Origin of the sequence: Escherichia sp. KTE96 (assembly GCF_000408525.1) — a bacterium.
GTDB classification, from domain to species: Bacteria; Pseudomonadota; Gammaproteobacteria; order Enterobacterales; family Enterobacteriaceae; genus Escherichia; species Escherichia marmotae.
The window spans coordinates 168,951-284,293 of record NZ_KE137149.1 but is presented as its reverse complement, the minus strand read 5'-3'; the positions used below and the strand labels follow the sequence as shown (position 1 = coordinate 284,293).

Below are 115,343 nucleotides of genomic sequence, written 5' to 3'. Positions count from 1 at the left end.
CCGGAAGCCGAAGTGCCGCCACACGGTCGCACACCCTTCCGTGGCTCTAAAGGTTCGACCTGGGAAGGCGGCGTCCGCGTACCGACTTTCGTGTACTGGAAAGGCATGATCCAGCCGCGTAAATCTGACGGTATTGTCGATCTGGCGGATCTCTTCCCAACCGCGCTGGATCTGGCGGGGCATCCTGGGGCTAAAGTGGCGAATTTAGTGCCGAAAACTACCTTTATCGATGGTGTTGACCAGACCTCTTTCTTCCTCGGAACAAATGGTCAGTCTAACCGTAAGGCCGAGCACTACTTCCTCAACGGCAAACTTTCTGCTGTGCGTATGGATGAGTTCAAGTATCACGTACTGATTCAGCAACCTTACGCTTATACCCAGAGCGGATATCAGGGTGGATTCACCGGTACGATAATGCAAACGGCCGGATCGTCGGTGTTTAACTTGTACACCGATCCGCAGGAAAGCGACTCTATCGGCGTGCGGCATATTCCGATGGGTGTACCTCTACAGACCGAAATGCACGCGTATATGGATATCCTGAAAAAATATCCGCCACGCGCGCAGATTAAATCTGATTAATTCAGCGCTATCGCTACATCGGGTTGCGCTGCCCATGCCGGATGAGGCGCGAACGCCTTATCCGGCCTACAAAATCTTGAAAATTCAATATATTGCATCATTCTGTAAGCCGGATAAGATGCGTCAGCATCGCATCCGGCAATCAACCGCAGGCGGCCACAAAATGGCCGCCGATTTTTACTTATTCACCACCATCAAATGCGCCTGCATAATGTCGCTGGCCGGGCGGCCGTGCGCCAGCAAATCAGCCATTGCTTTAAGATATGGCGGTAGATGGCGGAAATAACACTGATAACCAACGCACAAATAATTCAGTCCCGGTTTGCCGCTGGCATCGAGCATAAAGCGGTGTTTCGGGCAACCTCCCCAGCACGCTTTTAACACGTTGCAACTGCGACACTGCGCCGGTAACTGCTTAAATTTATCTTCACCAAACGCCTGCTGTTGCGGGGAATCTACCATTTCTGCAATCGTCTGCTGAAGCATATTCCCCAGTCGATATTGCGGATAGACAAAGTGATCACAGGTGTAAACATCGCCGTTGTGCTCAACAATCACCGAACGCCCGCAGGTTGGCTGATGATGGCAAACCGCGCCAGGCGCGCCGACAAAATTGGCAAATGCCCATTCGATATTCATCACGAAAATCTTACCGACGTCGCGTTTGATCCAGTGATCGAAAATCGTCACCAGAAATTCACCGAACTCTTGCGGGCGCACCGACCATTCCGTCAGTTCCCCCTGAATATCGCCAGGCGCTCGTAATTTCAGTCCGTCGTGGGCTGCTGTTTCATCTGCCAGACGTTCCACCACCGGAATAAACTGGATGAACTCAACGCCCGCATCACGCAAAAATTCATAGACCTGCAACGGTTGCAGCACGCTGGTGCGATTGACGCACGCCAGAACGTTATAATCAACGTGATATTTTTGCAGTAGTTTAAGCGCGCGCATTACCAGTTTATGCGTTGGTCTGCCGCCTTTGGTAACGCGGTATTGATTATGGATCTCTGCCGGGCCGTCCAGCGATAAGCCAACCAGAAAATGATTTTCTGCCAGAAACGCACACCATTCGTCATCCAGCAGCACGCCGTTAGTCTGGAAGCTGTTACTTACCCGCCTGCCTGCACCATATTTTGCCTGTAGTGCCACAGCGCGGCGGTAAAATTCCAACCCCGGCAGCGTTGGCTCTCCGCCTTGCCAGGTAAAAGCAACTTCGTTTTGTGGTTCACTGGCAGCGATATAGTGGCGGACATACGCTTCCAGCGTGTCATCGTCCATATGTGTGACAGGATGTTCGCGGTAGAGAGAGTGTTTTTCGAGATAAAAACAGTAGTCACAGTTCAGATTACAATCGGAACCGCTCGGTTTCGCCATCACATGAAAAGCACGCGTTGGAACCTGTTGCAGCATAGTCGCTCCTTGCCTGAAATCGTCCTTCAATAAGTTAAGGGCGAAATCATACCGTGTGGCAATGAGTTACTACGGGCGTTTATTGCGAAGGGAGAGTGATGGAATACACAGAAAACAAAAAACCCCGCCGAAGCGGGGTTCAAAATTGGTCGGCGAGAGAGGATTCGAACCTCCGACCCACTGGTCCCAAACCAGTTGCGCTACCAAGCTGCGCTACTCGCCGAAATACTGCTTTTTGAATTTTTAGTTCAATTCTTTAAAGTCGTGGTGCGAGGGGGGGGACTTGAACCCCCACGTCCGTAAGGACACTAACACCTGAAGCTAGCGCGTCTACCAATTCCGCCACCTTCGCCCAGTGCGAGCAATATCAACGTGGTTTTTGGTGCGAGGGGGGGGACTTGAACCCCCACGTCCGTAAGGACACTAACACCTGAAGCTAGCGCGTCTACCAATTCCGCCACCTTCGCATTTTCACAACTTCTAATAATGGGGTGGCTAATGGGATTCGAACCCACGACAACTGGAATCACAATCCAGGGCTCTACCAACTGAGCTATAGCCACCACTACAAATCTTGTTACGCGGTATTACTACCACCGCAGCTCAAGCGCCGGGACTAAATGGCGCGCCCGACAGGATTCGAACCTGAGACCTCTGCCTCCGGAGGGCAGCGCTCTATCCAGCTGAGCTACGGGCGCTTAGCGCCGTTGCGGGGGTGGATAATACGGACTTCCCACCCCTCTGTCTAGTCCCTTTTTAAATAAAATGCGCGTTTGGTTACGCTTTGCGCATTTTGCTGCTTATTCCTCCAGTTTATGCGCTTTACCGTGGCGATTAAGCCCAAAAACTTTGTAAATCGCCGTCACCGCCAGCATGAAGATGATGCCGACAAACAGCGACATACGAGTATCTTCATTAAAGTACATGCCGATCAAAACGCAAATAAGGAACGCCATTGTCACATAATTTGCCCACGGGAACAGAATGGAGCGGAACGGATGGCTGGCAATCGCCGCTTTGTGCGCACGACGAAAACGCAGTTGGCTTATCAGGATCACAAACCACGGCACCATCCCCGGCAGCACGCTGGCGCTGTAGACGTAAACAAACACACGCTGCGGATTGGGAATGATGTAGTTCAGGCACGAGCCAATTAACAGGATGGCAATGGATACCGCTACTCCCGCAACCGGCACGCCGTGACGAGAAACTTTTGCCATCGCCGCCGGTAACTGACGGTTTTTCGCCAGTGCATAAAGCATACGTCCGCAACTGTACATACCGCTGTTACAGCCAGAAAGCGCCGCCGTCAGTACCACAAAGTTGATAATACCCGCGGCTGCGGTAATGCCAATTTTGGCGAAAGTCAGTACAAACGGGCTGCCATTGCTGCCAATTTCATTCCACGGGAAGATGGTGACGATAACGAAGATCGCGCCTACGTAGAAAATAAGGATTCGCCACAGCACTTTGCCTACCGCACTGCGCAACGTCACCTGCGGATTTTTCGCTTCACCGGCAGTAATACCAATCAGCTCCACACCCTGGTAGGACGCCACCACGATACACAGCGCCGTCAGGAACCCTTTCCAGCCACCCGCAAAGAAACCGCCATGCTCAGTGAGATTGCCAAAACCAATCGACTGCCCGCCATTGCCAAAGCCAAAGAAAATCACGCCCAGGCCAATGACTATCATAACGATGATCGTGGTGACTTTGATCATCGCGAACCAAAACTCGATTTCACCATACAGTCTGACCGCCGCCAGATTCGCCAGCGCCACCAGCGCCACCGCGATCAATGCAGGTATCCACTGTGCCATCTCCGGGAACCAGAACTGGACGTAGACGCCAATGGCAGTGATTTCCGAGATCCCCACCGCCATCCACATGAACCAGTAAGACCAGGCAGTGAGATAGCCAAAAAACGGGCTCATATAACGATGTGCGTAAACGGCGAACGAACCGGTAACCGGCTCAAGGAATAACATTTCGCCCATTGAGCGCATGATGAAAAAGACGAACAGCCCGGCGATGATATAGGCCAACAATACAGATGGCCCAGCCCATTTTAGGGTGCTGGCGGCCCCCATAAACAGACCAACGCCAATGGTACCCCCCAGGGCGATGAGTTCGATATGTCGAGCTTCCAGCCCACGCTGTAGCTCTGGTTTATTATCTGCCATAAATCCTCGTGTTGTGTTTGCATGTTTTTCCGGTGTTACCGGTTATCGTTATGGGTACATCGAGTGTTGCGAATGTTTTCGTAATTCAGGAGAAATGGCAAATGAAGCATTAAAAATTTGAATGCTTTGTGTAATAAAACAGCAGGAAGGTGAAGAACAGGCGACATTGTGAACACTTATGCCGCCAGCAAGAGAGGGAAAATCAGAGGTTGCCGGTGTAATGCCAGCGTAAATAGCGCAGTAAACGGAGCTGACGCTTAATGCGACTCGGCTGCGAAAGCAGGCGATAGAGCCACTCCAACCCCAGTTTTTGCCAGATTTTCGGCGCGCGTTTCACATGGCCAGTAAAAACATCGTACGTTCCGCCAATGCCCATATAAAGCGCATCAGGATGCACCTGACGGCAGTCGCGCATGAAGATTTCCTGTTTTGGCGATCCCATTGCGACAGTGACGATTTGCGCGCCACTGGCATGGATACGCTCAAACAGCGCCTGACTCTGCTCGGGTTTGAAATAACCATCCTGGCTGCCAACGATATTCACATTCCACTGGCCGCGCAGTTTAGTTTCGGTCTGCGCCAGTACTTCAGGTTTGCCGCCAACAAGAAAAACGGGCGTCCCTTCTTTTCCTGCGCGAGCCATCAGCTCTTCCCAGAGATCGGCTCCAGCTACGCGGGAAACCTGTGACTGAGGATATTTTTTACGTACCGAACGCACGACGCTAATGCCATCGGCATATTTAAATTCGGCAGCGTTAATTAACGCCCTGACCTCGGCGTTATCTTCAATGGTCAGCATTTTTTCGGCATTAATGGCAACCAGCGTTCCCTGCTTAAGCTGCCCATCAGCGAACAGATAATCGAGGGCATGCTGCATATCACGCCAACCGATCAACTGTAAGCCACGCAGCGTATAGGTCGGTGCTGTGGTGTTGTTATTCATTGTTATCCTTCAATCTGCGTCCGGAGCGATGATTTTATTCGTTTATGAATGAGTCCGGCGCTATCAAAAAGCCAGTACAGTAGTTTTGCAATCATCAGGCTTGCACCGAAGACCACGATAAAAAAGACCACCCGCGAGACAAATGAATCCAGTCCTTCGCGCGCCAGCACGATCATATTAAAGATCGCCCCAAAGCAGAAACTGTGCAAAATCGCTGCCTTATAGCGATTGGTTTCGCGGTTGCCCAGCTCATACAGCCAGTCGAACCATTTTATAATCAGGCCAACCACAATCGCCCCAAGCGGAATAAACAACACACCGCCCATCACCACCAGTGAGCCGATAAGCGTAGGTGAGATAGCCAGCCCGGAGTGATTATTCAGCACTTCCCAGGTGAAATAGTTGGCGGAGTTCAGCACCATACTGGGCCGACCCGGCCACAGCCAGGAAGGAATAAAGACATAGAAATCACGGACAATCGGTGCCAGCCCCTGGAAGTCGATGTTGTCGTAGTTCTGCAATAGCAACGCCAGATTCTCCCACGGCGAGAAAGTGTCGCGGGTGAGATAGAGAAACGTGTAGAAAGCTTCATCACCGCTCACGTTCATTCCGTAGCGTTTTAGCGCCAGCCAGAACATACCGACAATCCCCAGCACGCCTGCCGCTGCCAGCATCCACAGTGAAATCCAACCGCGAATAATGCCGATAAACAGGAAGATAGCGAACGCGATAATGATATTGGCGCGAGTGCCACCGACAATCATGTAGGTCAGCAATCCAAAGGCAACGGTACTGACGAGGAAAAACAGCCACGCTTTGCTGTCCTGGCGCAGAAAATAGACCACCAGCATCGCCGGGATAAAAAAGTAAAAGAAGCGCTTTAACGCCACGCCGGAGACTTCACTGGAAAAGATCTGACTGTAGGAGTTAAGTCGGAACAACAAAAAGCCGTTGTGCATGAAGAAGATGCCGACACTGACCAACGCGATGCCCATCAGGAGAAACCAGGTAAGATTGGTTTCCACGCGATTCATGGTAAACACTGGACGGCGCGGTGCATCGGCAACACTTTTGCGTAAGCGGGTTTTGTAGGTGACGTAATAAACCGCGTAAAAGCAGCCCGCAGAAAGCAACGCCTGCAACAAGATTTCTGGCGGCGCGACACCAACATCAAAGCGGAATACCAGTACGCTGGTCAGCGGAAATCCGAAGAAAAACGTCAGCAAAAAAAGCAATGAAAAGAAGATATTGAAGTTAAACCGCACGCGGCGAAACTCAAACCAGGTCAGCGTGGCGATAAACAGCGTACAGAGCAGCCAGACAACAAACAGGCCGCTGAATTGCAGCAGGCTCATGCGACCTCCCCAGCGGCAATTGCCAGCGCCCGATGCCAGCCTTGCAGATAGTTTGGACTAAAGAAGGCAATGTGGTTTTTATCTACCGACGCCAACTGGCGCTGCGCTTCACGCACAATATCCTCGTTGAGATCGTCAGTGGTAAATAGCACCGGCAAATGTTGCTCCGTCATATCCTGCCAGAACGGGTTTTCCCGATTAAGTACGCAGGGGATGCCAGCCTGAATCAACAAGCACAGCGTACCGATACCTTGCTGACGGGCAAAAATAAAGTAGCCGAGATCGCACTGGCGAAGTAGTGCCAGATAAGCGTCAAAATCCATTTTTTCGCTCAGAATTTGCAGATTTTCTTCGCTGAATAATTCCAGCCCCGCCTGACGAACTTCGTTGATATACGCATCGTTGTTGGCCGGATATCCCATCGGCACCACCACTTTCACCGTATCGCCAAACTGCCGATGCACAGCGCGTAAGGCAGCGATGTGTTCATTACTGCGATCGCCGGAGTTCCCCACCAGAATAGTCATTTTCCCTTCACGTTGCCGATCGTTAGCCATCGTATTGAGAGAAGGATCCATCCGGGTTGGGAAGTAAATCAGTTCGCCTCGCACCTTTGGATGCGTTCTGGCAAAAAAGCTCAAGTCTCCCCGAGTGGCAAATACACAGCCCACCCGCTTTTGTGCCAGGCGGCGCAGCGGATAAAAGAGCTTATATCTCAAGCCACTGGAAAGTTCATACAAATCAGCGCCCCATATATGCCAGTAAAACTGGCTGGGCTTGATTCCGCCGCTAAGCAGCGCCAGCCATAGTTTTGGATTGAACTGGCCATGGAAGAAAAACCGCTGTTGACGGTTAGCTTTCGCTTTCGCGATAACCGCTTCAGCCAGTGATTTTTTGTCTGCAAAAAAGCGGATAGTGAGCGCCGGACAGCTATCACTTAAGCCGTCGTCCTTGCCTGCAACCATAAACTCGCGCGCGTGCTCGCTTGTCGCAGCCAGCGCGTCGTTGAAAAACCGCAAAACGGTTTGGTTATGGTGAGGGATATCCGATCCCAAAACGTGAATCAGTACAGTCATGCCCGCCTACGCCAGAGTAAAAACACGCCACAACAAAGAGAAAAATAGACGATATAGGTTGCCATATATGCCTGCGCCGCGCCCAGCGCGCCATGCGCGGGGATCAACCAGTGGGCAAATACCATCAACAACGTGAACTGACTGACTTCCGCCAGAATATAAAACCGGAGCGACGCTTTGGCGATCACCAGATAACCAAAGACATAAGCGCCCACTTTTAACACATCGCCAACCAACTGCCAGGCAAAGAGATCGCGCATGGCGGTAAATTTGTTCGATAAAAGTAGCCAGATGGCAAAGTCACGCAGCAACCAAACTGTAAAACTCGCCGCTGCCACCGCCGGTAGAACGAATTTCAGCGACTTCACCACTTCGCGGGTGATATCGCGCTTTTCCGTTAGCCGCGACAGAGTGGGCAGTAAATACACGCTAAAAGAGGCGGTAATGAATTGCAGGTAGGCGTCGGAAATACTACTTACGCCTTGCCAGATCCCCACCTCATCCCAGCTATACTGCGCCGCCAGCAACTTACGCATCATGATGTAAGCAACGGGCAAGGTCACCGAAGTAATCAGCGCCATTAACGTGAACTTACTCAACTGCCCCGCCAGACCGCTATCCCAACTGGGTTTCAGATAGCTTAACGGGATAGCGCCACGTTTGATCAACATGATGGCAGCCGGAATTACCACCAACGCAGGAATCAGCGCCAGCCCAAGCAACGCGCCTTCATAGCCACCAAAACGGTAACTGACGTAGTAAGCGATAACACCAATCAGGCTGCCAACAATCAGCGATAACGCATTACCCGCGGCATCGCGAAAGCCTTTCATCAGCGCCAGCAACAGGTTGCCCCAGGCGATACCCATTTGCACCAGCGCCACTAAACGTACCAGCCCCTGGTAGTCAGTATTCCCGAACAATCCCTGGCTGATCGGAGCGGCTGCCAGCACAAAAATCAGCGCCATCAGCGTGGAGAAACCAAGCACCATCGCTGATGATGTACCCACCACACGACGTAGCTGCTGCGGATTATCATGATACTGGGCAACGTATTTGGTTACGCCGTTAAAAATGCCCGCCCCGGCAAGCACGCCGAGTACGGTAATCAACTGACGGTAGTTAGCCGCCAGCCCCAGCCCTGCCGGACCAAATGATACCGCCAGCAGCTTACCGACCAGTAACCCGGCACCAATCTTGACCAGCGTACTGGCCGCCGTCCATAAGGACGCTTTCGCCAGCGACATATCAGGAGAAGTAGTTCAGCAAGGTCGCAATTACCGTGCGTTGATTGACGGGCGACAGATTGTAGAACAGCGGCAGACGCAGCAAGCGCTCGCTCTCTTTGGTAGTGTAGCGATCTTCACCGTGGAACTCACCAAACCGTTCACCCGCCGGGCTTGCGTGCAGCGGAATGTAATGGAACACCGCCATGATTTCTGCTTCTTTCAGGAAGTTAATCAACGCGTTCCGGTCATCAATATCACGCAGCTTAATGTAGAACATATGCGCGTTCTGCACGCAGCTATCCGGAATCGACGGTAGTTCGATACGCCCGGTTTTCGCCAGTGGTGCCAGTGCATCGTAATAGTTTTGCCACAGCGCCAGACGCTGCTGGTTGATACGATCCGCTGCTTCCAGTTGCGCCCACAGATATGCGGCTTGCAGATCGGACATCAAATAGCTGGAGCCGATATCGCGCCAGGTGTATTTATCCACCTGACCACGGAAGAACTGGCTACGATTAGTGCCTTTTTCACGGATGATCTCGGCGCGCTCAATCAATTTTTTATCATTAATCAACGTAGCGCCGCCTTCACCACCCGCGGTGTAGTTTTTGGTTTCATGGAAGCTAAAGCAGCCAATATGACCAATGGTTCCCAGCGCACGCCCTTTGTAAGTGGACATCACACCCTGAGCGGCATCTTCCACCACAAACAGGTTATATTTTTTCGCCAACGCCATAATGGTGTCCATTTCACAGGCCACGCCCGCGTAATGCACCGGCACGATAACGCGCGTTTTGTCGGTGATCGCCGCTTCAATCAGCGTTTCGTCGATGTTCATAGTGTCCGGGCGAACATCCACAAAAACGATTTTCGCTCCACGCAGCACGAAGGCGTTGGCGGTGGAGACAAAGGTATAACTCGGCATGATCACTTCATCGCCAGGCTGGATATCCAACAACAGCGCCGCCATCTCCAGAGAAGCGGTGCAGGACGGCGTCAACAGCGCTTTGGCGCTGCTAAAACGTTGCTCCAGCCACTGCTGGCAGCGACGGGTAAAACCACCATCGCCACACAGTTTGCCGCTACCCATTGCCGACTGCATATAATCGAGTTCGGTTCCCACCACCGGCGGTGCGTTAAATGGAATCATGTGATCACCTGTATAACCAGTACGCGGTGCTTTCTACATTTGCACCACTTTTTATGTATCGTTTAAGCGCGGCGGTGTTGCCCATCTGGGTCGCCACCCGCAATGTTGTTTTACCGCGAGCATACGCCCAGTTTAGCGCCGTTTGCATCAGCTCTGCACCTGCACCGCGTCCTGCCAACAGGCCAATACGCACGTCTGTCGCATTGAGCTCACGTAAAGAGACATAGCCACGAATATCGCCGGATGGCGTGCGTAAGATCAGACATTGATGATCAAAGGTGCCGTGAACGGCGTTTTCAATCCACTGCGCATAAAAGCGCCCACTGGCTTCAGGCGCATACCACGGTGCACGAAAACGGCTTTGCGCAAATGCCTCACTCGCTAACTGGCGTAGTACTGGAATATCTGTCTCTTGTGCCACTTCTGCGCCGCTATCACTGGCTCTGGTCACGGGTAGCGCCAAATCAACTTCACCTTCTACCAGTGAGAATCCCAACTGTTGCAGGGCATCCAGTTCACCGATATTTGATGCGACTATTTTGGCCTGCACCCGTGACCACGGCGCTAAAGCGTCTGGTGTCAGGAGTGGCGCGTCAGGGTTAATACGCACGATGGCGCTATTAACACCAAAGAAGGCATTTTCCCAGGTGAGTGGCTCAATACTGGCGCGGACGGGCACGGAGTAACTCCAGCAGATATTGACCGTAGCCAGTTTTCGTTAATGAACTGGCTGCACGCTTCACACCTTCGTCATCGAGCCAGCCGTTGCGCCAGGCAATCTCTTCCAGGCAGGCAATCTTAAAACCCTGGCGTTTTTCCACCGTCTGCACAAAAGTGCTGGCTTCAATCAGGCTATCGTGAGTACCAGTGTCCAACCAGGCAAACCCGCGCCCGAGAAGTTCAACGGTCAGGTTACCTGCCTCCAGATACATCTGGTTGATGGAGGTAATCTCCAGCTCGCCACGCTCCGAAGGTTTAACTTGTTTGGCGTACTCCACCACTTTGCTGTCGTAGAAATAAAGTCCGGTCACTGCCCAGTTTGATTTCGGCTGTTTTGGCTTTTCTTCCAGCGAGATAGCACGGAAATTGTCGTCAAACTCCACCACACCAAAGCGTTCCGGGTCCATCACCTGATAGCCAAAAATCGTGGCCCCTTCAGTGCGCGCCGCAACATGGCGCAGCTTCGGACTGAAGCCCTGGCCGAAGAAAATATTATCTCCCAGCACCAGACAAGAAGGCTCGCCGTTGAGGAAAGTTTCACCGATGATAAATGCCTGCGCCAGACCGTCCGGGCTGGGCTGTTCGGCATATTCCAGATGGATACCGAATTCGCTACCATCGCCCAGCAGGCGTTGGAAATAACCTTTATCTTCCGGCGTGGTGATGATAAGAATTTCGCGGATACCGGCCAGCATCAGCACCGACAGCGGGTAGTAAATCATTGGCTTATCGTAGATCGGCAACAGTTGCTTCGACACGCCGCGCGTAATCGGATGCAATCGTGTACCGGAACCGCCCGCCAGGATAATACCTTTCATGTTTTCCTCCGCTGAAAATTAGCCTTTCAGACCTAAACGCTCACCCTGATAACTGCCGTCCTGCACCCGCTTCCACCAGCTTTCATTAGCCAAATACCACCGCACCGTTTTGCGCATCCCGCTTTCAAAGGTTTCCTGCGGCAGCCAGCCAAGTTCACGAGCAATTTTCGTGGCATCAATGGCATAACGTAAATCATGCCCCGGGCGGTCAGCGACAAAGGTGATCAGGTCACGATAGTGCGCCACGCCGTGCGGTTTATCCGGAGCCAGTTCTTCCAACAGTTCACAAATGGTTTCCACGACATCGAGATTCTTGCGCTCGTTATGGCCACCAATATTATACGTTTCACCGACTTTACCGGTGGTCACCACGCAGTACAGCGCGCGGGCATGATCTTCAACATACAACCAGTCACGGATTTGCTGCCCGTTGCCATATACCGGCAGCGGTTTACCTGCCAGCGCGTTGAGTATCATCAACGGGATCAGTTTTTCCGGAAAATGGTAAGGGCCGTAGTTATTCGAGCAGTTGGTGATAAGTGTCGGCAGACCGTAGGTACGCAGCCAAGCGCGCACCAGATGGTCGCTGCTGGCTTTCGACGCGGAATAAGGGCTGCTCGGCGCATACGGCGTAGTTTCGGTGAAGAAATCATCCGTAGAGTGCAGGTCGCCGTACACTTCGTCGGTGGAGATATGATGGAAACGAAAGGCCAATTTTTTATCTTCCACCAGCGTATTCCAGTAAGCCCGCGCCGCTTCAAGCAGTGTGTAAGTCCCCACAATGTTGGTTTCGATAAACGCCGCCGGACCATCGATAGAACGGTCAACATGGCTTTCTGCCGCCAGATGCATCACACAGTCGGGCTGATGTTCGATAAAAACGCGTTCCAACGCTGCCCGATCGCAGATATCAACTTTCTCAAAGGCAAAGCGATCGCTCTGCGTGACCGATGCCAGCGACATCAGGTTTCCGGCGTAGGTCAATTTATCGACCACCACCACCGCATCACTTGTTTCGTTGATGATATAACGCACCAGCGCCGAGCCAATAAATCCGGCACCGCCTGTCACCAGAATCTTTCTCATCAGCGCCAGACCCCTTTGGTATCGACTACATACTGCTGCTTAACATGATCGCCGCTGATGGCTTTGAACTGACTGTGATCGACCAACATCACCAGCACGTCTGCCGTCGCCAGCGCTTCGTCAAGCTGCGCCAGCGTGCAAAGCCCGGCCAGTTTTTTCGGCAACTGGTGAATGTTCGGTTCAACGACCAGCGTCTCGCCGCTATGCCACTGGGCGATCAGTTCAGCGATTTCCATCGCCGGGCTTTCGCGCAGGTCATCAATATTCGGTTTAAATGCCAGCCCAAAGCAGGCAATTTTCACTTCGCTGGCGCGTTTATCGGTAGCGGCCAGGCAATCGGCAACCGCCGCTTTCACCTGATCAATTACCCAAAAAGGTTTGTGATCGTTCACTTCCCTGGCAGTACGGATAAGCCGCGCCTGCTGCGGGTTCTGCGCTACGATAAACCACGGGTCAACGGCAATACAGTGGCCGCCCACGCCCGGCCCTGGCTGAAGAATATTGACGCGAGGGTGGCGATTCGCCAGACGAATCAGCTCCCAGACGTTAATTCCCTGCCCGGCGCAAATCAGCGACAGTTCGTTAGCAAACGCGATATTCACATCGCGGAAGCTATTTTCGGTGAGCTTACACATTTCCGCCGTCCGGGAGTTAGTGACAACACACTCACCTTCGAGGAAAATTTTGTACAGTTCACTGGCGCGCGCCGAGCAAACCGGTGTCATGCCACCTATTACACGGTCATTTTTAATCAGCTCGACCATCACCTGCCCCGGTAACACGCGTTCCGGGCAATAGGCAATATTCACGTCGGCCTGTTCGCCCACCTGCTGCGGGAAAGTCAGGTCCGGACGCATTTCTGCTAACCATTCTGCCATTTTCTCGGTTGAACCCACCGGAGAGGTGGACTCAAGGATCACCAGCGCACCTTTTTTCAGCACTGGCGCAATGGAGCGGGCAGCCGATTCGACGTAAGCCATATCCGGCTCATGATCGCCTTTAAACGGCGTTGGTACCGCAATCAGCCAGGCATCAGCCTCAACGGGCGTTGTGCTCGCTCGCAAAAAGCCACCTTCTACGGCAGTTTTTACTACACTCGCCAAATCAGGCTCGACGATATGGATTTCGCCACGATTGATAGTATCAACCGTTTGTTGGTTGATATCGACACCAATCACCTGTTTTTGCCGTGAGGCAAACGCAGCGGCTGTCGGCAGCCCAATGTAACCCAGTCCGATGACAGAAATGGTCGCAAAACTCATAGTGATATCCGATTATTTTTTAACGCTTCCAGAATGCGAGAGCATGCCTGACCATCACCATAGGGGTTATGGGCGCGGCTCATCATTTGATATTCGTTGTCGTCGTTGAGAAGACGTGTCACTTCCTCAACGATCCGTTGTTTATCCGTCCCCACCAGACGCACCGTTCCAGCGGTAACAGCTTCCGGGCGCTCGGTGGTGTCACGCATCACCAGCACCGGTTTACCCAGCGAAGGTGCTTCCTCCTGAATACCGCCAGAGTCGGTCAAAATCAACCATGCGTGATTCATCAGCCAGACAAACGGTAAATACTCCTGGGGATCGATCAGAATGACGTTTTTTACGTGCCCCAGAATGCGACTAACCGGTTCTCTGACATTCGGGTTGAGATGTACCGGATAAACAATCTGGATGTCCTGATGAGTGGTGGCTATTTCTGCCAGCGCATGGCAAATCTCCTCAAAGCCACGACCGAAGCTTTCACGCCTGTGACCGGTCACCAGAATCATCTTCTTATCAGGGTCGATAAACGGGTAATTTGCCGCCAGTTCTGAACGCAGCATCTCGCTGCTCATCACTTGATCGCGCACCCACAACAAAGCGTCGATAACTGTATTGCCGGTAATGAAGATTCGGCTATCAGCGACGTTTTCACGTAGCAGGTTTTGCCGTGAGGTCTCAGTTGGGGAGAAATGGTACATTGCCAGATGACCGGTCAGCGTGCGGTTAGCTTCTTCCGGCCACGGCGAGTAAAGATCGCCCGTGCGTAGCCCGGCCTCAACGTGACCAACAGGAATGCGCTGATAAAACGCCGCCAGACTGGTGGCCAGCGTCGTGGTGGTATCGCCGTGTACCAGTACAACGTCTGGTTTGAACTCGGCAAGAATAGGTTTTAATCCCTCAAGAATTCGACAGGTTATCTCTGTCAGTCCCTGTCCTGGCTGCATTATGTTGAGATCGTAGTCAGGTACAATGGAAAAGAGTTTCAGCACCTGATCGAGCATCTCCCGATGCTGCGCAGTGACGCAAACTTTAGCCTCAAAAAAAGGATCTTTTGCCAACGCATGCACCAACGGCGCCATCTTGATGGCTTCCGGGCGCGTACCAAATACAGTCAGTACTTTCACATCGATTCTCTTTGAATAAGCGGCGAGCGCCTTTGTGCTCACCGCAACTGTGTTGCTATTTCGAGCAACGGCGGGTTAATGCGACACCAGCCCCGATCAGCCCCCCGACAATGCCCCACATAATCATCAGGAAGGCACGGCGTGGGCTATCGCGTTTTACCGGTTCTTCCGGTGTACGCAAATAGCGATAGGTCTGAAAACGCGGATCCAGGGTTGGACCAACATTAAGGGTGTTTAACATGGCCCGATTCTGATCATAGTCGAGATCAAAGGCCGGGCCGACGGCCTGTAAATTTTCTAATCGCGCCTGCAGCATCGGGCGACCCAACAAAAACATTTCTGAATCAGGCAATTCATCCGCCGGGACATCTGTCGCGCTGCGAGAGATATTATGTTGCTCAGCGATTTTGAGTGCCTGCTCAATGCTGTTTACCCGGCGGTCGTAGATCGCTTTCGCGACTTCTTCCTGACGCTTCACCTGGGCTTTCATTTGGATAGTGCGCGCTGCCCATGCACCTTTCAGCTCATCATTCAGATGGCTGGCCGCGCGCTGACTGGCGAATGCGACATATTGACGCAGCAGATTATTGGCATCGGGGGCAGTTTCAGCAATCAATTTAACGTTATCGTTGATCGCTCGGGTGAAATCACCGGGAATAAACTGGATGTTGTTGATCATTTCATCCAGCAGAGCCGCATCTGCTTTGCTGTTGCCAACCATCCGCTGTTTGTAATAGTCGGTCTGCAACCAGAAATCGCGGCGGGTGTCCCACGACGCCAGTTGCATAACAAACTCTTTATAGGCTTCGTCCATGACCGATGGTTGATCGGCAGAAGCCATGTTCGAACGAGCATCCAGGTTACGTAGAAACTGCTGTTGCGAGTAGTATCCGCCCAGCATATTGACCGTTGGACGATCGGTAATCGCCGTCGCGCTCCACTCCTGACGGGCGAAAAATGTATACGCCAGCGCAATTAACGCAAACGCCAGCCCCATGCCAACAATCCACAGCTTCCCAGCCCACAAGGTACGAAACAACCCACGAATATCCAGTTCATTTTCAGCATTTTCGGCTGGTTTCCCAGGCATTGGTTGCGTCATTACATCCTCGTTTATTTGGTTAAGTTGGGGCTGCCACCACGATTTCTGCGCAGTCGGCGTTTCACACGCTTAATAAAGCGAGCAACCTTCCAGGCGCGCTTAATGCAATAGCCATAGAGGAAGAATGCTAGCAAAAAGAGCACCAGCATGACCCATTCAGGGACAAAATGAGAATATTCTGCCAGTACGCCAATGGAAGCAAGCAGTGCAGCAGCAAGGGTAATCAGCACAAATGCCTGACGAGAAGTAAAGCCGGCACGCATGATCAAATGATGAATATGCTGGCGATCAGGCGAGAATGGACTCATGCCTTTACGCAGGCGACGATACATAATCGCCACCATATCCATCAGCGGAATAGCGATAATCCATAATGCAGTCACCGGGCTAATCGGATGTGTTTTGCCCTGAGTAGTTTCAAGCAGGATCCAGATTACGGTAAAACCAATCAATGTACTGCCCGCATCGCCCATAAACACTTTGTAGCGACGCCCCAGAATACCGAGGTTGAGCATGATGTATGGCAGGATGGCGGCGATCATCGCAAAGCACCAGATAGCGAGGCTGGTTTGCCCGTCGAACCACAAAATCATGCCAATTGCCGCAAACGAGACGCAGGACACCCCACCCAGCAGACCATCAATGCCATCAACCATGTTGAAAGCATTAATTGCCGCCCAGACGGCAAACAGCGTCAGGAAATAACCAAACGGCCCAAGCACCATCTCCCAGGAGCCAAAAATATAGCCCAGGCTACTGAGATAAAGTTTGCCAAACACCATCATAACGATGCCAACAGCAGCCTGTATGGTGGCACGGATTTTTACACTAATATCGAAACGGTCATCCAGTGCGCCGATGAACACCAGGACGCCCGCACAGGCGAGGTAGAGAGCTGCATGCGGAATGTAGTAATCAACAATTCCGAACGTAAAGCAAATCCCTGCGAAAACTGAAATACCCCCAACGAGCGGTATCAATCCCTGGTGACGTTTGCGGAAGTTAGGTTTATCCACTAAACCGACTTTTTTTGCCACCTTACGGGCAAAAAACAGAAACAGTGTCGTGAATAAAAAAATACTGATGAGATCAGTACTCACTGTCAGTAAATTCACAATGCATGCTCTCAGAGAAAATTATTAGCAGAAGTATACCCACGAAGACCTTTATTCAGAAGGGAAACTCCTTTCTGAGCCTATCAGCCCTGTGCAAAAATTAATCATTCACCACAAAAATTGTATAAAATACCCGCAATAACCAGGAATTTTCCCACTATCACAGGCATGCCGCTAAGATTACAGATATAAAAGCAAAACGCCACGTAAACACGTGGCGTTTTTGGCATAAGACAAATTTATGAACGTTTCATCATATCGAAGAAATCGTCATTGGTCTTGGTCATTGCCAGTTTATTAATGAGGAATTCCATTGCATCGATTTCGCCCATCGGGTGAATGATTTTGCGCAGGATCCACATTTTCTGTAGCTCTTCCTGAGTGGTGAGCAACTCTTCTTTACGCGTACCGGAACGGTTGTAGTCGATAGCCGGGAAGACGCGTTTTTCTGCGATCTTACGAGAAAGGTGCAGTTCCATGTTACCTGTACCTTTAAACTCTTCGTAGATAACTTCGTCCATTTTGGAACCGGTGTCGATCAATGCCGTCGCGATGATGGTCAGGCTGCCGCCCTCTTCTACGTTACGCGCCGCACCGAAGAAGCGTTTCGGACGGTGCAGTGCGTTAGCATCCACACCACCGGTCAGCACTTTACCAGACGCAGGAACAACAGTGTTGTAGGCGCGCGCCAGACGGGTGATGGAGTCGAGCAGAATGATAACGTCTTTCTTGTGCTCAACCAGGCGTTTTGCCTTCTCGATCACCATTTCCGCAACCTGAACGTGGCGAGATGCCGGTTCGTCGAAGGTAGAAGCGACAACTTCACCTTTAACCAGACGCTGCATCTCGGTTACTTCTTCCGGACGTTCGTCGATCAGCAGAACCATCAGCACACAGTCTGGGTGGTTGTAAGCAATGCTCTGGGCGATGTTCTGCAGCAGCATGGTTTTACCCGCTTTCGGCGGTGCCACAATCAGACCACGTTGGCCACGCCCGATTGGTGAAGCCAGATCCAGCACGCGTGCGGTCAAATCTTCAGTAGAACCGTTACCACGTTCCATACGCAGACGAGAGTTTGCGTGCAGCGGGGTTAAGTTCTCAAAGAGGATTTTGTTGCGAGCGTTTTCAGGTTTGTCGAAGTTAACTTCATTAACTTTCAGCAGCGCAAAATAGCGTTCACCTTCTTTCGGCGGGCGAATCTTACCAGAGATGGTATCACCAGTGCGGAGGTTGAAACGGCGGATTTGGCTGGGAGAAACGTAGATGTCATCAGGACCGGCGAGGTAGGAGCTGTCTGCGGAACGGAGGAAACCAAATCCATCCTGCAATATCTCCAGTACGCCATCACCAAAGATATCTTCGCCACTCTTTGCGTGCTGCTTCAGGATGGCAAAAATAATGTCCTGCTTACGCATACGGGCCAGATTTTCCAGCCCCATATTTTCGCCGAGAGTGATCAGCTCAGAAACCGGCGTATTCTTTAATTCGGTAAGATTCATAGTGGTGTGAGTTCTTAAACTTGGGGTAAATCTCGAACTTAATGTTGTGAATGGTATGGCAGGATCATCCATGCCTGTTTACGGTCATCGACTCATGTCTTTTCGCTGTCTGGTCACAGGAGAGTACGCAGAACTGAAACGACAAGACGGATTGAGTGACAAACCAGAAATCTGTTCACTTCGCATTAGATAAAAACGGGAAGCGTTGGATATTACAAGATTCAAACTTAATAAGGTAAGTTTAATACGAAGTCAACATTAAGTTAGCATGGCTCACGCCGGGCGTCCAGTTTTTAGCGACGGGGCACCCGAACATGACGTTCCCTTATGCCAGGTTGGCGTCGAGGAACTCTTTCAACTGACCTTTGGACAGTGCACCCACTTTGGTTGCCGCGACTTCACCGTTTTTGAACAGCAACAGAGTCGGGATACCACGGATGCCATATTTCGGCGCAGTGCCAGGGTTTTGATCGATGTTCAGTTTTGCAACGGTCAGTTTACCCTGATATTCGTCAGCGATTTCATCCAGAATCGGGGCGATCATTTTGCACGGACCGCACCACTCTGCCCAGAAATCGACGAGGATCGCCCCGTCCGCTTTGAGTACATCCGTATCAAAACTGTCGTCAGTCAGGTGAATAATTTTATCGCTCATATATAACTCCACAGGAATAAGCCTGGCGTGTTGGTTTCGTTGTTGGTGTAACATTAACCAACTAAAGGTTGACTTTATTTCACCGGATACGCTTTCGTAAAGCAATAGTAAGCTGATATTCTATCACACTATGAGCAAAACACATTTAACAGAACAGAAGTTTTCCGACTTCGCCCTGCATCCGAAAGTTGTAGAAGCCCTTGAAAAAAAAGGGTTTCATAACTGTACGCCCATTCAGGCACTGGCCCTTCCGCTAACGCTGGAAGGTCGTGACGTAGCCGGGCAGGCGCAAACCGGTACTGGGAAAACGATGGCGTTCCTGACGTCAACGTTTCATTACCTTCTCTCTCATCCCACCATTGCCGATCGCAAGGTGAACCAGCCACGTGCCTTAATTATGGCACCGACGCGTGAACTTGCCGTGCAGATCCACGCCGACGCGGAGCCGCTGGCGCAAGCTACCGGTCTGAAGCTGGGCCTGGCTTATGGCGGCGACGGCTACGACAAACAGCTAAAAGTGCTGGAAAGCGGCGTTGACATCCTGATTGGCACCACGGGTCGTTTAATCGACTACGCCAAACAGAATCACATTAACCTTGGCGCTATTCAGGTCGTGGTGCTGGACGAAGCCGATCGTATGTACGATCTGGGCTTTATTAAAGATATTCGCTGGCTGTTTCGCCGTATGCCGCCAGCAAATCAGCGCCTCAACATGCTGTTCTCCGCCACGCTTTCGTACCGGGTACGTGAACTGGCGTTCGAGCAGATGAATAACGCCGAATACATCGAAGTGGAACCGGAACAGAAAACGGGCCACCGCATTAAAGAAGAGCTTTTCTACCCTTCTAACGAAGAAAAAATGCGTTTGCTGCAAACGCTGATCGAAGAAGAGTGGCCAGACAGAGCGATTATTTTCGCCAACACCAAACATCGTTGCGAAGAGATCTGGGGTCACCTGGCGGCAGATGGTCATCGTGTCGGGCTGTTGACGGGCGATGTGGCGCAGAAAAAACGTCTGCGTATTCTTGATGAATTTACCCGTGGCGATCTGGATATTCTGGTTGCTACCGACGTAGCCGCACGTGGTTTGCATATTCCGGCCGTAACCCACGTCTTTAACTACGATTTACCCGATGACTGTGAAGATTACGTTCACCGTATCGGCCGTACTGGCCGCGCTGGTGCAAGTGGTCATTCCATCAGCCTGGCGTGTGAAGAGTATGCATTGAATTTGCCTGCCATTGAGACCTATATTGGTCATTCTATTCCGGTAAGCAAATACAATCCGGACGCATTGATGACCGATCTGCCAAAACCGCTACGCTTGACGCGCCCGCGCACAGGCAACGGTCCGCGTCGTACAGGCGCTCCACGTAATCGTCGTCGTTCAGGTTAAATAAATAATGTCATACTCAAAATCATTCAAACTGCATCAAGATGGCAAGAGAATGAATCCCGATGAGCTTACTGTAGTAAGTGATTCGGGTGAAAGAACACAGCCAACGCAGAGACAGATTGAAGGATGAAGAGTATGAGTTCCACCTCGTCGCTTTATGCTGCCATTGATCTCGGTTCGAATAGTTTTCATATGCTGGTTGTGCGCGAGGTGGCTGGTAGTATCCAGACGCTGACGCGAATTAAACGCAAAGTACGTCTGGCTGCTGGTCTGAACAGCGAAAATGCCCTGTCTAATGAAGCAATGGAGCGCGGCTGGCAATGCCTGCGCCTGTTTGCTGAACGTCTGCAAGATATCCCTCCTTCGCAAATTCGCGTTGTTGCTACGGCGACGTTACGTCTTGCTGTCAACGCTGGTGATTTTATTGCCAAAGCGCAGGAAATACTTGGTTGTCCGGTGCAGGTGATCAGCGGTGAAGAGGAAGCTCGTCTGATTTATCAGGGCGTTGCTCACACTACCGGTGGAGCCGATCAGCGCCTGGTGGTGGATATCGGGGGAGCCAGTACTGAACTGGTAACCGGCACGGGTGCACAAACCACCTCTCTGTTCAGTCTGTCGATGGGCTGCGTCACCTGGCTGGAACGCTATTTTGCCGATCGTAATCTGGGGCAGGAAAATTTTGATGCCGCAGAAAAAGCGGCACGCGAAGTGTTACGTCCGGTTGCCGATGAATTGCGTTATCACGGCTGGAAAGTGTGCGTTGGCGCTTCCGGAACCGTGCAGGCCTTGCAAGAAATCATGATGGCGCAGGGAATGGATGAACGCATTACCCTGGAAAAGTTGCAACAACTGAAACAGCGCGCCATTCATTGCGGTCGGCTGGAGGAGCTGGAGATCGACGGGCTGACGCTGGAACGCGCGTTAGTATTCCCGAGTGGTCTGGCGATCCTGATAGCCATTTTTACCGAACTGAATATTCAGTGTATGACGCTGGCTGGCGGCGCACTGCGTGAAGGCCTGGTTTACGGCATGTTACATCTGGCCGTCGAGCAGGATATTCGCAGCCGTACGCTGCGTAATATTCAGCGCCGCTTTATGATCGATATCGATCAGGCACAGCGCGTAGCCAGCGTTGCGGCTAACTTCTTCGATCAGGTGGAAAATGCATGGCATCTTGAAGCAATTAGCCGCGATTTGCTAATCAGTGCCTGTCAACTTCATGAAATTGGCCTGAGCGTTGATTTCAAACAAGCGCCGCAACATGCTGCTTATCTGGTGCGAAACCTGGATCTTCCCGGTTTTACTCCCGCGCAGAAAAAACTGCTGGCGACGCTGTTGCTCAACCAAACTAATCCGGTCGATCTCTCATCGCTGCATCAACAAAATGCCGTCCCTCCGCGCGTTGCGGAACAACTCTGTCGTTTACTGCGCCTGGCCATCATTTTTGCCAGCCGTCGCCGTGACGATTTAGTGCCGAAGATTCAATTACAGGCCAGCCATGAACAGTTGACCTTGACGCTGCCGCAAGGGTGGTTAGCCCAACATCCGCTGGGTAAAGAGATTATCGAGCAAGAAAGCCAATGGCAGAGTTATGTTCATTGGCCGCTGGAAGTATATTAACGAGTAATGTGCCGGATGCGATGCTAACGCATCCTGTCCGGCGATAATTCCGTGCCCCTTAACTATTTCCCTCGTTTTGCTGCCATCATCGCTTTCAGATTTGCCAGATGGCTTTGCCCTTTCTGCATCCGTTCTTCCGCGCTGACCACTTTGCGCTCCTGCTCCCAAATCAGATCATCCTGCGGTAACTCTAACAGGAAGCGACTCGGCTCCGGGCGCACCAGTTCACCGTACTGACGACGCTCTTTACACAGCGTAAAGGTCAATTCCTTCTGGGCGCGGGTGATCCCTACATAGGCCAGCCGCCGCTCCTCATCAATATTGTCTTCATCGATGCTGCTCTGGTGCGGTAAAAATCCTTCTTCCATACCGACCATGAAAACATAGGGAAACTCCAGCCCTTTCGATGCGTGGAGAGTCATCAGTTGCACCTGATCCAGTTCTTCCTCGCTTTCACCTCGCTCCATCATGTCGCGCAGAGTAAAGCGCGTCACCACCTGGGTTAACGTCATCGGCTCATCCAGTTCGCTGCCTTCCAGCATCTCCGTCATCCAGCTAAACAGTTGGTTGACGTTCTTCATGCGCATTTCGGCGGCTTTCGGGCTGGGCGATGTTTCGTACAGCCAGGATTCATAATCCATGCCGTGGATCAGATCGCGCACCGCAGCAATCGGCTCCCGCTCCGCCAGACGCTGGATTTCCGCCAGCCAATGAGTAAAGCGAGTCAACGCTTCATAACCACGCCCACTCAGTGTTTGACTCAATCCCATATCAAAACTGGCGGTAAACATACTTTTATTGCGGGTCATCGCCCACTCGCCCAGCTTTTTCAGCGTTGCCGGGCCAATCTCTCGTTTCGGCGTGTTGACGATACGCAGGAACGCACTGTCATCGTCCGGGTTAGTCAGCACACGCAGATAAGCCAGCAAATCCTTGATTTCCGGGCGGGAGAAGAATGAAGTACCGCCGGAAATTTTGTACGGGATGCGGTTTTGCATCAGGAATTTTTCAAACACTCGCGACTGATGATTACCGCGATAGAGAATGGCGTAATCTTTGTACTGTGTTTTATTGACGAAGTGATGCGCAATCAGCTCGCCAGTAACGCGCTCGGCTTCATGTTCTTCATTATTCGCGCTTAATACTTTTAGCTCCGCGCCGTAGCCCAGTTCGGAGAACAGGCGCTTTTCAAAGACGTGCGGGTTATTGGCGATAAGGATGTTGGCCGCTTTCAGAATACGTCCGGAAGAGCGGTAGTTCTGCTCCAGCTTAATCACCTTCAACGCCGGGAAATCCTGGCTCAACAGCACCAGATTTTGCGGACGGGCACCACGCCATGAGTAGATTGACTGATCGTCATCGCCCACCACGGTAAAGCGCGCGCGGCTACCCACCAGCAGTTTCACCAGTTCATACTGGCTGGTGTTGGTGTCCTGATACTCATCCACCAGCAGGTAGCGAATTTTGTTCTGCCAGCGTTCGCGTACTTCTTCATTGCGTTGCAACAACAACGTTGGCAGCAAAATCAGGTCATCGAAGTCGAGAACGTTGCACGCTTTCAGGTGCGCATCATACAGTCCATAACAATGGGCAAAAATACGATCCCGCTCGCCCTTTGCCTCTGCCGCCGCCTGCGCCGGAGTTTTCAGATCGTTCTTCCAGTTAGAGATGGTCGAAATCAACTGTTGCAGGAGAACTTTGTCATCTTCAATCAGACCCTCGGTCAGCTCTTTGAGCAACGCCATCTGATCGGTATCGTCAAACAGCGAAAAGTTCGCTTTCATTCCCAGCGCCGCATATTCGCGCTTGATGATATCCAGCCCTAATGTATGGAAGGTGGAGATCATCAACCCACGCGCCTCTTTGCGCCCCAGCGTCTGCCCAACACGCTCTTTCATCTCGCGTGCCGCCTTATTGGTAAAGGTCACCGCTGCAATATGTCGCGCCTGGTAACCGCAACCGCGGATCAGATGGGCGATTTTATTGGTGATAACACGAGTTTTACCGGAACCCGCGCCCGCCAGCACCAGGCAGGGGCCGGTAACGAATTCGACAGCTTGTTGTTGGCCGGGGTTTAGACGCATAGAAAAATCGCTCAATGAAAGTCGGGAGGGGAAAATAACAGCGTGGTAGTATAGCCAGCCTCATCCATACCACTCAAGGCACGATCATGGCAAAAACGGCAGCAGCACTGCATATCCTTGTAAAAGAAGAGAAACTGGCTCTGGAACTTCTGGAACAGATTAAGAACGGCGCTGATTTCGGCAAGCTGGCGAAGAAGCACTCCATTTGCCCGTCAGGCAAACGCGGCGGTGATTTAGGTGAGTTCCGCCAGGGGCAGATGGTTCCGGCATTCGATAAAGTGGTTTTCTCTTGTCCGGTACTGGAGCCAACCGGCCCGCTGCACACCCAGTTCGGCTATCACATCATTAAGGTGCTGTACCGTAACTAACAAAAAAACCCGGTGCATTTGAACACCGGGTTTTTGCCTGATGGCGCTGCGCTTATCAGGCCTACAGAACGTGCACTTTTTGTAGGCCGGATAAGGCGTTTACGCCGCCATCCGGCACCGTATGTAGCCGCTTAGCCTGCAACCGCAATACGTTTCATATCCGTCATATAGCCACGCAGTTTCTTACCTACCTGCTCGATAGCATGGCTGCGAATGGCTTCATTCACATCACGCAGTTGCGCGTTATCAACGGCACCTTCCGGAATAGCTTTACCCAGATCGCCCGGTTGCAGCTCTGCCATAAACGGTTTCAGCAGCGGCACGCAGGCGTAAGAGAACAAGTAGTTACCATACTCGGCGGTATCAGAGATAACGACGTTCATTTCGTACAGACGCTTACGGGCGATGGTGTTGGCAATCAGCGGCAGTTCGTGCAGTGATTCGTAGTAAGCCGACTCTTCAATGATGCCGGAATCAACCATGGTTTCGAACGCCAGTTCAACGCCTGCTTTTACCATCGCGATCATCAGTACGCCTTTATCGAAGTACTCCTGCTCACCGATTTTGCCTTCAAACTGCGGCGCGGTTTCGAACGCGGTTTTGCCGGTCTCTTCACGCCAGGTCAGCAGTTTCTTATCATCATTGGCCCAGTCAGCCATCATGCCGGAGGAGAATTCGCCGGAGATGATGTCGTCCATATGTTTCTGGAACAGCGGTGCCATGATCTCTTTCAGTTGTTCAGAGAGCGCATAAGCACGCAGTTTTGCCGGGTTAGAGAGCCTGTCCATCATCAGGGTGATGCCACCCTGCTTCAGAGCTTCGGTGATGGTTTCCCAACCGAACTGAATCAGTTTTTCTGCATATGCCGGGTCGGTGCCTTCTTCCACCAGCTTGTCGAAGCACAGCAGAGAACCAGCCTGCAACATACCGCACAGTATGGTTTGTTCGCCCATCAGGTCAGATTTCACTTCCGCAACGAAGGAGGATTCCAGCACGCCCGCACGGTGACCACCGGTAGCCGCAGCCCAGGCTTTGGCAATCGCCATACCTTCGCCTTTCGGATCGTTTTCCGGGTGAACGGCAATCAGCGTCGGTACGCCAAACCCACGTTTGTACTCTTCACGCACTTCAGTGCCCGGGCATTTCGGTGCAACCATCACCACAGTGATGTCTTTACGGATCTGCTCACCCACTTCTACGATGTTGAAGCCGTGGGAGTAACCCAGCGCCGCACCGTCTTTCATCAGCGGCTGAACAGAACGCACTACGTCGGAGTGCTGCTTATCCGGCGTCAGGTTAACCACCAGATCCGCCTGCGGGATCAGCTCTTCGTAAGTGCCGACTTTAAAACCGTTTTCGGTCGCTTTACGCCAGGAAGCGCGTTTCTCAGCGATCGCCTCTTTACGCAGGGCATAAGAGATGTCCAGACCAGAATCACGCATGTTCAGGCCCTGGTTCAGGCCCTGTGCACCACAACCGACGATGACCACTTTTTTACCCTGAAGGTAGCTCGCGCCGTCAGCGAATTCTTCGCGGCCCATAAAGCGACATTTACCCAACTGCGCCAGTTGCTGGCGCAGATTCAGTGTATTGAAGTAGTTAGCCATGGTGATTCCTCATGATGTTGTGCTTCTTATTGTTCGGTTCGCGTTTGCGAGATTAAATTCACTATATGTCAGGAAACTTATTGCGGAAATTGATATATTCACAACGTCACATTGCAATTTCTGCAACGTCAAAATCGAGGGCTGTGCCTGTGGATTTACGCGATCTGAAAATGTTTCTACATCTGGCGGAAAGCCGTCATTTTGGGCGCAGCGCGCGGGCGATGCACGTCAGCCCATCGACACTTTCACGGCAGATTCAGCGCCTGGAAGAAGATCTCGGCCAACCGCTATTTATACGCGATAACCGGACGGTAACGCTGACCGAAGCGGGCGAAGAGCTGCGTGTTTTCGCCCAGCAAACGCTGTTGCAATATCAGCAACTGCGCCACACCATCGACCAGCAAGGGCCGTCGCTCTCTGGCGAGTTACATATTTTCTGCTCGGTGACCGCTGCTTACAGCCATCTTCCGCCGATTCTTGATCGCTTCCGCGCGGAACACCCGTCGGTGGAGATCAAGCTCACCACCGGTGATGCGGCGGATGCGATGGAAAAAGTTGTCACCGGCGAAGCGGATTTGGCGATTGCCGGTAAGCCAGAGACGTTACCCGGTGCAGTGGCATTTTCGATGCTGGAGAATCTGGCGGTAGTGCTGATCGCACCTGCGCTGCCCTGCCCGGTTCGTAATCAGGTATCTGTAGAGAAGCCGGACTGGTCGACGGTGCCGTTTATCATGGCCGATCAGGGACCAGTGCGCCGCCGCATTGAACTGTGGTTCCGACGCAATAAAATCAGCAACCCGATGATTTACGCCACGGTCGGCGGGCATGAAGCGATGGTATCGATGGTGGCGCTAGGCTGTGGCGTGGCATTGTTACCGGAAGTTGTGTTGGATAATAGTCCTGAACCTGTACGCAACCGTGTGATGATTCTTGATCGCAGCGATGAGAAAACACCGTTTGAACTGGGCGTTTGCGCACAAAAAAAGCGGCTACATGAGCCGCTGATTGAGGCGTTCTGGAAGATTTTACCCAACCACAAATAACGTTGACGCGTGGGTAGGCCTGATAAGCGAAGCGCCATCAGGCATTTTTCCCTAACCCGCCAAAAAGAACCTGAACGCCGGGTTATTGGTTTCGTCGTGACAATCGTAGCCCAGCTCATTCAGCCGGGTTTCGAAATCCGGTTCATGGTCGCCAAGTTCGAACGCCGCCAGTACGCGCCCGTAGTCGGTGCCATGACTGCGATAGTGGAACAAAGAGATATTCCAGTGCGTACCCAGCGTGTTAAGAAAGCGCAGCAGCGCGCCCGGTGATTCCGGGAATTCGAAGCTGTAGAGGCGTTCCTGCAACGGATGCGATGGACGCCCGCCGACCATATAGCGCACATGTAGCTTCGCCATTTCGTCATCGGAGAGATCAACCACGCTGTAGCCGCCTTCGTTGAGCATCTGCAAAATTTCTTTGCGCTCCTCAAGGCCGCGGCTTAAGCGCACGCCGACAAAAATGCAGGCATTTTTGGCATCTGCAAAGCGATAGTTGAACTCTGTGACCGAGCGCCCACCGAGTAGCTGGCAAAATTTAAGGAAACTGCCTTTTTCTTCCGGAATGGTCACCGCCAGCAATGCTTCGCGCTGTTCACCCAGTTCGCAACGTTCCGAGACGTAGCGCAGGCCGTGGAAATTGACGTTAGCTCCCGAGAGCACATGCGCCAGGCGCTCACCACGAATGTTGTGCTGGGCGATATATTTTTTCATTCCCGCCAGCGCCAACGCGCCAGACGGCTCCGCCACCGCGCGCACATCTTCGAACAGGTCTTTCATCGCCGCACAGATGGCATCGCTATCAACGGTGATGATGTCGTCGAGATACTCCTGACACAGACGGAACGTTTCGTCACCAATGCGCTTGACCGCGACCCCCTCAGCAAACAAACCTACGCGCGGCAGGTCAACAGGATGACCTGCATCCAGCGCCGCTTTCAGGCAGGCTGAATCTTCCGCTTCCACGGCTATCACTTTGATTTGCGGCATCAGTTGTTTGATCAGCACCGCCACACCCGCCGCCAGACCGCCGCCGCCGACCGGCACAAATACGCGATCAAGATGGGCGTCCTGCTGGAGCAATTCCAGCGCCAGCGTGCCCTGTCCGGCAATCACCATCGGATGATCAAATGGCGGAACCCAGGTGAAGCCCTGCTGCTGCGACAGTTCAATCGCTTTGGCTTTTGCTTCATCGAAGTTCGCACCGTGAAGCAACACTTCGCCGCCGAAGCCGCGTACCGCATCAACTTTGATATCAGCGGTGGCGGTTGGCATGACGATTAGCGCCTTCACGCCTAATCGTGCGGAGGAGAACGCAACGCCCTGCGCGTGGTTACCCGCAGAAGCAGTGATCAAGCCGTGCGCTTTCTGTTCTTCCGTCAGGCCCGCCATCATGGCGTATGCGCCGCGCAGCTTAAAGCTGTGCACTGGCTGGCGGTCTTCGCGTTTTACCAGAATGACGTTATCAAGACGCGACGAGAGTTTTTCCATTTTCTGCAGCGGCGTGACCTGCGCCGCTTCATAGACCGGCGCGCGTAGCACCGCCCGTAAATACTCAGCGCCTTCCGGTGCGCCAGACAGGGGTAGTGAGTCTGCCATTATTAACCCCCCAGTTTCGATTTATCGCGTACCGCACCTTTGTCGGCACTGGTCGCCAGGCTGGCGTAAGCGCGCAGAGCAAAGGAGACCTGACGTTCACGGTTTTTCGGCGTCCAGGCTTTATCACCACGGGCTTCCTGCGCTTCACGACGTGCCGCCAGTTCTGCATCACTTACTTGTAACTGAATGCTGCGGTTCGGAATGTCGATGGCGATCAGGTCACCGTCTTCAATCAGGCCAATGCTGCCGCCACTTGCCGCTTCCGGTGAGACGTGACCGATGGAAAGGCCAGAGGTGCCGCCAGAGAAGCGACCGTCGGTGATCAGTGCACAGGCTTTACCGAGGCCCATCGATTTCAGGAAGCTGGTTGGGTAGAGCATTTCTTGCATCCCCGGACCGCCTTTCGGCCCTTCGTAGCGGATCACGACTACGTCGCCTGCCACAACTTTGCCACCGAGGATCGCTTCTACCGCGTCGTCCTGACTTTCATACACTTTCGCCGGACCGGTAAATTTCAGGATGCTGTCATCGACGCCCGCGGTTTTAACAATACAGCCGTTTTCCGCGAAGTTACCGTAAAGTACAGCCAGACCACCGTCCTGGCTGTAGGCGTGTTCCAGTGAGCGGATACAACCGTTAGCACGGTCGTCATCGAGGGAGTCCCAACGGCAATCCTGCGAGAACGCCTGGGTGGTACGGATACCCGCCGGGCCTGCACGAAACATATTTTTTACCGCATCATCCTGGGTCAACATGACGTCGTAGTGTTCCAGCGTTTGCGGCAACGTCAGACCGAGCACGTTTTTCACATTGCGATTCAGTAATCCCGCGCGATCCAATTCCCCGAGGATACCGATAACGCCACCAGCACGGTGAACATCTTCCATATGGTATTTCTGAGTGCTCGGCGCAACTTTGCACAACTGCGGGACTTTGCGTGAAAGTTTATCGATATCACTCATCGTGAAATCGATTTCTGCTTCCTGCGCCGCTGCCAGCAGATGGAGAACGGTGTTAGTGGAACCGCCCATCGCGATATCCAGCGTCATGGCGTTTTCAAATGCCGCTTTGCTGGCAATATTACGCGGCAGGGCGCTTTCATCGTTTTGCTCGTAGTAACGTTTGGTCAGCTCGACAATGCGTTTACCGGCGTTAAGGAACAATTGCTTACGGTCAGCGTGGGTTGCCAGCAGTGAGCCGTTACCCGGCTGCGACAAGCCCAGCGCTTCGGTCAGGCAGTTCATCGAGTTGGCGGTGAACATCCCGGAGCAGGAGCCGCAAGTTGGGCAGGCTGAACGCTCAACCTGATCGCTCTGGGAGTCAGAGACTTTCGGATCTGCCCCCTGGATCATCGCATCAACCAGATCAAGTTTGATGATCTGATCGGACAGTTTGGTTTTTCCGGCCTCCATCGGACCACCGGAAACAAAGATCACCGGAATATTCAGGCGTAGGGAGGCCATCAGCATCCCTGGGGTGATTTTGTCGCAGTTGGAGATACAGACCATCGCGTCGGCGCAGTGGGCGTTCACCATATACTCAACGGAATCAGCGATCAGTTCGCGAGATGGCAGTGAATAAAGCATGCCCCCGTGGCCCATGGCGATCCCATCATCCACCGCAATGGTGTTGAACTCTTTGGCAACACCGCCAGCCGCTTCAATTTGTTCAGCGACCAGTTTACCGAGATCGCGCAGATGGACGTGGCCCGGTACAAATTGGGTGAACGAGTTCACAACCGCGATAATCGGTTTGCCAAAATCGGCGTCGGTCATTCCGGTGGCGCGCCACAGCGCACGAGCCCCCGCCATATTACGGCCATGAGTGGTGGTGGCGGAACGGTACTTAGGCATACTTTATTTACTCCCAGTGTCTGTCTCGTAAATGGGACGGTGCGTGCCATCCCATTTTTGTATTTATTGATTAACTTGATCCAACCAGCCCCATTTATCTTCGGTTTCGCCGGTGAAGAGGCCAAAGAAGGCTTGCTGAATACGTTTGGTAACCGGGCCACAACGACCTTCGCCTACCTGAATACCGTCTACACTGCGCACTGGCGTGATTTCAGCCGCAGTACCGGACATAAAGACTTCATCTGCCAGATAGAGTGATTCGCGCGACAGAACTTGCTCACGCACTTCAATTCCCAGCTCTTTCGCCAGTTTGATGATGGCGTCACGGGTAATGCCCGGTAATGCGGATGAGGTAAACGGCGGGGTGAACAGCACGCCCTCTTTCACTTCAAACAGGTTTTCGCCTGCACCTTCAGAGATGTAACCATTCACATCCAGCGCGATACCTTCCTGATAGCCATGGCGGCGCGCTTCGCTACCCACCAGCAGGGAAGAGAGGTAATTACCACCCGCTTTCGCCGCAGTTGGGATGGTGTTTGGTGCTGCGCGGTTCCAGGAGGAAACCATCGCATCGATCCCCTGCTCCAGCGCTTCTGCGCCCAGATACGCTCCCCACGGGAAAGCGGCGATAATCACGTCGGTGGAGTATCCCGCTGGCGGATTTACGCCCATGCCAACGTCACCGACAAAAATCAGCGGACGGATATAGGCACTGGTGAGATTATTTTTGCGGATTACGTCGCGGCAGGCTTCCATCAGCTCATCAATACTCTGTGAAACAGGGAAGCGATAGATTTTTGCGGAGTCATGCAGACGCTGCATATGCTCACGATGACGGAATACAACCGGTCCTTTATGTGAGTCGTAGCAACGGATACCTTCAAAAACCGAGGTGCCATAGTGCAGCGCGTGCGACATTACATGCACCTTCGCGTCTTCCCAGCGAACCATCTCCCCATTGAACCAAATGTAATCAGCTTTCTTCGTGGTCATTTTTATATTCCTTTTGCGCTCAGGCGCGGATTTGTTGTGATGTTGTTGTGCTCTGGCAGATGGCAACGTGTGCGACGTCCACCAGTTTATTTAACTGACTAAACAGTAAGTCGACCGACCGTGGGCTGGCAACGGTCAATTCGATATTTATATTTTGTGCATCACTGGCGGCAGCCATATTCATTGAGCAAACATGGAAACCACGATGGCGCACCACGCGTAAAACACGTTCTAAGGTTTCCGGATTGAAGCGAGCCGATACATTAACCTGATGTTGCATCATGATAATTTCTCCAACATTTCTGAATTACTGGCACCAGGCGGCACCAGTGGCCAGACGTTCTCAAGTTCGTCGATTGAGACATGAAGCAGGTATGGCCCATCACTGTTCAGCATGGTGTCGAGTGCCGCTTCAACCTGGTCTTTACGGGTGATGTGTTGGCCAGGGATACCGAAGGCTCTGGCTAACATGAGGAAATCGGGGTTATCGGTAAGGGTGGTTTCACTGTATCTTTCCTGGAAAAACAGTTGCTGCCATTGTCGAACCATCCCTAACCGTTGGTTATCGAGTAAGACGATTTTCAACGGTAATTGCTTGCGTTTTACGGTGCCCAACTCTTGCACATTCATCATGAAAGAGCCGTCACCGGAGATACAAACAACGGTATCGTTCGGTCGCGCGACTTGCGCGCCAACCGCCGCTGGTAAACCGAACCCCATGGTGCCTAACCCACTGGATGTGATGAAATTTTCCGGACGAGTATGGGCAATGTGCTGCGCGGCCCACATCTGATGCTGTCCCACATCCGTGGTCACAACACAATCCGCAGCCTTACGATCCGACAGTTGTTTTAACAACAACGGCGCGTAGATAGCCTCTCCGGGGTGATCGTAGCGCCAGGCATGTTCATCACGCAGTTGTGCGCAATATTGCTGCCAGCCATTGATATTTAACGACTGCTGTAATGCCGGTAACAAAGCATTCAAATCGCCCTGTAATGCCACATGCGCCTGACGCAGTTTGTTCATTTCTGCTGGGTCGATATCCATATGGATCACGCAGGCATGTGGTGCGAAGGTATTCAGTTTGCCGGTAACCCGGTCATCAAAACGTGCACCCACGGCGATCAGCAGATCACACTCCTGTACCGCGAAGTTCGCCGCTTTGGTGCCGTGCATCCCCAACATTCCCAGATAGTACGGATAATCCGTCTCGACTGCGCCCAGCCCTTTCAACGTACAGGTGACAGGCATTTTTGTGGTCGTGAGAAACTCACGCAGTGCAGGAACAGCCTGCGCCATACCGACACCGCCGCCGACATACAACATCGGCTTTTGCGCTTTAGTCAGCATCTGTCGCGCTTGCTCAACTTCTGCATGTGGAAAAGTCACTTCGTTTTCAACGGTGGTGAACCACGGTTCCAGATCGCCACTGGCTAACTGAATATCTTTTGGGATATCAACCAGAACCGGGCCGGGACGACCTGAGCTGGCGACATCAAACGCTTCCGCCATGATGCGTGGTAATTCTTCCAGCGACTGCACCAGGAAGCTGTGTTTGGTACAGGCTAACGACAATCCCAGTACATCCACTTCCTGAAATGCGTCGGTGCCGATAAACGGTGCGGACACCTGACCGGTGATGGCAACAACCGGAACAGAATCTAACAGCGCATCCGCCAGTCCGGTGATCAGATTGGTTGCACCAGGGCCAGACGTGGCAATGCATACACCGGTTTTGCCGGTAGCACGAGCATAGCCGATAGCTGCCATTGCCGCCCCTTGCTCATGTCGGCACAACAAGTGCTCCACGCCGCCGTCATACAATGCATCATAAACCGGCATAATTGCGCCACCCGGATAACCAAAAACGGTATTCACCCCCTGTGCCCGCAACGCATGTACCACCCACTGTGCGCCATTCATAGTTAGTTCCCCGTCCTGAATCTTGAGAAACAGAATTTTGTGCTGTTATTCATTGTCTGCTTCTCGGTTATGTTTTTAAGGTCAAAAAAAACCCCCGGACCTTTCGGTGCGGGGGTCTTAGTTCGTTAAGGCTTGATCTCTAAGCCTTTCCTCGTCCAAGTGCAGCCCCGCACGGTGGGATAATAATCACCACCACGCTAATCACGACCAGGCTAATCACTCGTAGAAGGGCTGTCATTTTGTCTTTTCTTGCATCTTGTTCGAAGGAATACCTAAAGAGTTACCATAGATTTTGCGAATGGCACAAGATATTTTTTGGTCGCTTTTTATGACAAATATAATAATTTCTATAAAAACCATTGTTTTTTATATAAAAAATAGTGAATGAAAAAAATTCAATTTCCGTATAATTCTTGCCCTTTCTTAAAGACTAATTCTTGCACGCCTCATTTTTGCGAGCGTTAATCCATCGCTAATACAACTCAAATCACTTTGCATAAATAAATAGGAATCTACCGCCAAATAACACAATTTAGCAGGCTACAGCAGCGATCTCTTATGTTCATAATGGTGACTTAAGGAGGACTTATGTCACTGTCAATTGTTCATACCCGTGCCGCGCTGGGAGTAAACGCTCCGCCGATCACTGTTGAGGTACATATCAGTAAAGGTCTACCCGGATTAACGATGGTGGGCTTACCAGAAACAACGGTAAAAGAAGCACGCGATCGCGTGCGTAGCGCCATTATCAATAGCGGATATGAATATCCGTCGAAAAAAATCACCATAAATCTTGCGCCTGCCGATCTACCGAAAGAAGGTGGAAGATATGATTTACCTATCGCCATTGCGTTGCTGGCTGCCTCTGAACAGCTTACAGCCAATAAGTTGGATGAATATGAATTAGTTGGGGAACTGGCGCTTACAGGCGCTTTGCGTGGCGTTCCCGGCGCAATCTCCAGTGCAACTGAAGCTATTAAGTCGGGCAGAAAGATTATCGTCGCGAAAGACAATGAAGCGGAAGTAGGGCTAATTAACGGTGAAGGATGCCTGATAGCCGATCATCTACAAGCGGTCTGTGCATTTCTGGAAGGTAAACATGCTCTCGAACGCCCAAAACCAACAGATGCGGAATCCTGGGTATTACAACATGATCTCAGTGATGTTGTCGGTCAGGAGCAAGGAAAGCGAGGGCTGGAAATTACCGCCGCTGGCGGGCACAACCTTTTACTGATTGGGCCGCCGGGAACGGGTAAAACAATGCTCGCCAGCCGTATTAATGGTCTGTTGCCAGATTTAAGTAATGAAGAGGCACTGGAGAGTGCTGCGATATTAAGTCTGGTAAATGCCGAATCGGTACAAAAACAGTGGCGGCAACGCCCGTTCCGTTCACCACATCACAGTGCGTCGTTAACTGCGATGGTTGGCGGTGGTGCAATTCCCGGGCCTGGTGAAATCTCGCTGGCGCATAACGGCGTGCTTTTTCTTGATGAGCTACCTGAATTTGAACGGCGTACATTGGATGCCTTGCGGGAGCCCATAGAGTCAGGCCAGATCCATCTTTCACGCACGCGAGCGAAAATAACCTATCCGGCACGTTTCCAGCTTGTCGCGGCGATGAATCCCAGCCCTACCGGACATTATCAGGGGAACCATAACCGCTGTACGCCAGAACAAACATTACGTTATCTCAACCGACTCTCAGGTCCCTTTCTCGACCGCTTTGATCTCTCACTGGAGATCCCTCTCCCACCGCCCGGTATTCTGAGTAAAGCAGTAGTTCTGGGGGAAAACAGCGCCACCGTTAAACAACGCGTAATAGCTGCCAGAGAGCGCCAATTTAAGCGGCAGAATAAACTGAATGCCTGGCTGGATAGCCCAGAAATACGACAATTCTGCAAGCTTGAGAGTGAAGACGCACAGTGGCTGGAAGAAACGCTGATCCATCTGGGATTATCTATTCGTGCCTGGCAGCGGTTACTGAAAGTATCAAGAACCATTGCGGATATTGATCAGTCTGAGACCATCACACGCCCGCATCTGCAGGAGGCGGTTAGCTATCGAGCTATCGACCGCTTGTTAATCCATTTGCAAAAACTACTGGCATAAAAAAAGGGCATTTCGCCCTTTTTTATTAATCGTCGGAATCGGTGTAGTCTTCAGCACCTTCGACCTGCGGTTTACCGCCGGAAAGAGTGTGAAAACGTTTTGGACGCTTGATACGCGTCATATATTTAGACCACACGCGTTCTGCTTCTGTCACTGGCTCACGTTCGCCACGGCATACTGCTACGAAGAGTTTCTCTTCTTCGGTCACCGGCTCGCGTTTACCGAGATCCAGCTCATTGAAGGCATAACCATGACGTTCAAGCAGTTGTGCCTCTTTGATGGTGAAATCACCATGACGAGAGAACCCACGTGGATAATGTTTATTGTCGAAATATCGATTAGTCGTCGTAAAGCTTTCCGCCATCCTGCACGCTCCTAATTCTTTGACCGAGCTAGTTATGGCGCGGAGTATTAGTTACGCTTGACAGAGTGTAAAACAAAACATTTAAATCATAACGACAAATAATTTTGCGGAGAGCACTGTGGATACGGAATTGTTAAAAACTTTCCTGGAAGTTAGCCGAACACGTCACTTTGGTCGAGCGGCTGAATCGCTCTATCTGACCCAATCAGCTGTGAGTTTTCGGATCAGGCAACTGGAAAATCAACTGGGTGTGAACCTTTTCACCCGCCACAGGAATAATATCCGTTTGACCGCTGCAGGAGAAAAGCTCCTGCCTTATGCAGAAACGCTCATGAGTACCTGGCAGGCCGCCCGTAAGGAAGTGGCACATACCTCACGACATAATGAGTTCTCCATCGGTGCCAGCGCCTCGTTGTGGGAATGTATGCTTAATCAGTGGCTGGGACGTTTGTATCAAAATCAGGATGCCCACACAGGGTTGCAGTTCGAAGCGCGGATCGCCCAACGGCAGTCACTGGTAAAACAACTGCATGAACGTCAGCTTGATCTTCTTATTACCACTGAAGCGCCCAAAATGGACGAGTTTAGTAGCCAGTTGCTGGGGCATTTTACTTTGGCACTTTATGCCAGCACCCCTTCTAAATTAAAAGGAGATCTTAACTATCTGCGACTGGAATGGGGGCCAGATTTTCAACAACATGAGGCCGGTTTAATCGGTGCTGATGAAGTTCCAATCCTGACAACCAGTTCTGCCGAACTGGCACAGCAACAGATTGCAATGCTTAATTGTTGTACCTGGCTACCAGTAAGTTGGGCTCGCAAAAAAGGCGGATTGCATACTGTTGTCGACAGCACAACGCTTTCACGTCCTCTCTATGCTATATGGCTGCAAAATAGTGATAAACACGCGTTGATTCGCGATCTATTGAAAATTAACGTTCTGGATGATGTGTATTAATTAAAATAGCTGGCAAGGATGCCGGAAGAAGGTTTTACTTTGGATGAATTTATTACAGATAAAAAAAATCCTTAGCTTTCGCTAAGGATGATTTCTGGCAGGGGCGGAGAGACTCGAACTCCCAACACCCGGTTTTGGAGACCGGTGCTCTACCAATTGAACTACGCCCCTAATTAGGGTGGCGGAACGGACGGGACTCGAACCCGCGACCCCCTGCGTGACAGGCAGGTATTCTAACCGACTGAACTACCGCTCCACCGAATTCTTTTACAACCACCAGTTTTATGACCGGCTTACTGCTAAATTTGATGCCTGGCAGTTCCCTACTCTCGCATGGGGAGACCCCACACTACCATCGGCGCTACGGCGTTTCACTTCTGAGTTCGGCATGGGGTCAGGTGGGACCACCGCGCTATCTCCGCCAGGCAAATTCTGTTTATTAACCCGCTTATCGCCGGTTAATCTAATCTGTATCAGGCTGAAAATCTTCTCTCATCCGCCAAAACATCTTCGGCGTTGTAAGGTTAAGCCTCACGGTTCATTAGTACCGGTTAGCTCAACGCATCGCTGCGCTTACACACCCGGCCTATCAACGTCGTCGTCTTCAACGTTCCTTCAGGAGACTTAAAGTCTCAGGGAGAACTCATCTCGGGGCAAGTTTCGTGCTTAGATGCTTTCAGCACTTATCTCTTCCGCATTTAGCTACCGGGCAGTGCCATTGGCATGACAACCCGAACACCAGTGATGCGTCCACTCCGGTCCTCTCGTACTAGGAGCAGCCCCCCTCAGTTCTCCAGCGCCCACGGCAGATAGGGACCGAACTGTCTCACGACGTTCTAAACCCAGCTCGCGTACCACTTTAAATGGCGAACAGCCATACCCTTGGGACCTACTTCAGCCCCAGGATGTGATGAGCCGACATCGAGGTGCCAAACACCGCCGTCGATATGAACTCTTGGGCGGTATCAGCCTGTTATCCCCGGAGTACCTTTTATCCGTTGAGCGATGGCCCTTCCATTCAGAACCACCGGATCACTATGACCTGCTTTCGCACCTGCTCGCGCCGTCACGCTCGCAGTCAAGCTGGCTTATGCCATTGCACTAACCTCCTGATGTCCGACCAGGATTAGCCAACCTTCGTGCTCCTCCGTTACTCTTTAGGAGGAGACCGCCCCAGTCAAACTACCCACCAGACACTGTCCGCAACCCGGATCACGGGTCCACGTTAGAACATCAAACATTAAAGGGTGGTATTTCAAGGTCGGCTCCATGCAGACTGGCGTCCACACTTCAAAGCCTCCCACCTATCCTACACATCAAGGCTCAATGTTCAGTGTCAAGCTATAGTAAAGGTTCACGGGGTCTTTCCGTCTTGCCGCGGGTACACTGCATCTTCACAGCGAGTTCAATTTCACTGAGTCTCGGGTGGAGACAGCCTGGCCATCATTACGCCATTCGTGCAGGTCGGAACTTACCCGACAAGGAATTTCGCTACCTTAGGACCGTTATAGTTACGGCCGCCGTTTACCGGGGCTTCGATCAAGAGCTTCGCCTTGCGGCTGACCCCATCAATTAACCTTCCGGCACCGGGCAGGCGTCACACCGTATACGTCCACTTTCGTGTTTGCACAGTGCTGTGTTTTTAATAAACAGTTGCAGCCAGCTGGTATCTTCGACTGATTTCAGCTCCACGAGCAAGTCGCTTCACCTACATATCAGCGTGCCTTCTCCCGAAGTTACGGCACCATTTTGCCTAGTTCCTTCACCCGAGTTCTCTCAAGCGCCTTGGTATTCTCTACCTGACCACCTGTGTCGGTTTGGGGTACGATTTGATGTTACCTGATGCTTAGAGGCTTTTCCTGGAAGCAGGGCATTTGTTGCTTCAGCACCGTAGTGCCTCGTCATCACGCCTCAGCCTTGATTCTCCGGATTTGCCTGGAAAATCAGCCTACACGCTTAAACCGGGACAACCGTCGCCCGGCCAACATAGCCTTCTCCGTCCCCCCTTCGCAGTAACACCAAGTACAGGAATATTAACCTGTTTCCCATCGACTACGCCTTTCGGCCTCGCCTTAGGGGTCGACTCACCCTGCCCCGATTAACGTTGGACAGGAACCCTTGGTCTTCCGGCGAGCGGGCTTTTCACCCGCTTTATCGTTACTTATGTCAGCATTCGCACTTCTGATACCTCCAGCATGCCTCACAGCACACCTTCAACGGCTTACAGAACGCTCCCCTACCCAACAACACATAGTGTCGCTGCCGCAGCTTCGGTGCATGGTTTAGCCCCGTTACATCTTCCGCGCAGGCCGACTCGACCAGTGAGCTATTACGCTTTCTTTAAATGATGGCTGCTTCTAAGCCAACATCCTGGCTGTCTGGGCCTTCCCACATCGTTTCCCACTTAACCATGACTTTGGGACCTTAGCTGGCGGTCTGGGTTGTTTCCCTCTTCACGACGGACGTTAGCACCCGCCGTGTGTCTCCCGTGATAACATTCTCCGGTATTCGCAGTTTGCATCGGGTTGGTAAGTCGGGATGACCCCCTTGCCGAAACAGTGCTCTACCCCCGGAGATGAATTCACGAGGCGCTACCTAAATAGCTTTCGGGGAGAACCAGCTATCTCCCGGTTTGATTGGCCTTTCACCCCCAGCCACAAGTCATCCGCTAATTTTTCAACATTAGTCGGTTCGGTCCTCCAGTTAGTGTTACCCAACCTTCAACCTGCCCATGGCTAGATCACCGGGTTTCGGGTCTATACCCTGCAACTTAACGCCCAGTTAAGACTCGGTTTCCCTTCGGCTCCCCTATTCGGTTAACCTTGCTACAGAATATAAGTCGCTGACCCATTATACAAAAGGTACGCAGTCACCCCATTAAAGAGGCTCCCACTGCTTGTACGTACACGGTTTCAGGTTCTTTTTCACTCCCCTCGCCGGGGTTCTTTTCGCCTTTCCCTCACGGTACTGGTTCACTATCGGTCAGTCAGGAGTATTTAGCCTTGGAGGATGGTCCCCCCATATTCAGACAGGATACCACGTGTCCCGCCCTACTCATCGAGCTCACAGCATGTGCATTTTTGTGTACGGGGCTGTCACCCTGTATCGCACGCCTTTCCAGACGCTTCCACTAACACACATACTGATTCAGGCTCTGGGCTCCTCCCCGTTCGCTCGCCGCTACTGGGGGAATCTCGGTTGATTTCTTTTCCTCGGGGTACTTAGATGTTTCAGTTCCCCCGGTTCGCCTCATTAACCTATGGATTCAGTTAATGATAGTGTGACGGATCACACTGGGTTTCCCCATTCGGAAATCGCCGGTTATAACGGTTCATATCACCTTACCGACGCTTATCGCAGATTAGCACGTCCTTCATCGCCTCTGACTGCCAGGGCATCCACCGTGTACGCTTAGTCGCTTAACCTCACAACCCGAAGATGTTTCTTACGAACCATCATCGTGTTGCGAAAATTTGAGAGACTCACGAACAACTTTCGTTGTTCAGTGTTTCAATTTTCAGCTTGATCCAGATTTTTAAAGAGCAAATATCTCAAACATCACTCGTAAGTGAGTTTTGAGATACAGTGGCCGGCGACTTTCACTCACAAACCAGCAAGTGGCGTCCCCTAGGGGATTCGAACCCCTGTTACCGCCGTGAAAGGGCGGTGTCCTGGGCCTCTAGACGAAGGGGACGTATCAGTCTGCTTCGCAAGACGCCTTGCTTTTCACTTTCTATCAGACAATCTGTGTGAGCACTGCAAAGAACAGTTCTTTAAGGTAAGGAGGTGATCCAACCGCAGGTTCCCCTACGGTTACCTTGTTACGACTTCACCCCAGTCATGAATCACAAAGTGGTAAGCGCCCTCCCGAAGGTTAAGCTACCTACTTCTTTTGCAACCCACTCCCATGGTGTGACGGGCGGTGTGTACAAGGCCCGGGAACGTATTCACCGTGGCATTCTGATCCACGATTACTAGCGATTCCGACTTCATGGAGTCGAGTTGCAGACTCCAATCCGGACTACGACGCACTTTATGAGGTCCGCTTGCTCTCGCGAGGTCGCTTCTCTTTGTATGCGCCATTGTAGCACGTGTGTAGCCCTGGTCGTAAGGGCCATGATGACTTGACGTCATCCCCACCTTCCTCCAGTTTATCACTGGCAGTCTCCTTTGAGTTCCCGGCCGGACCGCTGGCAACAAAGGATAAGGGTTGCGCTCGTTGCGGGACTTAACCCAACATTTCACAACACGAGCTGACGACAGCCATGCAGCACCTGTCTCACAGTTCCCGAAGGCACCATCCCATCTCTGGAATGTTCTGTGGATGTCAAGACCAGGTAAGGTTCTTCGCGTTGCATCGAATTAAACCACATGCTCCACCGCTTGTGCGGGCCCCCGTCAATTCATTTGAGTTTTAACCTTGCGGCCGTACTCCCCAGGCGGTCGACTTAACGCGTTAGCTCCGGAAGCCACGCCTCAAGGGCACAACCTCCAAGTCGACATCGTTTACGGCGTGGACTACCAGGGTATCTAATCCTGTTTGCTCCCCACGCTTTCGCACCTGAGCGTCAGTCTTCGTCCAGGGGGCCGCCTTCGCCACCGGTATTCCTCCAGATCTCTACGCATTTCACCGCTACACCTGGAATTCTACCCCCCTCTACGAGACTCAAGCTTGCCAGTATCAGATGCAGTTCCCAGGTTGAGCCCGGGGATTTCACATCTGACTTAACAAACCGCCTGCGTGCGCTTTACGCCCAGTAATTCCGATTAACGCTTGCACCCTCCGTATTACCGCGGCTGCTGGCACGGAGTTAGCCGGTGCTTCTTCTGCGGGTAACGTCAATGAGCAAAGGTATTAACTTTACTCCCTTCCTCCCCGCTGAAAGTACTTTACAACCCGAAGGCCTTCTTCATACACGCGGCATGGCTGCATCAGGCTTGCGCCCATTGTGCAATATTCCCCACTGCTGCCTCCCGTAGGAGTCTGGACCGTGTCTCAGTTCCAGTGTGGCTGGTCATCCTCTCAGACCAGCTAGAGATCGTCGCCTAGGTGGGCCGTTACCCCGCCTACTAGCTAATCCCATCTGGGCACATCCGATGGCAAGAGGCCCGAAGGTCCCCCTCTTTGGTCTTGCGACGTTATGCGGTATTAGCTACCGTTTCCAGTAGTTATCCCCCTCCATCGGGCAGTTTCCCAGACATTACTCACCCGTCCGCCACTCGTCAGCAAAGAAGCAAGCTTCTTTCTGTTACCGTTCGACTTGCATGTGTTAGGCCTGCCGCCAGCGTTCAATCTGAGCCATGATCAAACTCTTCAATTTAAAAGTTTGATGCTCAAAGAATTAAACTTCGTAATGAATTACGTGTTCACTCTTGAGACTTGGTATTCATTTAGCGTCTTGCGACGTTAAGAATCCGTATCTTCGAGTGCCCACACAGATTGTCTGATAAATTGTTAAAGAGCAGTGCCGCTTCGCTTTTTCTCAGCGGCGCGGGGTGTGCATAATACGCTTTCCCGCTACAGAGTCAAGCATTTTTTCGCTTTTCTCTGTCGAAGTTCTCAGGAGAACCCCGCTGACCCGGCGGCTTATTTGCCGTTGTTCCGTGTCAGTGGTGGCGCATTATAGGGAGTTATTCCGGCCTGACAAGAGGAAATTTAAAATAATTTTCCGAATGCGTGTTTTTTCATCAAAACACCTGTTAATGCGCCATAAAACAAGCAATTTGCCGTTTTTGCAACCGCAATCACACTTCCTGGTGGCATACTAAGGATGAAAAAAAGAATAAGGAAGATGAGTATGCCATTAAGCGCACAACAGTTAGCTGCACAGAAAAACCTTTCGTATGTTCTGGCTGAGAAGCTGGCGCAACGGATCTTAAAAGGTGAATACGCACCCGGCACCATTCTGCCTGGTGAAATTGAGCTGGGTGAGCAATTTGGAGTGAGCCGTACTGCGGTACGCGAAGCGGTCAAGACGTTAACGGCAAAAGGAATGGTTTTGCCACGTCCACGAATTGGTACGCGTGTCATGCCGCAATCCAACTGGAACTTTCTTGATCAAGAGTTGCTTACCTGGTGGATGACGGAAGATAACTTTCATCAAGTTATTGATCATTTTCTGGTTATGCGTATCTGTCTGGAACCGCAAGCCTGCTTACTGGCAGCAACGATGGGCACCGCAGAACAGAAGGCACATCTTAATACGCTGATGGCCGAAATGGTGGCATTAAAAGAAAATTTCCGCCGGGAACGTTGGGTTGAGGTTGATATGGCCTGGCATGAACACATTTATAAAATGAGTGCTAACCCGTTTTTGACCTCTTTCGCCTCGTTATTTCATTCGGTTTATCACACCTACTTTACATCGATAACCAGCAACACTGTAATAAAACTGGATCAGCACCAGGCGATCGTTGATGCGATAATCCATAGTGATGGCAACGCAGCTTTCAAAGCTTGTCAGGCACTGCTACTTCCCCTCGAGAAGTGAGACAGCCTAACGAAACACTGAATGAGCGATAAAAAGCGTGGTATGGCGAGTTTATTGTGGATTGCGGCAATGACCTTCTTTATGCAGACTCTCGATGCCGCCATTCTGAATACTTCCTTCCCCGCTATCGCTCATAGCCTCAATCGCTCACCCCTTGCTATGCAATCGGCCATTATCAGTTATACGTTAACGGCGGCAATATTTTGCTTAAAATCTAAGCAGAGCCGCGCTCCATCAGAATCGGGGTGAGTTGTAATCGTTGTTGCTGTAAGGTTGGTTGAGCCATCCGGTGGATAAGTACATCAATTGCCAGCTCTCCCAGTTCATCTTTCGGTTGATGAATTGTGGTGAGCGGTGGCGTCATATAACGTGCCAGTTCAATATCGTCATAACCAATCACCGCGATGTCCTGCGGAACATGTAACCCAGCCTGGTATAACGCCTGGTACACACCGACCGCCATCGCGTCATTTCCAGTAAACACAGCCTGGGGACGTAACGGATGCGATAATAACTGCTGCATCGCGTCAAACCCGCCGTTAAATTCAAAATCGCCTGTCACTTCATAGCCATCAGGAACTTCCAGTCCTGCACGATCCATTGCCGCCCGGTAACCTTCCAGCCGCAAACGTGCAGGCGTTTTATCCAGCGGGCCGGTAATACAGGCAATACGGGTATAGCCTTTGTCGATCAGATATTGCGTCGCTAAATCCCCCCCCAGAAACGAGTTATCCTGAATGAGATCGCTGTCGCCATCGAACGGCGCCCAGTCCATCATCACGGTAGGAATTGTTGGATAGCGTTGCATGATCTCACGCGAAGGCTGGTGTGTTTCAGTACAGAGTAATAGCAAACCATCGACACGTTTTTGCATCAACGTTTCCAGATTGCGATTCATTCGCTGCTCATCGCCTTCGGTATTGCAGAGAACAAGGCTATAACCGCGTTCAAAGCAACTGCGTTCAACGCCACGCACCAGTTCAGAATAGAAAGGATTGGTACTGGCAGTGATCAACATGCCAATAGTATGTGTTTGATTGAGCTTGAGACTACGTGCCAGAGCTGATGGCGCGTAATTGAGTTCTTTAATCGCCGCTTCAACTTTGGCGGTAATCGCTTCGCTGACGAAGCGATCTTTATTGATGACGTGAGAAACTGTCGATGTAGAAACGCCCGCCAGACGGGCAACATCTTTCATTGTAGCCAAGCGTCACCTCTGCCTGTCTAAGAAGGTATCGATCTCTTCACGCCAGGGAACGGAAGGTTGTGCACCTTTACGTGTCACAGCAATCGCAGCGGCAGCATGGGCAAAACGAATCGCCTCAGGCAATGTTTTTTCTTCCAGCAACGCCGTGATTAATGCGCCATTAAAAGTATCTCCGGCAGCAATAGTATCAACAGCCTGAACCCGGAATCCAGGTACGCGCTGACCTTCGCCATTCACACTGGCCCACACGCCACGGCTCCCTAAGGTAATCAGTACAGTACGGATACCTTTCTCATGTAGTATCTGCGCAGCTTTCGCCGCATCTTCATCATTTTCAACACGAATACCGGTGAGCTTTTCTGCTTCCGTTTCGTTTGGCGTGATGATGTCCACCAGCGCCAGCAATTCGTCAGGAAGTTCACGAGCCGGAGCCGGGTTGAGTGCAACGATAGTTTTATTTTGATGGGCGATTTTCGCCGCTGCCATCACACTTTCGAGTGGTGATTCCAACTGCATTAATAATGCCGACGCGTTGGCAATACGCTCACGTTGCGCTTCCACCAGCGTTGGGGAAAGGGCTGCGTTAGCCCCGGCATGAATGCCGATAACGTTCTCGCCTTCGGCATTAACAAAAATCAGCGCTACGCCTGTCGATTCGCCCTTGATCACACTGACCGGAGAAATATCAATATTATCAGTGGCGAGTTGCTGACGAACACTCTCACCAATGCTGTCATCCCCTGTGCAGGCAATGAACGCAATATTCGCGCCACTACGCCCTGCGGCCACAGCCTGATTCGCGCCTTTACCGCCGAATGCGACCTGATAGTGGTTACCGGTTACGGTTTCGCCTGGAGTAGGAAAAGATTGAAGATTAAGGATATGGTCAGCATTAATGCTGCCAAGAACAACGAGGCTGCCTGCATTTTGCATATTCGGGATGTCCATAAAATGCGCCACCGGGTTAGGGTGGCGCGTGCCCTGCTTTTCTTTATATTACACGTTCATCTGTCGATGCCGTATTTATGCCACCATCAGGTTATAAAACCTGATTAAAGACTACTGCTTAACAACCAGTTTCAGATCAACCGGATACTTAGCCTGAACTTTCTCGCCTTTCAGCACTTTATCGGCGGTTTCGACGCCTTTCGCGCCAATCTGATCGGGTAACTGAGCGATAGTCGCTGCTAGTTTGCCATCATTAACCGCTTTTTCGCCATCCGGCGTACCGTCAAATCCGACAACCATCACATCCGATTTACCGGCAGTTTGCAGAGCGCGCAGTGCGCCCAGCGCCATTTCATCGTTCTGCGCGAATACAGCCTGCACATCCGGGTGCGCCGTCAGCAAGTTCTGCATCACGTTCAGACCTTTGGTACGGTCGAAGTCTGCTGGCTGGCTGGCGAGAACGTTAAATTTGTGAGCTGCAACGGCCTGCTGGAAGCCTTCGCCACGTTCGCGAGCAGCGGATGTACCGGCGATGCCCTGCAATTCGATAACTTTCGCCCCTTCACCTGCTTTCTTCGCGATGTAATCACCGGCAATTTTGCCGCCCAGTACGTTATCGGAAGCAATGTGGCTAACAACGTCGCCTTTCGTTGCCTGGCGGTCAAGAGTGATTACCGGGATGTTCGCCTGGTTGGCCATCTTCACGGCGTTACCTACCGCGTCGGAGTCGGTCGGGTTAATCAGCAGAATTTTGGTGCCGCGAACAGTTAAGTCCTGCACATTCGCCAGTTCTTTTGCCGGGTTGTTCTGGGAGTCCAGCACCACCAGGTTATAGCCGAGTTTATCCGCCTCTTTCTGCGCGCCATCTTTCAGCGATACAAAGAACGGGTTATTGAGCGTGGAAACCACCAGCGCAATGGTATCTTTTGCCATTGCATTCGCACTGACGGTGGCGCTTAACGCAACAGCAGAAACCAGGGTAGCCAGTTTTTTCATGTTCATATTCAAGATGTCCTGTAGTCGTTATTACTGCTTTTTGTTGTCTACCAGCACCGCCAGCAAAATCACCACCGCTTTGACGATCATCTGGTAATAGGAGGAAACACCTAACAAATTCAAACCATTATTAAGGAAGCCAAGAATTAATGCGCCGATCAATGTCCCAACAATGCGACCTTTTCCGCCTGCCAGACTCGTACCACCCAGAACCACCGCGGCAATGGCATCCAGCTCGTAGCCAGTCCCCGCCGTCGGTTGCGCAGAGGAAAGACGCGCTACTTCAATGATCCCAGCCAGCGATGCCAGCAGTCCACAAAGAGAGTAGACGATGATTTTGATTCTATTGACATTGATACCAGAAAGACGCGTTGCCGCTTCGTTGCCACCCAGCGCGTAGATGTAACGCCCCAGACGCGTGTGATGCAGCATGTACCAGGCCGCGAGGAAGACAATACCCATGATCCACACAGGCGTCGGTACGCCCAGCGGACGACCAATACCAAACCAGCCAAACAAGTCGGCGTTCTCGGTAAAGCCGGTATTCACCGGGCTACCGTTGGTGTAAACCATCGTCACGCCACGCAGTAAAAGCATCATCACCAGGGTAGCGATAAACGCCTGGACGCGGCCTTTCGCTACAATCACCCCGGTTACCGCGCCAATTGCAGCTCCTAATGCCAGTGCGGCAGCAACAGCCACCAACGCGTTAACTTCAATGCCAACGATGGAGGCAGCAACTGCGCCAGTTAGCGCCAGCAGAGAACCGACGGACAGGTCGATACCCGACGTCAGGATCACCAGCGTCATGCCGACCGCCATAATGGCGTTAACCGAGGTTTGCTGGAGAATATTGAATAAGTTATTAACGGTGAAAAAGTTCGGACTTAACGTCGAGACAATCGCGATCAGCACCAGCAGAGCGATAAGCGATTTCTGCTCCATCAGCCACGCTTTCGTGAAATAACGGCGACCAGAGACAGTCTGGGTTGTCATTTTTTTACTCCTGATTCACGCGATTAAGCTTGCCCACAGCGGCAGCCATTAACACTTCCTGGGTGGCCTGCTCACGAGTAAATTCCCCGCTGAGATGCCCTTCATGCATAACGATGATGCGATCGCTCATGCCTAATACTTCTGGCATTTCCGATGACACCAGAATGATGCTCAAACCATCGGCTTTGAACTGGTTGATCAGTTGATAAATCTCTTTTTTCGCGCCGACATCCACGCCACGGGTGGGTTCATCAAGGATAAGCACTTTCGGGCGCGTCATCAGACCGCGGGCAATCGCCACTTTTTGCTGATTGCCACCGGAAAGCAGACCAATTGCCTGTTCCATCGACGGCGTTTTCACATTGAACAGACGAATAAAATCACTCACCGCCTGTTGCTCATCGGCATGCTTCAGACTGCCATCAGCACGGCTGAAGTAACGCAGGGCAGTTAGCGACATGTTCTCTTTTACTGACATGCCCAGCACTAAACCGTCGCGTTTGCGGTCTTCGGAGATATACACAATGCCATTTGCCAGGCCATCCTGCGGTGAACGGGTAACAACTTCATGCCCATCCAGAGTGACGTAACCGCTGGTGCGCGGCAGTGCGCCGTAGAGCACTTTCATCAGTTCGGTGCGGCCGGCGCCCATCAAACCAGAGACGCCGAGAATTTCACCTTTACGTAGGGTAAAAGAGACATCGTTAACGCCAGGTCCGCAGAGATTATCAACTTTCAGACGGATATCTCCCGGCGCTTTTTCCTGGTGTGGATATTGTTCTTCCAGTTTGCGGCCCACCATCATCTCAATCAGCGAATCTTCGGTTAGTGATGCCACTTCACGCTCGGCAATAAATTGCCCGTCACGAAAAACCGTAACGTCATCACAAATCTCGAAGATTTCTTTCATACGGTGGGAAATATAGACAACGCCACGCCCTTGCAATTTCAGCTCGCGAATGACGCGGAACAGGGATTCGGTTTCGGTATCGGTCAGTGCATCGGTCGGTTCATCCATAATGATAACTTTCGACTCAAAGCTTAATACCTTCGCGATTTCAACCATCTGCTGGTCACCGATGGAAAGATCGCCCACCAGCTTGTCGCTTTTAAACCGCAGATTAAGTTTAGCCAGCAATTTATCCGCTTCGGCATACATGGTTTTCCAGTCAATTTTGCCAAAACGATTCACAAACTCTCGGCCGAGGAAAATATTTTCCGCAATGGTCAGTTGCGGGATCAGATTCAGTTCCTGGTGGATAATGCCAATTCCAGCTTCCTGAGAAGATTTCGGCCCGGTAAACGTCGTTTCTTTGCCCAGCCATAAAAGCGTACCGGCATCACGGGTATAGATACCGGTAAGCACTTTCATCATGGTGGATTTACCCGCGCCATTTTCACCTACCAGCGCCATCACGCGACCCGGATAGACATTTAGCGCGGCTCCCGAAAGCGCTTTTACGCCCGGGAAGGCTTTATCGATACCTTTAAGCTGTAGTAATGCTTCCATGGCGGCCTCAGAACGTCACGCCAGCACAGAGAATGATATTCGCATACGGGGAACACTCCCCGCTGCGAATTACCGCCTGACTGTTTGCGGTTTGTTGTTTGAATTGTTCATGCGTGATGTAACGAATTTCAATGAAATTTCCCTGGTGTTTTTGCAGCGTCTCAAGATGTGAGAGCAACGTTTCGTGGAGTTGCGGATTATGTTGTTTGATCTCTTCCGCGATAATGGCAGCCTCGACCTGCATTTCACTTGTGACGACGCCCAGCACCTGCATAAAAGAAGGTACGCCCTGGGTTAATGCCATATCGATACGCGTTGTACTTTTGGGGATAGGTAAACCAGCATCACACACCACCAGCGTATCGGTATGCCCCAGGCGGGAGATCACCGACGAAATACCTGAATTAAGAACGGCGCCTTTTTTCATTTTTTTCTCCATCAGCGAAACGTTTCGCTGACCCGCAGTTTAATCCCGTCTAATTAAGGAAAACCATCGCGACGTTGCAGAAATGTGATCAACATCGAAACGTTTTATATCGAGAACAAACAATGAAAATAAAAACGCCCCCTTATGGAGAAAGGAGGCGTCTGGGGTTAGATCTCGACCTGTGTACCCAACTCGATAACCCGGTTTGGTGGGATTTCAAACTGATCCGGAGCGCGCAACGCATTACGTTGCAACAGCAAATACAGCTTGCCGCGCAAACGTAAGTACCACGGACGTTTGCCGAGGATCAGTGATTCATGTGACATAAAGAAGGACGTTTCCATCATTCGACAACTTAACCCTTCCAGACCACAGCGGTGGAAAACTTCTTCTACGTTTGGCGTTTCCCGCCAGCCGTAACTTGCCACCACGCGCCAGAAAGTAGGCGACAGTTGTTCAATCTGTACCCGACGGACGTTATGGACATATGGCGCGTCTTCAGTACGCAGAGTTAACAGAATAACCCGCTCGTGCAATACCTTGTTATGTTTGAGGTTATGCATTAGAGCAAAGGGAATGACATTGATTGCGCGCGACATATACACCGCAGTTCCGGGCACACGAACAGGCGGTGATTTCTCCAGCGAAGCAATCATCGCCTCCAGAGAGTTACCATGTTCATGCATCCGCCGCAGCAGGCGGAAACGCTCACTCTTCCAGGTGGTCATCACGATAAACATCACCGTACCGAGGCTCAATGGCAACCAGCCACCGGAGAGCAGTTTATCGAGGTTAGCGGTAAACAGCGGGATATCAACACACAAGAAGGCAATCAGAATCAGCGCAACAAAATACTTATTCCAGTGCCAGTTCTGGCGCGCCACGGTAGTTGAAAGAATAGACGTCAGTACCATAGTTCCGGTAACTGCAATCCCATATGCCGCCGCCAGGTTACTGGAGTGCTCAAAGCTGACTATCACAATCACGACTGCGACATAAAGCATCCAGTTCACAAATGGAATGTAGATTTGCCCCGATTCCATTTCAGAAGTGTGAATAATGCGCATCGGAGACAAATAGCCCAGACGTACCGCCTGACGCGTCAATGAGAAGACACCAGAGATAACCGCCTGCGAGGCAATTACCGTTGCCAGTGCGGCGATGATCAGCAGCGGGATCAGCGCCCAGTCCGGTGCCAACAGAAAAAACGGGTTTTTAATCGCTTCCGGGTTCTTTAACAGCAGCGCCCCCTGACCGAAGTAGTTAAGGGTTAAAGAAGGCAGTACGACGGTAAACCATGCCAGGCGAATCGGGAACTTACCAAAGTGCCCCATATCAGCGTACAGCGCCTCAACACCGGTAATCGACAGAACCACCGCGCCTAACGCAATAAAGGAAACGGTTTTATATTCAAGGAAGAAATGCACCGCCCACATTGGGTTTAAGGCATGCAACACTTCTGGATTGGCAATAATGCTACGTAACCCAAGAGCTGCCAGAATCAAAAACCAGGTCAGCATAATCGGCGCAAAAAGCTTACCGACCATAGCAGTGCCATGTTTTTGAATCATAAACAGTAACGTGAGAACGATGATTGAGAGGGGAACAATCCAGGTGTCCAGTTGTGGGGCGACGATTTCCAGACCTTCGATGGCAGACATTACCGAAATGGCGGGTGTTATGACAACTTCACCATAGAAAAAGCTGCCGCCTATTAGCCCCATAATCACCAGAATTGAGGTCGTTCGCGCCGACGTATTGCGCCCGGCAAGCGACATCAGCGTCAGAATTCCCCCTTCACCGGCGTTATCTGCACGCATCACGAAGGTGAGATATTTTATGGAAACCACAAAGATTAGCAGCCAGAAGATCAGCGATAAAAAGCCAAACACGGCATCGCGTTCAACGCCAAAACCAAACTGGCCGGACAAACATTCACGAAGCGTATATAACGGGCTGGTACCAATATCGCCGTAGACAACTCCAATCGCCGCGAGGGTAATCGCGGGCAACGATTGCTTATTATCAGTGCTCATAGACTAGTCTTTCGTTGAAATATGAAATGTGTGCGTAGTCCCTTGGCCCACAAAAAAGCGTTCAGTATGCACGATTAACGGCAAAATCGTACTCCTAAATGCGGTCACATTAACCTGGCTCAAAGAAAAATAGCCCTCCTTTGAGACTATTTTTGCCACCATCAAGAAACGTCTATACTCGCAGTTTACGCAGAACTTTTGACGAAAGGACGCCACTTCATTATGGCTCACCCTCATTTATTAGCGGAAAGAATTTCCCGCCTGAGCAGTTCGCTGGAAAAGGGGCTTTATGAACGTAGCCACGCCATCCGCCTGTGTTTGTTAGCGGCATTAAGCGGCGAAAGCGTATTCCTGCTCGGCCCGCCAGGTATTGCCAAAAGTCTGATTGCCCGGCGTTTAAAATTCGCCTTTCAAAATGCTCGCGCGTTTGAATATCTGATGACCCGCTTCTCCACCCCGGAAGAAGTTTTTGGCCCGCTTTCCATTCAGGCGCTAAAAGATGAAGGCCGCTATGAGCGTTTAACCACCGGTTACCTGCCGGAAGCAGAAATCGTCTTTCTTGATGAGATCTGGAAAGCCGGGCCAGCGATTCTTAATACCCTACTGACCGCTATTAATGAACGCCACTTCCGCAACGGTGCACATGTCGAAAAAATTCCTATGCGCTTGCTGGTGGCGGCCTCCAACGAACTGCCGGAAGCAGACAGTAGCCTGGAAGCGTTATATGACCGTATGCTGATTCGTCTGTGGTTAGATAAAGTGCAGGATAAAGCGAATTTCCGCTCCATGTTGACCAGCCAACAGGATGAAAATGACAATCCCGTTCCTCCCTCTCTACAGGTTACAGATGAGGAATATGAACGCTGGCAGAAAGAGATTAGTGAAATTACGCTGCCCGATCATGTATTTGAGCTGATTTTTATGCTGCGCCAACAACTGGATAAATTGCCGGATGCCCCCTATATTTCCGATCGCCGCTGGAAAAAAGCGATCCATTTACTGCAGGCCAGCGCCTTTTTTAGCGGTCGCAATGCGGTTGCCCCGATTGATCTGATCTTGCTGAAAGATTGCCTGTGGTATGACGCGCAAAGCCTGAATTTGATTCAACAACAAATTGATGTATTGATGACCGGTCACGCATGGCAACAGCAAGGGATGTTGACTCGCCTGGGCGCGATTGTGCAGCGTCGCCTGCAACTTCAGCAACAACAAAGCGATAAAACGGCTTTTACCGTGATTCGTCAGGGCGGTATGTTCAGCCGCCGCCCACAATATCAACTTCCAGCCGACGTTACCGCTTCCACGTTGACCCTGCTGCTGCAAAAACCATTAAAACTGCATGATATGGAAGTGGTTCATATCGCTTTTGAGCGTAGCGCACTGGAACAGTGGCTGAACAAAGGCGGTGAAATTCGCGGCAAATTAAATGGTATTGGTTTTGCCCAGAAGCTGAATATGGAAGTTGATAGCGCCCAACATCTTGTTGTCCGTGATGTCAGTTTGCAGGGTACGACACTGGCTCTCCCCGGCACATCTGCAGAAGGCCTGCCTGGCGAAATAAAACAACAACTGGAAGAGCTTGAAAGTGACTGGCGTAAACAACAAGTTTTATTCAGCGAACAGCAAAAATGTCTGTTTATCCATAGCGACTGGTTAGGTCGCATTGAAGCCAGCCTACAGGATGTCGGTGCCCAGATTCGCCAGGCGCAACAATGCTAACACTGGATACGCTTAATGTAATGCTGGCCGTCAGCGAAGAGGGATTGATCGAAGAGATGATCATCACGCTGTTGGCCTCGCCACAACTGGCTGTTTTCTTTGAAAAATTCCCACGCCTGAAGGCGGCAATCACTGATGATATTCCCCGCTGGCGTGAGGCGCTGCGCAGTCGGCTGAAAGATGCACGCGTCCCACAGGAACTCACTGAAGAGGTCATGTGCTATCAGCAAAGCCAACTTCTCTCCACACCGCAATTTATTGTGCAGTTACCGCAGATCCTGGACTTACTGCATCGACTAAATTCCCCGTGGGCCGAACAAGCCCGGCAGTTGGTTGATGCCAACAGCACGATCACCCCAGCATTACACACGCTTTTTCTCCAACGTTGGCGCTTAAGTCTGATCGTGCAAGCGACGACGTTAAATCAACAATTATTAGAAGAAGAACGTGAACAACTGTTGAGCGAGGTTCAGGAACGCATGACGTTAAGCGGTCAACTTGAACCGGTTCTGGCGGAAAACAACACCGCAGCCGGTCGCCTGTGGGATATGAGCGCCGGTCAGCTCAAACGCGGCGACTATCAGTTAATTGTGAAATATGGTGAATTTCTTAACGAGCAGCCGGAGCTGAAACGTCTGGCAGAACAGTTAGGGCGTTCACGGGAAGCAAAATCGATCCCCCGCAACGATGCGCAGATGGAAACCTTCCGCACAATGGTACGCGAACCAGCGACCGTTCCTGAGCAGGTTGATGGCTTGCAGCAAAGCGATGATATTTTACGCCTTCTGCCGCCGGAACTGGCGACTCTGGGCATTACTGAACTGGAGTATGAATTTTACCGTCGGCTGGTGGAAAAACAGTTGCTCACTTATCGCCTGCACGGTGAATCATGGCGTGAAAAAGTTATCGAACGTCCGGTCGTCCATAAAGATTATGACGAACAGCCGCGCGGGCCGTTTATTGTCTGCGTAGATACATCTGGCTCAATGGGCGGCTTTAATGAACAGTGCGCGAAAGCGTTCTGTCTGGCCTTGATGCGCATTGCCCTCGCTGAAAATAGGCGCTGCTTTATTATGTTATTTTCCACCGAGATCGTCCGTTATGAGCTTTCAGGCCCACAAGGCATCGAACAAGCGATCCGTTTTTTAAGCCAGCAGTTTCGTGGCGGCACCGATCTTGCCAGTTGTTTTCGCGCCATTATGGAGCGCTTGCAAAGCCGGGAATGGTTTGACGCCGATGCGGTGGTGATTTCTGATTTTATCGCCCAACGGTTGCCTGACGACGTGACGAGTAAAGTAAAAGAGTTGCAGCGGGTACATCAGCATCGCTTTCATGCCGTGGCGATGTCGGCGCACGGCAAACCCGGCATCATGCGCATTTTCGATCATATCTGGCGCTTTGATACCGGGATGCGTAGCCGCCTGCTCAGACGCTGGCGGCGATAAGTCATTACAACAGAGAAGAGACGCTCTCGCGAACGGCCGCAGGCCATACGCCGCACTGAACCTGCCCAATATGTGGCAGTTGCAGCAACAACATGGTTAAACGAGACTGACCGATACCGCCGCCGATAGTCTGTGGCATTTCGCCGCGCAGCAGCGCCTGATGCCACTCCAGTTGCAGACGATCTTCATCACCGGTCAGCGCCAGTTGATGTTTCAACGTCTCGGCATCCACACGGATACCCATTGAAGAAAGCTCAAACGCATCTTCCAGTACGGGGTTCCACACCAGAATATCGCCGTTCAACCCCGCATATCCAAGCTCTGAAGGAGTACTCCAGTCATCATAATCCGGTGCGCGCACGTCGTGGCGGTGGCCATCGCTTAACTTGCCGCCAATTCCGACGAGGAATACCGCGCCAAGATCTTTCGCAATCGCCCGCTCACGCCCTTTGGCATCAAGATCCGGATAACGGGACAGTAATTCCTGACTATGTACAAAGTGGATCTGATCCGGCAGGAACGGTGCCAGGCCAAACTCTTTGCTAACTGCGGCTTCGGTCGCTTTAATTCCCGCCCAGATCGCCTCTACCGTGCTTTTCAGAGTGGAGAATTGGCGCTCACCGTCGCCCATTACGCGTTCCCAATCCCACTGATCAACATAGACCGAGTGCAACGGGGAAAGACGGTCTTCATCGGGGCGAAGGGCTTTCATGTGCGTGTAAAGCCCTTCGCCCACGCTGAAGTCGTGTTGCCCTAATGTCTGACGTTTCCACTTCGCCAGTGAATGAACCACTTCGAACTGGGCGTCAGGCAGCGCTTTCACTTTTACCTGCACCGCTTTTTCACAGCCCGACAAGTTATCCTGCGTGCCATCCCCCACACGGCTAAGGATTGGCGCCTGGACTTCAATCAGCCCTAAGCGTTCTTCCAGTTGACGAGAAAAGTGAGATTTCACGAAGCTAATTTGACGTTGTTTGGCAATGTAAGCGGTTTTCATTTTTTATACTCCTGCGTCCTGTTGCTTATGATTAAGCAACAAAAACCGGCACACATGCAATAATCATTCAATAAAAAGCCTTGCTTACTTTTGATTCATTAAAAGTTAAGGCTAAAATAGACTGAATCATTAATATTCATAAGAAAAATCTATGGAAAATTATCAAATCGACAATCTGGACCGCGGCATTCTGGAAGCATTAATGGGCAATGCGCGTACCGCTTACGCCGAACTGGCGAAACAATTTGGCGTCAGTCCGGGAACGATCCACGTTCGCGTAGAGAAAATGAAGCAGGCAGGGATTATTACTGGTGCTCGGATTGATGTTAGCCCGAAACAACTCGGTTATGACGTAGGCTGCTTTATCGGCATTATATTGAAGAGCGCCAAAGACTATCCTTCCGCGCTGGCAAAACTGGAAAGCCTTGATGAAGTAACTGAAGCCTATTACACCACCGGCCACTACAGCATCTTTATTAAGGTAATGTGCCGCTCGATCGACGCTCTCCAGCATGTACTTATCAACAAGATCCAAACAATTGATGAAATTCAGTCCACTGAAACTCTGATCGTACTGCAGAACCCGATCATGCGTACTATCAAGCCATGATCGACTTTTTTAATCCCATACTTTTCCACAGGTAGATCCCAAAGCGTTCACAGCGTACAATACGCCACTCTTAAAAAAGGTGGCGGTTTATGGCAGATATTACTCTTATCAGCGGCAGCACCCTCGGTGGTGCCGAATATGTGGCAGAACACCTGGCTGAAAAGCTGGAAGAGGCAGGTTTTACCACCGAAACGCTGCACGGCCCGTTGTTAGAAGAGTTATCTACCTCTGGGATCTGGCTGGTTATCAGTTCTACCCACGGTGCCGGAGACATTCCGGACAACCTCTCTCCTTTCTATGAAGCATTGCTGGAACAAAAAACCGATCTTTCTGCGGTACGCTTTGGCGCAATCGGCATTGGTAGTCGTGAATACGACACTTTTTGTGGTGCTATCGATAAACTCGATGCTGAACTCAAAAATTCCGGTGCGAAACAGATTGGCGAAACACTGAAGATCAACATCCTTGATCATGACATTCCGGAAGATCCGGCAGAAGAATGGCTGGGATCGTGGGTTAATTTACTCAAATAACTATACAGATCGTGCGATCTACTGTGGATAACTCTGGTAGGAAGCTTGGATCAACCGGTAGTTATCCAAATAACAACTGTTGTTCAGTTTTTGAGTTGTGTATAACTCCGCATTCTGATCCCAGCTTATACTGACCAGGATCACCGATCATTCACAGTTAATGATCCTCAGCAGGTCATTGATCTTAAAAGCCAGATCCTTGTTATCCACAGACCAGGTCGATCCTAATAAGAGATCACAATAGAACAGATCTCTAAATAAAAAGATCTTCTTTTTAATACTCAGGATCCCAGGTCTTTCTCAAGCCGTCAAAGTTGAGTAGAATCCACGGCCCGGGCTTCAATCCATTTTCATACCGCGTTATGCGAGGCAATCACCATGTTTTATCCGGATCCTTTTGACGTCATCATCATTGGCGGGGGTCATGCAGGCACCGAGGCAGCGATGGCCGCGGCGCGTATGGGTCAACAGACTCTGCTTTTGACACACAATATCGACACTCTGGGGCAGATGAGCTGCAACCCGGCGATCGGCGGTATTGGGAAGGGACATCTGGTAAAAGAAGTGGATGCACTCGGCGGTCTGATGGCAAAAGCGATCGACCATGCAGGTATTCAGTTTAGGATACTAAACGCCAGCAAGGGGCCAGCGGTTCGGGCTACCCGGGCACAGGCGGATCGCGTGCTCTATCGTCAAGCGGTACGTACTGCTTTGGAGAATCAACCGAACCTGATGATCTTCCAGCAGGCGGTTGAAGATCTTATTGTCGAAAACGATCGCGTGGTCGGCGCTGTTACCCAAATGGGCCTGAAATTCCGTGCCAAAGCTGTCGTTCTTACTGTCGGGACTTTCCTTGACGGTAAGATTCATATCGGTCTGGATAATTACAGCGGTGGTCGTGCTGGCGATCCTCCATCCATTCCGCTCTCGCGCCGTTTACGTGAACTTCCGCTGCGTGTTGGTCGTCTGAAAACCGGGACACCGCCGCGTATTGATGCGCGTACCATCGACTTTAGCGTCCTTGCACAACAGCATGGCGATAACCCGATGCCGGTGTTCTCGTTTATGGGCAATGCGGCCCAGCATCCACAGCAGGTGCCGTGCTACATCACCCATACCAACGAAAAAACGCATGACGTGATCCGCAGTAACCTCGATCGCAGTCCGATGTATGCCGGAGTGATCGAAGGTGTCGGCCCACGCTACTGTCCGTCGATCGAAGACAAAGTCATGCGCTTTGCTGACAGAAACCAGCATCAGATCTTCCTTGAGCCAGAAGGGTTAACGTCTAACGAAATTTATCCGAACGGTATCTCCACCAGCCTGCCGTTCGATGTGCAGATGCAAATCGTCCGCTCCATGCAGGGGATGGAAAACGCGAAGATCGTGCGTCCGGGTTATGCCATTGAATATGACTTCTTCGATCCGCGTGACCTGAAACCTACGCTGGAGAGCAAGTTTATCCAGGGGCTGTTCTTTGCCGGTCAAATTAATGGCACTACAGGTTACGAAGAAGCGGCGGCGCAAGGTTTGCTGGCCGGTCTTAACGCCGCTCGCCTGTCTGCAGACAAAGAAGGCTGGGCACCGGCGCGCTCCCAGGCGTACCTCGGCGTACTGGTAGATGACCTCTGCACACTGGGTACTAAAGAACCGTATCGTATGTTTACCTCTCGTGCGGAATATCGTCTGATGCTGCGCGAAGATAACGCCGACCTGCGTCTGACTGAAATCGGACGTGAGCTGGGGCTGGTTGACGATGAACGTTGGGCGCGCTTTAACGAGAAACTCGAAAATATCGAGCGTGAGCGTCAGCGTCTGAAATCCACTTGGGTAACCCCGTCGGCGGAAGCTGCTGCCGAAGTGAATGCTCACCTGACTGCGCCGCTTTCCCGTGAAGCCAGTGGTGAAGATCTGTTGCGTCGTCCGGAAATGACCTATGAAAAATTAACCTCGCTGACGCCGTTTGCCCCTGCGTTGACAGACGAGCAGGCGGCGGAACAGGTTGAGATTCAGGTTAAATATGAGGGTTATATTGCGCGCCAACAGGATGAGATCGAAAAACAGCAGCGTAACGAGAACACACTGCTGCCTGCGACACTGGATTACCGCCAGGTATCCGGTCTGTCTAACGAAGTGATCGCTAAACTCAACGATCACAAACCGGCCTCTATTGGTCAGGCTTCGCGTATTTCTGGCGTCACGCCTGCGGCCATCTCCATTCTGCTGGTGTGGCTGAAAAAACAAGGTATGCTGCGTCGTAGCGCATAACGCATTAAAAATGCCTGGTAAGCACCCGCTTACCGGGCAACGCATCAAGAACAGGTAATCACCGTGCTCAACAAACTCTCTTCACTGCTGAAAGACGCAGGAATTTCGCTTACCGATCACCAGAAAAATCAGCTTATTGCCTACGTAAATATGCTGCATAAATGGAATAAGGCGTACAACCTGACTTCGGTCCGCGATCCTAATGAGATGCTGGTACGCCATATTCTCGACAGCATTGTCGTGGCACCGTATCTGCAAGGTGAACGTTTTATCGATGTCGGTACAGGACCGGGTCTGCCAGGTATTCCACTCTCTATTGTGCGTCCTGAGGCCCACTTCACGTTGCTGGATAGCCTCGGTAAACGCGTGCGCTTCCTTCGTCAGGTGCAACATGAGTTAAAACTGGAGAACATTGAGCCAGTACAGAGTAGGGTAGAAGAGTTTCCGTCAGAGCCACCGTTTGATGGTGTGATTAGCCGTGCTTTTGCCTCTCTGAACGATATGGTGAGCTGGTGCCATCATCTTCCTGGTGAACAAGGTCGTTTTTATGCGCTGAAAGGCCAAATGCCAGAAGATGAAATGGCCTTGCTACCAGCAGAATATCAGGTTGAATCAGTGGTTAAACTTCAGGTTCCGGCTCTGGATGGCGAACGTCATCTGGTGGTGATTAAAGCAAATAAAATTTAATTTTTATCAAAAAAATCATAAAAAATTAATCGGTTTGACTGTTAACAACAACCGGGTTTTTTACTGATATAACTGGTTACATTTAACGCCACGTTCACGATTTTGATTCAATACTGTAACGTGGCTTTTTTTGATAAGCAGAAAATAAGTCATTAGTGAAAATATCAGCCGGCTAAAAATCGGCGCTAAGAAGCATAACTTGCTGTTAAAATATTATTAAGAATGTCAATGGCTGGTTTTTGTTATGTAAATGTCATTTATGAAAACAGTATCTGTTTTTAGACTGAAATATCAGAAGCTTGCAATGGCATCATTTGCCAAGTAAATAAATATGCTGTGCGCGAACATGCGCGATATGTGATCTGAAGCACGCTTTATCACCAGTGTTTACGCGTTATTTACAGTTTTTCATGATCCGACATGGTTAGCAGAAAAGTCGCAATTGTATGCACTGGAAAAATATTTAAACATTTATTCACCTTTTGGCTACTTATTGTTTGAAATCACGGGGGCGCACCGTATAATTTGACCGCTTTTTGATGCTTGACTCTAAGCCTTAAAGAAAGTTTTATACGACACGCGGCATACCTCGAAGGGAGCAGGAGTGAAAAACGTGATGTCTGTGTCGCTCTTGAGTCGAAACGTTGCTCGGAAGCTTCTGCTCGTTCAGTTACTGGTGGTGATAGCAAGTGGATTGCTGTTCAGCCTCAAAGACCCCTTCTGGGGCGTCTCTGCGTTAAGCGGGGGCCTGGCAGTCTTTCTGCCTAACGTTTTGTTTATGATATTTGCCTGGCGTCACCAGGCGCATACACCAGCGAAAGGCCGGGTAGCCTGGACATTCGCTTTAGGCGAAGCTTTCAAAGTTCTGGCAATGTTGGTGTTACTGGTGGTGGCGTTGGCGGTTTTAAAGGCGGTATTCTTGCCGCTGATCGTTACGTGGGTTTTGGTGCTGGTGGTTCAGATACTGGCGCCGGCTGTAATTAACAACAAAGGGTAAAAGGCATCATGGCTTCAGAAAATATGACGCCGCAGGATTACATAGGACACCACCTGAATAACCTTCAGCTGGACCTGCGTACATTCTCGCTGGTGGATCCGCATAACCCCCCAGCCACCTTCTGGACAATTAATATTGACTCCATGTTCTTCTCGGTGGTGCTGGGTCTGTTGTTCCTGGTTTTATTCCGTAGCGTAGCCAAAAAGGCAACCAGCGGCGTACCAGGTAAGTTTCAGACCGCGATTGAGCTGGTAATCGGCTTTGTTAATGGTAGCGTGAAAGACATGTACCATGGCAAAAGTAAGCTGATTGCTCCGCTGGCCCTGACGATTTTTGTCTGGGTGTTCCTGATGAACCTGATGGACTTACTGCCTATCGATCTGCTGCCGTACATTGCTGAACATGTACTGGGGCTGCCTGCTCTGCGTGTGGTTCCGTCTGCTGACGTGAACGTAACGCTGTCTATGGCACTGGGCGTATTTATCCTGATTCTGTTCTACAGCATCAAAATGAAAGGCATCGGCGGCTTCACGAAAGAGTTGACGCTGCAGCCGTTCAATCACTGGGCGTTCATTCCTGTCAACTTAATCCTTGAAGGGGTAAGCCTGCTGTCCAAACCTGTTTCACTCGGTTTGCGACTGTTCGGTAACATGTACGCGGGTGAGCTGATTTTCATTCTGATTGCTGGTCTGTTGCCGTGGTGGTCACAGTGGATCCTGAATGTGCCGTGGGCCATTTTCCACATCCTGATTATTACGCTGCAAGCCTTCATCTTCATGGTTCTGACGATCGTCTATCTGTCGATGGCGTCTGAAGAACATTAATTTACCAACACTACTACGTTTTAACTGAAACAAACTGGAGACTGTCATGGAAAACCTGAATATGGATCTGCTGTACATGGCTGCCGCTGTGATGATGGGTCTGGCGGCAATCGGTGCTGCGATCGGTATCGGCATCCTCGGGGGTAAATTCCTGGAAGGCGCAGCGCGTCAACCGGATCTGATTCCACTGCTGCGTACTCAGTTCTTTATCGTTATGGGTCTGGTGGATGCTATCCCGATGATCGCTGTAGGTCTGGGTCTGTACGTGATGTTCGCTGTCGCGTAGTAAGCGTTGCTTTTATTTAAAGAGCAATATCAGAACGTTAACTAAATAGAGGCATTGTGCTGTGAATCTTAACGCAACAATCCTCGGCCAGGCCATCGCGTTTGTCCTGTTCGTTCTGTTCTGCATGAAGTACGTATGGCCGCCATTAATGGCTGCCATCGAAAAACGTCAAAAAGAAATTGCTGACGGTCTTGCTTCCGCAGAACGAGCACACAAGGACCTTGACCTTGCAAAGGCCAGCGCGACCGACCAGCTGAAAAAAGCGAAAGCGGAAGCCCAGGTAATCATCGAGCAGGCGAACAAACGTCGCTCTCAGATTCTGGACGAAGCTAAAGCTGAGGCAGAACAGGAACGTACTAAAATCGTGGCTCAGGCGCAGGCGGAAATTGAAGCCGAGCGTAAACGTGCCCGTGAAGAGCTGCGTAAGCAAGTTGCTATCCTGGCTGTTGCTGGCGCCGAGAAGATCATCGAACGTTCCGTGGATGAAGCTGCTAACAGCGACATCGTGGATAAACTTGTCGCTGAACTGTAAGGAGGGAGGGGCTGATGTCTGAATTTATTACGGTAGCTCGCCCCTACGCCAAAGCAGCTTTTGACTTTGCCGTCGAACACCAAAGTGTAGAACGCTGGCAGGACATGCTGGCGTTTGCCGCCGAGGTAACCAAAAACGAACAGATGGCAGAGCTTCTGTCTGGTGCACTGGCACCAGAAACGCTCGCCGGGTCGTTTATCGCAGTTTGTGGTGAGCAACTGGACGAAAACGGTCAGAACCTGATTCGGGTTATGGCTGAAAATGGTCGTCTTAACGCGCTCCCGGATGTTCTGGAGCAGTTTATTCACCTGCGTGCTGTGAGTGAGGCTACCGCTGAGGTAGACGTCATTTCCGCTGCCGCGCTGAGTGAACAACAGCTCGCGAAAATTTCTGCTGCGATGGAAAAACGTCTGTCACGCAAAGTTAAGCTGAATTGCAAAATCGATAAGTCTGTAATGGCAGGCGTTATCATCCGAGCGGGTGATATGGTCATTGATGGCAGCGTACGCGGTCGTCTTGAGCGCCTTGCAGACGTCTTGCAGTCTTAAGGGGACTGGAGCATGCAACTGAATTCCACCGAAATCAGCGAACTGATCAAGCAGCGCATTGCTCAGTTCAATGTTGTGAGTGAAGCTCACAACGAAGGTACTATTGTTTCTGTAAGTGACGGTGTTATCCGCATCCACGGCCTGGCCGATTGTATGCAGGGTGAAATGATCTCCCTGCCGGGTAACCGTTACGCTATCGCACTGAACCTCGAGCGCGACTCTGTAGGTGCGGTTGTTATGGGGCCGTACGCTGACCTTGCCGAAGGCATGAAAGTTAAGTGTACTGGCCGTATCCTGGAAGTTCCGGTTGGCCGTGGCCTGCTGGGCCGTGTGGTTAACACTCTGGGTGCGCCAATCGACGGTAAAGGTCCGCTGGATCACGACGGCTTCTCTGCTGTAGAAGCTATCGCTCCGGGCGTTATCGAACGTCAGTCCGTAGATCAGCCGGTACAGACTGGTTATAAAGCTGTTGACTCCATGATCCCAATCGGTCGTGGTCAGCGTGAATTGATCATCGGTGACCGTCAGACCGGTAAAACCGCACTGGCTATCGATGCCATCATCAACCAGCGCGATTCCGGTATCAAATGTATCTATGTTGCTATCGGTCAGAAAGCGTCCACCATTTCTAACGTGGTACGTAAACTGGAAGAGCACGGCGCACTGGCTAACACCATCGTTGTGGTAGCAACCGCGTCTGAATCCGCTGCACTGCAATACCTGGCACCGTATGCGGGTTGCGCAATGGGCGAATACTTCCGTGACCGTGGTGAAGATGCGCTGATCATTTACGATGACCTGTCTAAACAGGCTGTTGCTTACCGTCAGATCTCCCTGCTGCTCCGTCGTCCGCCAGGACGTGAAGCATTCCCGGGTGACGTATTCTACCTCCACTCTCGTCTGCTGGAGCGTGCTGCGCGTGTTAACGCCGAATACGTTGAAGCTTTCACCAAAGGTGAAGTGAAAGGGAAAACCGGTTCTCTGACCGCGCTGCCGATTATCGAAACTCAGGCTGGTGACGTTTCTGCGTTCGTTCCGACCAACGTAATCTCTATTACCGATGGTCAGATCTTCCTGGAAACCAACCTGTTCAACGCCGGTATTCGTCCTGCGGTTAACCCGGGTATCTCCGTATCCCGTGTTGGTGGTGCAGCACAGACCAAGATCATGAAAAAACTGTCCGGTGGTATCCGTACCGCTCTGGCGCAGTATCGTGAACTGGCAGCGTTCTCTCAGTTTGCATCCGACCTTGACGATGCAACGCGTAAGCAGCTTGACCACGGTCAGAAAGTGACCGAACTGCTGAAACAGAAACAGTATGCGCCGATGTCCGTTGCGCAGCAGTCTCTGGTTCTGTTCGCAGCAGAACGTGGTTACCTGGCGGATGTTGAACTGTCGAAAATCGGCAGCTTCGAAGCCGCTCTGCTGGCTTACGTCGACCGTGATCACGCTCCGTTGATGCAAGAGATCAACCAGACCGGTGGCTACAACGACGAAATCGAAGGCAAGCTGAAAGGCATCCTCGATTCCTTCAAAGCAACCCAATCCTGGTAACGTCTGGCGGCTTGCCTTAGGGCAGGCCGCAAGGCATTGAGGAGAAGCTCATGGCCGGCGCAAAAGAGATACGTAGTAAGATCGCAAGCGTCCAGAACACGCAAAAGATCACTAAAGCGATGGAGATGGTCGCCGCTTCCAAAATGCGTAAATCGCAGGATCGCATGGCGGCCAGCCGTCCTTATGCAGAAACCATGCGCAAAGTGATTGGTCACCTTGCACACGGTAATCTGGAATATAAGCACCCATACCTGGAAGATCGCGACGTTAAACGCGTGGGCTACCTGGTGGTGTCGACCGACCGTGGTTTGTGCGGTGGTTTGAACATTAACCTGTTCAAAAAACTGCTGGCGGAAATGAAGACCTGGACCGACAAAGGCGTTCAATGCGACCTCGCAATGATCGGCTCGAAAGGTGTGTCGTTCTTCAACTCCGTGGGCGGCAATGTTGTTGCCCAGGTTACAGGTATGGGGGATAACCCTTCCCTGTCCGAACTGATCGGTCCGGTAAAAGTGATGTTGCAGGCCTACGACGAAGGCCGTCTGGACAAGCTTTACATTGTCAGCAACAAATTTATTAACACCATGTCTCAGGTTCCGACTATCAGCCAACTGCTGCCGTTACCGGCGTCAGATGATGATGATCTGAAACATAAATCCTGGGATTACCTGTACGAACCCGATCCGAAGGCGTTGCTGGATACCCTGCTGCGTCGTTATGTCGAATCTCAGGTTTATCAGGGCGTGGTTGAAAACCTGGCCAGCGAGCAGGCCGCCCGTATGGTGGCGATGAAAGCCGCGACCGACAATGGCGGCAGCCTGATTAAAGAGCTGCAGTTGGTATACAACAAAGCTCGTCAGGCCAGCATTACTCAGGAACTCACCGAGATCGTCTCGGGGGCCGCCGCGGTTTAAACAGGTTATTTCGTAGAGGATTTAAGATGGCTACTGGAAAGATTGTCCAGGTAATCGGCGCCGTAGTTGACGTCGAATTCCCTCAGGATGCCGTACCGCGCGTGTACGATGCTCTTGAGGTGCAAAATGGTAATGAGCGTCTGGTGCTGGAAGTTCAGCAGCAGCTCGGCGGTGGTATCGTGCGTACCATCGCAATGGGTTCCTCCGACGGTCTGCGTCGCGGTCTGGATGTAAAAGACCTCGAACACCCGATCGAAGTCCCTGTAGGTAAAGCGACTCTGGGCCGTATCATGAACGTACTGGGCGAACCGGTCGACATGAAAGGCGAGATCGGTGAAGAAGAGCGTTGGGCGATTCACCGCGCAGCACCTTCCTACGAAGAGCTGTCAAACTCTCAGGAACTGCTGGAAACCGGTATCAAAGTTATCGACCTGATGTGTCCGTTCGCGAAGGGCGGTAAAGTTGGTCTGTTCGGTGGTGCGGGTGTTGGTAAAACCGTAAACATGATGGAGCTTATTCGTAACATCGCGATCGAGCACTCCGGTTACTCTGTGTTTGCGGGCGTAGGTGAACGTACTCGTGAGGGTAACGACTTCTACCACGAAATGACCGACTCCAACGTTATCGATAAAGTATCCCTGGTGTATGGCCAGATGAACGAGCCGCCGGGAAACCGTCTGCGCGTTGCACTGACCGGCCTGACCATGGCGGAGAAATTCCGTGACGAAGGTCGTGACGTTCTGCTGTTCGTTGACAACATCTATCGTTACACCCTGGCCGGTACGGAAGTATCCGCACTGCTTGGCCGTATGCCTTCAGCGGTAGGTTATCAGCCGACCCTGGCGGAAGAGATGGGTGTTCTGCAGGAACGTATCACCTCCACCAAAACAGGTTCTATCACCTCCGTTCAGGCGGTATACGTACCTGCGGATGACTTGACTGACCCATCACCGGCCACCACCTTTGCGCACCTTGACGCAACCGTGGTACTGAGCCGTCAGATCGCGTCTCTGGGTATCTACCCGGCCGTTGACCCGCTGGACTCCACCAGCCGTCAGTTGGACCCGCTGGTAGTTGGTCAGGAACACTACGACACCGCGCGTGGCGTACAGTCCATCCTGCAACGTTATCAGGAACTGAAAGACATCATCGCCATCCTGGGTATGGATGAACTGTCTGAAGAAGATAAACTGGTGGTAGCGCGCGCTCGTAAGATCCAGCGCTTCCTGTCCCAGCCGTTCTTCGTGGCAGAAGTATTCACCGGTTCTCCGGGTAAATACGTCTCCCTGAAAGACACCATCCGTGGCTTTAAAGGCATCATGGAAGGCGAATACGATCACCTGCCGGAGCAGGCGTTCTACATGGTCGGTTCCATCGAAGAAGCTGTGGAAAAAGCCAAAAAACTTTAACGCCTTAATCGGAGGGTGATATGGCAATGACTTACCACCTGGACGTCGTCAGCGCAGAGCAACAAATGTTCTCTGGTCTGGTCGAGAAAATCCAGGTAACGGGTAGCGAAGGTGAACTGGGAATTTACCCGGGCCACGCACCGCTGCTCACCGCCATTAAGCCTGGTATGATTCGCATCGTGAAACAGCACGGTCACGAAGAGTTTATCTATCTGTCTGGCGGCATTCTTGAAGTGCAGCCTGGCAACGTGACCGTTCTGGCCGACACCGCAATTCGCGGCCAGGATCTCGACGAAGCGCGAGCCATGGAAGCGAAACGTAAGGCTGAAGAGCACATTAGCAGCTCTCACGGCGACGTAGATTACGCTCAGGCGTCTGCGGAACTGGCCAAAGCGATCGCGCAGTTGCGCGTTATCGAGTTGACTAAAAAAGCGATGTAACACCGGCTTGAAAAGCACAAAAGCCAGTCTGGAAACAGGCTGGCTTTTTTTTCGCGCGTCGCCGCGAGATTTGTTCTGCTATGTTTTTATATCCCGCAATTAAACCGTCTTTATAACTCAGCGAAATCCTTCGTTGGTTTTCTTGTTTATTCATTGATCGAAATAAGAGCAAAAACATCAGGCTGACGCTTAAATGAAGGTGATGCCTTACTTTTATGCAGACAAAAGGCGTGACGATGGTCGAAAATGGTGCTTTCGCCAGCGAGGATAATCCGTTATTGAACAATTTATCCTCTGTCCATTTCACGATGAAAAAAATGTAGTTTTTTCAAGGTGAAGCGGTTTAAATTCGTTCTCAAATTACAGTCAGGGCGCGTATGTTGAATAATGCTATGAGCGTAGTGATCCTTGCCGCGGGCAAAGGCACTCGCATGTATTCCGATCTTCCGAAAGTGCTGCATACCCTTGCCGGGAAAGCGATGGTTCAGCATGTCATTGATGCTGCGAATGAATTAGGCGCAGCACACGTTCATCTGGTGTATGGTCACGGTGGCGATCTGCTTAAACAGGCGCTGAAAGATGACAACCTGAACTGGGTACTTCAGGCAGAGCAACTGGGTACTGGTCATGCGATGCAGCAGGCTGCGCCTTTCTTTGCCGATGATGAAGACATTTTAATGCTTTATGGCGACGTACCGCTGATCTCTGTCGAAACACTCCAGCGTCTGCGTGATGCTAAACCGCAGGGCGGCATTGGTCTGTTGACGGTGAAACTGGATGACCCGACCGGTTATGGTCGTATCACCCGTGAAAACGGCAAAGTTACTGGCATTGTTGAACATAAAGATGCCACCGATGAGCAGCGTCAGATTCAGGAAATCAACACCGGCATTCTGATCGCCAACGGCGCAGATATGAAACGCTGGCTGGCGAAGCTGACTAACAATAACGCTCAGGGCGAATACTACATCACCGATATTATTGCGCTGGCGTATCAGGAAGGGCGTGAAATCGTCGCTGTACATCCGCAACGCTTAAGCGAAGTTGAAGGCGTGAATAACCGCCTGCAACTCTCCCGTCTGGAGCGCGTTTATCAGTCCGAACAGGCTGAAAAACTGCTGTTGGCAGGGGTTATGCTACGCGATCCGGCCCGTTTTGATCTGCGCGGAACGCTTACTCACGGGCGTGATGTTGAAATTGATACTAACGTTATCATCGAGGGTAATGTTACTCTCGGCAATCGCGTGAAAATTGGCACTGGTTGCGTGATTAAAAACAGCGTGATTGGTGAAGATTGCGAAATCAGCCCATATACAGTGGTGGAAGACGCGAATCTGGCAGCGGCCTGTACCATTGGCCCGTTTGCCCGTCTGCGCCCGGGGGCAGAGCTGCTTGAAGGCGCACACGTCGGTAACTTTGTTGAGATGAAAAAAGCGCGTCTGGGTAAAGGTTCAAAAGCCGGTCATCTGACTTATCTGGGCGATGCGGAAATCGGTGATAACGTTAACATCGGTGCAGGAACCATTACCTGCAACTATGATGGTGCGAATAAATTTAAAACCATTATTGGCGACGATGTGTTTGTCGGCTCTGACTCCCAACTTGTTGCACCGGTAACGGTTGGTAAAGGCGCGACTATTGCTGCGGGTACTACCGTAACGCGCAATGTTGGCGAAAACGCTCTGGCAATTAGCCGCGTGCCGCAGTCGCAAAAAGAAGGTTGGCGTCGTCCAGTAAAGAAAAAGTAATTCTGGCCGGGTAATCCGGCCTCCTGGGATGAAGAGATAACATAATCTCCCGCCCGCAAGCAGTAACTATAAAAATAACCCCACTCTCTACAAGGCTCGGGGCGCCCGGAAAAACGGGCATACAGGTTGACCGACAACGATATCAATCGGAATTAAAAACTATGTGTGGAATTGTTGGCGCGATCGCGCAACGTGATGTAGCTGAAATCCTTCTTGAAGGTTTACGTCGTCTGGAATACCGCGGTTATGACTCTGCTGGCCTGGCAGTAGTCGATGCGGACGGTAATATGACCCGTCTGCGTCGTCTCGGTAAAGTGCAAATGCTGGCCCAGGCAGCGGAAGAACATCCTCTGCATGGCGGAACGGGTATTGCTCATACCCGTTGGGCGACCCACGGTGAACCTTCAGAAGTGAATGCGCATCCGCATGTTTCTGAACACATTGTGGTGGTGCATAACGGCATCATCGAAAACCATGAACCACTGCGTGAAGAGTTAAAAGCGCGTGGCTATACCTTCGTTTCTGAAACCGACACCGAAGTGATTGCGCATTTGGTTAACTGGGAACTGAAACAGGGCGGCACCCTGCGTGAAGCTGTTCTGCGTGCTATCCCGCAACTGCGTGGCGCTTACGGTACGGTAATTATGGATACCCGTCACCCGGATACCCTGCTGGCGGCTCGTTCCGGTAGTCCGCTGGTTATCGGCCTTGGCATGGGCGAAAACTTTATCGCTTCTGACCAACTGGCACTGCTGCCGGTGACCCGTCGCTTTATCTTCCTTGAAGAGGGTGATATTGCGGAAATCACTCGCCGTTCAGTAAACATCTTCGATAAATCTGGCGCGGAAGTTAAACGCCAGGATATCGAATCCAATCTGCAATATGATGCGGGCGATAAAGGCATTTACCGTCATTACATGCAGAAAGAGATCTACGAACAGCCGAACGCGATCAAAAACACTCTTGCCGGGCGTATCAGCCACGGTCAGGTGGATCTAAGTGAACTGGGGCCGAACGCAGATGAACTGCTGTCGAAGGTTGAGCATATTCAGATCCTCGCCTGTGGTACTTCGTACAATTCAGGTATGGTTTCCCGTTACTGGTTTGAATCGCTGGCTGGTATTCCGTGCGACGTCGAAATCGCCTCTGAATTCCGCTATCGCAAATCTGCTGTTCGCCGTAACAGTCTGATGATCACCCTGTCGCAGTCGGGAGAAACCGCGGATACACTGGCTGGCCTGCGCCTGTCGAAAGAGCTGGGATATCTCGGCTCGCTGGCGATCTGTAACGTTGCAGGCTCTTCTCTGGTTCGTGAATCCGATTTGGCGCTGATGACCAACGCAGGTACTGAAATTGGCGTGGCGTCCACCAAAGCATTCACCACTCAGTTAACTGTGCTGTTGATGCTGGTGGCAAAACTGTCCCGCCTGAAAGGCCTGGATGCCTCCATTGAACATGACATCGTGCATGGTCTGCAGGCGCTGCCGAGCCGTATCGAGCAGATGCTGTCTCAGGACAAACGTATTGAAGCTCTGGCGGAAGATTTTTCTGATAAACACCACGCGTTGTTCCTGGGCCGTGGCGATCAGTACCCCATCGCGCTGGAAGGCGCATTGAAGCTGAAAGAGATCTCCTACATTCACGCCGAAGCCTATGCTGCGGGCGAACTGAAACACGGCCCGCTGGCGCTGATTGACGCTGATATGCCGGTTATCGTCGTTGCACCGAACAACGAACTGCTGGAAAAACTAAAATCCAACATCGAAGAAGTTCGTGCGCGTGGCGGTCAGTTGTACGTCTTTGCCGATCAGGATGCAGGATTTGTGAGCAGCGATAACATGCACATCATCGAGATGCCGCATGTGGAAGAAGTGATTGCTCCGATCTTCTATACCGTTCCGCTGCAACTATTGGCGTACCACGTCGCGCTGATCAAAGGCACCGACGTTGACCAGCCGCGTAACCTGGCAAAATCGGTTACGGTTGAGTAATACACAGATGCCCTGCTTTCGCAGGGCATTTTTTCCTGTTATGTTTTTAATCAAACATCCAGCCCACGTCATGTGACAAATCGTCATCTTCGGCTATTTTTTCACTGTCACAGAGTGAAAATTTTCTGTTATCTCTTCTTTATTAATATTTGTAACATACTGAATTTAAATGGTTATTTAAATAAGAGTGAAGGCTTTCTTTCTCTGTCATAAAACTGTCATAAACCTTACATATAACTGTCACCTGTTTGTCCTATTTTGCTTCTTGTAGCCAACAAACAATGCTTTATGAATCCTCCCAGGAGACATTATGAAAGTTATGCGTACCACCGTCGCAACTGTTGTCGCCGCGACCTTATCGATGAGTGCTTTCTCTGTGTTTGCAGAAGCAAGCCTGACAGGTGCAGGTGCAACCTTCCCTGCGCCGGTGTATGCCAAATGGGCTGACACTTACCAGAAAGAAACCGGTAATAAAGTTAACTACCAGGGGATTGGTTCTTCTGGTGGCGTAAAACAGATTATCGCTAACACCGTTGATTTCGGTGCTTCTGACGCACCGCTGTCTGACGAAAAACTGGCTCAGGAAGGACTGTTCCAATTTCCGACCGTGATTGGCGGCGTCGTGCTGGCAGTTAACCTGCCGGGTCTTAAATCTGGCGAACTGGTGCTGGATGGTAAAACCCTCGGTGACATCTACCTGGGCAAAATTAAAAAGTGGGATGACGAAGCGATCGTCAAACTGAATCCGGGTCTGAAACTGCCTTCACAGAACATCGCCGTGGTGCGCCGCGCAGATGGCTCCGGGACTTCTTTCGTTTTCACCAGCTACCTGGCGAAAGTAAATGAAGAGTGGAAAAACAGCGTTGGTACTGGCTCTACCGTAAAATGGCCGATCGGTCTTGGTGGTAAAGGTAACGACGGTATTGCCGCATTTGTTCAGCGTCTGCCGGGGGCAATTGGCTACGTTGAATATGCTTACGCGAAGCAAAACAACCTCGCCTACACCAAACTGATCTCCGCTGATGGTAAACCTGTTGCGCCGACCGAAGAGAACTTCGCAAATGCGGCAAAAGGCGCAGACTGGAGCAAAACATTCGCTCAGGATCTGACCAACCAGAAAGGCGAAGATGCGTGGCCGATCACCTCTACCACGTTCATTCTGGTTCACAAAGATCAGAAGAAACCAGAGCAAGGTGCAGAAGTGCTGAAGTTCTTCGACTGGGCATACAAAACCGGAGCTAAACAGGCCAACGACCTGGATTACGCCAGCCTGCCGGATAGCGTAGTTGAACAGGTTCGCGCTGCGTGGAAGACCAATATTAAAGACAGTAGCGGTAAGCCGCTGTACTAATAAAACTCCAGGCCGGATAAGGCGTTTTACACCGTATCCGGCATTACAAAATGACTTTGTAAACGCGTTTAACTGAAGAGTAACTTATGGCTGCAACCAAGCCTGCTTTTAACCCACCGGGTAAAAAGGGCGACATAATTTTCAGCGTGCTGGTAAAACTGGCGGCGCTGATTGTGCTATTGATGTTGGGTGGCATTATTGTCTCTCTGATCATCTCCTCCTGGCCGAGCATTCAGAAATTTGGTCTGGCTTTCCTGTGGACCAAAGAGTGGGATGCGCCGAACGATATTTACGGGGCGCTGGTGCCGATCTACGGTACGCTGGTGACTTCGTTTATCGCGCTGCTGATCGCCGTCCCGGTGAGTTTCGGGATTGCCCTGTTCCTGACAGAGCTTGCGCCAGGCTGGCTGAAGCGCCCGCTGGGTATCGCCATTGAACTGCTGGCAGCCATTCCAAGTATCGTTTACGGCATGTGGGGGCTGTTTATTTTTGCACCGCTGTTTGCCGTCTACTTCCAGGAACCAGTCGGCAATATCATGTCGAATATCCCGATTGTTGGCGCGCTGTTCTCCGGCCCGGCATTTGGTATCGGTATCCTCGCGGCGGGCGTGATCCTCGCCATTATGATCATTCCGTACATTGCGGCGGTAATGCGCGATGTCTTCGAACAAACCCCGGTGATGATGAAAGAGTCAGCCTACGGTATCGGCTGCACCACCTGGGAAGTTATCTGGCGTATCGTTCTTCCGTTCACCAAAAATGGTGTGATCGGCGGCATTATGCTGGGTCTGGGGCGCGCGCTCGGTGAAACGATGGCGGTGACCTTTATCATCGGTAACACCTACCAGCTCGACAGCGCCTCGCTGTATATGCCAGGTAACAGTATTACTTCCGCGTTGGCGAACGAATTTGCGGAAGCAGAATCCGGTCTGCACGTGGCTGCACTGATGGAACTCGGCCTGATCCTGTTTGTGATTACCTTCATCGTCCTGGCCGCATCGAAGTTTATGATTATGCGCCTGGCTAAGAATGAGGGGGCACGCTAATGGCTATGGTTGAAACACAAACTACCGCGGCGCTGGCAGAATCCCGCCGCAAAATGCAGGCGCGTCGCCGCCTCAAAAACCGTATTGCGCTGACGCTCTCAATGGCGACGATGGCTTTCGGTCTGTTCTGGCTGATCTGGATTTTAATGTCCACCATCACCCGCGGTATCGACGGTATGTCTCTGGCGCTGTTCACCGAAATGACGCCGCCGCCAAATACAGAAGGTGGTGGCCTTGCGAACGCCCTGGCGGGTAGCGGCCTGTTAATTTTGTGGGCCACGGTATTCGGTACGCCGCTGGGGATTATGGCGGGGATTTATCTGGCGGAATATGGACGTAAATCCTGGCTGGCTGAAGTTATTCGCTTCATTAACGACATTCTGCTCTCCGCGCCGTCGATTGTTGTTGGTCTGTTTGTTTATACCATCGTGGTGGCTCAGATGGAGCACTTCTCCGGTTGGGCTGGCGTGATTGCCCTGGCACTGTTGCAGGTGCCGATTGTTATCCGCACCACCGAGAACATGCTGAAACTGGTGCCGGACAGCCTGCGTGAAGCGGCTTATGCGCTGGGGACGCCGAAGTGGAAGATGATCTCCGCGATTACTCTGAAAGCGTCGGTCTCCGGGATTATGACCGGTATTCTGCTGGCGATTGCTCGTATTGCGGGTGAAACCGCGCCGCTGCTGTTTACCGCGCTCTCCAACCAGTTCTGGAGCACGGACATGATGCAGCCGATCGCTAACCTGCCGGTAACGATCTTTAAGTTCGCGATGAGCCCGTTTGCGGAATGGCAGCAACTGGCCTGGGCTGGTGTGTTGATCATTACCCTGTGCGTACTGCTGCTGAACATTCTGGCGCGCGTTGTTTTTGCCAAGAATAAACACGGTTAACACTTTGCCGGATGCGGCGTGAACGCCTTATCCGGCCTACGGTAAGCCTGATTAGCGAAGTGCATCAGGCACGATGAGGAAAAGATTGCAATGAGTATGGTTGAAACTGCCCCGAGTAAAATTCAGGTTCGTAATTTGAACTTCTACTACGGCAAATTCCATGCCCTGAAAAACATCAACCTGGATATCGCTAAAAACCAGGTTACGGCGTTTATCGGGCCGTCTGGCTGCGGTAAATCGACGCTGCTGCGTACCTTCAACAAAATGTTTGAACTGTATCCGGAGCAGCGTGCGGAAGGTGAAATTCTGCTTGATGGCGACAACATCCTGACCAACACTCAGGATATCGCCCTGCTGCGTGCGAAAGTGGGCATGGTGTTCCAGAAACCGACGCCGTTCCCGATGTCCATTTACGACAACATTGCCTTTGGTGTCCGTCTGTTTGAGAAACTCTCCCGTGCCGACATGGACGAGCGTGTACAGTGGGCATTGACCAAGGCCGCATTGTGGAACGAAACCAAAGATAAATTACACCAGAGTGGTTACTCTCTCTCTGGTGGTCAGCAACAACGTCTGTGCATTGCGCGTGGTATCGCTATTCGCCCGGAAGTGTTGTTGCTCGATGAACCGTGTTCGGCACTCGACCCTATCTCCACCGGGCGTATTGAAGAGCTGATCACCGAATTGAAGCAGGATTACACCGTAGTGATCGTAACTCACAACATGCAGCAGGCTGCGCGTTGTTCTGACCACACGGCGTTTATGTACCTGGGCGAATTGATTGAGTTCAGCAACACGGACGATCTGTTCACCAAGCCAGCGAAGAAACAAACAGAAGACTACATCACCGGTCGTTACGGTTGATTCAGGAGTGCGTTATGGACAGTCTCAATCTTAATAAACATATTTCCGGCCAGTTCAACGCCGAACTGGAAAGCATCCGCACGCAGGTGATGACCATGGGCGGGATGGTGGAGCAACAGCTTACCGATGCCATCACTGCGATGCACAACCAGGACAGCGATCTGGCGAAGCGCGTGATCGAAGGCGACAAAAACGTCAACATGATGGAAGTGGCGATCGATGAAGCCTGCGTGCGCATTATTGCCAAACGTCAGCCGACGGCGAGCGACCTGCGTCTGGTGATGGTGATCAGTAAAACTATCGCTGAGCTGGAGCGTATTGGTGATGTGGCGGACAAAATCTGCCGTACTGCGCTGGAGAAATTCTCCCAGCAGCATCAGCCATTGTTAGTCAGTCTGGAGTCGCTGGGGCGTCACACCATCCAAATGCTGCACGACGTGCTGGACGCGTTCGCGCGCATGGACATTGACGAAGCCGTGCGAATCTATCGTGAAGATAAAAAAGTTGATCAGGAGTACGAAGGTATTGTTCGTCAACTGATGACCTACATGATGGAAGATTCGCGCACCATTCCGAGCGTACTTACCGCGCTGTTCTGTGCACGCTCCATCGAACGTATTGGTGACCGCTGCCAGAATATCTGCGAATACATCTTCTACTACGTGAAGGGGCAAGATTTCCGCCACGTAGGCGGTGATGAGCTGGATAAACTGCTGGCAGAAAAAGAACCGAAAAAGTAACGCTAACTGTAGGACGGATAAGGCGTTTACGCCGCATCCGGCAAAATGTGAATATGTAATCTGCCCGGTGAACATATCACCGGGTTTCTTTATTTACCGTGTAATATCCCAGCCACGCGCCTTCCACAGTTCCGGCAACTGCGAAAGATGGGTAAAGGTAGTGACTTTCGGATGAACAATCGGCTTATTGTGCGGGTCAGCGCAGAAGTAAAACACTTCCATACCGGCATCGATTCCTGACTGTGCTCCTGCGCTGGAGTCATCGACCAGAATGCAGTTTTCAACGTTCACATTCATTGCTTTTGCGGCGTGGAACATTAATGCCGGATCGGGTTTCCAACGCTGAATGTCGTAACCGCTGAACAGTTTTTCCGGGAAATAGTGCAGCATGTTGAGCTTGCCGAGTGAATGCTGCATTTTGTTGACCGGACCGTTAGAGACGACGCACATCGGCACTTTCACGCTTTCCAGTAAGGCGTTTGCTCCCGCAATCACCTCCAGTTCGCTATCAAACAGACGCGCCACCTCTGCACGATAAACGTGTTCGGCATCGGCACGGACTATTTCTACGCCCTGTTCTTTGCTAATGATGTCGATGATTTCGTAGAGTTTTACGCCTTTAAAGCGGGTAAAAATCTCTTCAAGGTCAACGTTAATGCCAAACTCTTTGAACATCGTGACATAGGCACGAGAGCAAATAACCTCGCTGTCGACCAGCGTACCGTCGCAGTCGAAAAATATCGCTTCTATCTGGGACATGTCTTTCCTTTATCGTTAGTTTAACGTTTTCGTCATGCAGATTTGAGTGACGCAATCGTTGCCGTATAAGCAAGTACAATTAAAAAAAGTTATCTTCAGCCGTCCATATTGTCTCATTTTGGTATAGGATAGCGACGGATTTTCCCTCCTTGTTCGGAAATAGATAATGAGTCAACAACACACAACCCAGGCTTCTGGCCAGGGGATGCTGGAACGCGTGTTTAAACTGCGCGAACATGGCACGACGGCACGGACCGAAGTGATCGCCGGTTTTACCACTTTCCTGACGATGGTTTACATCGTTTTTGTTAACCCGCAAATTCTTGGCGTAGCTGGCATGGACACCAGCGCCGTCTTCGTCACCACCTGTCTGATTGCTGCGTTCGGCAGTATTCTGATGGGGCTGTTTGCTAACCTGCCAGTCGCGCTGGCTCCCGCTATGGGCCTGAACGCGTTCTTCGCTTTTGTAGTGGTGCAGGCGATGGGCTTGCCGTGGCAAGTCGGGATGGGCGCAATTTTCTGGGGCGCGATTGGTCTGCTGCTGCTGACTATTTTCCGCGTTCGCTACTGGATTATTGCCAACATTCCAGTAAGTCTGCGTGTGGGCATTACCAGCGGTATCGGTCTGTTCATTGGTATGATGGGGCTGAAAAACGCGGGGGTGATTGTTGCTAACCCGGAAACGCTGGTGAGTATCGGTAACCTGACATCTCACAGCGTACTGCTGGGTATCCTCGGCTTCTTCATCATTGCTATTCTGGCCTCGCGCAACATTCACGCGGCGGTGCTGGTTTCCATCGTGGTGACGACGCTTCTGGGCTGGATGCTGGGTGATGTGCACTACAACGGCATCGTCTCTGCGCCACCGAGCGTAATGACGGTGGTGGGGCACGTGGATTTGGCCGGGTCGTTTAACCTCGGCCTGGCAGGCGTAATTTTCTCTTTCATGCTGGTCAACCTGTTTGACTCCTCCGGCACCCTGATTGGCGTGACCGATAAGGCGGGTCTGGCTGATGAAAAGGGTAAATTCCCGCGCATGAAGCAGGCGCTGTATGTCGACAGTATCTCTTCTGTTACCGGTTCGTTTATCGGTACATCTTCTGTCACGGCGTATATTGAATCTTCTTCTGGTGTTTCCGTTGGCGGTCGTACCGGTCTGACGGCAGTGGTTGTTGGTTTGCTGTTCCTGCTGGTTATCTTCTTGTCGCCGCTGGCGGGAATGGTGCCTGGCTATGCTGCTGCTGGTGCGCTGATTTACGTTGGCGTACTGATGACTTCCAGTTTAGCACGCGTGAAATGGCAGGATCTGACTGAATCCGTTCCGGCGTTTATTACCGCTGTGATGATGCCGTTCAGTTTCTCGATTACCGAAGGTATCGCGCTGGGCTTTATCTCCTACTGCGTGATGAAGATCGGCACAGGACGTCTGCGTGATCTAAGCCCGTGCGTAGTCATCGTTGCACTGCTGTTTATCCTGAAAATTGTGTTTATTGACGCTCATTAAAATCGATAGCACGCTAAAAAACCCGCCATGCGTTATTGCTGGCGGGTTTTTTATTTAGATTTTCACCCGCTGAATAAACTCGCCAAACGCAGTTAACTGCCCGGCCAGGTGATCCAGCGTTCCCTGATCAATCACCTCTCTGGTTTGCGGATCGACTTTGTTCTGAATCACGCCGCCCATAAACTCAGGTTTGTTCATTACCATCGCATCGAGGAAGACCAGAATCTGGCGCAGGTGATACTGACAACGTGCGCCGCCAATCACACCCATTGAACTGGTCTGAATCAGCACCGGTTTACCGGCCAACGGTTGATCCGGCAGGCGAGATAGCCAGTCGATGGCATTTTTCAGCCCACCCGGCACCGAGTAGTTATATTCCGGCGTGACAATCACCACACCGTCAGCCTGACGGATCTGTTCCGCCAGAGCTTCAACTGTCGCGGGAAAGCCTTCTTCCTGCTGAACATCTGCGTCATACAGGGGAATATCGGCAATGGAAGGCAACGCGTTGACTTCCATACCCGCCGGGGCAATTTTCGGCAGCGTACGTGCAACCATGCCATTAAATGAACCTTTACGCAGGCTCCCCAATAACGTAACCACCTTCAATTTTTCAGACATGATGACTCCTGTGGTTGTTTATTAATTTGGCGAAAAAGACTTCACGGTAGAAAGCTGGGCAAAACGCATCATCCGGCTGGTGGGGTTGTTGGCACGGTTGTGAATATCAGGCAGGCTTTTCCAGCCTTGTTTGCCATCAAACTCCCAGACATTGAGCTTTTCAATTGCCGGAGTGACTGCCACGGACCACACCAGCACGTCCTCTGCGTCGCATAATACTTCTACATGATTGAGATGGGCACATTTCAGGCGTCCCGCAATGGGCATCAATTGCAGATCGCGCGGGTCGTCATTTAGTACATCGCCGGTAAGTTTTAGCACGCTTCGACGCAAAGTAATGAGTTGCGCTCGTGCTTCGTTAGGATCGTTCTGTTTGCTGATCCATAACGATTCATTGCTGGAAAAAATAGGGTTATCGGGTGCATGGGGGCTATGAAACCCGCGTGTCGCGCGCTGGAGTTCCATATCGAGGCCGCATTCGCCTTCGGTTGTTAACGCCACACCGACGATATTTCCGGCATAGGATATTGAAAATGATGGCAAACTTTTATCGCGGAAAACTGGCTTTCCTTTAGCCTGGGTAACGATTTCCGGCAATTCACTAATGCCATACAGCATGAACATCAGTTCTGCGAGTAAACCTCTGGACGCCAGGAAACGGCTTTGACGATGAGGGGGAATATTTTGGGTTTCTTGATGACACTGCGAGGGTAGGCGAACAGATATCAGATGTCCTTCCGTTAACGTTCCTCGGGCAAAGTGAGTCGCCATTTTTCGCTCCATGCTTAATGGTCCATTATGAATACAAGAGTAATCATTTACTGGAACTATGGACAGACTAAAGCGGCGAAAAGTTCGATTCGGATAAACTTATTACATATATTTTACATTTAAACGCGAGATATGGTCGTATTTCATACAACTTGATTATGCCATCGAGGCGTAAAGATTTTTAATGGTTTCTCGTAACCAGACAATCTTCGGGTTATGGCTATTCCGTTTGTGCCACAGCAGAGTAAACGGTACTTCCAGCTTTTTTTGCTGGATTTCATCAAACGGGAGAGGGAGAGCAACCAGCGGAAGCTGGTGGAGCTGGTTGTAGTACTGACAGTAGCGTGGCGCGGTCGCCAGTAGCAGATTGTCAGGCTGCGCCGCCATAAATAGCGCCTGCTCAAATTCCGGTAGACTCATAGCAATCGTGCGTTCGCGTCCTGATTCTTGCAATACATTGTCCAGCGCCCAGGTATCGCTCTGTTCCCAGCAAATGCTGATATGCGGATAACGCAGAAACGAGTCCAGGTTCCACGCTTCATTCAGCACCGGATGATCTTTACGCAGCCAGACGCAGGGTAAATCGCTAAATAGCACTTCATAATCAATGGATAACGGCAGTGAACTTAGCAGTTCCCGGGAGCGTGGATGACTTTCACGCCCGGAAAAACCGATATCCACTTCACCACGAGTAATGGCATCCAGCGAATCGTAATCCCAGTTACGTAATTTAATAGTCGCCTGGGGGTAACGCTGGTAGATCTGTTTCGATAGCGCATTAAACATGATCATCATCAGCGGCGACTCCGCCGCCAGCTCAAATTTCAGGCCGCGCGGCGTTTCATGATGCGGTTTGTCCAGCAGTTGATTGCTCATTTGCATCCACTCCGCCAGATTTTGCTCCATGCTGACCATCAGCGGTGTGGGCGTCAGACCCAACGGGGAGTTCACAAAGAGCGGATCATCAAACCATGTCCGAAGCTTTGCCAGCGATTTACTCACTGCCGAAGGTGTTACGTTCATCCGCTTCGCCGCTTTGGTCACGCTGCGCTCCTGCATCAGTAATTGCAGGCAGAGCAGTAAATTGAGATCAAGCGTGGTGATGGATTTCTTCATGAGCGGCAACAGGGCGTCCAGGTGCGACGAGCATAATCAGCAACAGGCTTACTATGCTACAGGCAATCAGAATCCCGATCAGCATATTCCAGGCGCTGATGCCAATCACTGCTGCCAGCCAAATCCACAGTGACGAGCCACAAACCTGTGCAATGCCTAACGTCGAGCTGGCCACGCCTGCGCGTAATGAAAACGGGCCTAATGCCTGGCTCATTGCCACGCCGAAGCCCACTGAGAAACCGGCGCAAATCAGTGTGATGCCAAACAGCGAAACCGCATGGGAAGGCGAAACTGCAAGGATGATACCCGCCGCCAGGAATAACATTTGCGAGGTGATCATCAGTGTGCGCGGCTTAAAAATTCCCAATGCAAACGGCGTGGAAAACGAAACGGTCATGCTGACGCCTGCGGTTAACGCCATAATGGTGGCGTATTCACCACGTTCGAAGCCCATAATTTCCATCATCAATACAGGCGACGTATTCACGAAGGTAAGAATCACGGAAACGCTGAGAGTGGTGATAAGCACACGGCTAAGGAAAAAACGATTAAGCAGCGACTCGGTATTCTCTCGTGGTCTGTCCGAAGCAGCAGGCGCAGCAGGGCGTGTTTCTTTTAAAATAAACAAAGACAACATGAGTACAGTGATGCCCATCATCGCCATTGTCCAGAACAGGCTCTGCCACGGAAATTTGAGCATAATCAGGTGCCCGAGTACCGGAGCTAACACCGGAATGATGCAGGTAATACCATTGAGCAATGACAGCACTTTTGCTCTGCGTCGATCATCCAGCGTGTCGCGTAAAATCGCGAATGCGACGACATAACAGCAGCCAGCGCCCAGCCCTTGCATAAAGCGTCCGACAAGAAATAGCGTGCTGGTTTCAGACAGTGAACAGAGCACAGAGGCGATAATAAATAGCGCCGCGCCGGGAATGGCGACAGGTTTTCTTCCTGAACGATCGGCCACTTTACCGGCAAACAGCATTGCTGCCGCCATCCCCGCCAGATAAACCGAGAAAGCTATATGCAACTGCGCTTCGCTGGCATTGAGATCGGCGGCAATGCGTGGCAAGCCGACCAGATACATATCAATACCTGCGGGATAAAGTAAAACCAGAGCAAAACTACAAATCAAAAAACGGGACATGGGCTAGCGTCCTGACGGTAAGGTGACGCAAAGCATACGTGGTGAAAGAGAATCAGGCGAGTTGCCATTTGGACATGAGTGATTTCCTGACAGGCAAAAAGCCAGCGAATGACCGCTGGCTTTTTGAAGTGCTTAACCAAATTTGGGTAACACATTAAAGACGTTACCAAACCAGCACAAAATCACGGTTATGCCAAAGAGAATAACAATCGCCGGAATAAGATTACCGCCCCAAACTGTGAATATCTGGTTGGGAAATTTCTTGCGGGCTTTGATAGCCAGTACCGCGGGGATAATCACCGCCCAGATGGTGGCGCACAACCCGGCACCGCCGATCCCGTAAATAAAGCCATTAGGGAAGACCAGATACAACAAAGCGGGTGGCAGGAAGGTTAACAGCACGGTTTTGCAACGTCCGGCGTGGGAGTTATCAATCTTAAACAGATCCGCCAGATAATCGAACAGCCCCAGCGTGACGCCAAAAAATGAACTGGCAACAGCTAAGTTTGAGAACACCAGCAGGCAAAACTCGATAATGCCATGCTGTTTGGTGCCGAGGAACGATTTTACCAGCGAATCAACATTGCCGCCCGAAGAGATAATCGCCTTAAAGCTTTCTCGCGGAATATTCCCCATTGTGCAATACAGCCAGAAGAGATAAATCACCAACGCCAGCAGCGAACCGAAGATCACGCTTTTGATTAGCTTATCTTTGCGTTTGCCATAGCAAATAATCAGGCTGGGAATATTGCCGTGGAAACCAAATGACGCCAGGCATACCGGCAAAGCCATAAAGATATACGGGAAGTAAGACGTCCCCGAAGTCGTGCTGGTGGCATCGCGCAGAATGGAATAATCGACCTGGAAGAAGAAAGAACCAAACACAATCACAAAGGAGATAATTTTCAGGCCGAGAAACAACGAGGTAATACGACTGGCGGCTAACGAACTTATCCACAGTACGCTGGCGACGAAAATGGCCGTGCAGATCCCAACAATGCGAGGATTAGCGTGATAGCCGAAATTCATCGATATCGTTTCGCTAATGATTGCGCCGTTAGCGGAGATATAGGCGTAGGTGAGAATATAGAGAACGAAAGCAACCGTAATACCACTAATAATGTTCCAGGTGTTACCGATTAAATCTTTGGTGATGGTATTAAAACTGGAGCCGACGGGATAATTTAAATTTGCTTCTAATAACAATAACCCAGAATGTAGCATTGAAAACCAGGCAATGATGAGGATAAATGCGCCCCAAAAAAACCAGGCACCAGCTAGATCAACAGGTAAAGCAAACATACCTCCACCAATTACTGTACCCGCTATAACCATGACACCCCAAAATGCAGAGTGTTTTTTTTCTGATTGTTCAGTCATGATGCCACCTTTAGAGGAAGGCTATTTTTGTTATTGAGGATGTAGAGAATAAGAGTGGCTAACATCCTTATAGCCACTCTGAGTATATTAATTAAACTTCTTTCAGTTTTGCGGTGAAGTGACGTAATACTTTGGGTTCGTATGTAAAGGTTAACCCTTTAATATTTGCCGCGTTCTCTTTCACATGTTTGAAGGCTTCAATAATGAAGTCCATATGTGTTTGCGTATAAGTTGCGCGTGGAATGGTTAAACGCAGCAGCTCAGCCGGACATGGTAATTGTTTACCGGTTTTCGGATCGCGACCTAACAGGAAAGACCCAATTTCTACCGCACGAATCCCCGCGACTTTATACAGCTCGCAGGCCAGCGCCTGTGCCGGAAACTGGTCTGCAGGGATATGCGGCAACAGTTTACCGGCATCCACGAATGCCGCGTGACCGCCCGCCTGCTGACACACTACGCCAATCTCTTCCAGGCCATCGACCAGATACTGCACCTGCGCAATACGATAGGCCAGCCAGTCCAGATTCATGCCGTCATACAGACCTACCGCCAGACGTTCCATTGCGCCGCCTTCCAGACCGCCATATGTCGGGAAGCCTTCCTGCACCACGCAAAGAGTTCTGCACTCGGTGTAGACATCGAAGAAGCTGTCATCTTTCACGCACAGCAGGCCACCCATTGGCACCATCGCATCTTTCTTGGCGGACATCGCCAGCATATCGGCATATTTGTAGGTTTCACGGGTGATCTGCTCGATAGTCCAGTCTTTATATTCCGCTTCGCGCTGTTTGATGAAATAGGCGTTTTCGGCAAAGCGTGCGGAGTCCATTACCACTGGAATGTCATATTTCTTCGCAATGCTGTACATCGCTTTCATGTTCGCCAGTGAAACCGGCTGGCCGCCTGCGGAGTTACTGGTGATGGTCGCGACGATATATGGCACATTATTCGGGCCAACTTCTTCAATACCGCGTTCTAATCCTTCAAGGTCAAAGTTACCTTTAAAGTCATAACGCACGCCAGTATCGAAGGCTTCTTTGATATAGACGTTGCGTACGGTACAGCCGTTAATCTGGCTATGGCCCTGAGTGGTGTCGAAGAAATAGTTAGAGAACGCCACCATTTTGCTGCGATCCAGGCCTTTTTCCTGCTCACGCTTTTTAATCAGTACCGGAATATAGATTTGCTCTGCACCTCGGCCCTGGTGCGTTGGAATGGTGTATTGATAACCAAAGATATTTTTTACTGACTCAGCTAATGCATAGTAGCTACGACTGCCGCTATAGGCTTCGTCGCCGCGCATCATCGCTGCCTGCATACTCTGCGTCACCGCCCCGGTGCCGCTGTCGGTCAGTAAATCGATAAACACATCTTCGCTATCCAGCAGAAATGGGTTCATACCGGATTTAATAATCGCTTCTTCACGATAAGCGCGGGTAGTACGTTTTACGGGTTCAATAACACGAATGCGGAACGGTTCAGGGAGATGTTTAAAGTTTTCCATTACATAATCCTTCATTTATTTTAATTGCAATGATCCCTGTGAATATTACATTTGCAATATCTATTAATTTCCAGAATATATACATCTACAATTATTAGCTTAATAAAGCAATTAAGACGGAAATAACGTAGATAAAAAGGAAAATAAAGATATAGCAAACTCATAGATCACATTGAATCTAATCGGTTTGACTCTGGTGATGGCGACAGAAGGGCAAATTAAGGGCGGTGATCGACAATCTTGTTGTCAATATTAAACCACTTTGAGGTCACACATATATGTAAGGTATTCATAATGCACTTATCCTCGAAAGACACGACGCTACAGTATAATACTCAAGATTTTTGTCTATTCTGAAATTGTTTAAATGTGAATCGAATCACAAACGGTCGTGAAGCAATATTAAATGCTCTTTTTAAGAGAATAAATTATGTGAGAAGTTTAATTTTTATAAAAAGGGTTGATTAATAATAAGAGTGCCAACAAGAAAGCGAAACCGCATCTGACAATCAGAATGCGGCTTCGTAATTGCGGGTTACTTACCAATACAGAAGCTGGAGAAAATCCGTCCCAGCAGATCGTCAGAAGTAAACTCTCCTGTGATCTCGCTTAAGTTCTGCTGCGCCAGACGCAGTTCTTCCGCCAGTAATTCACCCGCCCATGCGCCCAGCAGTTGCGCTTTACCCTGCTGCAGATGCTCCGCCGCTTGCTCCAGCGCCTGTAAGTGACGGCGACGCGCCAGGAAACCACCTTCCATATTGGTATCAAAGCCCATGCTCTGTTTGAGATGGTTACGCAGAACGTCCACACCTTCGCCAGTGCGTGCTGAGAGGCGAATCAATGCATGGCCGTTAACTTCACTCATCCCCAGCGTTTCGCCAGTAATATCGGCTTTATTGCGCACCACGGTGATCGGCAGTTTGGCAGGCAGACGGGCAATAAATTCCGGCCAGATTTCTGCCGGATCTACGGCGTCTGTCGTGGTGCCATCGACCATAAACAGCACGCGGTCGGCCTGTTCAATTTCCTGCCATGCGCGCTCGATACCAATGCGTTCGACTTCGTCGCTGGCTTCGCGTAACCCGGCGGTATCGATGATATGCAGCGGCATCCCATCAATGTGGATATGCTCACGCAGTACGTCACGCGTGGTTCCGGCGATATCGGTAACGATAGCGGCTTCACGGCCCGCCAGCGCGTTTAGCAGGCTCGATTTACCGGCGTTAGGACGCCCGGCAATCACCACTTTCATGCCTTCACGCAGCAGGCTGCCCTGACGTGCTTCGGCGCGTACCGCGTCGAGATCGGCAATCACGTCATTAAGCTGGGCTTCAATTTTGCCGTCGGAGAGGAAATCGATCTCTTCATCGGGGAAATCAATCGCCGCTTCGACGTAAATGCGCAAGTGGGTGAGGGCTTCTACCAGATGATTAACTCGTGCAGAGAATGCGCCTTGCAGTGAGTTAAGCGCCGAGCGAGCCGCCTGTTCGGAGCTGGCGTCGATAAGATCCGCAATCGCTTCGGCCTGGGCTAAATCAAGTTTATCGTTGAGAAATGCGCGCTCTGAAAACTCACCTGGGCGGGCAATCCGCAGGCCTGGAATGGTCAGGATACGTTTTAACAGCAGGTCGAGGATCACCGGACCGCCATGACCTTGCAGCTCCAGCACATCTTCGCCGGTGAACGAGTTCGGGCCGGGGAACCATAGCGCGATGCCCTGATCCAGCACGCTGCCGTCGGCGTCTTTAAACGGAAGATAATCGGCGTAGCGCGGTTTGGGTAACTTACCCAGCACGGTTTCGGCAACCTCGCGCGCTTTGAGGCCGGAGATGCGCAGGATACCCACACCGCCACGTCCTGGAGGCGTGGCCTGGGCTACGATAGTGTCATTATCGCTCATGATGTTCCTGTTGCTTTGTTTGGCGGATGCGCTGTGCTTATCCGCCCTACGAAAAGAAAAAAGGCGGTCAACTGACCGCCCTTATTTTAGCGAAAACTCACCGAATCAGGATTTTTTCTTCTCGCGGCTATGCAGGCCACGTTTTTCCAGACCACGGTAAATCAACTGCTGCTGGATAATGGTTACCAGGTTGCTGACGATATAGTACAGCACCAGACCTGACGGGAACCACAGGAAGAACACGGTGAAGATGACCGGCATAAAGGTCATGATCTTCTGCTGCATCGGGTCGGTCACGGTGGTCGGTGACATCTTCTGAATGAAGAACATCGTTACGCCCATCAGGATCGGCAGGATGTAGTATGGGTCCTGTGCAGACAGGTCATGGATCCACAGTGCAAACGGTGCCTGACGCAGTTCAACGGAACCCATCAGCATGTAGTACAACGCCAGGAAGATTGGCATCTGGATCAGCAGCGGGAAGCAGCCGCCCAGCGGGTTAACCTTCTCAGCTTTGTACAGCGCCATCATTTCCTGGCTGATACGCTGTTTGTCATCGCCCAGACGCTCACGCATGGCCTGAATCTTAGGCTGCAGCATACGCATCTTCGCCATGGAGGTGTACTGCGCTTTGGTCAGCGGGTACATGATGCCACGAACGATAAAGGTGATGATGATAATGGAGAAGCCCCAGTTACCCACAAAGCTATGGATCCATTTCAGCAATTTGAACAGCGGCTGAGAGATGAACCACAACCAACCGTAATCAACGGTCAGATCCAGATGCGGAGCAACTGCCGCCATTTTGTCCTGGATTTCCGGGCCAACCCACAGGGTGCTGTTCATCGCGCCAGTCTGACCAGGCTGAACCAGTACCGGCTGAGACTTATAGCCGATAGCGGCGATGCCGTTACCCAGATTAGCGGTATAGAAGTTGTTGGTGCCGTCGTTATGCGGGATCCATGCCGTCGCGAAATACTGTTGCAGCATCGCGACCCAACCACCTTTCGAAGAGATGTTCAGGTTTTCGTTGTCGGCAATAGTATCGAACTTGTATTTCTCGTATTTTTCGTCAGGCGTGGAGTACGCCGCGCCACGGAAAGTGTGCAGTGCAAAGTTGCTGCTTCCGGTGTCGAGATGCGGTGGCAGAGTGATGGATTGCTTCAACTGACCAAAGGTGGAGATCTCCAGCGGTTTTTCGCCAGCGTTCTGCACGTTGTAGTTGACGTTGACAGCGTAATCACCACGTTTCAGGACAAACGTTTTAGTAAACGTGTTGCCTGCTGCGTCGGTATACGTCATCGGCACCTGCAGTTCGTTTTGACCTTCGGCCAGCACATAAGCGTCTTTTTCGACGTTATACAGTGGACGCGGGCCGTTAGCCGGATTATCCGGGCCATCACGACCGGTCAGACCGCTCTGTGCCTGATAAATAAACTGCGGTGAGGTTTCCAGCAACTGGAACGGCTGGGTAGAGTTCAGCTCTTTCGGGTAAGCCGGCAGCAGAGCCTGCTCAACATCACCACCACGGGTGTTGATGGTCAGATCAAGCACGTCGGTTTTTACCGAAATCAGTTTCCCCTGGCCACTGGCCGGTACGCCCTGGTCGGCGGCGCTACCCGCTGCGGTGGTCGTTGTCTGCGTGGTCTGTTGAGCCTGAGGTTGCGGGTTTTTATCCTGCTCCCAGGCTTGCCAGATCATGAAAGACACGAACAGCAAAGCGATGACTAAAAGATTGCGTTGCGAATCCATCGTTAGTGTTCTCTGGTATCAAATGGTCCGGGCGGGACGGGATCGTCACCACCAGGGTGTAAAGGGTGGCATTTTAATACGCGTTTCACCGTCAACCAACTGCCTTTTATCACTCCAAACCTGCGCAATGCCTCAATTCCGTAGCTTGAACAAGTTGGAGTGAAACGACAATGCGGCCCGAGTAGCGGACTAATCAGGCGTTGGTAGACCCGAATGAGGGCTATCAGGACCCGCGAGCCAGGCGACAGTGGCGGCGCCATAATTTTTCCAACGCTTCCGAGAGAGCACGGTTATCGAGGTCGGCAACCCCTTTTTTCGCCACCACCACGAAATCCATAGCCGGGAGTTCATGTTGGCGTAGACGGAAGCTTTCACGCGTCAGACGTTTAATCCGATTGCGTTCATGCGCTCGTCGAACGTTTTTCTTGGCGACTGTAAGACCGATACGGGGATGCCCCAGCGAATTCAGGCGGCCGAGGATGGTGATTTGCGGCGTGCCAGCCCGTTGTGGCTGCTGGAAGACGAATGTGAATTGACTGGGAGTTAACAAGCGTAACTCCCTGGGAAATGCGAGCTTAACCACTCAGGGGTTAGCTTTATTACTTAGAAACGGTCAGACGAGCACGGCCTTTAGCACGACGACGTGCCAGTACCTGACGACCATTTTTAGTAGCCATACGAGCACGGAAGCCGTGAGAACGGTTGCGCTTCAGTACAGACGGTTGAAAAGTGCGTTTCATGGCGATTTCTACCTAAACTTGAATAAATTCAATGGCTTTATTGGATATCCGCCCGAAAACCGAACGATGGACACCGAAGCCATGGGTGATTAAAGAGGCCGGATTGTAATAATTGTACACTCCGGAGTCAATTCTCTTTCCTTATTTACCGCGCTTTTCCGCACCTTTTCACAGGGAAAAAGTACAACTATATACCGGTGAAAACCAGCATTACGCGCCGGGTGGAGGATTATACGGGCTACCGGATAAAGCGCAAGGATCGTCCAGGATCTTTATTAGATCGATTAAGCCTAATTTTGTCTATGGTCATTAAATTTTCCAATATGCGGCTTAAATCGTGCCCGCCTGGTGTCTGGATCGTTTACACTTAGCGGGTTCTGGATCATCCTGTGGATAAATCGGGAAAATCTGTGAGAAACAGAAGATCTCTTGCGCAGTTTAGGCTATGATCCGCGGTCCCGATCGTTTTGCAGGATCTTGATCGGGCATATAACCGCAGACAGCGGTTCGTGCGTCACCCTTATGCAGGGTCTTTTCGACGTGCGTCAACAATCATGAATGTTTCAGCCTTAGTCATAATCGACTTTTGTTCGAGTGGAGTCCGCCGTGTCACTTTCGCTTTGGCAGCAATGTCTTGCCCGATTGCAGGATGAGTTACCAGCCACAGAATTCAGTATGTGGATACGCCCATTGCAGGCGGAACTGAGCGATAACACGCTGGCCTTGTACGCGCCAAACCGTTTTGTCCTCGATTGGGTACGGGACAAGTACCTCAATAATATCAATGGACTGCTAACCAGTTTCTGCGGAGCGGATGCCCCACAGTTGCGTTTTGAAGTGGGCACAAAGCCCGTGACACAAACGCTGAAAGTCCCTGCCAGCAATACAGTTGCACCGGCTCAGGCTGCTCAGGTGCAACCGCAACGTGCGGCGCCTTCTACGCGCTCAGGTTGGGATAACGTTCCGGCTCCGGCAGAACCGACCTATCGTTCCAACGTTAACGTTAAACATACATTTGATAACTTCGTCGAAGGTAAATCTAACCAACTGGCGCGCGCGGCGGCTCGTCAGGTGGCAGACAACCCTGGCGGTGCCTATAACCCGCTGTTCCTTTATGGCGGCACGGGGCTGGGTAAAACTCACCTGCTACATGCGGTGGGCAATGGCATTATGGCGCGCAAGCCGAATGCCAAAGTGGTTTATATGCACTCCGAACGCTTTGTTCAGGACATGGTAAAAGCCCTGCAAAACAACGCGATCGAAGAGTTTAAACGCTACTACCGTTCTGTTGACGCGCTGCTGATCGACGATATTCAGTTTTTTGCTAATAAAGAACGATCCCAGGAAGAGTTTTTCCACACCTTTAACGCCTTGCTGGAAGGTAATCAACAGATCATTCTTACTTCGGATCGTTATCCGAAAGAGATCAACGGCGTTGAGGATCGTTTGAAATCCCGCTTCGGCTGGGGGTTGACTGTGGCGATCGAACCGCCAGAGCTGGAAACCCGTGTGGCGATCCTGATGAAAAAGGCAGACGAAAATGACATTCGTCTGCCGGGTGAAGTGGCATTCTTTATCGCCAAGCGTCTACGCTCTAATGTGCGTGAGCTGGAAGGGGCGCTGAACCGTGTTATTGCTAACGCCAACTTTACCGGACGGGCGATCACCATTGACTTCGTGCGCGAAGCGTTGCGCGATTTGCTGGCATTGCAGGAAAAACTGGTCACCATCGACAATATTCAGAAGACGGTGGCGGAGTACTACAAGATCAAAGTCGCAGATCTCCTTTCCAAGCGTCGATCTCGCTCGGTGGCACGTCCGCGCCAGATGGCGATGGCGTTGGCGAAAGAGCTGACTAACCACAGTCTGCCGGAGATCGGTGATGCGTTTGGCGGTCGTGACCATACAACGGTGCTTCATGCCTGCCGTAAGATCGAGCAGTTGCGTGAAGAGAGCCATGATATCAAAGAAGATTTTTCAAATTTAATCAGAACATTGTCATCGTAAACCTATGAAATTTACCGTAGAACGTGAGCATTTATTAAAACCGCTACAACAGGTGAGCGGTCCGTTAGGTGGTCGTCCTACGCTACCGATTCTCGGTAATCTGCTGTTACAGGTTGCTGACGGTACGTTGTCGCTGACCGGTACTGATCTCGAGATGGAAATGGTGGCTCGTGTTGCGCTGATTCAGCCGCACGAACCAGGGGCGACGACCGTTCCGGCGCGCAAATTCTTTGATATCTGCCGTGGTCTGCCTGAAGGCGCGGAAATTGCTGTGCAACTGGAAGGTGAGCGGATGCTGGTGCGCTCCGGGCGCAGCCGTTTTTCGCTTTCTACTCTGCCAGCGGCGGATTTCCCGAATCTTGATGACTGGCAGAGCGAAGTTGAATTTACCCTGCCGCAGGCAACGATGAAACGTCTGATTGAAGCGACCCAGTTTTCGATGGCGCATCAGGACGTTCGCTATTACTTAAATGGTATGCTGTTCGAAACCGAAGGTGAAGAACTGCGCACCGTGGCGACTGACGGCCACCGCCTGGCGGTCTGTTCAATGCCAATTGGTCAGTCTTTGCCGAGCCATTCGGTGATCGTGCCGCGTAAAGGCGTGATTGAACTGATGCGTATGCTCGACGGCGGCGACAATCCGCTGCGCGTGCAGATTGGCAGCAACAACATTCGCGCCCACGTAGGTGACTTTATTTTTACCTCCAAATTGGTGGATGGTCGATTCCCGGATTACCGTCGCGTTCTGCCGAAGAACCCGGACAAACATCTGGAAGCAGGCTGCGATCTGCTCAAGCAGGCGTTTGCTCGTGCGGCAATTCTCTCTAACGAGAAATTCCGTGGCGTGCGTCTGTATGTCAGTGAAAATCAACTGAAGATCACCGCCAACAACCCGGAACAGGAAGAAGCGGAAGAGATCCTCGACGTCACCTACAGCGGCGCGGAGATGGAAATCGGCTTTAACGTCAGCTATGTGCTGGATGTTCTGAACGCGCTGAAATGTGAAAACGTGCGCATGATGCTGACCGATTCAGTTTCCAGCGTGCAGATTGAAGATGCGGCCAGCCAGAGTGCGGCTTATGTTGTCATGCCAATGAGACTGTAATGTCCCTCACCCGCTTGTTGATCCGCGATTTCCGCAATATCGAAACCGCGGATCTCGCTTTATCTCCCGGCTTTAACTTTCTGGTGGGTGCCAACGGCAGTGGCAAAACCAGCGTGCTGGAAGCTATCTATACGCTCGGCCACGGCCGGGCGTTTCGCAGTTTGCAGATTGGTCGCGTCATTCGCCACGAGCAGGAGGCGTTTGTTCTTCACGGGCGTTTACAGGGCGCAGAGCGCGAGACGGCGATTGGCTTAACCAAAGACAAACAGGGCGACAGTAAAGTCCGTATTGACGGTACTGACGGGCATAAAGTTGCGGAACTGGCGCACCTGATGCCGATGCAGTTGATAACGCCTGAGGGGTTTACTTTACTCAACGGTGGCCCCAAATACAGAAGAGCATTCCTCGACTGGGGATGCTTTCACAACGAACCCGGATTTTTCACCGCCTGGAGCAATCTCAAGCGATTGCTCAAGCAGCGTAATGCGGCGCTGAGGCAGGTGTCACGTTACGAACAGCTCCGCCCGTGGGATAAAGAACTGATCCCGCTGGCGGAGCAAATCAGCGCCTGGCGCGCCCAGTACAGCGCCGGTATCGCCGCCGATATGGCCGATACCTGTAAGCAATTTCTCCCTGAGTTTTCTCTGACTTTCTCTTTCCAGCGCGGCTGGGAGAAAGAGACAGAGTACGCTGAGGTGCTGGAACGTAATTTTGAACGCGATCGCCAGCTAACCTACACTGCGCACGGCCCGCATAAAGCGGACTTACGCATTCGCGCCGACGGTGCGCCGGTGGAAGATACCTTATCGCGTGGGCAGCTTAAGCTGCTGATGTGCGCCTTACGTCTGGCGCAAGGAGAGTTCCTCACCCGTGAAAGCGGGCGGCGGTGTCTCTACCTGATAGATGATTTTGCCTCTGAGCTTGATGATGAGCGTCGCGGGCTGCTTGCCAGCCGCTTAAAAGCGACGCAATCACAGGTCTTTGTCAGCGCGATCAGTGCTGAACACGTTATAGACATGTCGGACGAAAATTCGAAGATGTTTACCGTGGAAAAGGGTAAAATAACGGATTAACCCAAGTATAAATGAGCGAGAAACGTTGATGTCGAATTCTTATGACTCCTCCAGTATCAAAGTCCTGAAAGGGCTGGATGCGGTGCGTAAGCGCCCTGGTATGTATATCGGCGACACGGATGACGGCACCGGTCTGCACCACATGGTATTCGAGGTGGTAGATAACGCTATCGACGAAGCGCTCGCGGGTCACTGTAAAGAAATTATCGTCACTATTCATGCTGATAATTCCGTCTCTGTACAGGATGACGGGCGTGGCATTCCGACCGGTATTCACCCGGAAGAGGGTGTATCGGCAGCAGAAGTGATCATGACCGTGCTGCACGCAGGCGGTAAATTTGACGATAACTCCTATAAAGTGTCCGGCGGTCTGCACGGCGTTGGTGTTTCGGTAGTAAACGCCCTGTCGCAAAAACTGGAGCTGGTTATCCAGCGTGAAGGTAAAATTCACCGTCAGATCTACGTGCACGGTGTACCGCAGACACCGCTGGCGGTTACCGGCGATACCGATAAAACCGGCACTATGGTACGTTTCTGGCCGAGCCTCGAAACCTTCACCAATGTAACCGAGTTTGAATATGAAATTCTGGCGAAACGCCTGCGAGAGTTGTCCTTCCTTAACTCCGGCGTTTCCATTCGCCTGAAAGACAAACGTGACGGCAAAGAAGACCACTTCCACTATGAAGGCGGTATCAAGGCGTTCGTTGAGTATCTGAACAAGAATAAAACGCCGATCCACCCGAACATCTTCTACTTCTCCACCGAAAAAGACGGTATCGGCGTTGAAGTGGCATTGCAGTGGAACGATGGCTTCCAGGAAAACATCTACTGCTTTACCAACAACATTCCGCAGCGTGATGGCGGTACTCACCTGGCGGGCTTCCGTGCGGCGATGACCCGTACTCTGAACGCCTACATGGACAAAGAAGGTTACAGCAAAAAAGCCAAAGTCAGCGCCACCGGCGACGATGCGCGTGAAGGCCTGATTGCGGTTGTGTCCGTGAAAGTACCAGATCCGAAATTCTCCTCCCAGACTAAAGACAAACTGGTTTCTTCTGAGGTGAAATCGGCGGTAGAACAGCAGATGAACGAACTGCTGGCAGAATACCTGCTGGAAAACCCAACCGATGCGAAAATCGTGGTTGGTAAAATTATCGATGCTGCCCGCGCCCGTGAAGCGGCACGTCGTGCGCGTGAAATGACGCGTCGTAAAGGTGCACTGGACTTAGCCGGCCTGCCGGGCAAACTGGCGGACTGCCAGGAACGCGATCCGGCGCTTTCTGAACTGTACCTTGTGGAAGGGGACTCCGCGGGCGGCTCTGCGAAGCAGGGGCGTAACCGCAAAAACCAGGCGATTCTGCCGTTGAAGGGTAAAATCCTCAACGTCGAGAAAGCCCGTTTCGATAAGATGCTGGCTTCCCAGGAAGTGGCAACGCTCATCACCGCGCTTGGCTGCGGTATCGGTCGTGACGAGTACAACCCGGACAAACTGCGTTATCACAGCATTATCATCATGACCGATGCGGACGTCGACGGCTCGCACATTCGTACGTTGCTGTTGACCTTCTTCTATCGTCAGATGCCGGAAATCATTGAACGCGGTCACGTCTACATTGCCCAGCCGCCGCTGTACAAAGTGAAGAAAGGCAAGCAGGAACAGTACATTAAAGACGATGAGGCGATGGATCAGTACCAAATCTCCATCGCGCTGGATGGTGCTTCTTTGCATACCAACGCCAGTGCACCAGCTTTAGCTGGCGAAGCGTTAGAAAAGCTGGTGTCTGAGTACAATGCGGCGCAGAAAATGATCGTTCGTATGGAACGTCGTTATCCGAAGGCGATGCTGAAAGAGCTTATCTATCAGCCGACGCTGACGGAAGCGGATCTCTCTGACGAGCAGGTTGTTACCCGTTGGGTGAATGCGCTGGTGACAGAACTGAACGATAAAGAGCAGCATGGCAGCCAGTGGAAGTTTGATGTCCACACCAATGCCGAGAAAAACCTGTTCGAGCCGATTGTTCGCGTGCGTACTCACGGTGTGGATACTGACTATCCGCTGGATCACGAGTTCATCACCGGTGGCGAATATCGTCGTATCTGCACGCTGGGCGAGAAACTGCGTGGCTTGCTGGAAGAAGATGCGTTTATCGAACGTGGTGAGCGTCGTCAGCCGGTAGCCAGCTTCGAGCAGGCGCTGGACTGGCTGGTGAAAGAGTCCCGTCGTGGCCTCTCCATCCAGCGTTATAAAGGTCTGGGCGAAATGAACCCGGAGCAGTTGTGGGAAACCACTATGGATCCGGAAAGCCGTCGTATGCTGCGCGTTACCGTTAAAGATGCGATTGCTGCCGACCAGTTGTTCACAACTCTGATGGGTGATGCCGTTGAACCGCGTCGTGCGTTTATCGAAGAGAACGCTCTGAAAGCGGCGAATATCGATATTTAATGGCATTAGCAATGCGAGCGTGCCTGATGCGCTACGCTTATCAGGCCTACAATACTCATGCAATATATTGAATTTTCATGATTTTGCAGGCCGGATAAGGCGGTTACGCCGCATCCGGCAAGAAGCTATAAGAAAAGGGCGGAGATGATCTCCGCCCTTTTTACTCCTGTAATCCGCAACTATCATCCCGCAGAACTATACTTTCTGAGTCAACACGTAACGCTTTACAGGTGATTATCATGGGACTTTTCGATGAAGTTGTCGGTGCCTTTCTGAAAGGCGATGCGGGGAAATATCAGGCCATTCTGAGCTGGGTTGAAGAGCAGGGAGGCATCCAGGTGCTGCTGGAGAAACTGCAAAGTGGCGGCTTAGGTGCCATTCTCTCAACCTGGTTGAGTAATCAACAGGGCAATCAACCGGTTAGCGGCGAACAACTGGAATCGGCACTGGGTACGAATGCAGTAGCCGATCTCGGGCAAAAACTCGGCGTAGATACCAGTGCTGCTTCCAACATGCTGGCGGAACAATTGCCGAAGATTATTGATGCGCTATCTCCGCAGGGCGAAGTTTCACCGCAAGCCAATAACGATCTGCTTTCCGCAGGCATGGAGTTGCTGAAAGGGAAACTCTTCCGCTAAGCAAAAGGGGAGCACGCAAGGCGCGTTGCATCCCCCTTTTCCCTCGGGTGTTGTACTGATTTTTGAGCGGAATCGCGTTAGCATGGGTCAGGAATCAATCTACCTGGGGAACTCATGGCTATCAAACTCATTGCTATCGATATGGATGGCACCCTTCTGCTGCCCGATCACACCATTTCACCCGCCGTTAAAAATGCGATTGCCGCAGCTCGCGCCCGCGGGGTGAATGTCGTGCTGACGACAGGTCGTCCTTATGCAGGTGTTCACAGCTACCTGAAAGAGCTGCATATGGAACAGCCAGGCGACTACTGCATTACTTACAACGGCGCGCTGGTACAGAAGGCTGCTGATGGCAGCACCGTGGCGCAAACAGCATTGAGCTATGACGACTATCGTTTCCTGGAAAAACTCTCTCGCGAAGTCGGTTCCCATTTCCACGCGCTGGACCGCACCACGCTGTACACCGCTAACCGTGATATCAGCTATTACACGGTACATGAGTCGTTTGTGGCCACCATTCCGCTGGTATTCTGCGAAGCGGAAAAAATGGACCCCAATATACAGCTCCTGAAAGTGATGATGATTGATGAACCCGCTATTCTCGACCAGGCCATCGCGCGCATTCCACAGGAAGTGAAAGAGAAATACACCGTGCTGAAAAGTGCGCCGTACTTCCTCGAAATCCTCGATAAACGCGTTAACAAAGGCACTGGTGTGAAATCATTGGCCGACGTGTTGGGCATTAAACCGGAAGAAATCATGGCGATTGGCGATCAGGAAAACGACATCGCAATGATTGAATATGCAGGCGTCGGTGTGGCGATGGATAACGCTATTCCTTCGGTGAAAGAAGTGGCGAACTTTGTCACCAAATCCAACCTTGAAGATGGCGTGGCGTTTGCTATTGAAAAGTATGTGCTGAATTAATCAGTGGGCGGGCAAACTGCATAAACGCGTTTGCCCGCAGCGATTAACAATTTCTGGTCGTGCATAAAATCAGGAACTGGAGTGGTGATGTTACTATATCCAGCGTAAGAGTGACTGGCAGCAACGCGTTAGCGAGGCCGCGCGGGACGCCATCTGTTGTTTTGTACTTATAAAATCCCACTGTAAAGGGTTGATGGAAAACCATCACGTTTGAGTAATCCGCTTTTTTATTTTTCTGGTGGATAGAGCCTTTCAAGCTGTCCAGTATCCATGTACAACGCCGGGTATCACAAATAAAACCATATTGTGTCGCCAGTGCTTTATCTTCCTCATTATCCCAGTCGTAATAGAGCGTTATGGCACCAGAAAAATTCGTATCACCGCTGCTTAAAATAAATTTCACATTATCGGAGACGGTTATCTTTTCGCCATGTATTGCCGGATCGTTAAGCATTTTAACCACCTCACCACCACCCGTGGTTAACAGGTAGTCCAGCGACTCGCCAACAAAAACATAGCCTTTCGTACCGTTACTATCCTTTGCCAGCGATAAACCCTTAATCGAGTCTGACCGCCATTGCTCGGCATGTGGAGGGCTTGCGGTATTGAACAGCAGTCCTGCGGTTAGACATCCTGTCAACGCAAATGCCAAAAAACACAAACCGGCAGCCTTAAAAAATCCTTTAAAATTCAACTTCATGATTAATCCTTTAAACAAGAGTGCTAAGCCGTTGAAAGCATACTCTTATTTCCCCCCTGTTTAGCGCCCGACATCCCTTTTCAGATTTCTGCCCGGCGCATGTCATTTTTTTATGCATTGTTCTTTTTGTGATCTAAATTGTAGTACAACAATATAAATTTGTACTACATTGCACGTACAGTAAACGCGAATGTCATCATGCTGGTACTACAAAGTTGCCGCGTTATGCATCGATCGGGGTAAAGTAGAGCAGAACATACAGAGCACAAGGACTCTTCATGACTCTCAATAAAACCGATCGCATTGTCATTACACTGGGTAAACAGATCGTTCACGGTAAATATGTACCTGGCTCGCCGCTTCCGGCCGAGGCGGAACTCTGTGAGGAGTTTGAAACCTCGCGCAACATCATTCGTGAAGTGTTCCGCTCGCTGATGGCGAAGCGGCTGATTGAAATGAAGCGTTATCGCGGCGCATTTGTGGCACCGCGTAATCAGTGGAATTACCTCGACACTGACGTACTGCAATGGGTGTTGGAAAACGACTACGACCCACGGCTTATCAGTGCAATGAGCGAAGTGCGAAATCTGGTGGAACCGGCGATTGCCCGTTGGGCGGCAGAGCGCGCGACCTCCAGCGATCTGGCGCAGATTGAATCGGCGCTGAACGAGATGATTGCTAACAATCAGGATCGCGAGGCGTTTAACGAAGCTGATATTCGCTATCACGAGGCGGTACTTCAGTCGGTACATAACCCGGTGTTACAGCAACTTAGCATCGCGATTAGTTCGCTGCAGCGGGCAGTTTTTGAACGAACCTGGATGGGCGATGAGGCCAACATGCCGCAAACGCTTCAGGAACATAAGGCGCTGTTCGATGCGATACGGCATCAGGACGGCGATGCGGCAGAGCAGGCGGCGCTTACCATGATCGCCAGCTCGACACGAAGATTAAAGGAAATCACATGACAGCTCGCTACATCGCAATTGACTGGGGATCGACCAATCTGCGCGCCTGGCTTTATCAGAGCGACAACTGCCTGGACAGCAGGCAATCAGAAGCAGGCGTCACGCGCCTGAACGGAAAATCTCCGGCTGCGGTGTTAGCAGAAGTGATAGCAGGCTGGCGTGAAGAGAATACGCCAGTGGTGATGGCAGGAATGGTCGGCAGCAATGTTGGCTGGAAAGTCGCTCCTTATTTATCCGTTCCTGTCTGTTTCTCATCTATTGGTGAACAGTTAACGTCTGTTGGCGACAATATCTGGATTATTCCCGGATTATGCGTCTCTCATGATGATAACCACAATGTGATGCGCGGCGAAGAAACACAATTGCTTGGCGCGCGTGCTCTTGCTCCTTCCTCTCTTTATGTTATGCCCGGTACGCATTGCAAATGGGTGCAAGCCGATAGCCAGAAAATCAACGATTTTCGCACCGTGATGACCGGTGAATTGCACCATTTACTGCTAAATCAGTCATTGATTGGGGCTGGTTTGCCGCCGCAGGAAAACTCTGCCGATGCCTTCGCGGCCGGTCTTGAACGCGGCCTTAATGCTCCCGCCGTATTGCCGCAACTTTTTGAAGTTCGCGCCTCGCATGTGCTGGGAACGCTTCCCCGCGAACAGGTCAGCGAATTTCTCTCTGGTTTGTTGATTGGTGCTGAGGTCGGCAGTATGCGCGACGACGTGGCTCATCAACAGGCTATCACCCTTGTCGCCGGAACATCGCTGACCGTGCGTTACCAACAAGCCTTTCAGGCTATGGGTTGCGACGTAACGGCGGTGGCGGGCGACACGGCATTTCTGGCTGGTATAAGGAGCATTGCTCATGCAGTGGCAAACTAAACTCCCGCTGATCGCCATTTTGCGCGGCATTACGCCTGACGAGGCGCTGGCGCATGTTGGCGCGGTGATTGACGCCGGGTTCGACGCGGTTGAAATCCCGCTGAATTCTCCCCAATGGGAGCAAAGCATTCCCGCAGTCGTTGAAGCATACGGCGACAAAGCGTTGATTGGCGCAGGTACGGTACTGAAACCTGAGCAGGTTGATACGCTCGCCAGGATGGGCTGCCAGCTCATCGTTACGCCCAATATCCATAGTGAGGTCATTCGTCGTGCGGTGGGTTACGGCATGACCGTTTGCCCCGGTTGTGCGACGGCGACCGAAGCCTTTAGCGCGCTCGAAGCAGGCGCGCAGGCACTGAAAATATTTCCGTCATCGGCTTTTGGCCCGCAATACATCAAAGCATTAAAAGCGGTATTACCGCAGGACATCGCGGTCTTTGCCGTTGGCGGCGTGACGCCAGAAAACCTGGCGCAGTGGATAGACGCTGGTTGTGCTGGAGCGGGCTTAGGTAGCGATCTCTATCGCGCCGGACAGTCCGTGGAACGTACCGCGCAGCAGGCAGCAGCATTTGTTAAGGCGTATCGAGAGGCAGTGCAATGAAAATTACCAAAATTACCACGTATCGTTTACCTCCCCGCTGGATGTTCCTGAAAATTGAAACCGATGAAGGCGTGGTCGGTTGGGGCGAACCGGTGATCGAGGGCCGCGCCCGCACGGTGGAAGCGGCAGTTCACGAGCTGGGTGACTATCTGATTGGTCAGGATCCATCGCGCATCAACGACTTATGGCAAGTGATGTATCGCGCCGGTTTTTATCGTGGCGGCCCCATTCTGATGAGCGCCATCGCCGGGATCGACCAGGCGTTATGGGATATCAAAGGCAAAGTGCTGAATGCGCCCGTCTGGCAACTAATGGGTGGCCTGGTCCGCGACAAAATCAAAGCCTACAGTTGGGTCGGCGGCGATCGTCCGGCGGATGTTATCGACGGCATTAAAACCCTGCGTGAAATCGGCTTCGATACTTTCAAACTGAACGGTTGTGAAGAACTGGGTCTGATTGATAACTCCCGCGCGGTAGATGCGGCGGTCAACACCGTGGCACAAATTCGTGAAGCCTTTGGTAATCAGATTGAGTTTGGCCTTGATTTTCACGGTCGCGTCAGCGCGCCGATGGCGAAAGTGCTGATTAAAGAACTGGAACCGTATCGCCCGCTATTTATTGAAGAGCCGGTGCTGGCGGAACAAGCCGAATACTACCCGAAACTGGCGGCGCAAACTCACATTCCGCTGGCAGCGGGGGAGCGCATGTTCTCGCGCTTCGATTTTAAACGCGTGCTGGAGGCGGGGGGAATTTCGATCCTGCAACCGGATCTCTCCCACGCGGGCGGTATTACCGAATGCTACAAAATTGCCGGAATGGCGGAAGCCTATGACGTGACTCTTGCGCCGCACTGTCCGCTCGGCCCCATTGCACTGGCTGCTTGCCTGCATATCGACTTTGTCTCCTATAACGCCGTACTTCAGGAACAAAGTATGGGCATTCATTACAACAAAGGCGCGGAGTTACTCGACTTTGTGAAAAACAAAGAGGACTTCAGCATGGTCGGCGGCTTCTTTAAACCGCTAACGAAACCGGGCTTAGGCGTGGAAATCGACGAAGCCAAAGTCATTGAGTTCAGTAAAAATGCCCCGGACTGGCGTAATCCGCTCTGGCGCCATGAAGATAACAGCGTAGCAGAGTGGTAATTCCTGCCACGTAAGCCCCTCATCGGGCACTAAAACAGCAATACAAAAATATAACCCTCTGTAACTTACAGGGCATGGTGAGCGGCCTCACTATGCCCAAAATCAGGAGATAGCTCGCTATGGATATTCCCGTAAATGCAGCAAAGCCGGGGCGTCGGCGTTATCTGACGTTAGTGATGATTTTTATTACGGTAGTGATTTGTTATGTCGATCGCGCCAACCTGGCCGTGGCTTCCGCCCATATTCAGGAAGAGTTCGGTATTACTAAAGCTGAAATGGGCTATGTATTTTCGGCCTTCGCCTGGCTTTATACCTTATGTCAGATCCCCGGCGGTTGGTTTTTAGATCGCGTGGGTTCACGTGTGACTTATTTTATTGCGATATTTGGCTGGTCGGTGGCGACATTATTCCAGGGATTTGCCACGGGCTTAATGTCATTAATTGGTCTGCGGGCGATAACCGGTATTTTCGAAGCGCCCGCTTTCCCGACCAATAACCGTATGGTGACCAGTTGGTTCCCGGAACATGAACGTGCTTCTGCCGTTGGTTTTTATACCTCTGGTCAGTTTGTCGGTCTGGCGTTTCTGACTCCGCTGCTGATCTGGATTCAGGAGATGTTGAGCTGGCACTGGGTGTTCATTGTCACCGGCGGTATCGGCATTATCTGGTCGCTGATTTGGTTTAAAGTTTACCAGCCGCCGCGCCTGACTAAAGGCATCAGCAAAGCTGAGCTGGATTACATTCGTGATGGTGGCGGTCTGGTGGATGGCGATGCGCCGGTGAAAAAAGAGGCGCGTCAGCCGTTAACGGCAAAAGACTGGAAACTGGTGTTCCATCGTAAACTGATCGGCGTCTATCTCGGGCAATTTGCGGTGGCGTCTACGCTGTGGTTCTTCTTAACCTGGTTCCCGAACTATTTAACCCAGGAAAAAGGGATAACGGCGTTGAAAGCGGGTTTTATGACCACGGTGCCATTTCTCGCTGCGTTTGTCGGTGTACTGCTCTCAGGATGGGTAGCGGATCTGCTGGTGCGGAAGGGCTTTTCGCTGGGCTTTGCGCGTAAAACACCAATAATCTGCGGCTTGTTGATCTCCACCTGCATTATGGGTGCTAACTATACCAATGACCCGATGATGATTATGTGTCTGATGGCGCTGGCATTCTTCGGTAACGGTTTTGCTTCGATTACCTGGTCGCTGGTCTCTTCTTTGGCACCGATGCGCCTGATCGGTTTAACCGGCGGGGTGTTTAACTTCGCCGGTGGTTTGGGGGGTATCACCGTTCCGCTGGTGGTGGGTTACCTGGCGCAGGGTTACGGTTTTGCACCTGCACTGGTTTATATCTCCGCCGTCGCGTTGATTGGCGCGCTCTCTTACATCCTGCTGGTAGGCGATGTGAAGCGCGTTGGGTAATCTCTCAACTGTGGAATATGTGCAATGCCACTGCGCATAATCCACTTTCTTAAGGCCGGTGCGGTCAGGCATCGGCTTTTCAGGATCTTGCCGTAGAGTTTTAAACGCAGTTTGCGGGTGGCGTGCCAGTAAGCGGCATTGATTTTCTCCGGCTGCTTCAGTAGCACCGAACGCAGTATTTCCGCGCTATCCAGCGCATAGCTAATCCCCTCCAGCGAGCTGGCACTGATAAATCCCGCCGCTTCGCCAATAAGAAAAGCATTGTCCTTACCGCAGACAAAATCCTGCCAGCGTGAGGGAAACAACACGGTGCATTTTTCACTTTTCACCGCTTTGCCAAACTGGAACTGAAAGGCGTTCATTTTCTCTTTCAGCGCCGCAAAACGCGCCTGGCCGTCTTTCATCGGATAGGCACCGCCAAAAATAAAATAACCGTCTTTGCTGATACTCCATGAGTAACAGTTAGTTATCGCATTATCAAAGATACAGGAGTAGAACGGCGTCGGATGTTTCTCTGTGAACCACTGCTGGATAGCGACATATTTACGAATCTGATGATCCGGGTAGAGATGTCGCCGCACCATCGAGTTTGCACCATCAGCACCGACCAGATAGCGGGCAGTAATGTGTTGCTCCCAGCCATCGGCGCGAAAAATAACATGCCATTTATCATCCTCACGCCAGATTTTCCGGCACAGGCTGTCGTGGTAAACCTCAACGCTGGTGGGGATCAGCGATTTCATCCACAAGTCGAAGGCATGACGATTAATATTGATATAGCTTCGCTGGTAGTTACGCGTGAGCGATGCTGTGACGTCGACGGTTTTGACGCTGAAAATCTGTGGGTTGGCGATCACATCGACAGGGAGCGTTAGCCCGTCGCGAATAAAAGAACGCTGCGCGTCCGGTGCCAGCAGACCACCGCAAGGTTTGCTGAAACCTTCTGTACCGCACTGGTGCTTTTTATCCAGTGCAATCACCTGCATTTTTCCTGCTAACTGCCGCGCCAGTGCGGAACCCGCCGGGCCGAGGCCGATAATCGCTACGTCAAAATGTTCCATCTTTTTACTCACATTCATCACGATAGCAAAAGACTATTGTCTGAAAGTGAAGTCCTTGTGAAGTATGATGGCGGAAACCGTTTTGTATCAGGATCACGCCATGAAACAACTCACCAACGCTTCACGAAACCACCTGCTCACCAATACCAACACCTGGACACCCGATAGCCAGTGGCTGGTATTTGACGTGCGGCCTTCTGGCGCGTCGTTTACCGGCGAGACAATTGAGCGTGTGAATATCCATACCGGCGAGGTTGAAGTTATTTACCAGGCGTCACAGGGTGCACACGTTGGCGTGGTGACCGTTCATCCGAAGCTGGAGAAATATGTCTTCATCCACGGCCCAGAAAATCCTGATGAAACATGGCATTACGATTTCCATCACCGCCGCGGCGTGATTGTTGAAGGCGGAAAGATGAGCAATCTCGATGCCATGGATATTACCGTTCCGTACACTCCTGGGGCGCTACGTGGCGGCAGTCATGTACATGTCTTTAGCCCGAACGGTGAAATGGTGAGTTTTACCTATAACGACCATGTACTACATGAATGCTGCCCGGCGCTGGATTTGCGAAACGTCGGGGTTGCGGCACCGTTTGGCCCGGTTAACGTACACAAACAGCATCCGCGCGAATACAGCGGCAGCCACTGGTGCGTGCTGGTAAGTAAAACCACGCCCACGCCGCAGCCGGGCAGTGATGAAATCAATCGCGCTTATGAAGAGGGATGGGTCGGAAACCACGCGCTGGCGTTTATTGGCGACACACTTTCGCTGAACGGCGAGAAAGTACCGGAGCTGTTTATTGTAGAGCTGCCACAAAATGAAAACGGCTGGAAAGCGGCTGGTGAGGAGCCGTTAAGCGGCACGGAATCAACCCTGCCAGCGCCGCCGCGTGGTGTCGTGCAGCGACGTTTAACCTTTACTCACCATCGTACTTACCCAGGGTTAGTCAACGTTCCACGCCATTGGGTGCGTTGTAACCCACAGGGGACGCAAATCGCGTTTTTAATGCGTGACGATAACGGTATTGTGCAATTGTGGCTTATCTCCCCACAGGGCGGCGAACCGCGCCAGTTAACCGATAACAAAACGGATATTCAGTCAGCGTTTAACTGGCATCCGTCAGGAGAATGGCTGGGTTTTGTGCTGGATAATCGTATTGCCTGTGCACATGCGCAAAGCGGTGAAGTTGAGTATTTAACCGAAAATCACGCCAACCAACCTTCGGCAGACGCCGTGGTCTTCTCGCCAGATGGTCAATGGCTGGCGTGGATGGAAGCTGGCCAGTTGTGGGTCACCGAAACTGGCCACTAATTCAGTTCGTTGGCATTCGGGCTGGTGGAATGACGGCATTGATGGCCTGCGCGTCGGCTTCACTTTTTTCCACGCGTGAGCGCACTGAACTGTCTTTGCGGAATGCATCCCACGGCAGTAAAAGCGTGTCCATAACAGCGGTAAACGGCATATCAAGAATCACCAGTGACTTAGTGCCCCAGTTGGTTTCATTGTCACCAATCATGGTGGCGCTGGCACGGGTGCCAGGGTATGTTCCCTCTTTGCCCCCTGTATGGGACATCACGCTGGAACATCCTGTCATTAACGCCATCCCGCTGCACATTAAGAGTGCTAACAACACATTTCTTATCATAATAAATTCATCAGTTGATCGTTGGTGTTGGCATGATGTGTTATAGCGATCCCTTGCTGAAAATAACATCATCATCATGTCGCACTGTGGCGGCTATCGCACTTTAACGTTTCGTGCTGCCCCTCAGTCTATGCAATAGACCATAAACTGCAAAAAAAAGTCCGTTGGAAAGACTTGAAAAGTGCATATCCAGACCCATTTTTATACCGTAGCCGATGAGAACGCGCCTGATGGGTGTTCTGGCTATCCGACCTGTCCATTGTGGAAGGTCTTACATTCTCGCTGATTTCAGGAGCTATTGATTATGCGTAACTTTGATTTATCCCCGCTTTATCGTTCTGCAATTGGATTTGACCGTTTGTTTAACCACTTAGAAAACAACCAGAGCCAGAGTAATGGTGGCTACCCTCCGTATAACGTTGAACTGGTAGACGAAAACCATTATCGCATTGCTATCGCTGTAGCTGGTTTTGCTGAGAGTGAACTGGAAATTACCGCCCAGGACAATCTGCTGGTGGTGAAAGGTGCTCACGCCGACGAACAAAAAGAGCGCACCTATCTGTACCAGGGCATCGCTGAACGCAACTTCGAACGCAAATTCCAGTTAGCAGAAAACATTCATGTTCGTGGCGCTAACCTGGTGAACGGTCTGCTGTATATCGATCTCGAACGCGTGATTCCGGAAGCGAAAAAACCGCGCCGTATCGAAATCAACTAATTCTCTAAGGCCGCCTGGCGCGGCCTGGCAACTTCATGCTCGCCGTCAGGGAGCATATGCGAATCCTCGGATTTGCAGGTACTTACTCGCTTCTTAGAAGGAGAAATGACTATGCGTAACTTCGATTTATCCCCACTGATGCGTCAATGGATCGGTTTTGACAAACTGGCCAACGCACTGCAAAACGCCGGTGAAAGCCAGAGCTTCCCGCCGTACAACATTGAGAAAAGCGACGATAACCACTACCGCATTACTCTTGCGCTGGCGGGCTTCCGTCAGGAAGATTTAGATATTCAACTGGAAGGTACTCGCCTGAGCGTAAAAGGCACGCCGGAGCAGCCCAAAGAAGAGAAAAAATGGCTGCATCAAGGTCTTATGAATCAGCCTTTTAGCCTGAGTTTTACGCTGGCAGAAAATATGGAAGTCTCTGGTGCAACCTTCGTAAATGGTTTGCTGCATATTGATTTAATTCGTAATGAGCCTGAACCCATCGCAGCGCAGCGTATCGCTATCAGCGAACGTCCCGCGTTAAATAGCTAATTAGCTATTCTTTTTGCCCCGCCAGCCTGGTGGGGCTTTTTTTATTTACCATCTTCAACAATGTGTTAATTTTCGCCAATTTAAGATGTTCCTGCACTCTCTTTCCCGTGATAATGTGCGCCATAAGGCAAATCTGCTTCACCGATTCAGCCATAATCCATAGCAATTAAAATGTTATCTCAAGAGAAATGGACGATGAGTGATATAGCATTAACAGTCAGTATTCTGGCTTTGGTGGCGGTCGTCGGTTTGTTTATCGGCAACGTCAAGTTTCGCGGCGTTGGATTGGGCATTGGCGGCGTACTGTTCGGTGGGATCATCGTCGGCCATTTTGTTTCACAGGCTGGGATGACATTAAGTAGCGACATGCTGCATGTTATCCAGGAATTTGGTCTGATCCTGTTCGTTTACACTATCGGCATTCAAGTGGGGCCGGGATTCTTTGCCTCGTTGCGTGTCTCCGGATTACGCCTTAATTTGTTTGCCGTTTTGGTTGTCATCATCGGTGGTCTGGTCACCGCCATCCTGCATAAATTGTTCGATATCCCACTTCCCGTGGTGCTGGGGATTTTCTCCGGCGCGGTCACCAATACGCCAGCGCTGGGCGCAGGTCAGCAGATCTTACGCGACCTCGGCACACCGATGGAGATGGTTGATCAGATGGGGATGAGCTATGCGATGGCGTATCCATTCGGCATTTGCGGGATTTTGTTCACCATGTGGATACTGCGGGTTATTTTTCGCGTCAATGTTGAGACGGAAGCCCTGCAGCACGAGTCGACACGAACCAACGGCGGTGCGCTAATCAGGACGATTAATATCCGTGTTGAGAATCCTAATTTGCATAATTTAGCCATTAAAGATGTGCCGATTCTCAATGGCGATAAAGTTATCTGCTCGCGATTGAAACGAGAAGAAACCCTAAAAGTACCTTCGCCAGAGACCATTATTCAGTTGGGAGATTTACTGCATCTGGTGGGGCAGCCTGCGGATTTACATAATGCACAACTGGTGATTGGTCAGGAAGTGGATACTTCGCTGTCGACGAAAGGCACCGATTTGCGTGTCGAACGCGTGGTGGTCACCAATGAAAATGTGCTCGGCAAGCGTATTCGCGACCTGCATTTTAAGGAGCGCTATGATGTCGTCATTTCGCGACTGAATCGTGCCGGGGTTGAACTGGTCGCCAGTGGCGATATTAGCCTGCAATTTGGCGATATCCTCAACCTGGTTGGACGCCCGTCGGCTATTGATGCCGTTGCCAATGTATTAGGTAATGCGCAGCAAAAACTGCAACAGGTTCAGATGTTACCCGTGTTTATTGGTATCGGTCTTGGCGTGTTGTTAGGCTCCATTCCGGTGTTCGTGCCAGGATTCCCGGCGGCGTTGAAGCTGGGGCTGGCGGGTGGTCCGCTGATTATGGCGCTGATCCTTGGACGTATCGGCAGTATCGGTAAGCTGTACTGGTTTATGCCGCCAAGTGCCAACCTGGCACTGCGCGAACTGGGTATCGTACTGTTCCTTTCAGTTGTTGGTCTGAAATCCGGCGGCGATTTTATCCATACATTGGTTAATGGCGAAGGGCTAAGTTGGATAGGCTATGGTGCATTGATTACCGCGATTCCGCTGATCACAGCCGGCATTCTGGCGCGGATGTTAGCCAAAATGAATTATCTCACTATGTGTGGGATGTTGGCGGGTTCAATGACCGATCCACCGGCGCTGGCGTTTGCCAATAATCTTCATCCAACCAGTGGTGCAGCGGCTCTCTCTTACGCCACGGTGTATCCATTAGTCATGTTTTTGCGCATCATCACACCACAGTTACTTGCGGTGCTTTTCTGGGGCATCGGTTAACCCTTTTCCGGGTGGAGTCGCCGTAAATGGTACTCCACCCGGTATTCACAGGCGTTTCTGAACATTACTGAGTTACTTAAACCAGTGAACCACCGGTCAGGAAAGAAAAGATCAGGAATATCAGCACAATTCCACAGATGATGCCGATACCAAAAAGCAAGGTATGGAAAGCCAGCGTCCCGCTACCAAAAAACAGTGCACCGCGAATGCCCCAGCGATTTTCTTTACGCATACCGGCAACAAACGCGCAGAGTAGCGCGGCAATGGCCAGGGCGATACCGCCGTGATCGAGGATTTTATCGACATCAACGTCCTCTTTTTTCTGCGTTGTGGTGATTTTTTCGCCTTTTATTCCGGCGAGAAGACCTCTTTTAATTTCCGCCGTTTTTTCTGCAATAACGCTTTCCAGCGTTGGCGGCGGCGTGGAAAAAGGGCCGAATGAAAAGTGGATAATGCCCATTATTAAAGCGATAGCACCGAACAGCATACCCAGTGAACTGATTTTATTTTGCGCTATGATACCCATCTGACCTCCTTGTAGCGGATGGCAAGCATATCAGGAAAGCGCCGGACGACATTCCTAAAAATAGACGAATAAGACATCGCTATTGCGAAACGACTAAGGAGCCATAGTGAAAATTTCCCGACTCGGAGAAGCGCCCGATTACCGTTTTTCTCTGGCTAATGAGCGTACCTTTCTGGCGTGGATCCGAACTGCGCTGGGTTTTCTGGCGGCAGGTGTTGGGCTGGATCAGCTTGCGCCGGATTTCGCCACGCCGGTCATTCGCGAACTGCTGGCATTGTTGTTGTGTCTGTTTTCCGGCGGGTTAGCGATGTATGGTTACCTGCGCTGGCTACGTAACGAAAAGGCGATGCGTCTGAAAGAAGATTTACCCTACACCAACAGCTTATTAATCATTAGCTTAATATTGATGATTGTGGCGGTGATCGTTATGGGACTGGTACTGTATGCCGGATAGCCGCAAAGCCAGACGGATTGCCGACCCGGGTCTTCAGCCGGAACGCACATCGCTGGCATGGTTTCGCACCATGCTGGGTTACGGTGCGTTGATGGCGTTGGCAATCAAACACAACTGGCATCAGTCAGGCACATTGTTCTGGATTTCTATTGGCATCCTTTCCTTTGTGGCATTGATCCTCTGGCGCTATACCCGCAATCGCAATTTAATGGATGTCACTAATAGCGATTTTTCCCAATTTTACGTAATCCGTGACAAATTTATGATCTCCCTCGCGGTGTTATCTCTTGCAATACTGTTTGCTGTAACGCATATACATCAAATTATCGTATTAATTGAGAGAATCACATGACAGGAAGTCAGGTTAGAAATGCTGAAGAGGACAGGCACAAATTGGTTATAGAGTATAAAGACGCTCTGCAACCTGCCGATTTTTATCAAAATTTCAAACAGCGAGGCATCCGCTCCGTGCAACTTATTCCCCACATTGAATTTGATGACCGGGGCGAGCTGACGGCAGCTTCGATGACAGAGGAGCTGTGGGGGCAATTTTTAATTGCCCTGTTCGAGTGTTGGGTGCGGGCAGATATCAGTCGTATATCAATTGAGCTTTTCGACGCCACCCTGCAAAAATGGTGCAGGAGCGAAAAACTGCAACCCCGGCGAGGCTGTCAGGGATGTGACTGGCATCGTCTTTGCCCACAAGCATGGGATGATCAGCCGGACGACGTGCTTTGTGCTGGCTATCAAGCTTTTTATTCCCACTCGGCACCGTACATGCGGGTGATGCGCGACTTGATAAAGCAGCATCGTTCTCCCATGGAGTTGATGACGATGCTGCGGTGATGCGAGCTTAAACGGCCTGCCCCTGGTGTGATATCCGCGTTGCCAGCGGCAGCCAGCAAAGCACAATCAATAACCCCATTAAGGTCATCAACAGCCCCAGACTTCCCTGGCCGGTTTGCGGCAGCATCGCAGAGAGCGACGCCAGTACGCCGGAACCAATGTTTTGCAGGCCGCCAACCAGTGCGCCAGCAGTACCTGCCAGGAATGGAAACGGCTCCATCGCGCCGCTGGTGGCCAGCGGAAATAGCATTCCGGCACCAAAAAAGAACAGCGCGGCGGGAACGAGTAGTGTCCAGACATTCATCACGCCAAACCAGCCAGGGATCCACATCATCAGTCCTGCCAGCAGGCAACAGATAACTGACTGCCACATTAACGAAGAGAACCGTTTATTCGGGCGTCCGGCAAACCATGCGCCGAAAAATGCCGCCGGGATTGGCAGAATAAATAAAATACTGACCGTCATACTGCTCAGCCCTAATACTGCGCCCATCAACACACCAGAACAAGCTTCGAAAGCGGCAATTCCTGCCAGACCGCCAATAAGCATCAGTAAATAGCAGTTAAAACCGCCGTTACCGAAAAGAGTTTTATAACTGGTCAGTAGGCGCGTGCGTGGCGCATCGACAGGGCGCGTTTCCGGCATCCAGCGCGCCATACTGAACGTCACACCGGCACAGAGCACCAGCAAAAACAGGTAACAGGCCCGCCAGTTCCACATGGTATTCAGCAGACCGCCAATTAATGGCGCAAGCAAAGGGCTGACGAGAATACCCATATTTAACATGCTATTAGCGTGACGTAGCTGTGTCCGTTCATACAGATCACGCGGTAATGTACGCGCCATCACACCACCGACACCGGTTCCCATTCCCTGCATTGCGCTGGCAGTAATTAATACCGTCAGGCTGGAGGTGGTGACCGCCACCAGCGTTGCTAACATAAAAATGGACATTCCGACGAGGATCACCGGGCGGCGACCCACACGGTCGGAAATTGGGCCATAAAACAGTTGTGAGACACCGTAGGTCAGCAGATACGCGCCCATTACGCTCTGCACCGCCCCTTCACGGACGTTGAGATCGCGCGCCATATCGGCAATAGCTGGAATATAAATAGTTTGTGCCATCTGACCGACAGCCACGAGTAATACCAACATCAATAATAAATTGATGTTTCTATGCGTTTTCATTATCACAGATGCTTATATAAGAATATTTAGAATAAGTTGCTACGCATTCCAATAAATGCGGGAGAGGAATCTATCACATTGATAAATGTTAGCCAGATATATATATGGAATGATGAATAACGAAGCGGCAGAATATATAAACAACAGCGGCAATAAATGTTTCCGGAATGGATTGTAGTTTAAATAAATTCTGTAGATACGATGCGTCAGCATCGCATCGACACGAATCTGCCAGCAGAATGTAAAAGATCACCTCCTCAGGAGGTAGTCTTTTACTTCTTACGCTTCAGTACAAAACGTGATCAGTCCCTCATTTTTTCCCTGATGAAAAATTTTCCATTGTCTCTCCTGTAAACCTGTGCTTGTATAAATATTGTTAAACACAAAACAAACAAGGTCCCCAATGACTACTTCCATGCTCAACGCAAAACTACTACCAACTGCGCCATCCGCCGCAGTGGTCGTCGTGCGTGTGGTGGTCGTCGTCGGCAATGCGCCGTAGGGACTGGAACAACACACGATTCCAAAACCCCGCCGGCGCAAACCGGGCGGGGTTTTTCGTTTAAGCACCCCCGGAAAGTCGGCCCAGAAGAAAAGGACTGGAGCATGGCAAGTTCGGGCACAACATCGACACGTAAGCGCTTTACTGGCGCAGAATTTATCGTTTATTTCCTGGAACAACAGGGCATTAAGGTTGTGACGGGGATCCCTGGTGGCTCAATTCTCCCTGTCTATGACGCCTTAAGCCAAAGTACACAAATCCGCCATATTCTGGCCCGTCACGAACAAGGAGCGGGATTTATCGCCCAGGGGATGGCGCGCACCGACGGAAAACCAGCGGTTTGCATGGCCTGCAGTGGGCCGGGAGCGACTAATCTGGTGACTGCCATTGCCGATGCGAGGCTGGACTCCATTCCGCTGATTTGCATCACCGGTCAGGTTCCGGCCTCAATGATTGGCACCGACGCCTTCCAGGAAGTCGATACCTACGGCATCTCTATCCCCATCACCAAACATAACTATCTGGTCAGACATATCGAAGAACTTCCGCAGGTCATGAGTGATGCCTTTCGCATTGCGCAATCAGGCCGCCCTGGCCCGGTGTGGATAGACATTCCTAAGGATGTGCAAACAGCGGTTTTTGAGATTGAAGAACAACCTGCTCCGGTAGAAAAAGCCGCCGCGCCTGCCTTTAGTGAAGAGAGCATTCGTGACGCGGCAGCGATGATTAACGCAGCCAAACACCCGGTGCTTTATCTGGGAGGCGGTGTGATCAACGCGCCTGCGCGGGTGCGTGAACTGGCAGAGAAAGCGCAACTGCCCACCACCATGACCTTAATGGCGCTGGGCATGTTGCCAAAAGCGCATCCGCTGTCGCTGGGTATGCTGGGAATGCACGGTGTACGCAGCACCAACTTTATCTTGCAGGAGGCGGATCTGCTGATTGTGCTCGGTGCACGTTTTGATGATCGGGCGATAGGCAAAACCGAGGAGTTCTGCCCGAACGCGAAAATCATTCATGTTGATATCGACCGCGCAGAGCTGGGCAAAGTTAAGCAAGCGCACGTGGCGATTCAGGCGGATGTTGATGATGTGTTGGCGCAATTAATCCCACTGGTGGAAGTCCAACCGCGTACAGAGTGGCACCAACAGGTGGCTGATTTACAACGCGAATTCCCGTGCCCTATCCCGAAAGCATGCGATCCGTTAACGCATTACGGCCTGATCAACGCCGTTGCCGCCTGTGTGGATGACAACGCGATTATCACGACCGATGTTGGTCAGCACCAGATGTGGACCGCACAAGCGTATCCGCTCAATCGTCCTCGTCAGTGGCTGACCTCCGGTGGGCTGGGAACCATGGGCTTTGGCCTGCCAGCGGCGATTGGCGCGGCGCTGGCAAACCCGGATCGCAAAGTTTTATGTTTCTCCGGTGACGGCAGTCTGATGATGAATATTCAGGAGATGGCCACCGCCAGCGAAAACCAACTGGATGTCAAAATCATTCTGATGAACAACGAAGCGTTAGGGTTGGTGCATCAGCAGCAAAGCCTGTTCTACAAGCAGGGCGTTTTTGCCGCCACCTATCCGGGCAAAATCAACTTTATGCAAATAGCCGCCGGATTCGGCCTCGAAACCTGTGATTTGAATAACGAAGCCGATCCGCAGGCTGCGTTGCAGGAAATTATTAATCGCCCTGGCCCGGCGCTGATCCACGTGCGCATTGATGCCGAAGAAAAAGTTTACCCGATGGTGCCGCCAGGTGCGGCGAATACTGAAATGGTGGGGGAATAAACCATGCAAAACACAACTCATGACAACGTGATTCTGGAACTCACCGTTCGCAACCATCCGGGCGTAATGACCCACGTTTGTGGGCTTTTTGCCCGCCGCGCCTTTAACGTCGAGGGTATTCTCTGCCTGCCGATTCAGGACAGCGACAAAAGCCATATTTGGCTACTGGTTAATGATGACCAGCGGCTGGAGCAGATGATAAGCCAAATCGACAAACTGGAAGATGTGGTCAAAGTGCAGCGTAATCAGTCTGACCCGACCATGTTTAACAAGATTGCAGTGTTCTTTCAGTAACCGCTCAAGGCTTGAACAGCGGCGCGCTTATCGTTAAGGTAAGCGCGTTTTTTTACCCGCCAGGACAAGACCATGATCACCGTTGCCCTTATAGACGATCACCTTATCGTCCGCTCCGGCTTTGCGCAGTTGCTGGGGCTGGAACCTGATTTGCAGGTAGTTGCTGAGTTTGGCTCGGGGCGCGAGGCGCTGGCCGGATTGCCTGGGCGCGGTGTGCAGGTGTGTATTTGCGACATCTCAATGCCGGATATTTCGGGGCTGGAGTTGCTAAGTCTGCTACCAAAAGGGATGGCGACAATTATGCTCTCCGTTCATGACAGTCCGGCGCTGGTTGAACAGGCGCTTAATGCGGGCGCGCGCGGTTTTCTCTCCAAACGTTGTAGCCCGGACGAACTGATCGCCGCCGTGCATACAGTTGCCACGGGCGGCTGTTATCTGACGCCGGACATCGCCATTAAGCTGGCATCCGGCCGCCAGGACCCACTGACCAAACGCGAACGTCAGGTGGCGGAAAAGCTGGCGCAAGGGATGGCAGTAAAAGAGATCGCCGCTGAACTGGGGTTGTCGCCTAAAACGGT

Annotated in this window: 105 protein-coding genes, 8 tRNA genes, 3 rRNA genes, 3 pseudogenes and 1 other annotated feature (2 of these 120 cut by a window edge); of the genes and pseudogenes, 54 read left to right on the top strand and 65 right to left on the bottom strand. The window is 51.4% G+C overall.

Annotation, left to right across the window (positions count from 1 at the left end):
• Positions 1–582: pseudogene (aslA, locus tag A1WG_RS12900) on the top strand (arylsulfatase AslA); it begins 1,088 nt to the left of the window's first position.
• A 177-nt stretch (positions 583–759) separates the two neighbouring features.
• Here aslA and A1WG_RS12905 read toward each other — a convergent pair.
• The 22 genes from A1WG_RS12905 to trxA all read right to left on the bottom strand — a co-directional run bounded on the left by A1WG_RS12905 (position 760) and on the right by trxA (position 19,318).
• A complete protein-coding gene (locus A1WG_RS12905) occupies positions 760–1,995 on the bottom strand; it encodes an anaerobic sulfatase maturase (RefSeq protein ID WP_001517397.1) in 1,236 nt (411 codons plus the stop codon).
• A gap of 146 nt (positions 1,996–2,141) precedes the next feature.
• Positions 2,142–2,218, bottom strand: a tRNA-Pro gene (locus tag A1WG_RS12910).
• Positions 2,219–2,260: 42 nt separating this feature from the next.
• Positions 2,261–2,347 (bottom strand) — tRNA-Leu (locus A1WG_RS12915).
• 28 nt (positions 2,348–2,375) lie between these two features.
• Positions 2,376–2,462 (bottom strand) — tRNA-Leu (locus A1WG_RS12920).
• Positions 2,463–2,482: 20 nt separating this feature from the next.
• Positions 2,483–2,558: transfer RNA gene (locus A1WG_RS12925), tRNA-His, on the bottom strand.
• Positions 2,559–2,616: 58 nt separating this feature from the next.
• Positions 2,617–2,693, bottom strand: a tRNA-Arg gene (locus tag A1WG_RS12930).
• 102 nt (positions 2,694–2,795) lie between these two features.
• Positions 2,796–4,181, bottom strand: a complete 1,386-nt coding sequence (gene thrP, locus A1WG_RS12935; protein WP_000774725.1) for a bifunctional threonine/serine APC transporter ThrP — start codon at positions 4,179–4,181, stop codon at positions 2,796–2,798.
• A 202-nt stretch (positions 4,182–4,383) separates the two neighbouring features.
• Positions 4,384–5,124, bottom strand: coding sequence for a lipopolysaccharide N-acetylmannosaminouronosyltransferase (gene wecG, locus A1WG_RS12940; RefSeq protein WP_001517398.1), 741 nt, complete (start codon positions 5,122–5,124; stop codon positions 4,384–4,386).
• 2 nt (positions 5,125–5,126) lie between these two features.
• A complete protein-coding gene (gene wzyE / locus A1WG_RS12945; RefSeq protein ID WP_000055110.1) occupies positions 5,127–6,479 on the bottom strand; it encodes an ECA oligosaccharide polymerase in 1,353 nt (450 codons plus the stop codon).
• A complete protein-coding gene (gene rffT, locus A1WG_RS12950) occupies positions 6,476–7,555 on the bottom strand; it encodes a TDP-N-acetylfucosamine:lipid II N-acetylfucosaminyltransferase (protein ID WP_001517399.1) in 1,080 nt (359 codons plus the stop codon). Before rffT ends, wzyE begins: the two co-directional genes overlap by 4 nt.
• Entirely contained in the window at positions 7,552–8,802 is a 1,251-nt protein-coding gene (wzxE, locus tag A1WG_RS12955) for a lipid III flippase WzxE (protein WP_000050280.1), read from the bottom strand. Before wzxE ends, rffT begins: the two co-directional genes overlap by 4 nt.
• Before the next feature lies 1 nt (position 8,803).
• A complete protein-coding gene (gene rffA, locus A1WG_RS12960; protein ID WP_001517400.1) occupies positions 8,804–9,934 on the bottom strand; it encodes a dTDP-4-amino-4,6-dideoxygalactose transaminase in 1,131 nt (376 codons plus the stop codon).
• A 4-nt stretch (positions 9,935–9,938) separates the two neighbouring features.
• Positions 9,939–10,613 (bottom strand): dTDP-4-amino-4,6-dideoxy-D-galactose acyltransferase, encoded by a 675-nt coding sequence (gene rffC / locus A1WG_RS12965; RefSeq protein WP_001517401.1) that lies wholly within the window; start codon positions 10,611–10,613, stop codon positions 9,939–9,941.
• A complete protein-coding gene (gene rfbA / locus A1WG_RS12970; protein ID WP_001517402.1) occupies positions 10,591–11,472 on the bottom strand; it encodes a glucose-1-phosphate thymidylyltransferase RfbA in 882 nt (293 codons plus the stop codon). The genes rffC and rfbA overlap by 23 nt, the downstream gene beginning before the upstream one ends.
• 18 nt (positions 11,473–11,490) lie before the next feature.
• Positions 11,491–12,558, bottom strand: a complete 1,068-nt coding sequence (gene rffG / locus A1WG_RS12975) for a dTDP-glucose 4,6-dehydratase (protein WP_001517403.1) — start codon at positions 12,556–12,558, stop codon at positions 11,491–11,493.
• Positions 12,558–13,820: a UDP-N-acetyl-D-mannosamine dehydrogenase gene (wecC, locus tag A1WG_RS12980; RefSeq protein WP_000006637.1), complete on the bottom strand. Its 1,263-nt coding sequence runs from the start codon at positions 13,818–13,820 to the stop codon at positions 12,558–12,560. Before wecC ends, rffG begins: the two co-directional genes overlap by 1 nt.
• A complete protein-coding gene (gene wecB / locus A1WG_RS12985; RefSeq protein ID WP_001517404.1) occupies positions 13,817–14,947 on the bottom strand; it encodes a non-hydrolyzing UDP-N-acetylglucosamine 2-epimerase in 1,131 nt (376 codons plus the stop codon). The genes wecC and wecB overlap by 4 nt, the downstream gene beginning before the upstream one ends.
• A gap of 55 nt (positions 14,948–15,002) precedes the next feature.
• Positions 15,003–16,049 (bottom strand): ECA polysaccharide chain length modulation protein, encoded by a 1,047-nt coding sequence (gene wzzE / locus A1WG_RS12990; RefSeq protein WP_001517405.1) that lies wholly within the window; start codon positions 16,047–16,049, stop codon positions 15,003–15,005.
• An 11-nt stretch (positions 16,050–16,060) separates the two neighbouring features.
• Entirely contained in the window at positions 16,061–17,164 is a 1,104-nt protein-coding gene (gene wecA / locus A1WG_RS12995; RefSeq protein ID WP_001517406.1) for a UDP-N-acetylglucosamine--undecaprenyl-phosphate N-acetylglucosaminephosphotransferase, read from the bottom strand.
• Positions 17,165–17,403: 239 nt separating this feature from the next.
• The gene (gene rho, locus A1WG_RS13000; protein WP_001517407.1) at positions 17,404–18,663 is read right to left on the bottom strand and encodes a transcription termination factor Rho; all 1,260 of its coding nucleotides are present in this window, start codon (positions 18,661–18,663) and stop codon (positions 17,404–17,406) included.
• Between the two features lie 84 nt (positions 18,664–18,747).
• Positions 18,748–18,849: a rho operon leader peptide RhoL gene (gene rhoL, locus A1WG_RS0121720; RefSeq protein ID WP_001445787.1), complete on the bottom strand. Its 102-nt coding sequence runs from the start codon at positions 18,847–18,849 to the stop codon at positions 18,748–18,750.
• A gap of 139 nt (positions 18,850–18,988) precedes the next feature.
• Positions 18,989–19,318 (bottom strand): thioredoxin TrxA, encoded by a 330-nt coding sequence (gene trxA, locus A1WG_RS13005; RefSeq protein WP_001280776.1) that lies wholly within the window; start codon positions 19,316–19,318, stop codon positions 18,989–18,991.
• Between the two features lie 130 nt (positions 19,319–19,448).
• Between trxA and rhlB the strand changes: the two genes are divergently transcribed.
• Both rhlB and gppA read left to right on the top strand, forming a co-directional pair.
• Positions 19,449–20,714, top strand: coding sequence for an ATP-dependent RNA helicase RhlB (gene rhlB, locus A1WG_RS13010; protein WP_000047512.1), 1,266 nt, complete (start codon positions 19,449–19,451; stop codon positions 20,712–20,714).
• 135 nt (positions 20,715–20,849) lie between these two features.
• Complete coding sequence (gene gppA, locus A1WG_RS13015) at positions 20,850–22,334, top strand: guanosine-5'-triphosphate,3'-diphosphate diphosphatase (protein ID WP_001517408.1); 1,485 nt, start codon at positions 20,850–20,852, stop codon at positions 22,332–22,334.
• A gap of 62 nt (positions 22,335–22,396) precedes the next feature.
• On the opposite strand, the gene rep is transcribed toward gppA, so the two are convergent.
• Positions 22,397–24,418, bottom strand: a complete 2,022-nt coding sequence (gene rep / locus A1WG_RS13020; protein WP_001238901.1) for a DNA helicase Rep — start codon at positions 24,416–24,418, stop codon at positions 22,397–22,399.
• 86 nt (positions 24,419–24,504) lie between these two features.
• On the opposite strand from rep, the gene ppiC reads away from it, so the two are divergent.
• The gene (gene ppiC, locus A1WG_RS13025; protein WP_001140258.1) at positions 24,505–24,786 is read left to right on the top strand and encodes a peptidylprolyl isomerase PpiC; all 282 of its coding nucleotides are present in this window, start codon (positions 24,505–24,507) and stop codon (positions 24,784–24,786) included.
• A 131-nt stretch (positions 24,787–24,917) separates the two neighbouring features.
• Here the strand turns inward: ppiC and ilvC are convergent, their stop codons facing one another.
• Complete coding sequence (gene ilvC / locus A1WG_RS13030; RefSeq protein ID WP_001517409.1) at positions 24,918–26,393, bottom strand: ketol-acid reductoisomerase; 1,476 nt, start codon at positions 26,391–26,393, stop codon at positions 24,918–24,920.
• A 149-nt stretch (positions 26,394–26,542) separates the two neighbouring features.
• Here ilvC and ilvY point away from each other — a divergent pair, with 149 nt between their 5' ends.
• A complete protein-coding gene (gene ilvY / locus A1WG_RS13035; RefSeq protein WP_000365754.1) occupies positions 26,543–27,436 on the top strand; it encodes an HTH-type transcriptional activator IlvY in 894 nt (297 codons plus the stop codon).
• Positions 27,437–27,487: 51 nt separating this feature from the next.
• On the opposite strand, the gene ilvA is transcribed toward ilvY, so the two are convergent.
• The 7 genes from ilvA to ilvL form a co-directional block, all read right to left on the bottom strand.
• Positions 27,488–29,032: a threonine ammonia-lyase, biosynthetic gene (ilvA, locus tag A1WG_RS13040; RefSeq protein ID WP_001517410.1), complete on the bottom strand. Its 1,545-nt coding sequence runs from the start codon at positions 29,030–29,032 to the stop codon at positions 27,488–27,490.
• 2 nt (positions 29,033–29,034) lie between these two features.
• Positions 29,035–30,885, bottom strand: coding sequence for a dihydroxy-acid dehydratase (ilvD, locus tag A1WG_RS13045; RefSeq protein ID WP_001127407.1), 1,851 nt, complete (start codon positions 30,883–30,885; stop codon positions 29,035–29,037).
• Between the two features lie 63 nt (positions 30,886–30,948).
• Positions 30,949–31,878 carry a branched-chain-amino-acid transaminase gene (gene ilvE / locus A1WG_RS13050; RefSeq protein WP_001517411.1) on the bottom strand — a complete coding sequence of 310 codons (930 nt, stop codon included), beginning with the start codon at positions 31,876–31,878 and terminating at the stop codon, positions 30,949–30,951.
• 19 nt (positions 31,879–31,897) lie between these two features.
• Positions 31,898–32,161 carry an acetolactate synthase 2 small subunit gene (gene ilvM / locus A1WG_RS13055; protein ID WP_000983255.1) on the bottom strand — a complete coding sequence of 88 codons (264 nt, stop codon included), beginning with the start codon at positions 32,159–32,161 and terminating at the stop codon, positions 31,898–31,900.
• On the bottom strand, positions 32,158–33,804 hold the full coding sequence (ilvG, locus tag A1WG_RS13060) for an acetolactate synthase 2 catalytic subunit (RefSeq protein ID WP_001012639.1): 1,647 nt from the start codon (positions 33,802–33,804) through the stop codon (positions 32,158–32,160). Before ilvG ends, ilvM begins: the two co-directional genes overlap by 4 nt.
• A gap of 2 nt (positions 33,805–33,806) precedes the next feature.
• The gene (ilvX, locus tag A1WG_RS24525; RefSeq protein ID WP_001387183.1) at positions 33,807–33,857 is read right to left on the bottom strand and encodes a peptide IlvX; all 51 of its coding nucleotides are present in this window, start codon (positions 33,855–33,857) and stop codon (positions 33,807–33,809) included.
• An 86-nt stretch (positions 33,858–33,943) separates the two neighbouring features.
• Positions 33,944–34,042, bottom strand: a complete 99-nt coding sequence (gene ilvL / locus A1WG_RS0121715; RefSeq protein ID WP_001311244.1) for an ilv operon leader peptide — start codon at positions 34,040–34,042, stop codon at positions 33,944–33,946.
• A gap of 350 nt (positions 34,043–34,392) precedes the next feature.
• Here ilvL and A1WG_RS13065 point away from each other — a divergent pair, with 350 nt between their 5' ends.
• Positions 34,393–35,913 (top strand): YifB family Mg chelatase-like AAA ATPase, encoded by a 1,521-nt coding sequence (locus A1WG_RS13065; protein WP_000059010.1) that lies wholly within the window; start codon positions 34,393–34,395, stop codon positions 35,911–35,913.
• A 25-nt stretch (positions 35,914–35,938) separates the two neighbouring features.
• On the opposite strand, the gene maoP is transcribed toward A1WG_RS13065, so the two are convergent.
• Complete coding sequence (gene maoP, locus A1WG_RS13070) at positions 35,939–36,277, bottom strand: macrodomain Ori organization protein MaoP (RefSeq protein ID WP_000841001.1); 339 nt, start codon at positions 36,275–36,277, stop codon at positions 35,939–35,941.
• A 118-nt stretch (positions 36,278–36,395) separates the two neighbouring features.
• Between maoP and hdfR the strand changes: the two genes are divergently transcribed.
• A complete protein-coding gene (gene hdfR / locus A1WG_RS13075) occupies positions 36,396–37,235 on the top strand; it encodes an HTH-type transcriptional regulator HdfR (protein WP_000379233.1) in 840 nt (279 codons plus the stop codon).
• 95 nt (positions 37,236–37,330) lie between these two features.
• Here hdfR and A1WG_RS13080 read toward each other — a convergent pair.
• The 6 genes from A1WG_RS13080 to A1WG_RS13105 form a co-directional block, all read right to left on the bottom strand.
• Positions 37,331–37,406 (bottom strand) — tRNA-Trp (locus A1WG_RS13080).
• Between the two features lie 8 nt (positions 37,407–37,414).
• A tRNA-Asp gene (locus tag A1WG_RS13085) sits at positions 37,415–37,491 on the bottom strand.
• Between the two features lie 54 nt (positions 37,492–37,545).
• Positions 37,546–37,661 (bottom strand): 5S ribosomal RNA (gene rrf, locus A1WG_RS13090).
• A gap of 94 nt (positions 37,662–37,755) precedes the next feature.
• Positions 37,756–40,660: ribosomal RNA gene (locus A1WG_RS13095) — 23S ribosomal RNA — on the bottom strand.
• Between the two features lie 193 nt (positions 40,661–40,853).
• Positions 40,854–40,929 (bottom strand) — tRNA-Glu (locus A1WG_RS13100).
• Positions 40,930–41,014: 85 nt separating this feature from the next.
• A 16S ribosomal RNA gene (locus tag A1WG_RS13105) occupies positions 41,015–42,556 on the bottom strand.
• The 16S, 23S and 5S rRNA genes sit together here with 3 tRNA genes alongside, the layout of an rRNA operon.
• A gap of 477 nt (positions 42,557–43,033) precedes the next feature.
• Between A1WG_RS13105 and A1WG_RS13110 the strand changes: the two genes are divergently transcribed.
• Complete coding sequence (locus tag A1WG_RS13110) at positions 43,034–43,726, top strand: FadR/GntR family transcriptional regulator (protein ID WP_001131156.1); 693 nt, start codon at positions 43,034–43,036, stop codon at positions 43,724–43,726.
• Between the two features lie 21 nt (positions 43,727–43,747).
• Positions 43,748–43,927: pseudogene (locus A1WG_RS23150) on the top strand (MFS transporter); the annotation flags it as partial.
• A gap of 13 nt (positions 43,928–43,940) precedes the next feature.
• On the opposite strand, the gene rbsR reads toward A1WG_RS23150, so the two are convergent.
• From rbsR to kup, 7 genes are all read right to left on the bottom strand, one after another.
• The gene (gene rbsR / locus A1WG_RS13115) at positions 43,941–44,933 is read right to left on the bottom strand and encodes a ribose operon transcriptional repressor RbsR (protein ID WP_000224458.1); all 993 of its coding nucleotides are present in this window, start codon (positions 44,931–44,933) and stop codon (positions 43,941–43,943) included.
• A gap of 3 nt (positions 44,934–44,936) precedes the next feature.
• Positions 44,937–45,866: a ribokinase gene (gene rbsK, locus A1WG_RS13120; RefSeq protein ID WP_001517412.1), complete on the bottom strand. Its 930-nt coding sequence runs from the start codon at positions 45,864–45,866 to the stop codon at positions 44,937–44,939.
• Between the two features lie 126 nt (positions 45,867–45,992).
• Positions 45,993–46,883, bottom strand: coding sequence for a ribose ABC transporter substrate-binding protein RbsB (gene rbsB, locus A1WG_RS13125; protein WP_001056270.1), 891 nt, complete (start codon positions 46,881–46,883; stop codon positions 45,993–45,995).
• Positions 46,884–46,907: 24 nt separating this feature from the next.
• The gene (gene rbsC, locus A1WG_RS13130) at positions 46,908–47,873 is read right to left on the bottom strand and encodes a ribose ABC transporter permease (protein WP_000211871.1); all 966 of its coding nucleotides are present in this window, start codon (positions 47,871–47,873) and stop codon (positions 46,908–46,910) included.
• A 4-nt stretch (positions 47,874–47,877) separates the two neighbouring features.
• A complete protein-coding gene (gene rbsA / locus A1WG_RS13135) occupies positions 47,878–49,383 on the bottom strand; it encodes a ribose ABC transporter ATP-binding protein RbsA (protein ID WP_001517413.1) in 1,506 nt (501 codons plus the stop codon).
• A gap of 7 nt (positions 49,384–49,390) precedes the next feature.
• The gene (rbsD, locus tag A1WG_RS13140; protein WP_001517414.1) at positions 49,391–49,810 is read right to left on the bottom strand and encodes a D-ribose pyranase; all 420 of its coding nucleotides are present in this window, start codon (positions 49,808–49,810) and stop codon (positions 49,391–49,393) included.
• A gap of 167 nt (positions 49,811–49,977) precedes the next feature.
• On the bottom strand, positions 49,978–51,846 hold the full coding sequence (gene kup, locus A1WG_RS13145) for a low affinity potassium transporter Kup (protein WP_000102299.1): 1,869 nt from the start codon (positions 51,844–51,846) through the stop codon (positions 49,978–49,980).
• Between the two features lie 222 nt (positions 51,847–52,068).
• Between kup and ravA the strand changes: the two genes are divergently transcribed.
• On the top strand, positions 52,069–53,565 hold the full coding sequence (gene ravA / locus A1WG_RS13150) for an ATPase RavA (protein WP_001517415.1): 1,497 nt from the start codon (positions 52,069–52,071) through the stop codon (positions 53,563–53,565).
• A complete protein-coding gene (gene viaA, locus A1WG_RS13155) occupies positions 53,559–55,010 on the top strand; it encodes an ATPase RavA stimulator ViaA (protein WP_001517416.1) in 1,452 nt (483 codons plus the stop codon). Before ravA ends, viaA begins: the two co-directional genes overlap by 7 nt.
• Positions 55,011–55,014: 4 nt before the next feature.
• Here the strand turns inward: viaA and asnA are convergent, their stop codons facing one another.
• Entirely contained in the window at positions 55,015–56,007 is a 993-nt protein-coding gene (asnA, locus tag A1WG_RS13160) for an aspartate--ammonia ligase (RefSeq protein ID WP_000845139.1), read from the bottom strand.
• Between the two features lie 151 nt (positions 56,008–56,158).
• Between asnA and asnC the strand changes: the two genes are divergently transcribed.
• From asnC to phoU, 20 genes are all read left to right on the top strand, one after another.
• Positions 56,159–56,617 (top strand): transcriptional regulator AsnC, encoded by a 459-nt coding sequence (gene asnC, locus A1WG_RS13165; protein ID WP_000433019.1) that lies wholly within the window; start codon positions 56,159–56,161, stop codon positions 56,615–56,617.
• An 89-nt stretch (positions 56,618–56,706) separates the two neighbouring features.
• Positions 56,707–57,150 carry an FMN-binding protein MioC gene (mioC, locus tag A1WG_RS13170; RefSeq protein WP_000763754.1) on the top strand — a complete coding sequence of 148 codons (444 nt, stop codon included), beginning with the start codon at positions 56,707–56,709 and terminating at the stop codon, positions 57,148–57,150.
• A gap of 378 nt (positions 57,151–57,528) precedes the next feature.
• Positions 57,529–59,418 (top strand): tRNA uridine-5-carboxymethylaminomethyl(34) synthesis enzyme MnmG, encoded by a 1,890-nt coding sequence (gene mnmG / locus A1WG_RS13175; RefSeq protein WP_001517417.1) that lies wholly within the window; start codon positions 57,529–57,531, stop codon positions 59,416–59,418.
• Between the two features lie 63 nt (positions 59,419–59,481).
• Entirely contained in the window at positions 59,482–60,105 is a 624-nt protein-coding gene (gene rsmG, locus A1WG_RS13180) for a 16S rRNA (guanine(527)-N(7))-methyltransferase RsmG (RefSeq protein ID WP_000932858.1), read from the top strand.
• A 616-nt stretch (positions 60,106–60,721) separates the two neighbouring features.
• A complete protein-coding gene (gene atpI / locus A1WG_RS13185; protein ID WP_000116664.1) occupies positions 60,722–61,102 on the top strand; it encodes a F0F1 ATP synthase subunit I in 381 nt (126 codons plus the stop codon).
• A gap of 8 nt (positions 61,103–61,110) precedes the next feature.
• A complete protein-coding gene (gene atpB / locus A1WG_RS13190; RefSeq protein ID WP_000135618.1) occupies positions 61,111–61,926 on the top strand; it encodes a F0F1 ATP synthase subunit A in 816 nt (271 codons plus the stop codon).
• 46 nt (positions 61,927–61,972) lie between these two features.
• Complete coding sequence (gene atpE, locus A1WG_RS13195; protein ID WP_000429386.1) at positions 61,973–62,212, top strand: F0F1 ATP synthase subunit C; 240 nt, start codon at positions 61,973–61,975, stop codon at positions 62,210–62,212.
• A gap of 61 nt (positions 62,213–62,273) precedes the next feature.
• Positions 62,274–62,744 (top strand): F0F1 ATP synthase subunit B, encoded by a 471-nt coding sequence (gene atpF / locus A1WG_RS13200; protein ID WP_001052219.1) that lies wholly within the window; start codon positions 62,274–62,276, stop codon positions 62,742–62,744.
• A gap of 14 nt (positions 62,745–62,758) precedes the next feature.
• Positions 62,759–63,292, top strand: coding sequence for a F0F1 ATP synthase subunit delta (gene atpH / locus A1WG_RS13205; RefSeq protein WP_001288591.1), 534 nt, complete (start codon positions 62,759–62,761; stop codon positions 63,290–63,292).
• Positions 63,293–63,304: 12 nt separating this feature from the next.
• On the top strand, positions 63,305–64,846 hold the full coding sequence (atpA, locus tag A1WG_RS13210; protein ID WP_001176745.1) for a F0F1 ATP synthase subunit alpha: 1,542 nt from the start codon (positions 63,305–63,307) through the stop codon (positions 64,844–64,846).
• 50 nt (positions 64,847–64,896) lie between these two features.
• Positions 64,897–65,760 carry a F0F1 ATP synthase subunit gamma gene (gene atpG / locus A1WG_RS13215; protein ID WP_000896498.1) on the top strand — a complete coding sequence of 288 codons (864 nt, stop codon included), beginning with the start codon at positions 64,897–64,899 and terminating at the stop codon, positions 65,758–65,760.
• A gap of 26 nt (positions 65,761–65,786) precedes the next feature.
• Positions 65,787–67,169, top strand: a complete 1,383-nt coding sequence (gene atpD / locus A1WG_RS13220; protein ID WP_000190506.1) for a F0F1 ATP synthase subunit beta — start codon at positions 65,787–65,789, stop codon at positions 67,167–67,169.
• Positions 67,170–67,189: 20 nt separating this feature from the next.
• Positions 67,190–67,609: a F0F1 ATP synthase subunit epsilon gene (locus tag A1WG_RS13225; protein ID WP_001251965.1), complete on the top strand. Its 420-nt coding sequence runs from the start codon at positions 67,190–67,192 to the stop codon at positions 67,607–67,609.
• A gap of 377 nt (positions 67,610–67,986) precedes the next feature.
• The gene (gene glmU / locus A1WG_RS13230; RefSeq protein ID WP_001517419.1) at positions 67,987–69,357 is read left to right on the top strand and encodes a bifunctional UDP-N-acetylglucosamine diphosphorylase/glucosamine-1-phosphate N-acetyltransferase GlmU; all 1,371 of its coding nucleotides are present in this window, start codon (positions 67,987–67,989) and stop codon (positions 69,355–69,357) included.
• 161 nt (positions 69,358–69,518) lie between these two features.
• Complete coding sequence (gene glmS, locus A1WG_RS13235) at positions 69,519–71,348, top strand: glutamine--fructose-6-phosphate transaminase (isomerizing) (RefSeq protein WP_000334041.1); 1,830 nt, start codon at positions 69,519–69,521, stop codon at positions 71,346–71,348.
• Between the two features lie 310 nt (positions 71,349–71,658).
• The gene (gene pstS / locus A1WG_RS13240) at positions 71,659–72,699 is read left to right on the top strand and encodes a phosphate ABC transporter substrate-binding protein PstS (RefSeq protein WP_000867170.1); all 1,041 of its coding nucleotides are present in this window, start codon (positions 71,659–71,661) and stop codon (positions 72,697–72,699) included.
• An 86-nt stretch (positions 72,700–72,785) separates the two neighbouring features.
• Positions 72,786–73,745, top strand: coding sequence for a phosphate ABC transporter permease PstC (pstC, locus tag A1WG_RS13245; protein WP_000741620.1), 960 nt, complete (start codon positions 72,786–72,788; stop codon positions 73,743–73,745).
• Positions 73,745–74,635 carry a phosphate ABC transporter permease PstA gene (pstA, locus tag A1WG_RS13250; protein WP_001252002.1) on the top strand — a complete coding sequence of 297 codons (891 nt, stop codon included), beginning with the start codon at positions 73,745–73,747 and terminating at the stop codon, positions 74,633–74,635. Before pstC ends, pstA begins: the two co-directional genes overlap by 1 nt.
• 90 nt (positions 74,636–74,725) lie before the next feature.
• Entirely contained in the window at positions 74,726–75,499 is a 774-nt protein-coding gene (gene pstB, locus A1WG_RS13255; RefSeq protein WP_000063126.1) for a phosphate ABC transporter ATP-binding protein PstB, read from the top strand.
• Between the two features lie 14 nt (positions 75,500–75,513).
• On the top strand, positions 75,514–76,239 hold the full coding sequence (phoU, locus tag A1WG_RS13260) for a phosphate signaling complex protein PhoU (protein ID WP_000377803.1): 726 nt from the start codon (positions 75,514–75,516) through the stop codon (positions 76,237–76,239).
• A gap of 93 nt (positions 76,240–76,332) precedes the next feature.
• Here phoU and yieH read toward each other — a convergent pair whose 3' ends face one another.
• Positions 76,333–76,998 carry a 6-phosphogluconate phosphatase gene (yieH, locus tag A1WG_RS13265; protein ID WP_001517420.1) on the bottom strand — a complete coding sequence of 222 codons (666 nt, stop codon included), beginning with the start codon at positions 76,996–76,998 and terminating at the stop codon, positions 76,333–76,335.
• Between the two features lie 166 nt (positions 76,999–77,164).
• Between yieH and adeP the strand changes: the two genes are divergently transcribed.
• Positions 77,165–78,502, top strand: coding sequence for an adenine permease AdeP (gene adeP / locus A1WG_RS13270; RefSeq protein WP_001517421.1), 1,338 nt, complete (start codon positions 77,165–77,167; stop codon positions 78,500–78,502).
• Positions 78,503–78,556: 54 nt separating this feature from the next.
• On the opposite strand, the gene yieF is transcribed toward adeP, so the two are convergent.
• From yieF to rpmH, 12 genes are all read right to left on the bottom strand, one after another.
• On the bottom strand, positions 78,557–79,123 hold the full coding sequence (gene yieF, locus A1WG_RS13275) for a class I chromate reductase YieF (RefSeq protein ID WP_001517422.1): 567 nt from the start codon (positions 79,121–79,123) through the stop codon (positions 78,557–78,559).
• 21 nt (positions 79,124–79,144) lie between these two features.
• Positions 79,145–79,894, bottom strand: coding sequence for a 4'-phosphopantetheinyl transferase family protein (locus A1WG_RS13280; protein WP_001517423.1), 750 nt, complete (start codon positions 79,892–79,894; stop codon positions 79,145–79,147).
• Positions 79,895–80,050: 156 nt separating this feature from the next.
• Entirely contained in the window at positions 80,051–81,010 is a 960-nt protein-coding gene (gene yidZ, locus A1WG_RS13285) for an HTH-type transcriptional regulator YidZ (RefSeq protein ID WP_001517424.1), read from the bottom strand.
• Positions 80,985–82,160, bottom strand: coding sequence for a multidrug efflux MFS transporter MdtL (gene mdtL, locus A1WG_RS13290; protein WP_000086015.1), 1,176 nt, complete (start codon positions 82,158–82,160; stop codon positions 80,985–80,987). Before mdtL ends, yidZ begins: the two co-directional genes overlap by 26 nt.
• 132 nt (positions 82,161–82,292) lie before the next feature.
• Positions 82,293–83,540 (bottom strand): low affinity tryptophan permease TnaB, encoded by a 1,248-nt coding sequence (gene tnaB, locus A1WG_RS13295; protein WP_001517425.1) that lies wholly within the window; start codon positions 83,538–83,540, stop codon positions 82,293–82,295.
• Between the two features lie 91 nt (positions 83,541–83,631).
• Positions 83,632–85,047, bottom strand: coding sequence for a tryptophanase (tnaA, locus tag A1WG_RS13300; protein ID WP_001517426.1), 1,416 nt, complete (start codon positions 85,045–85,047; stop codon positions 83,632–83,634).
• 218 nt (positions 85,048–85,265) lie between these two features.
• Positions 85,266–85,340, bottom strand: coding sequence for a tryptophanase leader peptide (gene tnaC, locus A1WG_RS0121710; protein WP_010377944.1), 75 nt, complete (start codon positions 85,338–85,340; stop codon positions 85,266–85,268).
• 242 nt (positions 85,341–85,582) lie between these two features.
• Positions 85,583–86,947 carry a tRNA uridine-5-carboxymethylaminomethyl(34) synthesis GTPase MnmE gene (mnmE, locus tag A1WG_RS13305; protein ID WP_001282361.1) on the bottom strand — a complete coding sequence of 455 codons (1,365 nt, stop codon included), beginning with the start codon at positions 86,945–86,947 and terminating at the stop codon, positions 85,583–85,585.
• A 105-nt stretch (positions 86,948–87,052) separates the two neighbouring features.
• The gene (gene yidC / locus A1WG_RS13310) at positions 87,053–88,699 is read right to left on the bottom strand and encodes a membrane protein insertase YidC (RefSeq protein ID WP_000378258.1); all 1,647 of its coding nucleotides are present in this window, start codon (positions 88,697–88,699) and stop codon (positions 87,053–87,055) included.
• Between the two features lie 2 nt (positions 88,700–88,701).
• Positions 88,702–88,959 (bottom strand): membrane protein insertion efficiency factor YidD, encoded by a 258-nt coding sequence (yidD, locus tag A1WG_RS0121705; protein WP_001307474.1) that lies wholly within the window; start codon positions 88,957–88,959, stop codon positions 88,702–88,704.
• Positions 88,923–89,282: a ribonuclease P protein component gene (gene rnpA, locus A1WG_RS13315; RefSeq protein WP_000239730.1), complete on the bottom strand. Its 360-nt coding sequence runs from the start codon at positions 89,280–89,282 to the stop codon at positions 88,923–88,925. The genes yidD and rnpA overlap by 37 nt, the downstream gene beginning before the upstream one ends.
• Before the next feature lie 16 nt (positions 89,283–89,298).
• Positions 89,299–89,439 carry a 50S ribosomal protein L34 gene (rpmH, locus tag A1WG_RS13320; RefSeq protein ID WP_000831330.1) on the bottom strand — a complete coding sequence of 47 codons (141 nt, stop codon included), beginning with the start codon at positions 89,437–89,439 and terminating at the stop codon, positions 89,299–89,301.
• 606 nt (positions 89,440–90,045) lie between these two features.
• Here rpmH and dnaA point away from each other — a divergent pair.
• The 6 genes from dnaA (at position 90,046) to yidA (ending at position 97,632) form a co-directional block, all read left to right on the top strand.
• Positions 90,046–91,446, top strand: coding sequence for a chromosomal replication initiator protein DnaA (gene dnaA, locus A1WG_RS13325; RefSeq protein ID WP_000059100.1), 1,401 nt, complete (start codon positions 90,046–90,048; stop codon positions 91,444–91,446).
• A 4-nt stretch (positions 91,447–91,450) separates the two neighbouring features.
• Positions 91,451–92,551, top strand: a complete 1,101-nt coding sequence (gene dnaN, locus A1WG_RS13330) for a DNA polymerase III subunit beta (protein ID WP_000673456.1) — start codon at positions 91,451–91,453, stop codon at positions 92,549–92,551.
• On the top strand, positions 92,551–93,624 hold the full coding sequence (gene recF / locus A1WG_RS13335; RefSeq protein WP_000060099.1) for a DNA replication/repair protein RecF: 1,074 nt from the start codon (positions 92,551–92,553) through the stop codon (positions 93,622–93,624). The genes dnaN and recF overlap by 1 nt, the downstream gene beginning before the upstream one ends.
• A gap of 28 nt (positions 93,625–93,652) precedes the next feature.
• Complete coding sequence (gene gyrB, locus A1WG_RS13340) at positions 93,653–96,067, top strand: DNA topoisomerase (ATP-hydrolyzing) subunit B (RefSeq protein ID WP_001517427.1); 2,415 nt, start codon at positions 93,653–93,655, stop codon at positions 96,065–96,067.
• A 239-nt stretch (positions 96,068–96,306) separates the two neighbouring features.
• Positions 96,307–96,705 (top strand): YidB family protein, encoded by a 399-nt coding sequence (locus A1WG_RS13345; protein ID WP_000522197.1) that lies wholly within the window; start codon positions 96,307–96,309, stop codon positions 96,703–96,705.
• A gap of 114 nt (positions 96,706–96,819) precedes the next feature.
• Positions 96,820–97,632 carry a sugar-phosphatase gene (yidA, locus tag A1WG_RS13350; protein ID WP_001517428.1) on the top strand — a complete coding sequence of 271 codons (813 nt, stop codon included), beginning with the start codon at positions 96,820–96,822 and terminating at the stop codon, positions 97,630–97,632.
• Positions 97,633–97,675: 43 nt separating this feature from the next.
• Here yidA and A1WG_RS13355 read toward each other — a convergent pair whose 3' ends face one another.
• Positions 97,676–98,332: a YidX family protein gene (locus A1WG_RS13355; protein ID WP_001517429.1), complete on the bottom strand. Its 657-nt coding sequence runs from the start codon at positions 98,330–98,332 to the stop codon at positions 97,676–97,678.
• Positions 98,333–98,610: 278 nt separating this feature from the next.
• On the opposite strand from A1WG_RS13355, the gene dgoR reads away from it, so the two are divergent.
• The 5 genes from dgoR to A1WG_RS13380 all read left to right on the top strand — a co-directional run bounded on the left by dgoR (position 98,611) and on the right by A1WG_RS13380 (position 103,333).
• The gene (gene dgoR, locus A1WG_RS13360) at positions 98,611–99,300 is read left to right on the top strand and encodes a D-galactonate utilization transcriptional regulator DgoR (RefSeq protein ID WP_001517430.1); all 690 of its coding nucleotides are present in this window, start codon (positions 98,611–98,613) and stop codon (positions 99,298–99,300) included.
• Positions 99,297–100,175 carry a 2-dehydro-3-deoxygalactonokinase gene (locus A1WG_RS13365; protein WP_001517431.1) on the top strand — a complete coding sequence of 293 codons (879 nt, stop codon included), beginning with the start codon at positions 99,297–99,299 and terminating at the stop codon, positions 100,173–100,175. The genes dgoR and A1WG_RS13365 overlap by 4 nt, the downstream gene beginning before the upstream one ends.
• The gene (dgoA, locus tag A1WG_RS13370) at positions 100,159–100,776 is read left to right on the top strand and encodes a 2-dehydro-3-deoxy-6-phosphogalactonate aldolase (RefSeq protein WP_001198729.1); all 618 of its coding nucleotides are present in this window, start codon (positions 100,159–100,161) and stop codon (positions 100,774–100,776) included. The genes A1WG_RS13365 and dgoA overlap by 17 nt, the downstream gene beginning before the upstream one ends.
• Positions 100,773–101,921 (top strand): galactonate dehydratase, encoded by a 1,149-nt coding sequence (gene dgoD, locus A1WG_RS13375; protein ID WP_000705001.1) that lies wholly within the window; start codon positions 100,773–100,775, stop codon positions 101,919–101,921. Before dgoA ends, dgoD begins: the two co-directional genes overlap by 4 nt.
• Before the next feature lie 119 nt (positions 101,922–102,040).
• The gene (locus A1WG_RS13380) at positions 102,041–103,333 is read left to right on the top strand and encodes an MFS transporter (RefSeq protein ID WP_000354284.1); all 1,293 of its coding nucleotides are present in this window, start codon (positions 102,041–102,043) and stop codon (positions 103,331–103,333) included.
• On the opposite strand, the gene cbrA is transcribed toward A1WG_RS13380, so the two are convergent.
• A complete protein-coding gene (gene cbrA, locus A1WG_RS13385; protein ID WP_001517432.1) occupies positions 103,294–104,394 on the bottom strand; it encodes a colicin M resistance lipid reductase CbrA in 1,101 nt (366 codons plus the stop codon). The genes A1WG_RS13380 and cbrA overlap by 40 nt on opposite strands.
• Before the next feature lie 100 nt (positions 104,395–104,494).
• Between cbrA and A1WG_RS13390 the strand changes: the two genes are divergently transcribed.
• Positions 104,495–105,709 (top strand): YidR family protein, encoded by a 1,215-nt coding sequence (locus A1WG_RS13390; RefSeq protein ID WP_001517433.1) that lies wholly within the window; start codon positions 104,495–104,497, stop codon positions 105,707–105,709.
• 1 nt (position 105,710) lies between these two features.
• Here A1WG_RS13390 and A1WG_RS0121700 read toward each other — a convergent pair whose 3' ends face one another.
• Positions 105,711–106,043 carry a YceK/YidQ family lipoprotein gene (locus A1WG_RS0121700; RefSeq protein WP_010377863.1) on the bottom strand — a complete coding sequence of 111 codons (333 nt, stop codon included), beginning with the start codon at positions 106,041–106,043 and terminating at the stop codon, positions 105,711–105,713.
• A gap of 238 nt (positions 106,044–106,281) precedes the next feature.
• Positions 106,282–106,354, top strand: a sequence feature (ROSE (Repression Of Heat Shock gene Expression) occurs in the 5'-region of heat shock genes and acts as an RNA thermometer to modulate expression.).
• Here A1WG_RS0121700 and ibpA point away from each other — a divergent pair.
• The 3 genes from ibpA (at position 106,348) to A1WG_RS13405 (ending at position 109,158) form a co-directional block, all read left to right on the top strand.
• Entirely contained in the window at positions 106,348–106,761 is a 414-nt protein-coding gene (gene ibpA / locus A1WG_RS13395; protein WP_001243437.1) for a small heat shock chaperone IbpA, read from the top strand. It overlaps the preceding feature by 7 nt.
• A 111-nt stretch (positions 106,762–106,872) precedes the next feature.
• Positions 106,873–107,301 carry a small heat shock chaperone IbpB gene (gene ibpB / locus A1WG_RS13400; RefSeq protein ID WP_001243426.1) on the top strand — a complete coding sequence of 143 codons (429 nt, stop codon included), beginning with the start codon at positions 106,873–106,875 and terminating at the stop codon, positions 107,299–107,301.
• Between the two features lie 195 nt (positions 107,302–107,496).
• Complete coding sequence (locus A1WG_RS13405; RefSeq protein WP_001279777.1) at positions 107,497–109,158, top strand: putative transporter; 1,662 nt, start codon at positions 107,497–107,499, stop codon at positions 109,156–109,158.
• Here A1WG_RS13405 and A1WG_RS24850 read toward each other — a convergent pair.
• A pseudogene (locus tag A1WG_RS24850) lies at positions 109,155–109,238 on the bottom strand (GntR family transcriptional regulator); the annotation flags it as partial. The gene A1WG_RS13405 and the pseudogene A1WG_RS24850 sit on opposite strands and share 4 nt — an antisense overlap.
• Positions 109,235–109,684 (bottom strand): protein YidI, encoded by a 450-nt coding sequence (gene yidI, locus A1WG_RS13410; RefSeq protein WP_001517434.1) that lies wholly within the window; start codon positions 109,682–109,684, stop codon positions 109,235–109,237. The pseudogene A1WG_RS24850 and the gene yidI, both read right to left, overlap by 4 nt.
• A 106-nt stretch (positions 109,685–109,790) precedes the next feature.
• On the opposite strand from yidI, the gene A1WG_RS13415 reads away from it, so the two are divergent.
• From A1WG_RS13415 to A1WG_RS13425, 3 genes are read left to right on the top strand one after another with little or no spacing between them, the layout of a single operon-like run.
• A complete protein-coding gene (locus A1WG_RS13415; RefSeq protein ID WP_000703955.1) occupies positions 109,791–110,138 on the top strand; it encodes a YidH family protein in 348 nt (115 codons plus the stop codon).
• The gene (locus A1WG_RS13420; protein WP_001113441.1) at positions 110,128–110,490 is read left to right on the top strand and encodes a DUF202 domain-containing protein; all 363 of its coding nucleotides are present in this window, start codon (positions 110,128–110,130) and stop codon (positions 110,488–110,490) included. Before A1WG_RS13415 ends, A1WG_RS13420 begins: the two co-directional genes overlap by 11 nt.
• Positions 110,487–110,984 (top strand): radical SAM protein, encoded by a 498-nt coding sequence (locus A1WG_RS13425; protein ID WP_000148082.1) that lies wholly within the window; start codon positions 110,487–110,489, stop codon positions 110,982–110,984. The genes A1WG_RS13420 and A1WG_RS13425 overlap by 4 nt, the downstream gene beginning before the upstream one ends.
• Positions 110,985–110,991: 7 nt before the next feature.
• Here the strand turns inward: A1WG_RS13425 and emrD are convergent, their stop codons facing one another.
• Positions 110,992–112,176: a multidrug efflux MFS transporter EmrD gene (gene emrD, locus A1WG_RS13430; protein ID WP_001517436.1), complete on the bottom strand. Its 1,185-nt coding sequence runs from the start codon at positions 112,174–112,176 to the stop codon at positions 110,992–110,994.
• Between the two features lie 403 nt (positions 112,177–112,579).
• On the opposite strand from emrD, the gene ivbL reads away from it, so the two are divergent.
• The 4 genes from ivbL to uhpA all read left to right on the top strand — a co-directional run.
• The gene (gene ivbL, locus A1WG_RS0121690; protein WP_001300753.1) at positions 112,580–112,678 is read left to right on the top strand and encodes an ilvB operon leader peptide IvbL; all 99 of its coding nucleotides are present in this window, start codon (positions 112,580–112,582) and stop codon (positions 112,676–112,678) included.
• 104 nt (positions 112,679–112,782) lie between these two features.
• A complete protein-coding gene (ilvB, locus tag A1WG_RS13435) occupies positions 112,783–114,471 on the top strand; it encodes an acetolactate synthase large subunit (RefSeq protein ID WP_001517437.1) in 1,689 nt (562 codons plus the stop codon).
• 3 nt (positions 114,472–114,474) lie between these two features.
• On the top strand, positions 114,475–114,765 hold the full coding sequence (ilvN, locus tag A1WG_RS13440) for an acetolactate synthase small subunit (protein ID WP_001181706.1): 291 nt from the start codon (positions 114,475–114,477) through the stop codon (positions 114,763–114,765).
• Between the two features lie 72 nt (positions 114,766–114,837).
• Positions 114,838–115,343 carry the 5' portion of a response regulator transcription factor UhpA gene (gene uhpA / locus A1WG_RS13445; RefSeq protein WP_000633662.1) on the top strand. 85 nt of this gene lie beyond the right edge of the window, so 506 of the gene's 591 nt are visible here — the first part of the coding sequence; the start codon lies at positions 114,838–114,840; its stop codon lies beyond the right edge, outside the window.

What these genes read in the sequence shown, in the direction of transcription:
- ilvC (WP_001517409.1), bottom strand. Translation starts at nt 26,393, where the DNA reads ATGGCTAACTACTTCAATACACTGAATCTGCGCCAGCAACTGGCGCAG.
- recF (WP_000060099.1), top strand. Translation starts at nt 92,551, where the DNA reads ATGTCCCTCACCCGCTTGTTGATCCGCGATTTCCGCAATATCGAAACC.
- viaA (WP_001517416.1), top strand. Translation starts at nt 53,559, where the DNA reads ATGCTAACACTGGATACGCTTAATGTAATGCTGGCCGTCAGCGAAGAG.
- ilvL (WP_001311244.1), bottom strand. Translation starts at nt 34,042, where the DNA reads ATGACAGCCCTTCTACGAGTGATTAGCCTGGTCGTGATTAGCGTGGTG.
- rep (WP_001238901.1), bottom strand. Translation starts at nt 24,418, where the DNA reads ATGCGTCTAAACCCCGGCCAACAACAAGCTGTCGAATTCGTTACCGGC.
- yidC (WP_000378258.1), bottom strand. Translation starts at nt 88,699, where the DNA reads ATGGATTCGCAACGCAATCTTTTAGTCATCGCTTTGCTGTTCGTGTCT.
- rbsA (WP_001517413.1), bottom strand. Translation starts at nt 49,383, where the DNA reads ATGGAAGCATTACTACAGCTTAAAGGTATCGATAAAGCCTTCCCGGGC.
- dgoR (WP_001517430.1), top strand. Translation starts at nt 98,611, where the DNA reads ATGACTCTCAATAAAACCGATCGCATTGTCATTACACTGGGTAAACAG.
- asnC (WP_000433019.1), top strand. Translation starts at nt 56,159, where the DNA reads ATGGAAAATTATCAAATCGACAATCTGGACCGCGGCATTCTGGAAGCA.
- A1WG_RS0121700 (WP_010377863.1), bottom strand. Translation starts at nt 106,043, where the DNA reads ATGATAAGAAATGTGTTGTTAGCACTCTTAATGTGCAGCGGGATGGCG.
- trxA (WP_001280776.1), bottom strand. Translation starts at nt 19,318, where the DNA reads ATGAGCGATAAAATTATTCACCTGACTGACGACAGTTTTGATACGGAT.
- yidA (WP_001517428.1), top strand. Translation starts at nt 96,820, where the DNA reads ATGGCTATCAAACTCATTGCTATCGATATGGATGGCACCCTTCTGCTG.
- mnmG (WP_001517417.1), top strand. Translation starts at nt 57,529, where the DNA reads ATGTTTTATCCGGATCCTTTTGACGTCATCATCATTGGCGGGGGTCAT.
- atpI (WP_000116664.1), top strand. Translation starts at nt 60,722, where the DNA reads ATGTCTGTGTCGCTCTTGAGTCGAAACGTTGCTCGGAAGCTTCTGCTC.
- glmS (WP_000334041.1), top strand. Translation starts at nt 69,519, where the DNA reads ATGTGTGGAATTGTTGGCGCGATCGCGCAACGTGATGTAGCTGAAATC.
- rffG (WP_001517403.1), bottom strand. Translation starts at nt 12,558, where the DNA reads ATGAGAAAGATTCTGGTGACAGGCGGTGCCGGATTTATTGGCTCGGCG.
- A1WG_RS12905 (WP_001517397.1), bottom strand. Translation starts at nt 1,995, where the DNA reads ATGCTGCAACAGGTTCCAACGCGTGCTTTTCATGTGATGGCGAAACCG.
- ibpB (WP_001243426.1), top strand. Translation starts at nt 106,873, where the DNA reads ATGCGTAACTTCGATTTATCCCCACTGATGCGTCAATGGATCGGTTTT.
- A1WG_RS13365 (WP_001517431.1), top strand. Translation starts at nt 99,297, where the DNA reads ATGACAGCTCGCTACATCGCAATTGACTGGGGATCGACCAATCTGCGC.
- pstB (WP_000063126.1), top strand. Translation starts at nt 74,726, where the DNA reads ATGAGTATGGTTGAAACTGCCCCGAGTAAAATTCAGGTTCGTAATTTG.
- ilvB (WP_001517437.1), top strand. Translation starts at nt 112,783, where the DNA reads ATGGCAAGTTCGGGCACAACATCGACACGTAAGCGCTTTACTGGCGCA.
- cbrA (WP_001517432.1), bottom strand. Translation starts at nt 104,394, where the DNA reads ATGGAACATTTTGACGTAGCGATTATCGGCCTCGGCCCGGCGGGTTCC.
- mioC (WP_000763754.1), top strand. Translation starts at nt 56,707, where the DNA reads ATGGCAGATATTACTCTTATCAGCGGCAGCACCCTCGGTGGTGCCGAA.
- rffA (WP_001517400.1), bottom strand. Translation starts at nt 9,934, where the DNA reads ATGATTCCATTTAACGCACCGCCGGTGGTGGGAACCGAACTCGATTAT.
- dgoA (WP_001198729.1), top strand. Translation starts at nt 100,159, where the DNA reads ATGCAGTGGCAAACTAAACTCCCGCTGATCGCCATTTTGCGCGGCATT.
- atpA (WP_001176745.1), top strand. Translation starts at nt 63,305, where the DNA reads ATGCAACTGAATTCCACCGAAATCAGCGAACTGATCAAGCAGCGCATT.
- pstA (WP_001252002.1), top strand. Translation starts at nt 73,745, where the DNA reads ATGGCTATGGTTGAAACACAAACTACCGCGGCGCTGGCAGAATCCCGC.
- phoU (WP_000377803.1), top strand. Translation starts at nt 75,514, where the DNA reads ATGGACAGTCTCAATCTTAATAAACATATTTCCGGCCAGTTCAACGCC.
- rho (WP_001517407.1), bottom strand. Translation starts at nt 18,663, where the DNA reads ATGAATCTTACCGAATTAAAGAATACGCCGGTTTCTGAGCTGATCACT.
- ilvA (WP_001517410.1), bottom strand. Translation starts at nt 29,032, where the DNA reads ATGGCAGACTCACTACCCCTGTCTGGCGCACCGGAAGGCGCTGAGTAT.
- wecG (WP_001517398.1), bottom strand. Translation starts at nt 5,124, where the DNA reads ATGAATAACAACACCACAGCACCGACCTATACGCTGCGTGGCTTACAG.
- thrP (WP_000774725.1), bottom strand. Translation starts at nt 4,181, where the DNA reads ATGGCAGATAATAAACCAGAGCTACAGCGTGGGCTGGAAGCTCGACAT.
- atpD (WP_000190506.1), top strand. Translation starts at nt 65,787, where the DNA reads ATGGCTACTGGAAAGATTGTCCAGGTAATCGGCGCCGTAGTTGACGTC.
- A1WG_RS13110 (WP_001131156.1), top strand. Translation starts at nt 43,034, where the DNA reads ATGCCATTAAGCGCACAACAGTTAGCTGCACAGAAAAACCTTTCGTAT.
- glmU (WP_001517419.1), top strand. Translation starts at nt 67,987, where the DNA reads ATGTTGAATAATGCTATGAGCGTAGTGATCCTTGCCGCGGGCAAAGGC.
- atpG (WP_000896498.1), top strand. Translation starts at nt 64,897, where the DNA reads ATGGCCGGCGCAAAAGAGATACGTAGTAAGATCGCAAGCGTCCAGAAC.
- dgoD (WP_000705001.1), top strand. Translation starts at nt 100,773, where the DNA reads ATGAAAATTACCAAAATTACCACGTATCGTTTACCTCCCCGCTGGATG.
- A1WG_RS13225 (WP_001251965.1), top strand. Translation starts at nt 67,190, where the DNA reads ATGGCAATGACTTACCACCTGGACGTCGTCAGCGCAGAGCAACAAATG.
- rpmH (WP_000831330.1), bottom strand. Translation starts at nt 89,439, where the DNA reads ATGAAACGCACTTTTCAACCGTCTGTACTGAAGCGCAACCGTTCTCAC.
- dnaN (WP_000673456.1), top strand. Translation starts at nt 91,451, where the DNA reads ATGAAATTTACCGTAGAACGTGAGCATTTATTAAAACCGCTACAACAG.
- kup (WP_000102299.1), bottom strand. Translation starts at nt 51,846, where the DNA reads ATGAGCACTGATAATAAGCAATCGTTGCCCGCGATTACCCTCGCGGCG.
- A1WG_RS13405 (WP_001279777.1), top strand. Translation starts at nt 107,497, where the DNA reads ATGAGTGATATAGCATTAACAGTCAGTATTCTGGCTTTGGTGGCGGTC.
- A1WG_RS13345 (WP_000522197.1), top strand. Translation starts at nt 96,307, where the DNA reads ATGGGACTTTTCGATGAAGTTGTCGGTGCCTTTCTGAAAGGCGATGCG.
- rfbA (WP_001517402.1), bottom strand. Translation starts at nt 11,472, where the DNA reads ATGAAAGGTATTATCCTGGCGGGCGGTTCCGGTACACGATTGCATCCG.
- rhoL (WP_001445787.1), bottom strand. Translation starts at nt 18,849, where the DNA reads ATGCGAAGTGAACAGATTTCTGGTTTGTCACTCAATCCGTCTTGTCGT.
- ibpA (WP_001243437.1), top strand. Translation starts at nt 106,348, where the DNA reads ATGCGTAACTTTGATTTATCCCCGCTTTATCGTTCTGCAATTGGATTT.
- wzxE (WP_000050280.1), bottom strand. Translation starts at nt 8,802, where the DNA reads ATGTCGCTGGCGAAAGCGTCCTTATGGACGGCGGCCAGTACGCTGGTC.
- mnmE (WP_001282361.1), bottom strand. Translation starts at nt 86,947, where the DNA reads ATGAGCGATAATGACACTATCGTAGCCCAGGCCACGCCTCCAGGACGT.
- emrD (WP_001517436.1), bottom strand. Translation starts at nt 112,176, where the DNA reads ATGAAAACGCATAGAAACATCAATTTATTATTGATGTTGGTATTACTC.
- gyrB (WP_001517427.1), top strand. Translation starts at nt 93,653, where the DNA reads ATGTCGAATTCTTATGACTCCTCCAGTATCAAAGTCCTGAAAGGGCTG.
- A1WG_RS13065 (WP_000059010.1), top strand. Translation starts at nt 34,393, where the DNA reads ATGTCACTGTCAATTGTTCATACCCGTGCCGCGCTGGGAGTAAACGCT.
- A1WG_RS13355 (WP_001517429.1), bottom strand. Translation starts at nt 98,332, where the DNA reads ATGAAGTTGAATTTTAAAGGATTTTTTAAGGCTGCCGGTTTGTGTTTT.
- rbsC (WP_000211871.1), bottom strand. Translation starts at nt 47,873, where the DNA reads ATGACAACCCAGACTGTCTCTGGTCGCCGTTATTTCACGAAAGCGTGG.
- A1WG_RS13425 (WP_000148082.1), top strand. Translation starts at nt 110,487, where the DNA reads ATGACAGGAAGTCAGGTTAGAAATGCTGAAGAGGACAGGCACAAATTG.
- atpE (WP_000429386.1), top strand. Translation starts at nt 61,973, where the DNA reads ATGGAAAACCTGAATATGGATCTGCTGTACATGGCTGCCGCTGTGATG.
- pstC (WP_000741620.1), top strand. Translation starts at nt 72,786, where the DNA reads ATGGCTGCAACCAAGCCTGCTTTTAACCCACCGGGTAAAAAGGGCGAC.
- rffT (WP_001517399.1), bottom strand. Translation starts at nt 7,555, where the DNA reads ATGACTGTACTGATTCACGTTTTGGGATCGGATATCCCTCACCATAAC.
- rbsB (WP_001056270.1), bottom strand. Translation starts at nt 46,883, where the DNA reads ATGAACATGAAAAAACTGGCTACCCTGGTTTCTGCTGTTGCGTTAAGC.
- maoP (WP_000841001.1), bottom strand. Translation starts at nt 36,277, where the DNA reads ATGGCGGAAAGCTTTACGACGACTAATCGATATTTCGACAATAAACAT.
- yieF (WP_001517422.1), bottom strand. Translation starts at nt 79,123, where the DNA reads ATGTCTGAAAAATTGAAGGTGGTTACGTTATTGGGGAGCCTGCGTAAA.
- ilvD (WP_001127407.1), bottom strand. Translation starts at nt 30,885, where the DNA reads ATGCCTAAGTACCGTTCCGCCACCACCACTCATGGCCGTAATATGGCG.
- pstS (WP_000867170.1), top strand. Translation starts at nt 71,659, where the DNA reads ATGAAAGTTATGCGTACCACCGTCGCAACTGTTGTCGCCGCGACCTTA.
- A1WG_RS13390 (WP_001517433.1), top strand. Translation starts at nt 104,495, where the DNA reads ATGAAACAACTCACCAACGCTTCACGAAACCACCTGCTCACCAATACC.
- tnaB (WP_001517425.1), bottom strand. Translation starts at nt 83,540, where the DNA reads ATGACTGAACAATCAGAAAAAAAACACTCTGCATTTTGGGGTGTCATG.
- rhlB (WP_000047512.1), top strand. Translation starts at nt 19,449, where the DNA reads ATGAGCAAAACACATTTAACAGAACAGAAGTTTTCCGACTTCGCCCTG.
- gppA (WP_001517408.1), top strand. Translation starts at nt 20,850, where the DNA reads ATGAGTTCCACCTCGTCGCTTTATGCTGCCATTGATCTCGGTTCGAAT.
- rbsK (WP_001517412.1), bottom strand. Translation starts at nt 45,866, where the DNA reads ATGCAAAATGCAGGCAGCCTCGTTGTTCTTGGCAGCATTAATGCTGAC.
- A1WG_RS13380 (WP_000354284.1), top strand. Translation starts at nt 102,041, where the DNA reads ATGGATATTCCCGTAAATGCAGCAAAGCCGGGGCGTCGGCGTTATCTG.
- ppiC (WP_001140258.1), top strand. Translation starts at nt 24,505, where the DNA reads ATGGCAAAAACGGCAGCAGCACTGCATATCCTTGTAAAAGAAGAGAAA.
- adeP (WP_001517421.1), top strand. Translation starts at nt 77,165, where the DNA reads ATGAGTCAACAACACACAACCCAGGCTTCTGGCCAGGGGATGCTGGAA.
- asnA (WP_000845139.1), bottom strand. Translation starts at nt 56,007, where the DNA reads ATGAAAACCGCTTACATTGCCAAACAACGTCAAATTAGCTTCGTGAAA.
- A1WG_RS13280 (WP_001517423.1), bottom strand. Translation starts at nt 79,894, where the DNA reads ATGGCGACTCACTTTGCCCGAGGAACGTTAACGGAAGGACATCTGATA.
- atpB (WP_000135618.1), top strand. Translation starts at nt 61,111, where the DNA reads ATGGCTTCAGAAAATATGACGCCGCAGGATTACATAGGACACCACCTG.
- yidZ (WP_001517424.1), bottom strand. Translation starts at nt 81,010, where the DNA reads ATGAAGAAATCCATCACCACGCTTGATCTCAATTTACTGCTCTGCCTG.
- ilvN (WP_001181706.1), top strand. Translation starts at nt 114,475, where the DNA reads ATGCAAAACACAACTCATGACAACGTGATTCTGGAACTCACCGTTCGC.
- yidD (WP_001307474.1), bottom strand. Translation starts at nt 88,959, where the DNA reads ATGGCGCCGCCACTGTCGCCTGGCTCGCGGGTCCTGATAGCCCTCATT.
- ilvG (WP_001012639.1), bottom strand. Translation starts at nt 33,804, where the DNA reads ATGAATGGCGCACAGTGGGTGGTACATGCGTTGCGGGCACAGGGGGTG.
- yidI (WP_001517434.1), bottom strand. Translation starts at nt 109,684, where the DNA reads ATGGGTATCATAGCGCAAAATAAAATCAGTTCACTGGGTATGCTGTTC.
- ilvE (WP_001517411.1), bottom strand. Translation starts at nt 31,878, where the DNA reads ATGACCACGAAGAAAGCTGATTACATTTGGTTCAATGGGGAGATGGTT.
- ivbL (WP_001300753.1), top strand. Translation starts at nt 112,580, where the DNA reads ATGACTACTTCCATGCTCAACGCAAAACTACTACCAACTGCGCCATCC.
- wzzE (WP_001517405.1), bottom strand. Translation starts at nt 16,049, where the DNA reads ATGACGCAACCAATGCCTGGGAAACCAGCCGAAAATGCTGAAAATGAA.
- A1WG_RS13420 (WP_001113441.1), top strand. Translation starts at nt 110,128, where the DNA reads ATGCCGGATAGCCGCAAAGCCAGACGGATTGCCGACCCGGGTCTTCAG.
- wecC (WP_000006637.1), bottom strand. Translation starts at nt 13,820, where the DNA reads ATGAGTTTTGCGACCATTTCTGTCATCGGACTGGGTTACATTGGGCTG.
- mdtL (WP_000086015.1), bottom strand. Translation starts at nt 82,160, where the DNA reads ATGTCCCGTTTTTTGATTTGTAGTTTTGCTCTGGTTTTACTTTATCCC.
- wzyE (WP_000055110.1), bottom strand. Translation starts at nt 6,479, where the DNA reads ATGAGCCTGCTGCAATTCAGCGGCCTGTTTGTTGTCTGGCTGCTCTGT.
- ravA (WP_001517415.1), top strand. Translation starts at nt 52,069, where the DNA reads ATGGCTCACCCTCATTTATTAGCGGAAAGAATTTCCCGCCTGAGCAGT.
- yieH (WP_001517420.1), bottom strand. Translation starts at nt 76,998, where the DNA reads ATGTCCCAGATAGAAGCGATATTTTTCGACTGCGACGGTACGCTGGTC.
- atpH (WP_001288591.1), top strand. Translation starts at nt 62,759, where the DNA reads ATGTCTGAATTTATTACGGTAGCTCGCCCCTACGCCAAAGCAGCTTTT.
- rbsD (WP_001517414.1), bottom strand. Translation starts at nt 49,810, where the DNA reads ATGAAAAAAGGCGCCGTTCTTAATTCAGGTATTTCGTCGGTGATCTCC.
- ilvM (WP_000983255.1), bottom strand. Translation starts at nt 32,161, where the DNA reads ATGATGCAACATCAGGTTAATGTATCGGCTCGCTTCAATCCGGAAACC.
- tnaA (WP_001517426.1), bottom strand. Translation starts at nt 85,047, where the DNA reads ATGGAAAACTTTAAACATCTCCCTGAACCGTTCCGCATTCGTGTTATT.